This is a genomic window from Alphaproteobacteria bacterium, assembly GCA_016124955.1.
Taxonomy (GTDB): domain Bacteria; phylum Pseudomonadota; class Alphaproteobacteria; order UBA9219; family RFNS01; genus RI-461.
This window is the reverse complement of record WGMR01000008.1, coordinates 115344-213177: the sequence shown is the minus strand read 5'-3', so window position 1 is coordinate 213177 and position 97834 is coordinate 115344. Positions and strand designations below refer to the sequence as shown.

Annotated in this window: 85 protein-coding genes, 2 tRNA genes, 2 other RNA genes and 3 pseudogenes (1 of these 92 running past the window's edge); 61 read left to right on the top strand and 31 right to left on the bottom strand. The window is 59.8% G+C overall.

Annotation, left to right across the window (positions count from 1 at the left end; translation table 11 throughout):
• The first annotated feature begins 65 nt into the window (after nucleotides 1-65).
• The 3 genes from GC131_08635 (at nucleotide 66) to GC131_08625 (ending at nucleotide 1679) form a co-directional block, all read left to right on the top strand.
• Nucleotides 66-141 (top strand) — tRNA-Glu (locus GC131_08635).
• Between the two features lie 132 nt (nucleotides 142-273).
• The gene (locus GC131_08630; protein MBI1274129.1) at nucleotides 274-771 is read left to right on the top strand and encodes a hypothetical protein; all 498 of its coding nucleotides are present in this window, start codon (nucleotides 274-276) and stop codon (nucleotides 769-771) included.
• 551 nt (nucleotides 772-1322) lie between these two features.
• Nucleotides 1323-1679, top strand: a complete 357-nt coding sequence (locus GC131_08625; GenBank protein ID MBI1274128.1) for a hypothetical protein — start codon at nucleotides 1323-1325, stop codon at nucleotides 1677-1679.
• Here the strand turns inward: GC131_08625 and GC131_08620 are convergent.
• The 4 genes from GC131_08620 to msrA all read right to left on the bottom strand — a co-directional run bounded on the left by GC131_08620 (nucleotide 1663) and on the right by msrA (nucleotide 5373).
• Nucleotides 1663-2472 (bottom strand): hypothetical protein, encoded by an 810-nt coding sequence (locus GC131_08620; GenBank protein ID MBI1274127.1) that lies wholly within the window; start codon nucleotides 2470-2472, stop codon nucleotides 1663-1665. The two genes, GC131_08625 and GC131_08620, sit on opposite strands and share 17 nt — an antisense overlap.
• Complete coding sequence (locus GC131_08615) at nucleotides 2183-3316, bottom strand: hypothetical protein (protein MBI1274126.1); 1134 nt, start codon at nucleotides 3314-3316, stop codon at nucleotides 2183-2185. The genes GC131_08620 and GC131_08615 overlap by 290 nt, the downstream gene beginning before the upstream one ends.
• A 289-nt stretch (nucleotides 3317-3605) precedes the next feature.
• Complete coding sequence (locus GC131_08610; GenBank protein ID MBI1274125.1) at nucleotides 3606-4892, bottom strand: hypothetical protein; 1287 nt, start codon at nucleotides 4890-4892, stop codon at nucleotides 3606-3608.
• 7 nt (nucleotides 4893-4899) lie between these two features.
• Complete coding sequence (gene msrA / locus GC131_08605; GenBank protein ID MBI1274124.1) at nucleotides 4900-5373, bottom strand: peptide-methionine (S)-S-oxide reductase MsrA; 474 nt, start codon at nucleotides 5371-5373, stop codon at nucleotides 4900-4902.
• Nucleotides 5374-5498: 125 nt separating this feature from the next.
• On the opposite strand from msrA, the gene GC131_08600 reads away from it, so the two are divergent.
• Complete coding sequence (locus GC131_08600) at nucleotides 5499-5888, top strand: hypothetical protein (protein MBI1274123.1); 390 nt, start codon at nucleotides 5499-5501, stop codon at nucleotides 5886-5888.
• On the opposite strand, the gene GC131_08595 is transcribed toward GC131_08600, so the two are convergent.
• Nucleotides 5885-6403, bottom strand: coding sequence for a histidine phosphatase family protein (locus GC131_08595; GenBank protein MBI1274122.1), 519 nt, complete (start codon nucleotides 6401-6403; stop codon nucleotides 5885-5887). The genes GC131_08600 and GC131_08595 overlap by 4 nt on opposite strands.
• A 91-nt stretch (nucleotides 6404-6494) precedes the next feature.
• On the opposite strand from GC131_08595, the gene GC131_08590 reads away from it, so the two are divergent.
• Nucleotides 6495-8675, top strand: a complete 2181-nt coding sequence (locus tag GC131_08590) for an RNA degradosome polyphosphate kinase (protein MBI1274121.1) — start codon at nucleotides 6495-6497, stop codon at nucleotides 8673-8675.
• Between the two features lie 13 nt (nucleotides 8676-8688).
• Here the strand turns inward: GC131_08590 and GC131_08585 are convergent, their stop codons facing one another.
• Together GC131_08585 and GC131_08580 are read right to left on the bottom strand one after the other, a co-directional pair.
• Entirely contained in the window at nucleotides 8689-9576 is an 888-nt protein-coding gene (locus GC131_08585) for a DUF1698 domain-containing protein (GenBank protein ID MBI1274120.1), read from the bottom strand.
• Nucleotides 9577-9633: 57 nt separating this feature from the next.
• On the bottom strand, nucleotides 9634-11415 hold the full coding sequence (locus tag GC131_08580) for a hypothetical protein (GenBank protein MBI1274119.1): 1782 nt from the start codon (nucleotides 11413-11415) through the stop codon (nucleotides 9634-9636).
• 99 nt (nucleotides 11416-11514) lie between these two features.
• On the opposite strand from GC131_08580, the pseudogene GC131_08575 reads away from it, so the two are divergent.
• Both GC131_08575 and GC131_08570 read left to right on the top strand, forming a co-directional pair.
• Nucleotides 11515-11613 (top strand): annotated as a pseudogene (locus GC131_08575) (energy transducer TonB).
• 1233 nt (nucleotides 11614-12846) lie between these two features.
• Complete coding sequence (locus GC131_08570) at nucleotides 12847-13941, top strand: hypothetical protein (GenBank protein ID MBI1274118.1); 1095 nt, start codon at nucleotides 12847-12849, stop codon at nucleotides 13939-13941.
• Here GC131_08570 and rnd read toward each other — a convergent pair.
• Complete coding sequence (gene rnd / locus GC131_08565; GenBank protein MBI1274117.1) at nucleotides 13913-15079, bottom strand: ribonuclease D; 1167 nt, start codon at nucleotides 15077-15079, stop codon at nucleotides 13913-13915. The genes GC131_08570 and rnd overlap by 29 nt on opposite strands.
• A gap of 86 nt (nucleotides 15080-15165) precedes the next feature.
• Between rnd and aspS the strand changes: the two genes are divergently transcribed.
• The gene (aspS, locus tag GC131_08560) at nucleotides 15166-16974 is read left to right on the top strand and encodes an aspartate--tRNA ligase (protein ID MBI1274116.1); all 1809 of its coding nucleotides are present in this window, start codon (nucleotides 15166-15168) and stop codon (nucleotides 16972-16974) included.
• A 20-nt stretch (nucleotides 16975-16994) separates the two neighbouring features.
• Here aspS and GC131_08555 read toward each other — a convergent pair whose 3' ends face one another.
• Nucleotides 16995-17681, bottom strand: coding sequence for a diguanylate cyclase (locus GC131_08555; protein MBI1274115.1), 687 nt, complete (start codon nucleotides 17679-17681; stop codon nucleotides 16995-16997).
• 309 nt (nucleotides 17682-17990) lie between these two features.
• On the opposite strand from GC131_08555, the gene GC131_08550 reads away from it, so the two are divergent.
• The 10 genes from GC131_08550 (at nucleotide 17991) to crcB (ending at nucleotide 26530) form a co-directional block, all read left to right on the top strand.
• A complete protein-coding gene (locus GC131_08550) occupies nucleotides 17991-18800 on the top strand; it encodes a DUF1849 family protein (protein MBI1274114.1) in 810 nt (269 codons plus the stop codon).
• A gap of 103 nt (nucleotides 18801-18903) precedes the next feature.
• The gene (locus GC131_08545) at nucleotides 18904-19296 is read left to right on the top strand and encodes a response regulator (GenBank protein MBI1274113.1); all 393 of its coding nucleotides are present in this window, start codon (nucleotides 18904-18906) and stop codon (nucleotides 19294-19296) included.
• A gap of 18 nt (nucleotides 19297-19314) precedes the next feature.
• Nucleotides 19315-20685, top strand: a complete 1371-nt coding sequence (locus GC131_08540) for a PleD family two-component system response regulator (GenBank protein MBI1274112.1) — start codon at nucleotides 19315-19317, stop codon at nucleotides 20683-20685.
• A 50-nt stretch (nucleotides 20686-20735) separates the two neighbouring features.
• Complete coding sequence (locus tag GC131_08535; protein MBI1274111.1) at nucleotides 20736-21080, top strand: hypothetical protein; 345 nt, start codon at nucleotides 20736-20738, stop codon at nucleotides 21078-21080.
• 13 nt (nucleotides 21081-21093) lie between these two features.
• On the top strand, nucleotides 21094-22317 hold the full coding sequence (locus GC131_08530) for a KamA family radical SAM protein (protein ID MBI1274110.1): 1224 nt from the start codon (nucleotides 21094-21096) through the stop codon (nucleotides 22315-22317).
• Between the two features lie 170 nt (nucleotides 22318-22487).
• The gene (locus tag GC131_08525) at nucleotides 22488-23048 is read left to right on the top strand and encodes a GNAT family N-acetyltransferase (GenBank protein MBI1274109.1); all 561 of its coding nucleotides are present in this window, start codon (nucleotides 22488-22490) and stop codon (nucleotides 23046-23048) included.
• A gap of 68 nt (nucleotides 23049-23116) precedes the next feature.
• On the top strand, nucleotides 23117-24724 hold the full coding sequence (locus GC131_08520) for a peptide chain release factor 3 (protein MBI1274108.1): 1608 nt from the start codon (nucleotides 23117-23119) through the stop codon (nucleotides 24722-24724).
• Between the two features lie 41 nt (nucleotides 24725-24765).
• Nucleotides 24766-25644: a thymidylate synthase gene (locus GC131_08515; protein MBI1274107.1), complete on the top strand. Its 879-nt coding sequence runs from the start codon at nucleotides 24766-24768 to the stop codon at nucleotides 25642-25644.
• 5 nt (nucleotides 25645-25649) lie between these two features.
• On the top strand, nucleotides 25650-26150 hold the full coding sequence (locus GC131_08510; GenBank protein ID MBI1274106.1) for a hypothetical protein: 501 nt from the start codon (nucleotides 25650-25652) through the stop codon (nucleotides 26148-26150).
• On the top strand, nucleotides 26147-26530 hold the full coding sequence (gene crcB, locus GC131_08505; protein MBI1274105.1) for a fluoride efflux transporter CrcB: 384 nt from the start codon (nucleotides 26147-26149) through the stop codon (nucleotides 26528-26530). Before GC131_08510 ends, crcB begins: the two co-directional genes overlap by 4 nt.
• 45 nt (nucleotides 26531-26575) lie before the next feature.
• On the opposite strand, the gene GC131_08500 is transcribed toward crcB, so the two are convergent.
• On the bottom strand, nucleotides 26576-27400 hold the full coding sequence (locus tag GC131_08500; GenBank protein ID MBI1274104.1) for a hypothetical protein: 825 nt from the start codon (nucleotides 27398-27400) through the stop codon (nucleotides 26576-26578).
• A gap of 161 nt (nucleotides 27401-27561) precedes the next feature.
• Between GC131_08500 and ssrA the strand changes: the two genes are divergently transcribed.
• Nucleotides 27562-27961: a transfer-messenger RNA gene (gene ssrA, locus GC131_08495) on the top strand.
• A 95-nt stretch (nucleotides 27962-28056) separates the two neighbouring features.
• On the top strand, nucleotides 28057-28563 hold the full coding sequence (locus tag GC131_08490; protein ID MBI1274103.1) for a hypothetical protein: 507 nt from the start codon (nucleotides 28057-28059) through the stop codon (nucleotides 28561-28563).
• 5 nt (nucleotides 28564-28568) lie between these two features.
• On the opposite strand, the gene GC131_08485 is transcribed toward GC131_08490, so the two are convergent.
• From GC131_08485 to def, 5 genes are read right to left on the bottom strand one after another with little or no spacing between them, the layout of a single operon-like run.
• On the bottom strand, nucleotides 28569-29063 hold the full coding sequence (locus GC131_08485; protein MBI1274102.1) for a DUF1513 domain-containing protein: 495 nt from the start codon (nucleotides 29061-29063) through the stop codon (nucleotides 28569-28571).
• A complete protein-coding gene (locus GC131_08480; GenBank protein MBI1274101.1) occupies nucleotides 29057-29692 on the bottom strand; it encodes a DUF1513 domain-containing protein in 636 nt (211 codons plus the stop codon). Before GC131_08480 ends, GC131_08485 begins: the two co-directional genes overlap by 7 nt.
• 32 nt (nucleotides 29693-29724) lie before the next feature.
• The gene (locus tag GC131_08475) at nucleotides 29725-30816 is read right to left on the bottom strand and encodes a DUF1513 domain-containing protein (protein MBI1274100.1); all 1092 of its coding nucleotides are present in this window, start codon (nucleotides 30814-30816) and stop codon (nucleotides 29725-29727) included.
• Between the two features lie 52 nt (nucleotides 30817-30868).
• A complete protein-coding gene (locus GC131_08470; protein ID MBI1274099.1) occupies nucleotides 30869-31561 on the bottom strand; it encodes a COQ9 family protein in 693 nt (230 codons plus the stop codon).
• On the bottom strand, nucleotides 31561-32100 hold the full coding sequence (gene def / locus GC131_08465; GenBank protein ID MBI1274098.1) for a peptide deformylase: 540 nt from the start codon (nucleotides 32098-32100) through the stop codon (nucleotides 31561-31563). Before def ends, GC131_08470 begins: the two co-directional genes overlap by 1 nt.
• A 196-nt stretch (nucleotides 32101-32296) precedes the next feature.
• Between def and rpsU the strand changes: the two genes are divergently transcribed.
• From rpsU to GC131_08435, 6 genes are all read left to right on the top strand, one after another.
• Entirely contained in the window at nucleotides 32297-32500 is a 204-nt protein-coding gene (gene rpsU / locus GC131_08460) for a 30S ribosomal protein S21 (GenBank protein ID MBI1274097.1), read from the top strand.
• 147 nt (nucleotides 32501-32647) lie between these two features.
• The gene (locus GC131_08455; GenBank protein ID MBI1274096.1) at nucleotides 32648-34051 is read left to right on the top strand and encodes a response regulator; all 1404 of its coding nucleotides are present in this window, start codon (nucleotides 32648-32650) and stop codon (nucleotides 34049-34051) included.
• 94 nt (nucleotides 34052-34145) lie between these two features.
• Nucleotides 34146-34931: a 5'/3'-nucleotidase SurE gene (gene surE, locus GC131_08450; protein ID MBI1274095.1), complete on the top strand. Its 786-nt coding sequence runs from the start codon at nucleotides 34146-34148 to the stop codon at nucleotides 34929-34931.
• A gap of 12 nt (nucleotides 34932-34943) precedes the next feature.
• Complete coding sequence (locus tag GC131_08445) at nucleotides 34944-35285, top strand: DUF1491 family protein (GenBank protein ID MBI1274094.1); 342 nt, start codon at nucleotides 34944-34946, stop codon at nucleotides 35283-35285.
• A gap of 45 nt (nucleotides 35286-35330) precedes the next feature.
• The gene (locus tag GC131_08440; GenBank protein ID MBI1274093.1) at nucleotides 35331-36119 is read left to right on the top strand and encodes a SapC family protein; all 789 of its coding nucleotides are present in this window, start codon (nucleotides 35331-35333) and stop codon (nucleotides 36117-36119) included.
• Nucleotides 36120-36136: 17 nt separating this feature from the next.
• Nucleotides 36137-37981 carry an ABC transporter substrate-binding protein gene (locus tag GC131_08435; GenBank protein MBI1274092.1) on the top strand — a complete coding sequence of 615 codons (1845 nt, stop codon included), beginning with the start codon at nucleotides 36137-36139 and terminating at the stop codon, nucleotides 37979-37981.
• Nucleotides 37982-37986: 5 nt separating this feature from the next.
• On the opposite strand, the gene GC131_08430 is transcribed toward GC131_08435, so the two are convergent.
• Nucleotides 37987-39693: an STAS domain-containing protein gene (locus GC131_08430; GenBank protein ID MBI1274091.1), complete on the bottom strand. Its 1707-nt coding sequence runs from the start codon at nucleotides 39691-39693 to the stop codon at nucleotides 37987-37989.
• Between the two features lie 130 nt (nucleotides 39694-39823).
• Here GC131_08430 and yejB point away from each other — a divergent pair, with 130 nt between their 5' ends.
• Genes yejB through GC131_08415 form a run of 3 tightly spaced genes read left to right on the top strand, consistent with a single transcriptional unit; the run spans nucleotide 39824 to nucleotide 43574 of the window.
• On the top strand, nucleotides 39824-40936 hold the full coding sequence (gene yejB, locus GC131_08425; protein ID MBI1274090.1) for a microcin C ABC transporter permease YejB: 1113 nt from the start codon (nucleotides 39824-39826) through the stop codon (nucleotides 40934-40936).
• On the top strand, nucleotides 40933-41970 hold the full coding sequence (locus GC131_08420; protein MBI1274089.1) for an ABC transporter permease subunit: 1038 nt from the start codon (nucleotides 40933-40935) through the stop codon (nucleotides 41968-41970). Before yejB ends, GC131_08420 begins: the two co-directional genes overlap by 4 nt.
• Nucleotides 41949-43574 (top strand): dipeptide ABC transporter ATP-binding protein, encoded by a 1626-nt coding sequence (locus GC131_08415; GenBank protein MBI1274088.1) that lies wholly within the window; start codon nucleotides 41949-41951, stop codon nucleotides 43572-43574. Before GC131_08420 ends, GC131_08415 begins: the two co-directional genes overlap by 22 nt.
• A gap of 2 nt (nucleotides 43575-43576) precedes the next feature.
• Here the strand turns inward: GC131_08415 and GC131_08410 are convergent, their stop codons facing one another.
• Both GC131_08410 and GC131_08405 read right to left on the bottom strand, forming a co-directional pair.
• The gene (locus tag GC131_08410) at nucleotides 43577-44470 is read right to left on the bottom strand and encodes a peptidase P60 (protein MBI1274087.1); all 894 of its coding nucleotides are present in this window, start codon (nucleotides 44468-44470) and stop codon (nucleotides 43577-43579) included.
• 58 nt (nucleotides 44471-44528) lie between these two features.
• Nucleotides 44529-44987 carry a MarR family transcriptional regulator gene (locus tag GC131_08405; GenBank protein ID MBI1274086.1) on the bottom strand — a complete coding sequence of 153 codons (459 nt, stop codon included), beginning with the start codon at nucleotides 44985-44987 and terminating at the stop codon, nucleotides 44529-44531.
• A gap of 212 nt (nucleotides 44988-45199) precedes the next feature.
• On the opposite strand from GC131_08405, the gene GC131_08400 reads away from it, so the two are divergent.
• The gene (locus GC131_08400) at nucleotides 45200-45913 is read left to right on the top strand and encodes a hypothetical protein (protein MBI1274085.1); all 714 of its coding nucleotides are present in this window, start codon (nucleotides 45200-45202) and stop codon (nucleotides 45911-45913) included.
• On the opposite strand, the gene GC131_08395 is transcribed toward GC131_08400, so the two are convergent.
• Nucleotides 45910-47298 carry a leucyl aminopeptidase family protein gene (locus tag GC131_08395; GenBank protein MBI1274084.1) on the bottom strand — a complete coding sequence of 463 codons (1389 nt, stop codon included), beginning with the start codon at nucleotides 47296-47298 and terminating at the stop codon, nucleotides 45910-45912. The two genes, GC131_08400 and GC131_08395, sit on opposite strands and share 4 nt — an antisense overlap.
• 5 nt (nucleotides 47299-47303) lie before the next feature.
• Nucleotides 47304-47573 carry a hypothetical protein gene (locus GC131_08390; protein ID MBI1274083.1) on the bottom strand — a complete coding sequence of 90 codons (270 nt, stop codon included), beginning with the start codon at nucleotides 47571-47573 and terminating at the stop codon, nucleotides 47304-47306.
• 452 nt (nucleotides 47574-48025) lie between these two features.
• On the opposite strand from GC131_08390, the gene GC131_08385 reads away from it, so the two are divergent.
• The 3 genes from GC131_08385 to GC131_08375 all read left to right on the top strand — a co-directional run bounded on the left by GC131_08385 (nucleotide 48026) and on the right by GC131_08375 (nucleotide 53011).
• Nucleotides 48026-48970: a hypothetical protein gene (locus GC131_08385; GenBank protein MBI1274082.1), complete on the top strand. Its 945-nt coding sequence runs from the start codon at nucleotides 48026-48028 to the stop codon at nucleotides 48968-48970.
• Nucleotides 48971-50141: 1171 nt separating this feature from the next.
• Nucleotides 50142-51740, top strand: coding sequence for a UDP-N-acetylmuramoyl-L-alanine--D-glutamate ligase (locus tag GC131_08380; GenBank protein ID MBI1274081.1), 1599 nt, complete (start codon nucleotides 50142-50144; stop codon nucleotides 51738-51740).
• Complete coding sequence (locus tag GC131_08375) at nucleotides 51734-53011, top strand: FAD-dependent oxidoreductase (GenBank protein ID MBI1274080.1); 1278 nt, start codon at nucleotides 51734-51736, stop codon at nucleotides 53009-53011. The genes GC131_08380 and GC131_08375 overlap by 7 nt, the downstream gene beginning before the upstream one ends.
• Here the strand turns inward: GC131_08375 and GC131_08370 are convergent.
• Genes GC131_08370 through trxA form a run of 4 tightly spaced genes read right to left on the bottom strand, consistent with a single transcriptional unit; the run spans nucleotide 53008 to nucleotide 56355 of the window.
• Nucleotides 53008-54489: a succinate-semialdehyde dehydrogenase gene (locus GC131_08370; GenBank protein ID MBI1274079.1), complete on the bottom strand. Its 1482-nt coding sequence runs from the start codon at nucleotides 54487-54489 to the stop codon at nucleotides 53008-53010. The two genes, GC131_08375 and GC131_08370, sit on opposite strands and share 4 nt — an antisense overlap.
• Nucleotide 54490: 1 nt before the next feature.
• Nucleotides 54491-54694, bottom strand: coding sequence for a Trm112 family protein (locus GC131_08365; protein MBI1274078.1), 204 nt, complete (start codon nucleotides 54692-54694; stop codon nucleotides 54491-54493).
• A gap of 21 nt (nucleotides 54695-54715) precedes the next feature.
• Nucleotides 54716-55405 carry a peptidase S16 gene (locus GC131_08360; protein MBI1274077.1) on the bottom strand — a complete coding sequence of 230 codons (690 nt, stop codon included), beginning with the start codon at nucleotides 55403-55405 and terminating at the stop codon, nucleotides 54716-54718.
• A complete protein-coding gene (gene trxA / locus GC131_08355) occupies nucleotides 55402-56355 on the bottom strand; it encodes a thioredoxin (protein ID MBI1274076.1) in 954 nt (317 codons plus the stop codon). The genes GC131_08360 and trxA overlap by 4 nt, the downstream gene beginning before the upstream one ends.
• 186 nt (nucleotides 56356-56541) lie before the next feature.
• On the opposite strand from trxA, the gene GC131_08350 reads away from it, so the two are divergent.
• The 3 genes from GC131_08350 to pip all read left to right on the top strand — a co-directional run bounded on the left by GC131_08350 (nucleotide 56542) and on the right by pip (nucleotide 62718).
• Nucleotides 56542-56616, top strand: a tRNA-Gly gene (locus GC131_08350).
• A gap of 330 nt (nucleotides 56617-56946) precedes the next feature.
• Nucleotides 56947-61758 (top strand): NAD-glutamate dehydrogenase, encoded by a 4812-nt coding sequence (locus GC131_08345; GenBank protein MBI1274075.1) that lies wholly within the window; start codon nucleotides 56947-56949, stop codon nucleotides 61756-61758.
• A 6-nt stretch (nucleotides 61759-61764) separates the two neighbouring features.
• Nucleotides 61765-62718, top strand: a complete 954-nt coding sequence (gene pip, locus GC131_08340; GenBank protein ID MBI1274074.1) for a prolyl aminopeptidase — start codon at nucleotides 61765-61767, stop codon at nucleotides 62716-62718.
• Between the two features lie 5 nt (nucleotides 62719-62723).
• On the opposite strand, the gene GC131_08335 is transcribed toward pip, so the two are convergent.
• From GC131_08335 to GC131_08325, 3 genes and pseudogenes are all read right to left on the bottom strand, one after another.
• The gene (locus GC131_08335; GenBank protein MBI1274073.1) at nucleotides 62724-64103 is read right to left on the bottom strand and encodes a histidine kinase; all 1380 of its coding nucleotides are present in this window, start codon (nucleotides 64101-64103) and stop codon (nucleotides 62724-62726) included.
• 252 nt (nucleotides 64104-64355) lie between these two features.
• A complete protein-coding gene (locus GC131_08330; protein ID MBI1274072.1) occupies nucleotides 64356-64691 on the bottom strand; it encodes an OmpA family protein in 336 nt (111 codons plus the stop codon).
• Nucleotides 64692-64805: 114 nt separating this feature from the next.
• Nucleotides 64806-65453: pseudogene (locus GC131_08325) on the bottom strand (outer membrane beta-barrel protein).
• 191 nt (nucleotides 65454-65644) lie between these two features.
• Here GC131_08325 and rnpB point away from each other — a divergent pair.
• The 14 genes and pseudogenes from rnpB (at nucleotide 65645) to murB (ending at nucleotide 81174) form a co-directional block, all read left to right on the top strand.
• An RNA gene (rnpB, locus tag GC131_08320) (RNase P RNA component class A) lies at nucleotides 65645-66136 on the top strand.
• An 85-nt stretch (nucleotides 66137-66221) separates the two neighbouring features.
• The gene (locus tag GC131_08315) at nucleotides 66222-67562 is read left to right on the top strand and encodes a mechanosensitive ion channel (GenBank protein MBI1274071.1); all 1341 of its coding nucleotides are present in this window, start codon (nucleotides 66222-66224) and stop codon (nucleotides 67560-67562) included.
• Between the two features lie 276 nt (nucleotides 67563-67838).
• Nucleotides 67839-68318, top strand: a complete 480-nt coding sequence (locus GC131_08310; protein MBI1274070.1) for an MraZ family transcriptional regulator — start codon at nucleotides 67839-67841, stop codon at nucleotides 68316-68318.
• Entirely contained in the window at nucleotides 68315-69295 is a 981-nt protein-coding gene (rsmH, locus tag GC131_08305) for a 16S rRNA (cytosine(1402)-N(4))-methyltransferase RsmH (protein ID MBI1274069.1), read from the top strand. The genes GC131_08310 and rsmH overlap by 4 nt, the downstream gene beginning before the upstream one ends.
• Nucleotides 69292-69735, top strand: coding sequence for a hypothetical protein (locus GC131_08300; protein ID MBI1274068.1), 444 nt, complete (start codon nucleotides 69292-69294; stop codon nucleotides 69733-69735). The genes rsmH and GC131_08300 overlap by 4 nt, the downstream gene beginning before the upstream one ends.
• A 12-nt stretch (nucleotides 69736-69747) precedes the next feature.
• On the top strand, nucleotides 69748-71553 hold the full coding sequence (locus GC131_08295; protein MBI1274067.1) for a penicillin-binding protein 2: 1806 nt from the start codon (nucleotides 69748-69750) through the stop codon (nucleotides 71551-71553).
• Nucleotides 71513-73009: a UDP-N-acetylmuramoyl-L-alanyl-D-glutamate--2,6-diaminopimelate ligase gene (locus GC131_08290; protein MBI1274066.1), complete on the top strand. Its 1497-nt coding sequence runs from the start codon at nucleotides 71513-71515 to the stop codon at nucleotides 73007-73009. The genes GC131_08295 and GC131_08290 overlap by 41 nt, the downstream gene beginning before the upstream one ends.
• Nucleotides 73006-74433, top strand: a complete 1428-nt coding sequence (murF, locus tag GC131_08285; protein ID MBI1274065.1) for a UDP-N-acetylmuramoyl-tripeptide--D-alanyl-D-alanine ligase — start codon at nucleotides 73006-73008, stop codon at nucleotides 74431-74433. Before GC131_08290 ends, murF begins: the two co-directional genes overlap by 4 nt.
• 14 nt (nucleotides 74434-74447) lie before the next feature.
• Entirely contained in the window at nucleotides 74448-75533 is a 1086-nt protein-coding gene (locus tag GC131_08280) for a phospho-N-acetylmuramoyl-pentapeptide-transferase (protein ID MBI1274064.1), read from the top strand.
• Nucleotides 75534-75540: 7 nt separating this feature from the next.
• Nucleotides 75541-76662 (top strand): cell division protein FtsW, encoded by a 1122-nt coding sequence (locus GC131_08275; protein MBI1274063.1) that lies wholly within the window; start codon nucleotides 75541-75543, stop codon nucleotides 76660-76662.
• Between the two features lie 76 nt (nucleotides 76663-76738).
• Nucleotides 76739-77410, top strand: coding sequence for a hypothetical protein (locus GC131_08270; protein ID MBI1274062.1), 672 nt, complete (start codon nucleotides 76739-76741; stop codon nucleotides 77408-77410).
• A gap of 89 nt (nucleotides 77411-77499) precedes the next feature.
• Entirely contained in the window at nucleotides 77500-78678 is a 1179-nt protein-coding gene (gene murG, locus GC131_08265; protein MBI1274061.1) for an undecaprenyldiphospho-muramoylpentapeptide beta-N-acetylglucosaminyltransferase, read from the top strand.
• Between the two features lie 83 nt (nucleotides 78679-78761).
• A complete protein-coding gene (locus tag GC131_08260) occupies nucleotides 78762-80216 on the top strand; it encodes a UDP-N-acetylmuramate--L-alanine ligase (protein MBI1274060.1) in 1455 nt (484 codons plus the stop codon).
• A pseudogene (gene murB / locus GC131_08255) lies at nucleotides 80216-81174 on the top strand (UDP-N-acetylmuramate dehydrogenase). Before GC131_08260 ends, murB begins: the two are co-directional and overlap by 1 nt.
• Here murB and GC131_08250 read toward each other — a convergent pair.
• Nucleotides 81171-82376: a D-alanine--D-alanine ligase gene (locus GC131_08250; GenBank protein ID MBI1274059.1), complete on the bottom strand. Its 1206-nt coding sequence runs from the start codon at nucleotides 82374-82376 to the stop codon at nucleotides 81171-81173. The pseudogene murB and the gene GC131_08250 overlap by 4 nt on opposite strands.
• Between GC131_08250 and GC131_08245 the strand changes: the two genes are divergently transcribed.
• From GC131_08245 to ftsZ, 7 genes are all read left to right on the top strand, one after another.
• Entirely contained in the window at nucleotides 82285-83175 is an 891-nt protein-coding gene (locus GC131_08245; GenBank protein ID MBI1274058.1) for a hypothetical protein, read from the top strand. The two genes, GC131_08250 and GC131_08245, sit on opposite strands and share 92 nt — an antisense overlap.
• Nucleotides 83081-83947: an alpha/beta fold hydrolase gene (locus GC131_08240; protein MBI1274057.1), complete on the top strand. Its 867-nt coding sequence runs from the start codon at nucleotides 83081-83083 to the stop codon at nucleotides 83945-83947. The genes GC131_08245 and GC131_08240 overlap by 95 nt, the downstream gene beginning before the upstream one ends.
• Nucleotides 83944-85566, top strand: coding sequence for a UDP-N-acetylmuramoyl-tripeptide--D-alanyl-D-alanine ligase (locus tag GC131_08235; GenBank protein ID MBI1274056.1), 1623 nt, complete (start codon nucleotides 83944-83946; stop codon nucleotides 85564-85566). The genes GC131_08240 and GC131_08235 overlap by 4 nt, the downstream gene beginning before the upstream one ends.
• Before the next feature lie 30 nt (nucleotides 85567-85596).
• On the top strand, nucleotides 85597-86439 hold the full coding sequence (locus GC131_08230) for an FtsQ-type POTRA domain-containing protein (protein ID MBI1274055.1): 843 nt from the start codon (nucleotides 85597-85599) through the stop codon (nucleotides 86437-86439).
• Nucleotides 86440-86454: 15 nt separating this feature from the next.
• Nucleotides 86455-87777 carry a cell division protein FtsA gene (ftsA, locus tag GC131_08225; protein MBI1274054.1) on the top strand — a complete coding sequence of 441 codons (1323 nt, stop codon included), beginning with the start codon at nucleotides 86455-86457 and terminating at the stop codon, nucleotides 87775-87777.
• A gap of 165 nt (nucleotides 87778-87942) precedes the next feature.
• Entirely contained in the window at nucleotides 87943-88398 is a 456-nt protein-coding gene (locus tag GC131_08220) for a hypothetical protein (protein ID MBI1274053.1), read from the top strand.
• 258 nt (nucleotides 88399-88656) lie between these two features.
• Nucleotides 88657-90387, top strand: a complete 1731-nt coding sequence (gene ftsZ / locus GC131_08215) for a cell division protein FtsZ (protein ID MBI1274052.1) — start codon at nucleotides 88657-88659, stop codon at nucleotides 90385-90387.
• A 77-nt stretch (nucleotides 90388-90464) separates the two neighbouring features.
• Here ftsZ and GC131_08210 read toward each other — a convergent pair whose 3' ends face one another.
• Nucleotides 90465-90779, bottom strand: coding sequence for a hypothetical protein (locus GC131_08210; protein MBI1274051.1), 315 nt, complete (start codon nucleotides 90777-90779; stop codon nucleotides 90465-90467).
• Between the two features lie 105 nt (nucleotides 90780-90884).
• Nucleotides 90885-91124 carry a hypothetical protein gene (locus GC131_08205; GenBank protein ID MBI1274050.1) on the bottom strand — a complete coding sequence of 80 codons (240 nt, stop codon included), beginning with the start codon at nucleotides 91122-91124 and terminating at the stop codon, nucleotides 90885-90887.
• 463 nt (nucleotides 91125-91587) lie between these two features.
• On the opposite strand from GC131_08205, the gene GC131_08200 reads away from it, so the two are divergent.
• The 4 genes from GC131_08200 to ligA all read left to right on the top strand — a co-directional run bounded on the left by GC131_08200 (nucleotide 91588) and on the right by ligA (nucleotide 97303).
• The gene (locus GC131_08200; protein ID MBI1274049.1) at nucleotides 91588-92529 is read left to right on the top strand and encodes a UDP-3-O-acyl-N-acetylglucosamine deacetylase; all 942 of its coding nucleotides are present in this window, start codon (nucleotides 91588-91590) and stop codon (nucleotides 92527-92529) included.
• Between the two features lie 108 nt (nucleotides 92530-92637).
• Nucleotides 92638-93471, top strand: a complete 834-nt coding sequence (gene bamD / locus GC131_08195) for an outer membrane protein assembly factor BamD (GenBank protein ID MBI1274048.1) — start codon at nucleotides 92638-92640, stop codon at nucleotides 93469-93471.
• Nucleotides 93472-93497: 26 nt separating this feature from the next.
• Nucleotides 93498-95189, top strand: a complete 1692-nt coding sequence (gene recN, locus GC131_08190) for a DNA repair protein RecN (GenBank protein ID MBI1274047.1) — start codon at nucleotides 93498-93500, stop codon at nucleotides 95187-95189.
• The gene (ligA, locus tag GC131_08185) at nucleotides 95189-97303 is read left to right on the top strand and encodes an NAD-dependent DNA ligase LigA (GenBank protein ID MBI1274046.1); all 2115 of its coding nucleotides are present in this window, start codon (nucleotides 95189-95191) and stop codon (nucleotides 97301-97303) included. The genes recN and ligA overlap by 1 nt, the downstream gene beginning before the upstream one ends.
• Here ligA and GC131_08180 read toward each other — a convergent pair.
• Nucleotides 97296-97834: the end of a M24 family metallopeptidase gene (locus GC131_08180; GenBank protein MBI1274045.1), read on the bottom strand. Its footprint extends 1288 nt past the window's final position; only the last 539 of its 1827 coding nucleotides appear in the window; the start codon falls outside the window, past its right edge — the gene reads right to left on this strand; the stop codon is at nucleotides 97296-97298. The genes ligA and GC131_08180 overlap by 8 nt on opposite strands.

Below are 97834 nucleotides of genomic sequence, written 5' to 3'. Positions count from 1 at the left end.
CGGCGGGCAACCGTTTAACTCTCTTACCCTTCGCGCCGGGGCAAGCCCCCCGCCGCGCGTGCCTCGTCCCCTTCGTCTAGAGGCCTAGGACACCACCCTTTCACGGTGGTGACACGGGTTCGAATCCCGTAGGGGACGCCACCCAGGTATGAATCTGAGTACCGCGTTTTCGACCTCAATAGCGCCATTGGCCGCTACGAGGTTGGCCATGGTTTTATTCTCCCCGCGCAGTTTCAGGAAATCGCCCTGGATGCTGATTTCGCTGAGCGTGGCTTGAAGGTAGGCGCGGCTGAAGGGCGTCGATGCGGTAAAGCGTTTATTGATGGTACGCGCCACGGCCTTGATCTTCTGCGGCGTGAGCGTTTGCAGCGGGGTCTGGTGCTTGCGTTGCAGGGTCGCCAGTTCCGCTGTGATCGCCTCGCGGCGCATCCCGTGCTGCTGCACCCGAATTTTCAGGCGGTCGTCCAGTGCGAGGACTCCTTTTTCAACGGCCTCGAACAGCTTGCTTTCGGCCTGTTCGATTTCCTTCAACTCGGTTTCAAGTTTCTTGGCGCGCTGCCGATCCTCGCCGCCGTGGCGGTTCATGTGTTTGCGGTAGGTGTCGATCACGTCACGGATATATTCGGGCGTATAGACCTTGTGCCTGAACGCCTCCATGACGAGGCTTTCCAGCTTATCGACCGGGTACCCTCCCGTTCTTCGGCGGCTTTTTCTTCCGCGATAATCAACCGTTCTTCTTCCTCGATCTCTCTCAGAATCTCACCCATGTAAGCCAAAAGCAACTGTGTTTCGGCGGGGCGCAATCTGAGGCCAGGTTCCTTGGGCTTGAATACAAGATTGATGACAAACTGCTGTTCTGGCGATGGCGACTCACTCATGGGCTGTCCTCCTATGGTTGGTTGATAAGTGCTGGGCTGAAATAAAAAAACGCCTCTCTCCGCAGAAAGAGGCGTCAAACGCCGAGACTATCTCTCGACGGAATCACTCACGCCCGCTGGCAATCTTTTTGTGGCCGCACACGGCCACGGAAGCCCAAGCCGCCTTCAGGTGGCGCAGGGCGCAGCAAGCCGCCGCGCCGAGTTCTTACGCGGCATCACGGCGGTGGAAACCGCTTTCTGCGTCCTCGCGGGAAGGTATTATTTCCTACAATGTCTTTGGTCTTTTGCTCTGCGGGGGGGGGGATTTGCCAAACCTGGCTCTCCTAATACAAAGATAATTATCTCACCCGTCCCGCCTATACTGTGGTTCCGGCTAGACCGCAAAATCCTGTCTGATATAATCCATTGTATCCTCCTGTCAGAGCGCGGGCAGTTCCGGCTATCTTGAACAGCGCGGTGTCTTCGCTGCTGCTGGCCATAAAGCAGGAAGTTGAGGACAGAGGTTGGGGAAGTCAGCGCATGCCGGTAAGTGCCTCAAGTCCAAGTATTCCGCTTCTAGGTTCACGGCGAGAAGCTTATGCGGCTTTGTATGGGGTCTGTGGCGGCGAAGTCGTCACCAGCTCGGACAGTCGCCAGAGCGCATTTGGTTATGCCATGCCCGATGCGCATATGTATGTGCTGAATGATCAGCCGATGCTAGATGCCCTTGCCGTTGTAGGTGCCGCTCCGCGCCTGTTCGGCAATAAGCAAATGGTGCCGGGGGTGAATGTTTTGAGGAATGAAGTCAGGTTAGCGGCTTAATAGAAACAATTTGATTGACCACAGCCTCGACACAATCATCAACAAGCAACCCAAAATCCTGACTATTAAAAAAACACGGTAATTCAGTGCAGGCAAAGAAAACAGAAGTAACTGCATTATTCGCCTTATAGTTGGCGACAAGGCGTTTGATATAATCTTTGCTCTTCGGTGACAGCTTTCCGAGTACCATCTCCTTGATAATGATAGTGTTGATCTTCTCCTGCTCTTGGTCGTTGGGCTTGATGCAATGGTGGAGCCTTTCCTTATCTTTAAAATACAACCTGTCCGACATGGATAAAGTGGTGCCTAGCACCAGTGGCTTACCTTTGGTGTGCTGCAAGTGATTGACGGCGCTATCGACCATATTGATGAAGGTTGCCTTGCCGGTATCTACGCGGTCCATGACAAGGTGCGAGGTATTAGCGGGCATCCAGACAATTTGAGCGCCGCCCTGCACAAGTTTCTTAAATCCATCCGATAGCAAAGCAACCCAGGCATCGGTATTATTCAGATTCTGCACATGCTGGATTAAAGGCTGTGCATACATGAGAAGATGCGGGCTGACGTAATCGCCATATTTCTCGTAAAACCTCTCCGTCAGCCTTCTGTAAGCCAGAGCTGCCCCTTCTGGAGTCACCGCAAGTGAGCCAATCGGCGACGGCCCGCGCGCCCCACAAGCTTCCGGTATAGCGGTTGCCTTGCCGGTAACCCTGCCCGTTGCGGCCGAAGCGCAGATAATTAAGCGTCTGCGCGCCCCATGACCAATTCCCGGCTTCGCCCGTATAGGTCGCACCGAGAATAGGGTCGAACGTGCCGCTGCCAAGCTGCATGTTATAAGGCATGCGGTATGTCATGGCGTGATGGTTGGTGAAAGTTTCACCCGCCGAACCGGTTGGCAAGCTTACACCTCCGTTCAAATGAAAACGGTGGCTGGCGCCGCCGCCTTCGCTGCGCCAGACACTATAAAGCGCCGTCAGCTCGGTATCGCCGAAACCGCTGATTTCATGCTCGTGCATATGCGCATGCATGCCGTGCGATTTGTGCAGCATGCTCATTTGCATAAATTGCGGCATGACCATCAGCGTCAGATCGTCCGTCACGCCATACATCAGCTCGAACATATGCATGTCCATCACCATATCGAGCGGCGTTTCGCCGTAGGTAGCGAGCACACTGGCGTCGGAAACGCTTTCGGTGCCGTCGCGCAGCCCTTTCATGCTGGTGCGCCGGTAATGATAACCGGCCATCCATTCGCCCTTTTTATGCAAATGATCGCCCATCACGCCGATGGGGGCATGGGCATTCGGACGAGGGACGGCGGCGGTATCAGTGTGGGCCTGCGCGGCCATGGCCGGCAGGATTGCAAGCGCGCATGCGCCTGCGAACAACATGTTTCGCATGGGTCTTCCTTTGGAATGTATGGTTGGAGCGGGCGCGCCGCGCCCGCCGGTCTTCAGGCCGTGACCGCAGCGGGCGGGGAGCGTGTGCGCAACCGCTGCCAGGCAAGATCGCGCGCAACTGGTGTGCGGGCGGCGGGGTAAATCGTGGTCGCGGGGGCTTCGGGCGGCGCCAACGCAGCAAGCGCGGGCGCCGTGCCGACGCATTTGCCATGCACCGCCACATAGCAAAGCGGGCATTTATATTTTTTGTCGGGCTGCTGCTTGGCCTTGCCGTTCAGAAGATCCTGAAGGTTGACAAAACGCAGGCCATTGCCGGTGCAGATAAGGATCTTTTCGCCATAGAGCGACGTCAGAGACCCGGTGTTCGCCCGCGCGGGCACCTGATAGGTCGCGAAGAAAGGCAGCATGACCTGCAAAAGCAGGGCCATGGCCGTAAGGGTGGGGACGAATCTGTTGCGTCTGAGCAGCTTCATGATTTTGTAATTATATTACGCACCCTTGTTGCGGGCAATATGCCACGCGCCCTTCAGAAACAGGCAGGAGACTTTATCCCTTCGCGGCAAAGCCGAAGATGCTTTTCTTGCAATTGTATAAGCAATTTTTGGTCAAAAATCTTCATTCCCAGTTCTTCATAGTCTTCCGGCAACACCTGCCTGCCGCCAAGCTCACGCAACAAATGCGGACCATGATAGAGCTGGCGCTCAAGAGTATCGTTCTGGGAAAAGAAAAACGCGGTATAAAAAGCAAGGAACAACGCAGCCATCGCCGGCGACGCGCCGTCCACCCGCGCCCTGATTGGCAGCCTTATCCTGTCGAAACAGGGCGCAAGGTAATTGAGCACCGGCACAAATATGATTTTATCGAACAAGGTCGGCTTCCCCATCCACGAAAGCAGCGCATAGGCGAAGATGACCGAAAGCCCATAGCTTATCCCGAACAGCAGCTGGCCGATTTTGGTTTTCGGGGCCGTCGCTGGGTCGGTAATCAACAAGGTCAAAGCGAGGAATATGTTCGGGTGCACAAGGCTCGGCATCAGCGGCACATCCGTTAAGACAAGGCTCAGGGCATTTGTCGCAATCAATGTCGCGAACGCGCCAAATGCCACAAGCGCCACGCGCGCCGCGAAAAGCGAAACGGCGCCGACGATAAAGATATACGTGAAGAAATGCGGAATAATTTCAAACGAAGCGACGATCGTAATGGTGTGGAGCGCATACAAATATTCGAATGCGATGGCACCCCAGATCACGACCGCCATAGCGAGCGCCGAAGGGTTGAAGATATGCGCTTTCCGCCCGCCCATAACCCTTGTGATAAACGCCTTGCCGAGCACCGCGCCCGCCACCATCAGCAGCTGCGCCCAGAAAAAATCGTTCTTGAACCAGACAAAGAAGTTGATGCTGAAAACAATAGGCAGCACGGAAAGATCGAGCGTAAAGCGCCCGGACCGCGCCAGTGAAACCGCCATATGTATCAGGTAGCCGAAAAGAATCTGGCAGACGATCAAGGGCGCCTGATCGATCACGCCTGCGTAATAATAGCCCCAGTAAGCGTATATCGACAGATGCACTATCACTTGCACAAGGTGCACCATCTTGAAGCCTAGCCCGGCAAAACCTTGCCGCAACAACGCCCGGTTGCGTAGAAAAATAGCGCCAAGCGACAAAGCCAGCAGGATATTGCCGCCTGCCATGGCATAGAACACGCCGCTTGACGCCTGCACCGAAGGAAAAAACAGCGGCAAGCACGAGGCGCCCAGAAACGCCAAAGCAAGCAGCGGCATTTTGTAGGCCAGTGTGGTTTTTGAAATCATGACAGGGCTATATATGACAGCTTCCGCCGCCGCGTTTATCAAAATATTTCTGGTGGTATTCCTCGGCCCGCCAGAAAGCCGGCGCAGGTTCGATCACCGTAACGACCGGCTGCTTGAACCGGCCCGATTGCTCTGCGCGTTGCGTGATCGCGCGCGCGATACGCTCCTGTTCCGGTGAATAGAAAAAGATGGCGGAACGGTACTGATCGCCCACATCCGGGCCTTGCCTGTTCAGCTGCGTCGGGTTGTGCATGGTGAAGAAAAATTCCACCAAGGCTTCATAGGCTATCTGCTGCGGATCGAACCGCACATGCACTACTTCGGCATGGCCGGTGCCATGGTTGCACACATCTTCATAGGTCGGCCGTTCGGTCTGGCCCCCGCTATAGCCGACCGCGGTTTCCAGAACACCCGGCTGCTTTGCGAACGCAGACTCAACGCCCCAGAAACACCCCGCACCGAACATGGCTTGTTCTGTCATAGCTGCTTCTTTATCCTGATAAACGGGCACATATTACAATGTCAGCATTACAAGATTGGCAAAATATCGTACATGTCTATAAAATACGCAATTCATTTTTCGAGCATATAACAAGGAATAATGTTATGAACGGCGCGGCGCCAAACGGGCGTGAAAAAATATTTGCAGCCATTGGTTATGGTTCCGGCGCCGCTATTGTCGGCATGGGCGGCGAAATAACCGGGTTGTTCGGCGCTGCCGCGGCGGCAACTTTCAGCCCCTTTGCCATACCCAGCCTCATCGTGTTTGCGCTTGCCACGACCTTCTTCACTAAAACAGTTCTTGAATTCGGAAAACTGTCTGCGCTCGATAACGCGCGGCGCGGATTTTTTATTCTCGCGGGCATCGCCAATATGGTTGCATATTCCGGGCCCGCAGGCGCGGGAGCAGCACTGGTTTTCTGGGCAATCGCTTGCGGCGCTGAAATCGGCAAGGATGTCGGCACATACTGGGCCCGGCGCAACGAATTGCGTTAGCTGCCCTGTGCGATATCCTTGGGCCGCACGAAATGCACCAGCGTGCCGCAACCCTGCCTTACATCCTTCCATGTATCCACCGGCAGGTCGGCGATCATGATGCTGCCCGGCGGGTAGCCGCCGACAAGGCGCGCGCGCTGCTCCATATCGCCATGCCCGACAAGCCAGTGCGCCATGTCGGCCATCACCGGGTTATGCCCGACAATAACAACCGATTCCGCTTCCGCGGCATTGACCATCAGGGCGGCGAGAATATCGTTGATCGAGCAGTGATAGAGCGTCTGCAGTTCGATACGCTTGCCCGCGACGCCGGGCAAAACAATATCGGCCGTCATGGTTGTGCGTTTTGCGGGTGAACAGAGCGCGAGATCGAACCTGATCTTTCGCTGCCGCAGCCAATAACGGACCATCGGCGCTTCGCTTTCACCCCGTTCGTGCAGCGGGCGGGAAAAATCGTCGCCGCCCGGCTGTTCCGGGGCGGCCTTGGCATGGCGCAGCAACGCAAGACGAAGCATATGTTAACCACCTGATATCATTGCTATACATTTTTTAACGTTGCTTATGTTCTAATATATAGACAGGAACATTGATAGCCCATCCTTGCCCATGCCAGACAGCCCAGCAACCCCACCCTCAGCAGCGCCGGAACGGGCGATAAGCCATGACGCGCCGGAACGCTTTATCAACCGCGAGCAATCGTGGCTGGCTTTCAACCGGCGCGTGCTTGAAGAAGCGATGAACGAACGGCACCCCCTGCTTGAGCGGGTGCGCTTCCTCAGCATCGCCGCCAGCAACCTTGATGAATTCACCATCGTGCGCACGGCGGGAATTGAAGCGCAGATGGAAGCCAAGGTGCCGCTGCGCACCGACGACGGCAAAACGGCGGCGCAGCTTCTGGCTATGGCCAACGAACTGACGCGCGCGCTGATACAGGATATGCAGGTCACGTGGCACGGGTTGCAGCGCGCGCTGGCGCGTAACGATATCCTGATCGTGGAGCCGGAAGATCTTTCGCTCGCTGACCACGATTGGCTGTTGCAGCATTTCAAAAGCAATATTTTGCCGCTGCTGACGCCGGTCGCGGTCGATCCGGCGCACCCCTTCCCCTTCATTCCCAATTCCGGCGTGGCGCTGGCGCTGCATCTGTTCGACCCGGCGGCGCGCGAAAAGATGATGGCGCTGATACCGCTCCCGATGCAGCTCGAACGCTTCATCCGCCTGCCGCAGCATGACGGCGAGGCAACCATCCGTTTCGTGCTGCTCGAGCACGCCGCCATGTGCTTCCTCGATCAGCTATTCCCGCAGTTCGAAGTGCTGAGCCACGGCGCTTTCCGCGTGCTGCGCAACAGCGAGATCCAGTTCGACGAAGATACCGATGATCTTGTGCGCCATTACGAAACCGCGCTGAAGCGGCGCTATCGCGGGCGCGTGATCAGGCTTGCGGTCGCTTCCACCATGCCGGCCGAGCTGCGCGAATTTCTGTGCGACGAACTTGATGTGCCGCCCGAACGCATGGTGGTCAACAGCGGTACCATCCGCCTGGCCGATGTCAACAAGATCATCACACCCGACAGGCCCGATTTGCTGTTCCCGGTCTTCAAGGAACGCTTTCCCGAACGCATCCGCGAACACAGCGGCGATTGTTTCGCCGCGATCCGCGCCAAGGATATCATCGTCCACCACCCGTATGAAAGTTTCGATGTGGTGGTGCAATTTCTGCGGCAGGCGGCGCGCGACCCGAACGTAGTGGCCATCAAGCAAACGCTGTACCGCACCAGCAAGGATTCGCCCATCGTCAAAGCGCTGATCGAAGCGGCGGAAGCGGGCAAGAGCGTGATCGTGATGGTCGAGCTCAAGGCCCGCTTCGACGAAGAAGCCAACATACGCTGGGCGCGCGATCTGGAGCGCGCGGGCGCGCAGGTCATGTTCGGATTCGTCGATCTAAAAACCCATTCCAAGATATCGCTCGTGGTCCGGCGCGAAGGCGAAGGCCTGCGTTCCTACGTCCATCTCGGCACCGGCAATTACCACCCGACCAACGCCAAGATCTATACCGATCTTTCCTACTTCTCGTGCGACCCGGTAATCTGCGAAGACACCGTGCATATCTTCAACTACATGACCGGCTATGCCACGCCGCAGGGCCTCGGGAAGCTGATCATATCTCCCACCGGGCTGCGGCAAACGCTGGAACAATTGATCGCGGATGAAATCGCCCACGCCCGCGCGGGCCGTGCCGGGCAAATCTGGGCCAAAATGAACGCGCTGGTTGATCCGGCCATTATCGACAGGCTTTACGAAGCTTCATGCGCCGGCGTGCAGATAGACCTTGTGGTGCGCGGCGCATGCTGCCTGCGCCCCGGCGTTGCCGGCCTTTCCGAAAATATAAGGGTAAAAAGCATCGTCGGCCGCTTCCTTGAACACAGCCGCGTCGTCTGCTTCGGCAACGGGCAAGGCCTGCCTTCGGCGGAAGCCAAGGTTTTTATTTCGTCGGCTGACTGGATGCCGCGCAACCTCGATCGCCGCATCGAAACGCTGGTGCCGATCGAAAACGCAACCGTGAAACAGCAAGTTCTGGAACAGATTATGGTCGCCAACCTCAACGACAGACGGCAAAGCTGGCTTCTGGAACCGGATGGCAGTTATACAAGGGCGGCCGATGATGGCACCGGCTTCTGCGCCCATGATTATTTTATGAACAACCCCTCCCTTTCGGGCCGGGGCAGCGCGGACGAGGCAAAAAGCATGCCCCCGCAGCTTATTTTTAATCGGGATAGACTGGGCTAGAAGATAAGGCGATCTAATTCCACCTGTCTTTTCCCTTGCTGTGCATACTATGCAGGCCTTCAAAATAGCCTTCCAGCCCTTTTAGCTTCGCCGTTTCCACCTTTTTAAAAAGGGTTGTTTGACGGTACACATCTATCTTGGAGAGTTGATCATTGTGTTTAGCAAACTCAGGAAAGTATTTTCCTGCATCGACGGGTTTATCTTTCCATCTTGTTGATTGCCCATACTCCTCGAATCCAAATAAACCAACAGCGCGGCGCAACCCTGCAAGGTTATAGAAAGTTGGACTAGTTGCCTCATAGGGAGACGTTTCGTAGGTAAGGTATGCAACAATCGGAAAATCATGAAATACATCAAGAATCGAGGTTTCAAGTATTACAGTTCCCCCTTCACGCATGGATTGCGCAACCTGCCGCAGCCCCCAAAACGGGGATTGCAAATGGTACAAGACACCACAAAAGAAAATAATGTCGAACTGCCCGAGATCATGTCGGTCCAGTTCGTTAAGATTGCACTCAATCAACTTAATAGATGAGTTTTTGAAGGGAATAACAAAGTTCATCAAACCCATGGAGCAATCGTTATCGATGCCATAGACCTCGCTTGCCCCCATCGATTCCGCATAAAGAGCCATGGCACCATCACGGCACCCAATATCGAGTACACGTTTGCCCTTGAAATCAAGCTGCTTGCTGACTTCCATGATAGGGTTAACAAGAGTGTGTGCGTGCGGAAAACAATCCGTTCTAACGCCAGGGACAATTTCGATATCATGATAAAAGTGGTATTTTGATACTTCCTTTTTGATCTCGCCCTTAATCCCCTCGGGATCACTATCGTAGGCTGCGCGCAACGCCTTTGCACGCTCGGCAGCTTCTTGATCATATTGCCTTGGATGCACGTGAGAAACCTTTCTAAATAAAATACGAATCGGGATTTATCATATTGCAAAAAACTTTTAATTGTCCATTTCTATTGCAAGCATATATCTGAAAGGCGGCCTGAAAGTATCGTTAATGCCGCCGTATTCGATACACTGCACAAAATGCAGCCCCAGAACGGGCACATAATACGCCGTTGTCGCCCCCGAAAAGAGTACGGTTCCTGAAGAGGGCGTAAAGTTCGTTGCCGGCTGATAACCGGAGCCATTGGGCGATGTAGCATCAAGTGCAGATTGCATGGCAAATCCCGAAGTTCCTACCGTAAGATTTCCTTGCATAGGCGCGACAATAATGCTTTGCCCTAAACCATCAACAAACGTGATCCGGTTGCTGGTGGAATTGTTGCATGCCCTCCATGCGCCTGTCGTGTAGCTATAGTTGGCGGTACTATCTCTTTCCACCGAAACAAGCCTTACACGATTGTATGCATTGTAAAGGCCAACAATGTTGTTCGTCCCGCCAGCAGCTTGGCCGGGAAACATATTCATCTGCGTCTGCCCGTTCGCCGTCGCATACATAGTGCCCACATAGGTGCACTGGTTCGCCGAACAAGTGTAGGTCGATGATGTTGTATCGCACTTCGCCGTCCAGCTGCCCGAATTGGTCCATATGCCATTTTGCATGACGATTGCACTGGCGCGCGCGGTATCGCTGCTCCAGGCCGGGCCGGTGCAAAGCTGCGCGCTGCCGGAATTGTTGCGGATGACAAGATCAAACAGCTTACCCGATTGCTGATAGCCGGTGTGGCCGGAATCGCTATCGAGCGCCAGCGAGATTTGCCCGCCAAGCGCATATTCCGACCAGTTTGTGCCGTCATAAATCGGCACAAGGTCCCCCACAAAAGCGGCGTAATAAATCGTCGTCGCGGCGTTTACGTCCGCGATCATCACAGGCGTATTGCTGGAAAGCGTAAGCCTGCCGCCCGGCGCGTGTGGCGCAGGGTTTTGGTTCAGCTTCAGGGATGTAATATTCGCAACCCCGTTTACATCGAGCGCCGCGCCGGCAAGCGGCGCAGCAGTGCCAATCCCTATGGCCCCGTCAGTCGTAATCCGCATCGCTTCCACCTGGCTGCCGGTGTTGAAGATGATGGCGTCGGAAGTGCCGGTGCCGGAGGTGCTCTCAAGCGTCAGCGTGGAAGCTGCGCCCGTGCCGCCGATCACCAGCGGCACGGTGGCCGAGGTCGTAATCGTCGGTGTCGCAATCGTGGGTGAGCCCGAAAACACGACGCTCGTAGTGCCGGTCGTGCCGCTAACCGTTTCGCCCTGTATGGCGGCCACAGTGGTGGCGAGCACGCCGCCCGCCGTGGTGACATCGCCCGTCAGAGCGGGGAATTGCCCGGCCGGAAGGGTCGCGTTGGTCGCAAGCACGCCCGAAGCGTCCGTCGTCACCACGCCTGCGGCATTGAGGTCCGAAAGAGTCACCGCGCCGGTAATGCCGAGCGTATCGCCCAGCGTCGTCGCCCCGGTTACGGCCAACGTGTCGCTGAGCGTTGTGGCGCCTGTAACGCCAAGCGTACTGCTCAATGTTGCCGCCCCGGTAACATCCAAAGTGCTGCCGAGTGTCGTTGCGCCTGCGGCATTGAAGGTTCCGTTCAGCTCAAGCGTATGGGAAACAGTGCTTGTGCCGATCCCGACATCGCCTTCCACAATCAGCCCGTCCGTCGGCGCCGCAACCGCCCCCGCATAGCCGGTGCCAATTGCGACCGCACCGGAAAAATCGGCAGAGTTAGCGTGGGCAGCAGCAGGCATGAAGGCCAGCGCCAGCACAGCGAAAGTTAGACAGCTCCGGTCCTTCCTCATGGTGTACCTCCTGATATGACTCTCAACCCGGCTCATTGCGTGCAGTATTCCGTGACGATGACGATGCCGCTGCCGCCGGCAGCACCGGCATAAAAGCCACCATTTCCTGGACCTGAACCGCCGCCACCGCCGCCTTTACTACCTGTCCCTCCTGTGCCGCCGCCAAATCCGCCACCGTTGCCACTGCCACCAAAATAAGAAGGGCCGCCATTGCCGCCAGGTCCAAAGTTACCAGCCCCCCAACCGGCCATGCCAAATCCTGGCATCCCGGGGTTGCCGGTAGTTGCAAAATCGGCCGTTCCCGTATTGCCTCCTGCGCCGGGATTCGACGGAGCATTTTGCCCGCTGAAATAGCCTGTTGCGGCTCCACCAAAACCGCCGCCCGCCGTGACCAAAGACCCGAAACTGCTGGTGCCTCCATTACTACCAATGACTCCCGTACCCGCGCTACCTGTTGCTCCGCCGGAACCACCGCTTCCAATAGTGACCGCTTGAGATGCGCCTATCGTGGCCGCTGTAAGGATACTTCTGGAATATGCGCCGGATCCGCCGCCCGTACCGCCGATCGAGCCATGTCCAGATGACGAACCACCCCCGCCGCCGCCGACAACCTCCACAATCGCATATGCCATGCCGGTTGTGGGCGTATAGGTGCCGCTGCTGGTGAAGGTCTGGACATGGACGCTCTTGATCGCCCCGCCGCCGCCACTCACGGCATCATCGACATAGGCGGTGGTGGCAAGCTTGGTTGAATTATCGCTGGCACTTTGCGTTGTCGCCGTCGTTCCGTCCGGAAGGTCTGTATCGGACGATAATTCGCCGGATGAACTATTCAACACAATGCCGGCAGTCGTGAATGCCGGGATAACCACAGCGCCGCTGTCCGGCGCAAGGATGACATTGCCGCTACCGGCGGTTTGCAACGCAAGCACGCCGCTGCCCTGCGTTGTCAGCATAAGCCCGACATTCGTATCGGTACCAAGCGGCGCGATTAACGGCGTATTGCCGGTGGTCGCGCCCAGAACCTGCACCCCGTTCACGACCCCGCCGGCATTGTCACCGACATACAAAACGGGCTGCGAGGAAGCGCAGGCGGGCGCCGCCAGCAAAGATACGGCAAATAAAACAGGCAGAATATGTAAGGATTGGGCCGAGAAATCTTTTAACACCGGTTGCCGAGGCATTTTGCACCTTCCGGGCCAACACAACGATTCTCGAGTTCATTCTACATCATCCAGTGAAACCGTGGAAGCGATGCTTGCATGCGCACGTGCATTTTTTTCAAAAACAACTTGTTACCCGTTTTAACTGGCTGTGACAGGCGGCGAAAAACGGTGGAAAACTTGTTGGGATAATTGCCATCATGCATACGAAGGTCTAGTTTGTGCAAAGCACAATCGGCCCGAATCGGGCACCAACGAAAGGCCCGCTATGGCGAAAACCATCCTGCGTCCCCCCGAACCTCCGGCGTCGCTGCAAAACATCCATCAGGAAATCTATCTCACCCGCCCCATTGCGATCATCGATATCGGTTCCAACAGCGTGCGCATGGTTGTTTATCGCTGGTACAACGGCAAGCCGGTGCTTGAGTTAAACGAAAAGAAGTTCTGCGAGCTGGGCTCGTTGCTCGATATCGTCGCCCCCAAGGCCGGGCGCAGCTACAAGCTGCCGAAGCGCGGCAAATCCATGGCGCTCGCGACGCTGAAGGAATTCGCGCGGCAAGTGAAGGCCCGCGAAATCCCCGATTGCAACGTTATCGTAGTCGCGACCGCAGCCGTGCGGCTTGCGTCTGACGGCGGCGATTTTGTCAAGGGCATTGCCCGTCAATTCGGCTGGAACGCCCGTGTTTTAAACGCCACGACGGAAGGCGTGCTGGCGGCGCGCGGCGTGCATCTGGGGTTGCCGAAGGCGCGCGGCCTCGTGGTCGATGCCGGCGGCGGCAGCATGCAGATCACAAACCTCAATGCCGTGCTGCGCAAGGGCGGCGGCACGCAGGAGGTAGCGGCGCTGCCACTTGGCGCGCTGGCGCTGCACAACAGCATGAAAACCCGCGGCGCGAAGGAAACCGCCCGTATTATTGACCAGTATTACGCCCGCATCGCCTGGCTCGGGCGCAACCGCAAACATCTTGTGTGCGTCGGCGGTACTTTCCGCAAAATCGGCAAGCTTTACCTTGTTGCCCGGAAGAAAAAGGACAAGCTGCACGGCCACACGATCGCATGCGCGCCGTTCGCAAAATTCCTGAAAACGCTTGCGGCGACCGATCCGAAAAAAATGAACAAAAAGATCCCGCGCCGCGGCAAGGCCATACCGGGCGTCGCGCTCGCGCTTTTGCGGCTCATCAAGCTGACCGGCGCGAAAACCATAACCTTCTCGAAACTGGGCCTGCGCGAAGGCATCATCTGCAAGATGACGGAACAGCAAACGTCCTTCGTCAAAAGGCCCGTTTCATCGGGCAGGCACATGAAAACTGCCGCCATCATCCCGAGCAGGGATATTAATTCCGCTCTGCGGATCCAACTTTAGCAAGCGCGACGCCCCGCTTTTCGAGCTTGAGCGCCAGTTCGCCGTGCTTGAGCTGCAGCGCCAGTTTCCCGAACATTTCGTGGCGCCAGCCGTGCAGGGCGGGAACGTCCGCATTGTCGTTCGCCGCGATATCTTCAAGATCGTCCGTGGTCGCAATCAGTTTGGGCGCCACGCCGTGCTGTTCGCATACGTGCTTGAGCAAGACCTTGAGCAGATCAACGGTCGGCCCGATCCATGAAGGCAAAACCCGCTTGCCCGCGCCCGGCGGGCATTGATCGGATGGCACGGCCTGCGCGCGTTCGACCGCGGCCATCAGCTCCCTGCCCTGCCGCCCTTCGGCAAAATTCTGGCTAAGCCCGCGCGTGCGCGCAAGGTCGGCCGTGGTGGCCGGTGCATGGTGCGCGATTTCCAGCAATGTTTCGTCCCTGATCACGCGTTGGCGCGGCACATTGATTTTCTGCGCCTCAGCCTCGCGCCACGCCGCCAGCTCCTTCACCAGCGCGCGCACGCGCGGCTTTTCGTTGCGGAGCTTCAGCCTCTGCCACGCGGTTTCCGGGTCCATGCGGTATTTGGCGGGGTCGGAAAGCTGCGCCATTTCTTCGGTCACCCATTCGGTGCGGCCGTTTTCCGCAAGCTGTTCGCGCAGTTTTTCATAAACCACGCGCAGATGAGTCACGTCGCCGAGCGCGTAATCGATCTGCTTCTGGCTTAGCGGCCTGTAGGCCCAATCGGTGAAACGGCTGGATTTGTCGATCCGCGCGCCCGCAAGCTTGCCCGCAAGCGATTCATAGCTCGCGGCCTCGCCGAACCCGCAAACCATCGCCGCGATCTGGCTGTCGAACAGCGGCGCGGGCACCTTGCCGGTCAGGTTATAGAAAATTTCGATATCCTGCCGGGCGGCATGAAAAACCTTCAGGATGGAAGGGTCGTTCATCAGCCCCAGAAGCGGCGCAAGGTCGATACTCTCCGCCAGCGGGTCCACCGCCACGGCGGCGTCTGGCCCGCCAAGCTGGATCAGGCAGACCTTGGGCCAATAGGTCCGTTCCCGCATGAATTCGGTATCGACGGTGACAAAATCCGCCCCCTTAAGGCTTTGGCAGAAGGCGGCAAGCTGTTCAGTGGCGGTTACGAGGGTCATATTGGCGGGGTTTCAGGCTATATTCTTGACAAAACGGGGCATTTCGAGTGCTCTCTGGCGCTTAACCTAGCATGACGAGTTACCGGATGCACCCATATCGTACCCATAACTGCGGCCAGCTCCGCGCCAGCCATATCGGCGAGACCGTCCGCATTTCCGGCTGGGTGCACCGCAAGCGCGACCATGGCAGCCTCGTGTTCGTCGATCTGCGCGATCATTACGGCCTGACCCAGTGTGTGATCGACCGCGAAAGCACGATTTTCCCGAAGGTCGAGGCGGTGAAAAACGAAAGCGTGGTCACGGTCACCGGCAAGGTGGTCAAGCGCCCCGACGAAACCCAGAACGACAAGCTGCCCACCGGCGCGGTCGAGCTGGATATCGAAGCGTTCGACGTGCAGGGCGCGGCAGAACCGCTGCCCATGCAGGTGAATGCCGATGCCGATACGGGCGAAGAAGTGCGGCTGCGCTACCGCTTCCTTGATCTGCGCCGCCAGAAGATGCAGGAAAATCTTATCCTGCGCTCCAACGTCATCGCCTCGATCCGCCGCCGCATGATCGAACAGGGTTTCCACGAATTCCAGACGCCCATCCTGACCAGCTCGAGCCCCGAAGGCGCGCGCGACTTCCTGGTGCCAAGCCGCCTGCATCCCGGCAAGTTCTATGCGTTGCCGCAAGCCCCGCAGCAGTTCAAGCAGTTGCTGATGATCGCGGGCTATGACCGTTACTTCCAGATCGCGCCCTGCTTCCGCGACGAAGACAGCCGCGCCGACCGCAGCCCCGGCGAATTCTACCAGCTCGACCTGGAAATGAGCTTCGTGACGCAGGAAGACGTGTTCGCGGCCGTCGAGCCCGTGATGCACGGCGTGTTCGACGAATTCGGCGGCTTCCGCCGCGAAAAGAAGCCGGAGGTGACACAGGCGCCATTTCCGCGCATCCCGTACGATGAAGCGATGCTCAAATACGGCTCCGACAAGCCCGATTTACGCAACCCGCTGCTGATCACCGATGCGACCGAGGTCTTCAAACGCCCGGATGTCGAATTCCGTGCCTTCCGCGGCATCGTCGATGCCGGCGGCGTGGTGCGCACCATACGCGCGCCCGGCGTCGCGAGCCAGCCGCGCAGCTTCTTCGACAAACTGAACAGCTGGGCGCAAGGCCTGGGTGCGCCGGGGCTTGGCTACATCCTGTTCGAAGGCGGCGCGGGCAAGGGCCCCATCGCCAAGTTCGTGCCCGAAGCGGCGCAGCAGGATTTGCGCAAAATCACCGGCTGCGAGGACGGCGACGCCGTGTTCTTCGTGTGCGACAAAACCGATGCGGCCGTGAAAATGGCCGGCGCCGCGCGCACCCGAATTGCGCAGGATATGGATATCGTCGAAAAGAACGCGTTCCGCTTCTGCTGGATCGTCGATTACCCGATGTTCGAATATGACGAAGACCGCAAGAAGATCGATTTTTCGCACAACCCGTTTTCGATGCCGCAAGGCGGGCTCGAAGCGCTCGAAAAACAGGATCCGCTCACGGTCAAGGCGTATCAGTACGATATTGTTTGCAACGGCGTAGAGCTTTCCTCGGGCGCGATCAGGAACCACGTGCCCGAAATCATGTACAAGGCCTTCGGCATCGCCGGTTACAGCCGGGAGGATCTGGAGGAACGTTTCGGCGGCATGCTTTCCGCGCTCAAGCTCGGCGCGCCGCCGCACGGCGGTTCCGCGCCCGGTATCGACCGCATTGTGATGCTGCTGGCGGAAGAACCGAATATCCGCGAGATCATCGCCTTCCCGCTCAACCAGCAGGCGGAAGATTTGATGATGCAGGCGCCCAACAGCGTCCCGGTTGAACGGCTGCGCGAGCTGCACATCCAGCTCAAACCGCCGCCGGTGAAGAAAGCTTCATAATTTTTTGAAACAAGTTTTCTCTACCGCAGCGCCTTTGCGCGTGTCTTTTGCGCATAAAGCTTCAGATCGGCCGAGCTGAGCAGCGTTTCCGGCACGTCCGTCCCGGTATAGACAGAAAAACCGAAGCTGGCGCGAAGCGGCAGTGTGCGGCCCTGCCACTGCATCATGCGCGTGTTGAAGGCGCGTTCAAGCTTGGTGGCGCGCAAAAGGCCGGTGGCGGCCTCGACGCGGGTCAGCAGCACGGCAAATTCGTCGCCGCCGATACGGGCCACAACGTCGCTTGAGCGCACTTCATGCGAAAGCGTCGCCGCGACCGCCTGCAGATAGGCATCGCCGGCAAGATGGCCGTAGGTGTCGTTGATTTTCTTGAAGCCGTCGAGATCGCAAAGCACGAGCACGCCGTTACCGGCCTTGTCGCGCGAAGCAACCGCAAGCTCGCGCTTCAGTTCGCTCATCAGCCCGCGGCGGTTCACGAGGCTTGTCAGCTCGTCGGTCAGCGCGAGGTTTTCAAGCTGCTTGATGCGTTTTTGCTGTTCTTCGATCAGGCGTTCGGCCTGCACCAGAACTTCGCGCGCTTCGTCGATGTTGTTGAGCGCGGCCGGGTCGAATTTGGACAAAAGCCGGGTATCGAGCAACCCGCCTGCCAGTGCCGCCAGCTTGCTGCTGCGTGCCGTGGGTTTGTTCGTAAGCGATGCCAATCTGTTCATTTCAAAATCTCCCGCCGTGTAAAATACCTTCCTTGGCTGCTTGCATTGCAAGAGCCGGGCCAAAGTCCAATATATTGATTCATATAGAAAATATGCCTGTTTTGGCCGCACGCGGGGGGTCAAAAGATTCCGCCCCGCACACCATAGAACCGGCACAGCGGCATTTTTTGCCGCCGCCCGCCGATTCGCGGTTTTTCGCGCCTTTGGCTGCTGGCCGCCATAACAAAGTCGAAGTTACCGGGAAAGTATGTTAACCCGGTAACGGTATCCTGAAGGCCGTTATCAGCCCACCCAAGCCCGAGGCACCGCGTGTTCAAATTCATTTTGCCTGCCGTTCTTGCCCTTTCCTGCCTTGGCGCACCCGCGCATGCGGCAGTCGCCAGCTTCGCGCCGCACCGCGCGATTTACGATATGAAGATGGCTTCGGCCCGCAACGGCAGCTCGGTCGCCGGGGTCGAAGGCAAGATGTTTTTTGAATGGGCCGATGCGTGCGACGCATGGATCATCGACCAGAAACTCCAGCTCAAATTCTATTACGCCGAAGGCGATGTGGTTGACCGGGTTTCTTCTTTCTCCACATGGGAAGCCAAGAACGGCAAGCGATACCGCTTCGCCACCCGCAGCCTCAGCAACGGGCAGGAAACCACCAATTTGCGCGGCGAAGCGGAACTCGGTAAGGATGGCGGCGAGGCCACCTATCACCTGCCGAAGGAAACCAGCATAAAACTGCCGGCGGGCACGCTGTTTCCCTCCGCCCACACATTCGAGGTTCTGCGCGCGGCCGACGAAGGCAACCGCTTCTTCAAACGCACGATCTTCGACGGCAATGACGAAGAAGGCATGATCGAAACCAGCGTCTTCATTTCCCCCAAGATCGAAGACACTGCCGCGGCCATGGCCGATAAGGATTTAAAATCGAACGAACTGCTGAAGCAGCCGAGCTGGCCGGTCCGGATGGCCTTTTTCCGCCCCGATGGCGAAACCGGCGAACCCGATTACGAAATGGACATGCACCTGCTGGCCAACGGCGTCGCTTCCTCCATGGTCATCGATTACGGCGATTTTGTCCTGACCGGCACACTGTCCGAACTTGAACCCCTTGCCCGGCCCGGCTGTTAGGCCCATTTCTTAAGGCGCGGGCGCATACGTAATCATTTATTAACCGGAAATCGCGATCTTATAGGTACGCATCCCTTCTCTTTCGTCATGCCCAGAGCGTTCCATGGCAGAAACGGCCACGCCCACCCGTAAGCGTAAGCTCGTGTTGATCGTTGAGGACAACGAACTCAACATGAAGCTGTTCCGCGATTTGCTCGAAGCCCACGGCTACGCCACGCTGGAGACGCGTGACGGCATGGAAGCGCTCAAGGTCGCGCGCGCGCATACTCCCGATCTTATTTTAATGGATATCCAGCTGCCGGAAGTTTCGGGGCTTGAAGTCACCAAGTGGTTCAAGGAAGATCAAGGCCTGAAACATATTCCCATCATCGCCGTCACCGCCTTCGCCATGAAGGGGGACGAGGAAAAAATCCGCGCCGGCGGTTGCGAAGGTTATATCGCCAAGCCTATTTCCGTGAATAAATTTCTTAAAACCATACAACAGTTCCTGGAATAAGTGGTAACCTGATATCCCATGTCCGGCCGCATCCTCATCGTTGACGACAATCCGCTGAACATCAAGCTGCTCGCTGCGCGCTTGACGCGCGAATATTATACCGTGGTCACCGCCACGGGTGGGCGCGAAGCGCTCGATATCGCGGCGCAGGACCCGCCCGATATCATCTTGCTCGATGTCATGATGCCGGAAATGGACGGGTTCGAGGTTTGCGAAAGCCTGCAGAAAAACCCCGTCACGTCCCACATCCCCGTCGTGATGGTGACGGCGCTGACCGATAACGCGGACCGCGTACGCGGCCTTGAAGCGGGCGCGGCTGATTTTCTCAGCAAACCCATCAACGACATGGCATTGCTGGCGCGCGTACGCTCCTTGCTGCGCCTCAAGCTGATTATGGACGAATGGCGTTTGCGCGAAAGCACATCGAAGCAAATGGGCGTGACGCAGGAAACGCTGCGCGAACTCGATATCAGCGATGCCAACATCATTTTGCTCGAAGATGACCAGCTCGATAACACCCTGATCACCAACACGCTGGCCGATCTGCCCGCAACCACCCGCTGCGTACAGAACGTTGCCGCCGCGCAGCAAATGGCGGCCGACGGCGCCTGCGACCTTGTGATCGTCAGCCTGAACCTGAATACCGATGACGGATTGCGCCTGTGCCCCGTACTGCGCAGCCAGGAAACCACGCGCCACGTGCCCATTCTGCTTTTGGCGCATCAAAGCGATATCGGCAAAGTAGCCAAGGGGCTTGATCTCGGTGCCAACGATTACCTTCTGCGCCCGATCGAGGTCAACGAGCTTACGGCGCGCGTTCGCACCCAGCTACGCCATAAGCGAAGCTATGATAAGCTGAAAAGCAATTACCAGAACAGCCTGTCTATGGCGCTGACCGATCCGCTGACCGGCGCATTCAACCGCCGCTATCTCGACCACCATTTGCCGCAACTGATCGAACATTGCCAATCGACGCACAAGCCGCTTTCGCTTCTGCTTGTGGACGCCGACCATTTCAAAAGCGTCAACGACAAATACGGCCATCAGGCCGGCGATGAGGTGCTGAAGGAAGTCGTGCTGCGCGTCACCAACGGCGTGCGCGCCGTCGATTTCGTCGCCCGCTATGGCGGGGAGGAATTCGCCGTGGTCCTGCCCGAAACCGATCTGCAGACAGCACGCGCCATCGCCGACCGTTTGCGCGCCCGTATCGCCGACCAGCCGGTCACATTGCCGGAAACGGCGGGCAGCATAAACGTGACCGTCAGCATCGGGCTTGCCTATATAAAAGACGATCAAGATACCCAGGCCACGCTGGTGGCGCGCGCGGACGAGGCCGTCTATAAGGCCAAACAAACGGGGCGCAACCGGCTTATTGTGGCCGAAGCCTGAAATTGTTATCTATCTGTCATGTTATTTAGGCCTTTTGCAGGAAGCGATTGATGCTGCGCCACGGACTTGCCGCGCTCTTTGCCGCCGTGTTTTTGTTGCTGCCCTCGCATGCGGGGGCGCAGGCGGTTGATGTGACCTTTGCCGATACCTATGGCCGTTACCCGGCCAACCCGAACCCCATGGGGGATGTTTTCGTCGGCATGGATATGGGCACGAACTTCATGCAGCTTTCGGGCGACGTATTTGATAACACGGGGCTGGACAGCTACGCGCTTTCGCAAGATATGTTCAACGGCGCCGTGCAGCCGGTCTTTTCCGGCTATCGCCCGCTGTTCCATAATTTCAGAAATCCGCTGCCTGTCCCGGCGGAGCCGCTGTTTCACTATCATCAGTAGTTGCACATCGAACATGGTTCATGCACTAGCCGCCGCGCGGCCACCCGCAAACGACCAGATCGCCCCGCTGCCCGCCGCAGCCTTCCCGCTTGGCGTAGAAGCCATCGCGTTCAAGCAACGTTTTTACCCGGATGTTCCGCTGGCCGATTGGAACGATTGGCGCTGGCAGCTGCGCAACCGCATCAAATCCCTGCCCGCGCTGGAACGTGTGTTTGTTTTGTCCGGCGACGAACGTGAAGCCGTAGCCCGCGCCGGTTCGCTGCCGCTCGGTATCACGCCCTATTATGCCGGCCTTATGGGGCTGGACGACCCGCAGGAACCGCTGCGCCGCACCCATATCCCCGTCATGAACGAATATACGGTCGCACCGGGCGAATCGGACGACCCGCTGGGCGAAGACCCGGATATGGTCGCGCCCGGCCTCGTGCATCGCTACCCCGACCGCGCGCTGTTCCTCGTTACCAGCTTCTGTTCCACCTATTGCCGTTACTGCAATCGTTCACGCATCGTCGGCAGCAGCGACCGCACCTTCGCGGTCAAGGAATGGGAGCAAGCGCTTGCATACCTGCGCGCACATACCGAAGTGCGCGATGTCCTGCTTTCGGGCGGTGACCCGCTGACGATTGCCGATGACAAGCTCGAATGGCTTTTGGGCGAACTGCGTGCCATCAAGCATATAGAATTTTTGCGGATCGGCACCAAAGTGCCGGTCGTGCTGCCGCAACGCATCACGCCGCAGCTTGCCTCCATGCTACGGAAATTCCATCCGCTATGGATGAGCATACACATCAACCACCCGCGCGAACTGACGGCGGAAAGCACTGAAGCCCTTGTGCGCCTCGCTGACGCCGGCATCCCGCTCGGCAGCCAGACCGTGCTGATGAAAGGTATCAATGATGATATCGCGATCATAAAACCGCTGATGCACGGCCTGCTGAAGAACCGCGTAAAACCTTATTATCTGTTCCAGATGGACCCGATCACAGGCTCGTCGCACTTTCGTACGCCCGTCAGCAAGGGGCTGGAAATCATTGATGCGCTGCGCGGCCACACAAGCGGCTATGCCGTTCCGGTATTTGCCATCGATGCGCCGGGCGGCGGCGGCAAGGTCGCGCTCGTGCCCGAACGCATCGCGGGCCGCGACGGGGATTACCTGATTCTGCATAATTTCGAAGGCGCCGAATACCGTTATTACGACCCGGCCGGTACGGTCGGCACAGTCCAAAAACATGCCTGATTTTTTTATTTGCCCTGCTTCAAACCGGTAACTTGTTAGGGTAATTGATGAAAATGGATTGTTTGCGGTGCACCAGACAGGCATAACAAAAAAGCTGGTGAAATCACTTGCCACTACAGTAATACAAACTTATAGTCCGGCTATTAAGTGAACTAGGGCAACCGAATCACATGACAAGCGCCTTTTCTGCTCTTGATTTTCAATCCGACTATCTTCACTGGCGCGATAGCGTCACCAGCCGCGATATACCGGCGATCCGCGCCATGCTGCAGGCGACCGCCAATGTTAAACCGCAGGAAATCGAAAATGCCGCCATCCACGCAAGGGATGCGATGGAAAAAGGCACGCAAAGCGATTTCCACTTTACGCTCGCCAACTATAACGGGGAGCTGATCGGCTTTGCATGCTACGGACGCATCGCCGATACACAAAACCGCTATGAATTGCGCTGGATCGTCGTCCATCCGGATTGGCAGGGTTGCGGTGTTGGCCGCATGCTGATGCGCCAGGTGGAACACAAGGCGAAGGCGAAGGGAGCCCTGCGCTTCTATATCGAAAGCGCAAGCCGCCCCAAGGATATCACCCGCTGCTTCTACGAACGGTGCGGCTACAGCCGCCAGGCCGAGCTGGAAGGCTTTTACAGCGATGCCGTCGGCAAGGTTATCTATACCAAAGACCTGTTCGAAGCTGTGCAAACCAGCCTGAACGACGAAGTCGATAGCGCCGCCTGATAGGCTCTGCGCCGCCGCCGCCGTCCGGAACTGGCTTTTTTGCCCCGCGGCGGCTATATACCGCCCCCATGAACAATGCCCCGAACAGCATAGCCGATATCGTTGCACGCCGGCGCACCTTTGCCATTATCGCCCACCCCGATGCCGGCAAGACAACGCTGACGGAAAAGCTGCTGCTTTTCGGCGGCGCGATCCAGATGGCGGGCGCCGTCAAGGCGCGCGGCGAACAACGGCGCGCAAAATCAGACTGGATGAAGGTGGAACGGGAGCGCGGCATCTCCGTCACCGCCTCGGTCATGAGCTTCGATTACGCGGGCAGCGATTACAACCTTGTAGATACCCCCGGGCATGAAGATTTCTCCGAAGACACCTATCGTACGCTCACGGCCGTCGATAGCGCGGTGATGGTGATTGATGCCGCCAAAGGCATCGAAAGCCAGACCCGCAAGTTGTTCGAAGTTTGCCGCCTGCGCGACGTGCCGATCATGACCTTCATCAACAAAATGGACCGCGAGGCGCGCGATCCGTTCGATCTTTTAAGCGAGGTTGAACAAACGCTTGCGCTTGATGTCACGCCCGCAAGCTGGCCCGTGGGCATGGGCCGCGATTTCAAGGGCTGCTACGATCTGCTGCGCGATCGCCTGATCCTGATGAGCCGCAGCAAGGGCGATGAGATTGACGAAGGCATAGAATGCAAGGGGCTGGACGACCCGAAGCTCGACGAGCTGCTTGGTGCCGATTTCGCTGCCAAGCTGCGCGAAGATGTGGCAATGGTGCGCGGGCTTTGCAAGCCGTTCGATTTGCAATCCTACCGCGAAGGCCATCTTACGCCGGTTTATTTCGGCTCGGCTATTAATAATTTCGGTGTACGCGAATTGTTGCTCGGGCTCGGATCCTATGCGCCGCCGCCGCGCCCGCAAAAGGCCGATGGCCGGCTCGTGCAACCGACCGACCCCAAGGTCAGCGGCTTTGTGTTCAAGGTGCAGGCCAATATGGACCCGAACCACCGCGATCGCATCGCCTTCGTCCGGTTGTGTTCGGGCCATTTCAAACGCGGCATGAAGCTGCGCCACGTGCGCAGCGACAAATTGATCGCGGTCGGCAACGCCGTGTTATTCCTCGCGCGGGACCGCGAGCTGGCGGAAGATGCCTGGGCGGGCGATATCATCGGCATCCCCAACCACGGCACGCTGCGCATTGGCGATACGCTGACCGAGGGGGAAAATATCCGCTTCCTTGGCGTGCCCAGCTTCGCGCCCGAATTGCTGCAAAAAGTGCATATCGGCGACCCGCTTAAGGTTAAACATCTGCGCAAGGCGCTCGAACATTTTGCCGAAGAAGGCGCCAGCCAGGTGTTCAAGCCCATGATCGGGTCCGATTGGGTTGTTGGCGTGGTCGGGCCGCTGCAGTTCGAGGTGTTGGCGGCGCGCATAGGCGCCGAATACGGCCTGCCCGCCAAGTTCGAGAGCGCGGGGCTTGAGGCTGCCCGCTGGGTGGAGGCGGATGATCCGGTCCTTTTGAAAAGCTTCATTGAAACCAACCGCGGCAGCCTCGCCGAAGATCACGACGGGCGCGTTGTATTCCTTGCCCGTAACGCCTGGCAGCTCAACCGCGCGATCGAGGAAAACCCGAAAATCAGGTTCCTGAAGGCGCGGGAACAGTCCATGACGGCCTAGCTTTTCGGCCTCCGCTGTTGCAAAATACGATCATGACCGCCATGACAGCCCAGAAACCTGCCGAAAACAGCCCCATCCCAGCTATCGCCCGCCCCGCGCTGGCGGAGGGCGAGGCCGCCTATCTCGCGCTGCTGGCATACGTGCTTGAAAACGGCGTACGGCGCGATGACCGCACCGGCACCGGCACACTGGCCAGCTTCGGCCACCAGCTGCGTTTCGATATGCGGCGCGGCTTCCCGCTGTTTACAACCAAGAAAGTTCATCTGAAATCCATCATCCACGAATTGCTGTGGTTCCTGAAGGGCGATACCAATGTGCGCTATCTGCAGGACAAAAAGGTCACGATCTGGGACGAATGGGCCGATGAAAACGGCGATCTCGGCCCCATCTATGGGCGGCAGTGGCGTGATTTCGGCGGCGAAAGCCTTGGACGGGGCAAAGGCGTTGACCAAATCGCCGAACTTGTCGCACGGCTGAAGAAGGATCCGAACAGCCGCCGCCATATCGTGTGCGCGTGGAACCCGCTGGCGCTGGCGCAGATAAACAAATCGCCGCCGCCCTGCCACGCGCTGTTCCAGTTCTTCGTGGCCGAAGGCACCCTTTCGTGCCAGCTATACCAGCGCAGCGCCGATCTGTTCCTTGGCGTGCCATTCAACGTCGCCAGCTATGCGCTGCTGACCATGATGGTGGCGCAGGTCTGCGGCATGAAGCCGGGCACCTTCGTGCACACCTTCGGCGATGCGCACATTTATCTCAACCATGTCGATCAGGTGAAAACCCAGCTCGCCCGCGATATACGCCCGCCGCCCGCCATGGCACTCAACCCGGCGCGCACCACGCTTGAAGGGTTTGTGTACGAAGATTTCACGCTCACCGGCTACGACCCGCACCCGGCGATCAGCGCGCCGATCGCGGTTTAGACACCATGACCGTATCCCTCATCGCCGCATGCGCCGGGGAGAAACAGGTCATCGGCCGCAACGGCGCGATGCCGTGGCATTACAGCAGCGAGCTGCAATTTTTCAAAAAAACCACGATGGGTCACCCGGTGCTGATGGGCCGCGTTACCTATCAGGCGATCCTTAAGCAAATCGGCAAACCGTTGCCTGGGCGGGCACATCTTGTGATTACACGCGACCCGGGTTTCACGGATGCGCGCGTACAGGTTTTCCACGACATACAAAGTGCGCTGGATTCGCAGCCGAAGGATGCCGAAGTTATGGTGGCGGGCGGCCAGCAAATCTATGAACAAACCCTGCCGCTGGCGGACAAAATCTACCTGACCCGTATCGCGCGCGATATCGAAGGCGATGCCTTCTTTCCCCCTATCAATATGGATGCATGGCAGTTAGCAGCCGAAGATACGGCCGCCGAACACGATGCCACATTACGTTTTTGCCAATACACAAGAAAGGACAGGGCATGAGCATTCCCGTCTTTGCCGCCATATTCGTGGGCGGCGGTCTCGGCGCCATGAGCAGGCACGCGGTCGGCATCTTCATGACCCAGAAACTTGGCGCGGGCTTTCCCTTCGGTACGCTGGCGGTTAATTTGCTCGGCGCGTTCCTGATCGGCATGCTGGCGGAGCTGTTGGCTTTCCGCGATCAACCCCCGGAAGCGCTGCGCGCACTTCTTGTCACGGGCTTTCTCGGTGGCTTCACCACCTTCTCGGCCTTCTCGCTTGAAGCGGGGCTGATGCTGGAACGCGGCGCGTTCGGCACGCTGGCCATTTATCTCGCGGCTTCGGTCATCGGCACCATCGCCATGGTCATGCTCGCAGCCGCGATCATGCGGCAGATGGCATAAAAAAGGCCGCCGGTTACCCGGCGGCCCTTTCTATAATCCTGCCGTCTAATTTCCGGCGGGCGCCGCCGGCTCGCCGCCACCACCTTCATGGCGTTCGGCATGGTGCGCCTTGCGCTTATCCTTGTGTTCCTGCATGCGCGCCTTCACCTTCTCGCGCTCTTCGGGGCTCATGCTTTCCATCTTTTCCTGCATCTTTTCCCGGCGTTCGGCATGGCGCTCCTTCATCTTTTCCTTGAACGCCGCCTGTTCTTCCGGGCTCATGCTTTCCATCTTTTCCTTTATCTTCTCGTGGCGCTCGGCACGATGCTCCTGCATCTTTTCCTTGAATGCCTCCTTCTCCTCCGCGCTCATGCCTTCCATTTTTTCCTGCATTTTTTCGTGGCGCTCGGCGCGGCGGTCTTTCATATGCTCGTCGAACTTCGCCCGTTCCTCGGGGCTCATATTCGCAAGCTTTTCACGCATATGCTCGCGGCGCTCCTTCATGTGCTGGGCGGCTTTTTCGCGCTGCTCGGGCGAAAGGCTTTCCATATAGGCGCGCATTTTCTGTTTCTGCGCCTCCCGCTCCTCCGGCGTCATCGCTTCGCGGCGTGCGCGCATGCGCTCGACCACCGCCTTGCGTTCCTCCGCCGACATGCCTTCCATCTTGCCTTCAAATTCCGCGCGGCGCTTTTCGAACTCGTCGGGCGAAAGCAGGTTACCTTCCGTATCGAACGGTTTGGGCGGCACAATGTCATCACCCGGGATAGTCGTCACAGGCGGCGTTGCCTCGACCGGCGCTTCGGGCGTGTCTTCGGCCTGTGCCGGCCCGGTAAGCATAAAAGCCGCGACGGCGAATACCGCCAACCATGGACGCAGGGATGGAATGGTCATCGGAAAAACTCCTTTGTAACTGCTGCGCGGAATCGCGCCGTGAGGCCAATTTTAACAACAGTTTTGTGGCACGATAGGGGCAGGCTTTGGTTATCTTTGCCCCATGTTTGTCAAAATTATTTCCTTCAAAATCAAAGGAATATTCGCGGATTTTATAGCTTTGCCTTTAAAATATTAAGTATTCCGGCTATATTGTTCCCTGTCGCCTCGCGCGACTATGGCGATAAACGCCATGTGAAATAAGCGGAGCGGACCCGGGGGCAGTACCCGGCGCCTCCACCATAACGGCGCGGACGCACTTTTGGCGCGCAGCAGGGCCACGATCCACCAAGCTTGGTTTCGCGGCGCCGTTTTGTGGGGGCGAAATAGCGTCGACGCACGTGGTAAAGACATGGTTTTTGCTCGGCATGATACCGCCGTTATCGGGTCAATCCTACAAGTGCCAACGACAACGTTGACACTCGTCAAGTTGCTATGGCTGCCTAACCTCCGCTTTGCGGAATTAAGGTAGTTAGCACTTAACGCGGCACGGGGGGCGCCGGGCAACAGAAGCCCCCCACTTATTTATCAACCCGCAATACCCCGCATGCTTTGACACGCCGGAGCGAAAACCCTAGTTTGGGATTCGCGTTCCAGACAACCGGTTGCTGCTCAACATGCCCGAAGATTTATTGCGTTACGATAAAATGGTGGAACAAGCCCTGCGCAATGTCGTGCGCGAAGCCGTGACCGGCGCAGCCAAGGATGGCTTGCCGGGCGAACATCATTTCTACATCTCGTTCCTGACCGAATTCGACGGCGTCGAAATACCGGATTATTTGCGCGAACAGTATCCGGAAGAAATGACCATCGTGCTGCAATACCAGTTTTTCGGGCTTAAGGTCGAGGAAGACCATTTCTCGGTCACGCTCAGCTTCAATAACGTACGCGAAAAACTGCGCATCCCCTTTGCGGCCATCACAACCTTCGCCGACCCCGCCGTTAACTTTGCCTTGCAATTCCAGGGCGCGGGCGACGACGAGGATGAGGGCTACGAGGAGGATGGCGAAGATGGTGACGATCCCCCGCCCGAAGGCGGCAAGCCTCCGCGCAAGAAAAAGGATGAACCGCGCGGCGAGGTCATCAGCCTCGATAACTTCCGTAAAAAACCCACCAACGAATAGGCCCGCTAAATAACCAGGCTATGGGCGCTGGCTGCAAACATGGCGGGTGGCAACGGTATAATCGGCAAGACCTTTTTGTTTTTGGTATCGAGCCGTGCGATTTTTAGATGGCTGCTAATAAAACAGTCGGCGACATCATCGAACGCCACAGACAATGTATGACAAGGCATCCAGTCAAGCAGGCTACCTTTTGTCAGATCCACGAAAAGCACGTTCTCGCTTTCCGGGTTGGTGACAGCAGCCACATGGCGCTCCCCGTCCACCGCCACGCTCAACATTTCGCCGTGTAAAGCGGATTCGAGTTGCGGGCCGACGTCAATCCTGCGTAAGTGCGCTTTATCAACATGGCCGGACAACAGGTAGCCGTATTGGCTCTTGCTGTGAACCGTTGGCCTGGCCAGCGCCAGAATTCCGCCATCGCCAGTCAACGCAAAATGATTAATCGTCTGCTTGTCATCGTCGATCAGCCCTATCCGACCAAGAACCTTGCTGTTCAGCATATCGAGCGAATAAGTGCGGTCGGCTCAAGTCTAGCGCCCAGTTCGGGCAACGCCATATTCAGTCCGCTTGCGCCAGAACTGGCGATCAGAGCCGTGCCATCGGGGAGCGCGTGGCATTCATGCAGCGTGCCGCTTGCCACATCTACATCAGCAACAAGCTTGCGGGTGCGGACATCATACCCCAGAAGATGGCCGCGCCCGGTATCCAGCGAAACGCTTGAAATAAAAATCAGGTCGCTTCCCGGTGCTGCGACGCCGTGCCCGAAGAACCATGTTTTCTCGGGACCGTGAAAACTGTGGGTGACGCGGCATTCCCTGCAATCGATCTCGGCTATATTGGGGCCCCACCGTTCGATCGCCCATATTTTGTCTGGGTCATGCGGATGGGGCAGGAAACTATGGGTTTTAAAATTCACCTGGGTTATGCGCAAGGTCTGTGCGGCAATATCCGCCACGAACACATCTTTTTCACCGCCGACAACGAAATGGCGACCGGACAGAGAAACACTATCGGCCCCCAGACGCAGCTTCGGATCAACGCATGCCGAAACAATGAACGCCGACATTCCGGCCAGAAAAGCCCTTCGAGAACATAACATGTCAGACATTATGTCATAATAGCAGCCCATATCAAGGCCAACAACGAGGCGAACAGCAGCCCTCAAACAATCAGGCTGTGGGACCCGCTCACATTCAGTCTGTCCGCCATGGCAGGCGGGGAAAGCGGCGATAACGTCTTCAACCCGGTATCGACCTGCATGATTTCCTTGTTCGGTGTTGCGATAAAGCTGGCCATGGCGCCGTCATAAGCCACGGACTGCGTCCTGCATGCCATCCAGTCGCGCAGCACATTGCGCTCAAGGTCTATAAACAAAAGCGTGCCGCTGCCCGGGTTGGTCACAGCCGCAATGCGGTCGCGCTTGTCGATCGCGACGCTCAGCATCTCGCCGTTCAGTTTTCCGTCCAGCTCGGGCGGCAGCGGTATCTCGCTCAATCCCGGCCGGTCGATATGCCCGGCGCAAAGATACCCGTATTTGCGCTTGCTGCGGTTCATGGGCCGGGTTAGCGCCAGCAAACCGCCGTCACCCGTTTGCGCAAAATGGCCGATGGTCTGGTCCGGGTCCGCCAGTACCTTGCGGCCCAGCACGCGGCCGTCCGTCAGATCCACATGCACCAGCGCGGCGGGTTCGACCCGTTTGCCGTCTTCGAAAAACGATGTAACCCGGCCGGTGACACCCGAACTCGCCACCATCGCCGTGCCATCGGGCAAGATATGGCATTCATGGATATTCGTATTGGCGACATCGTGTTTGACGATCGGCTCGAGCGAACGGGCGTCATACCCCATCAGATAGCCATGGCCGTTTTCAAACGATACGCCTGATATATAAACGGTATCACCGCCAGCAGGCTTGATGCCGTGCCCGAAGAACCACATCTTTTCCGGGCTGGTAAGCCGGCGCGTAAGCGTAGCGTCCGCGAGGTTTATTTCGGCCGCGCGCCTGCCCCACCGTTCGATCGCCAGCACCATTTCCGGGTCGTCGGTGTGCGGCAGAAAGCTGTGGGTCAGAAAACCTGTCTGGATGACCGCGAGTTCGCGCGTGGCCAGATCGAACGCGAAAATACAATCCGGCCCGCTAACCAACAAGCGGCGTTCCGTGCTGAAACTGTCGGCAAAACGCATCGGCCCCGCGCAGGCTGTGACGGCGAAGGCTGACATATAGGCCAGAAAGGCGCGGCGCGAACAAAGCATGCGCCATCATGCCAAAGCGGCGCGAATTGTAAAGATTGGCGGGTTCGGGCCTTTAGGCCGCGCGCTTGATGATAGATGCAGCCAGCGCACCGATATTCAGCTCGCGCAGCGCTGCGGCCTTCTGCCCGACCTTCAAAACCTCGGCAATGCGGCGTTCAAGGAACTTCCAAGTCTCCGCCTGCCCTTTCGATGCATCATCAAGCCAGAAGAAGGTCGTGGTTTTCAAAACGAAAACCAGCAAACCGCGCTTGGTGTAGAAATTGAAATCGGTCGATGTATCGCCCGCCGCGCGCCACATTGCGTCGGTCGTGTCATAGGCCTGACGCAAAGCAAAGGGTGCGTGCAGCGGCACGGCCGCCCATGGCAACAGCCCGCGCACCGCATCGCGGTAGGGCGCAAGCGCCTCAAGCCGGGCTTGCACCCCGAACGCAATTTTGTCGCGTACGCGCCAACGCGTAAAGTTCGCGGCTTTTTTTATGGCCGCAAGCATCCGCCGGTCGGCCCAGGCGCTGAATGCCGCCACAACATCGCGCACGCCGCGCGGGAAATGCAAATATACCGCGCCGGGCGCGGCGCCAACCGCTTCGGCGCCAACCGCTTCGGCGCCAACCGCTTCGGCGCCCGCCCGCAAGGCCGCTTCAGACCAGCCATGGCGCGGAACCTGCCGCACAATTGCAAGCATCAGGTCTTCCGCCTGCACGGGCGCGGCTTTCTTGCGCGCATCCTTTTTCTTTTTCGCCGTCATCACATCTCCTCCTGCTTCATGAAGTGATGCATTTCGCTTTCGAAAGTCAGGTGGCGCATATCCTTCATGCGATCAAGATAGAGCACGCCATCAAGATGATCCAGCTCGTGCTGCACCACGCGGGCGTGGAAACCGGCGGCTTCGCGTTCGACCATCTTGCCCTTTTCATCAATGCCGCGATAACCGATGCGCTTGTAGCGCGGCACGACGCCGCGCAAACCGGGAATCGAGAGGCAGCCTTCCCATCCCATTTCCATCTCGTCGCTTAGCGGCGTGATCTCGGGGTTGATCAGGGTCTGGTGCTGCCACGGCGCATCGTCTTTATCGTCGCTGGTGCGCTCTTCGGGCACGCGGAACACGAACAAACGCTGGCTGATGCCGACCTGCGGCGCCGCCAGCCCCACCCCTTCTTCCGCCAGCATGGTTTCGTGCATGTCGGCGACCAGTTGCAAAAGGACGGCATCCTGCGGATGCTCGATCAGCGCCGCGACCTCGCGCAGCACCGGGTTGCCCATGAATGTAAGCTTATGCAGGGTCATATGGCCTTTCCGTGCTTATTTCCTGCCCCTGATATGGGGCAAAAAGCCTTTGGATTCAATTACAAAACCGTATTTTTACGAAAAGACCTGCTGCACACTTCCTTTTAACCTTTTGAATGTGTTATAGAAGCGCCTCTTCGGCGTGGCGGGGGTCGCCCGCCACAGGCATTCTCGAAACGGGATGGAGTGATAACGCGTGCAAGTTCTGGTCCGTGATAACAACGTCGATCAGGCCCTGAGGGTCCTGAAGAAAAAGATGCAGCGCGAAGGCGTATTCCGCGAAATGAAGCTGCGCCGCAATTACGAAAAGCCGTCGGAAAAGAAGGCGCGCGAACGCGCCGAAGCTATCCGCCGCCAGCGCAAGGTTGAGCGCAAGCGCAAGGAGCGCGAAGGCTTCTAGTCTTCGGCGCACGAAAGGTTTTCGAACGGGCGGGCATTCCCCGCCCGTTTGCTTTTGTGCATATGCGCATATGCTCCGGATTTTCCATTCATCAATCTTTGCGCGGCTAGGCTTGGTCGATCCACCGCAAGCCGACGGCGCCACCCCATGCTGCACGACAACACCATCCTGCTGGTCGAAGATACGTTGTCGCTGGCGCGCACCTACGAAGAATATCTGAAAGCCGCCGGCTACAGCCCGCACCATGTCGCGTGCGGCAACGATGCGCTCGATGCGCTCGCGCAAAGCCTGCCCTCCGCCGTGGTGCTCGATATCGTCCTGCCCGATATCAGCGGCATCAAGGTCCTGAAAAAGCTGCATGCCAGCAACCCGGAAATACCGGTCGTGATCATCACGGCGCACGGTTCGGTGAATGTTGCGGTCGAGGCTATGCGCGAAGGCGCGTTCGATTTTATCGTCAAACCCTTCCCCGCCGCGCGGCTGCAGGTGACATTGAAGAACGCGCTTTCGCAGCGCGCATTGCGGCACGAGGTGCGGGAACTGCGCCAGGCGCTTGATCAGGAAGGATTCTACGATTTCATCGGCAAATCCCCGGCCATGCAGGCGGTCTATCGCATCATCGATTCGGTCGCCGCCAGCAAGGCCAGCGTATTCATCACCGGTGAAAGCGGCACCGGCAAGGAACTGGCGGCGCAGGCGGTCCATAAAGCCAGCCCGCGCCGGGCGGCGCCCTTTATCGCCATGAACTGCGCTGCGATCCCCCACGAATTGCTTGAAAGCCATATCTTCGGTCACATCAAAGGTTCCTTCACCGGCGCGGTCGGCGACCAGATCGGTGCGGGCAAGGCCGCCGATGGCGGCACACTGTTCCTCGACGAGGTTGGCGAAATGCCGCTCGAGCTGCAGGTCAAGCTGCTCCGCTTCATCCAGACCGGCGAGGTGCAGCAAATCGGCAGCACGAAGGCAGAAAAGGTCGATGTCCGGATCGTGGCCGCCACCAACCGCGACCCGATGGCCGAGGTGAAGGCCGGGAATTTCCGTGAAGACCTGTATTACCGCCTGCATGTCGTGCCGGTCGATATGCCGCCGCTACGTGAACGGGATGACGACATTATCATCCTCGCGCTCTATTTCCTTGCAAAATTCGCGCGCGAGGAGGGCAAGGGTTTCACCGCCCTCACCCCGGCGGCCGAAGCGATGCTGCGCCGCCACGATTGGCCGGGCAATGTGCGCGAACTTGAAAATGTCATGCGCAACGTGGTCGTGCTGCATAACGGCCCCGCCGTCACGCCCGCCATGCTGCCCGAAGCCTTGCAACACGCGCCCGTGGGCGCGGACGGGGAAAGCGCGAACGGCGGCACGGTCGTACCGCAAGCGCTTGCGCCCGTGCCGGTCAAACCGCTGTGGCTTACGGAAAAGGAAGCGATCATGAACGCGCTTGTGACAACAGGGCAGGAAGTGCCGCGCGCCGCCGCGCTGCTTGAAGTCAGCCCCTCCACGCTTTATCGCAAGCTGCAGGCTTGGAAATCGCTGGAACAGAGCGGAAATTAACCATAATCGGCCTTCGGCTTGCCGCTGCCGCGCTTGCCTCGCGGGTAAAAGCGGCTATTGTTAGCCTGATTTTAAAACAACCGGCATTGATTCAGTGATGTCCATTCGCCTGCCACGCATATTGATTACAAACGATGACGGTATTGACGCGCCCGGTCTTACCCTTTTGCACGATATCGCCGCCGCGATGGCTGAAGAAGTCTGGGTGATCGCGCCCGATCATGACCGCAGCGGCACCGGCCAAACAATTACGCTTACCGAACCCATCCGCGTTCAGCAGCGCACCGAACGCGTGTTTGCGGTTTCCGGCACGCCATCCGATTGCGTCGCCATGGCGCTCGGCCATCTGATGCGCGAAAACAGGCCGAACCTTTTGCTCTCCGGCGTCAATGCCGGCCGCAATGTGGGCGACGAGATCAATCTTTCCGGCACCGTAGGCGCGGCGCTGTGCGGGCTGATGCTGGGCGTGCCTTCGATCGCGCTGAGCCAGGAATGCCAAAGCCGCGACAGCATCAATTGGGAACCGGCGCGGGCGCATATCCCCACCTTGCTGCAACATTTCCTTGCCAAGGGCTGGCGCAAGGATACTTGCCTATCGGTCAACATCCCCGATATTCCGCCCGACATGATCCGCGATTTTGCATACGCGCGCGCGGGCACCAAGAACATCACCAGGATCGAGGTCGAGGAGCGCACCGATAAGCGCGAAAACAATTACTACTGGTTCTCGCTCGGCCGCACGCCCGAAAATGTAGGCGACGAGGAAAGCGATATCGCCATCATGCGCAAAGGCCAGATCGCCGTTACAGCCGTAACCCTTGATCGCAGCCTGTCGCTCGGTCGCGCCGCGGTCAGTTTGCGCGACATCGCCGCCGCCTGATACCCTGCCCCCATGGCAGATGACCGCCTCCGCACCGATCTGATCGTCAACGCACAGATTCGCACCGCCGCCGCCGAAGGCGTGCCGATTGTCGTTATCCGCAAGGGCGACCTTGCGGGCGGTACAATTTTGTTAAAAATCAACCGGCTCGATGGTCATGCTCATTTACTGACGCAGGTACGGATAGGTGACGAACTTGTCTGGTCGCCGCTCACGAAAACCGATCCGCTGCCGGAAAAAGAAGCCGATTCCGCAATGCGGCAGCAAGCGTCCTACGACCCGGACCTCTGGCTCATTGAAATCGAGGATAAACAGGGTCGCCACTGGTTCCCGGGCAAAAGGGCCGGGCGCTGACATGGCCCATAGCCTTGCCGGCAAAAATCATATACATTTCACGGCATTGGAAACAGAGTCGGAGGCGTTGTGACGACGGCGACAGCAGAGCCACAAGCAGCTACCCAGGCCGGTCAGGCCGCCCTTCCGCTGTTCTATCAGAAGCCCCGCGTGCTCGACAGCACGCAAGACGCCGGCCGCAAGATCCGCCGCCTCGGCGATTACAGCTTCGCCGCCAAATCGAACGCCATTCCGCTGGTGATCGACGAATTCTTCGTCGCCGCCACGCAATACCCCATCGTATTCCTCGCCACGCAAGATCCGGTGCCCGCCATCGTGACCGGTGTGACACCAAGCACCAATCTTTTCATCAGCAAACAAGGCCAATGGGAAAAGGGCCATTATGTGCCCGCCTATATCCGCCGCTACCCCTTCATCCTGATCGATGACACTACCAACCGCCAGCTCGTGCTGTGCATCGACGAAGCCTCCAACCTGTTCGGCGAAGATGCCGATCTTGCGCTGTTCGAAAACGGCAAGCCTTCGGATGTGACCGACAAGGCGCTGCAGTTCTGCGCCGCGCTGCGCCAGCAAGGCGAAGCAACCGACGCTTTCATGAAAGCGATGCGCCAACACAACCTGCTGGTCGAACGCAATATCGAAATCGATACGCCCGCGGGCGACAAGCACAAGGTCAGCGGCTTTCTGACGATCGACGAAAACCGCTTCCAGTCATTGCCGGACGATGTATTCGTGGCATGGCGGCATCAGGGCTGGGTCGGGCTGGTTTATGCCCATCTGATCTCGCAGCAGCGCTGGGCCCAGCTGGGCGCATTGGCCAGCGCGCGGAAATAATATCCAAGGGGGCTTGTATGAAAAACCTTAGCGGCCTTGCGGCCGCCGCACTCGTCATCGCCGCGCTCTGTCTTCCGCACTCCGCCAGGGCCGCAGAAGGGGCGCACGGTATCGCGCTGCATGGCGCGCCGAAATACCCCGCCACATTCTCGCATTTCGATTACGCAAATCCGGCAGCGCCCAAGGGCGGGGATATACACCTCGCCGCTATCGGCACCTTCGACAACCTCAACCCCTTCATCCTCAAAGGCCTCGCGGCCGACGGCATGGCTTTAACGGTCGAGACGCTGATGGAAGCATCGCTCGACGAACCTTTCAGCCAATATGGGCTGGTGGCGGAAAGCGTCGCGGTGGCGAGCGATAAAAGCTGGGTTGAATACCATCTGCGGCCCGAGGCGCGCTTCCACGATGGCAAGCCGGTGCGCCCCGAAGACGTGATTTTTTCTTTCAACATTCTGAGCGAAAAGGGCCACCCTTTTTATCGCAGCTATTACCGCGATGTGGCGAAGGCGGAAAAGACCGGCCCGCACAGCGTAAAGTTTACCTTCAAGCAGGCAGGCAACACCGAATTGCCGCTGATCATGGGCCAATTGCCGGTGCTGGCGGAGCATGACTGGAAAACCCGCGATTTCGCCGCCACCACGCTGGAACCGCCGCTCGGTAGCGGGCCTTACAAGGTCGAAAAGGTCGATCAGGGCCGCGCGATCAGCTTCCGCCGCGTGGAAGACTGGTGGGGCAAGGATCTGCCGGTCAACCGCGGACGCTACAACTTCGATGTGATTTATTACGATTATTACCGCGACGCGACCATCGCGCTCGAAGCGCTGTTCGCGGGCCGCTATGATTTCCGTAACGAGAATATCGCCAAGGAATGGGCCACCGCCTACAACGCGCCACCGGTCAAGGAAGGCTGGATCGTGAAAAAGGAAATCGCGAACGAGCTGCCGGCGGGCATGCAGGCTTTTGTCGTGAACACCCGCCGCCCGCTGTTCAAGGACCCGCGCGTGCGCGAAGCGCTGAACTACGCGTTCGATTTCGAATGGGCCAACAAGAATATCGCTTTCGGTGCCTATAAACGCAGCGGCAGCTATTTTGCCAATTCCGAGCTGGCCGCGCGCGGCCTGCCGGGGGAAGCCGAACTCAAGCTGCTGGAGCCGCTGCGCGGCCGGATCCCGGACGAAGTCTTCACCAAGGAATACAAAAACCCCGTGACCGACGGCAGCGGCAACAACCGCGAAAACCTGCGCCGCGCCACCGCGCTTTTGCGCGAAGCGGGCTGGTCGCTGAAGGACGGCAAGCTCGTCAACGCGGCGGGGGAACCGTTCACCTTCACGATCATCAACGAAACCGCGGCCTTCGACCGCTGGGTGCAACCCTATCTGCGCAACCTTGAACGGCTCGGCATCAAGGCCGATTTCCGGCTGGTTGACAGCGCGCAGTATCAGAACATGATCGACGGTTTTGATTTCGACATGATCATCCACGTCTTCGCGCAATCGCTATCGCCCGGCAACGAACAGTTCGATTTCTGGGGGTCAGCCAAGGCGGATGTAAAAGGCAGCCGCAACCTGATCGGCGTGAAAGACCCGGCGGTGGATGCTTTGCTTGAAAAGCTGGTCAAGGCCGAAAGCCGGGAAGAGCTGGTGGCGGTCTGCCGCGCGCTCGACCGCGTATTGCTATGGCATCACTATGTGATCCCGCAATGGCATGTGGGCATCTACCGCCTAGCCTACTGGGACAAGTTCGGCAGGCCGGCTGAAACGCCGAAATACGGCCTCGGCATCCCCGATCTGTGGTGGACCGACCCGGCAAAGGCCGCAAAAATCAACGCGCTGCAGAAGCGGGCGGAAGGCAAGAGCTGATCGTTTCACGCTTTCAGCAATATGCCCGCCCGGTCACGGGCGTTCTCATATGTACCGACAAGGTCGATATTGTCCTGCCCTTCAGCGACCTGCATACGGTCGATCATGGAAAGCGGCTGCTGCTGCAGTCCGAATATAATGACATGCCCGCCCTGCCGGCGCACACGACCCACAAAATCGCTTAACGCATGCGCGCCCGTTGCGTCTATGAACGGTACGTACTGCAGATCAAGCAGGTATATCCTTGCGGGCGCCGCCATATCATCCAGCGCGTCAAGCAACCTGCCCGTGGCGCCGAAGAAGAAAGGCCCGCGAATTTGCAGCAACTCCACGCCGGGAGGTAAAGCGCCACGCCGCATATAGGGATCGGCCTGCCGCGTAAAATCGTCCATGTCGGCATCGCCATACTGCCCCTGCGATTGAATCTCCACGACACGGGTCATACGCACCATAAACAGGATGGCCGCCATCACCACGCCCGCCTCGATCGCCACGGTAAGATCAACCAGCACCGTAAGACCGAAGGTAACGAGCAGCGTCATTCGTTCGCCCCATGTCGCACGCAGCAGCGATCTTATGCGTTCAACCTCGCTCATGTTCCACGCGACGATCATCAGCACGGCGGCAAGACTGGCGAGCGGGATATAGGCCGCCAGCGGCGCGGCAACCACGATAAACACCAGAAGAAATACGGCATGCATGATGCCGGCAATCGGCGAACGTGCGCCGGAGCGAATATTGGTCATCGTGCGCGCGATCGCGCCGGTGGCCGGAAGGCCGCCAAACAGCGCCGATGCCATGTTGGCCACGCCCTGCGCCACAAGCTCGCAGTTGGAGCGATGCCGCCGCGCGGTGACCGCATCGGCCACCACGGCGGAAAGCAGCGATTCAACCCCCGCCAGAAAGGCAATGGTGAACGCGCTCGGCAGCAGTTCCTTAAGACGAAACAGCGTGAATTCCGGTATGGCCGGGACAGGCAGCGCCGCCGTTATGCCGCCGAAACGCGTGCCGATGGTTTCAGTTTGCAGGCCGAAGGCCCAGACCAGAACCGAACCGAGCAAAACGGTCAGCAGGAATGCCGGAAGCTTCGGTGACAGTTTGCGCAAGGCAACAATCAGCGCCAGCGAAAGCGCGGCAACGCCAAGCGTCACGCCACTGTAGGCTTCCCAGTTGGCGGCATAGACCTGCCATTTTTCAAGGAAGTCGGCCGGAACCTTTTCAAGCTGCAAGCCGAAAAATTCGCCCACCTGGCTTGAAAAGATAATGACGGCAATGCCTGCGGTGAAACCGGTGATCACGGGCTGCGGAATATACTTGATCACAGTGCCGAGCCGGGCAAATCCGGAGATCACGAGCATGGCGCCCGCCATCAACGTGGCGACGACAAGCCCGTCATAGCCGAATTTGTCGATCACGTTGAATACGACGACAACAAACGCGCCCGTCGGCCCGCCTATCTGGAAACGGCTGCCGCCGAGGGCCGAGATCAGGAATCCCGCGACGATAGCCGTTACCAGCCCTTTATCAGGCGAAGTTCCGGAAGCTATCGCCAACGCCATGGCAAGCGGCAGCGCGACAACGGCCACCGTTAGCCCGGCAAGCACGTCCTGCCGCAGATCGGCCCATCCGTAACCCTGCCGCATGACAGTGACAAGCTTCGGCACGTACAGGCGCCAGTACGGAGCGCTCGGGAACGGAAACTTCATGTGCATGACCCGTAGCAAGGAACAAGACGATGCCATGCAGTATAATCCCCCCGACGGTAACTTGCCCTTGCCGGCACCGGCCTTTATAAATTTTTTTCGTCTGTGTTTTTCATGTTTCCCCTGCTACCGTCCTTCCATGATCGCCTATATCCTCCGCCGCCTGATGCTGATCGTGCCTACACTTCTGGGCATCATGGTGCTGAACTTCATCATCGTGCAAGCGGCACCCGGCGGCCCGGTGGAGCAGGTGATCGCCAAATTGCAGGGCAGCGCGGTTGATGCCACCGCACGCTTTAGCGGCGCGGGCGGCGATCAGGCGGCGCGCGCCATGAACCAGCAACAGCAAATGAGCAGCGAAGGCGCAGGCCGCTACCCCGGCGCGCAAGGCGTGGACCCCGAGCTGATCCGGGAGCTTGAGATCCAGTTCGGATTCGACAAGCCGGTGCATGAACGCTTTTTGCTGATGATGGGGAATTATCTGCGTTTCGATTTCGGCAAATCATACTTCCGCGACGAACAGGTGGTCGATCTCGTGCTCGCGAAGATGCCGGTTTCGATCTCGCTCGGTCTCTGGACCACGCTGATCGTCTATCTCATTTCCATACCGCTCGGTATCCGCAAGGCGGTGAAGGATGGCTCGCCGTTCGATGTATGGACCAGCGCAGCCGTTATCGTCGGTTACGCGATACCGGGCTTCCTGTTCGCAGTGCTTCTGATCGTGCTGTTCGCCGGCGGGCGTTATCTTGATTGGTTCCCGCTGCGCGGGCTGTTTTCCGATAACTGGGATCAGCTTTCCACGCCGGGCAAGATTATCGATTATTTCTGGCATATCGCGCTGCCCGTCGCCGCCATGGTGATTGGCGGCTTCGCCAGCCTGACGATGCTGACCAAAAATTCGTTTCTCGATGAAATCAACAAGCAATATGTGGTGACCGCCCGCGCCAAGGGGCTGAGCGAGAAGCGCGTGCTGTACGGCCATGTGTTCCGCAACGCCATGCTGATCGTGATCGCGGGCTTTCCCGGCGCCTTCATCGCCATCCTGTTTACCGGCGCGTTGCTGATCGAGGTGATTTTCTCGCTTGACGGGCTTGGGCTGCTGAGCTTCGAAGCGGCGATCAACCGCGATTACCCCGTGATGTTCGGCACACTGTATTTCTTCACCTTTCTCGGGCTGATCATGAACCTGATCGGCGATATCGTTTATACCCTTGTCGATCCGCGCATCGATTTCGAGGCGCGGCAAACATGAAGCTTTCTCCCCTCAACCGGCGGCGGCTCGTGAACTTCCGCGCCAACAAGCGCGGTTTCTGGTCGCTTTGGCTTTTCCTCCTGCTGTTCTTCGTCACGCTGGGCGCCGAATTCATTGCCAACGACAAGCCGCTGCTGGTCCGCTACGAAGGGCAGCTCTATTTCCCTGTCTTCACCGCTTATCCGGAAACCGTTTTCGGCGGCGAGTTTGAAACCGAGGCGAATTACCGCGACCCCTATGTGGCAAACCTGATTGCCGCCAAGGGCTGGATGGTGATGCCACTCATTCCCTATTCCTACAACACCATCAACTACGGCTTGCAGGTGCCCGCCCCGGCCCCGCCTTCCGGCGAAAACTGGCTCGGGACCGATGATCAGGGCCGCGACGTGCTGGCGCGCGTGATCTATGGCTTTCGCATCTCCGTCCTGTTCGGGCTGACGCTGACCATCCTTTCATCGGTGATCGGCGTGATTGCGGGCGCGGTGCAGGGTTATTTCGGCGGCAAGACCGATCTGATCTTCCAGCGCGTGATCGAAATATGGTCCGGCATGCCGGTGCTGTACCTGCTGATCATCCTCGCTTCGCTGGTGCAACCGAATTTCTGGTGGCTGCTGCTGCTCATGCTGCTGTTTTCGTGGATGAGCCTCGTGGGCGTCGTGCGCGCCGAATTCCTGCGCGGCCGCAATTTCGATTATGTGCGCGCCGCGAAGGCGCTTGGCGCGGGCGATGCCACCATTATGTTCAAGCATGTTTTGCCCAACGCCATGGTGGCGACGCTGACCTTCATCCCTTTCATCCTCAACGGCTCGATCACCACGCTTACCGCGCTCGATTTTCTCGGGTTCGGGTTGCCTCCCGGCTCCGCCTCGCTGGGCGAGCTGCTCAATCAGGGCAAAAATAACCTGCAAGCGCCGTGGCTCGGTATCACCGCCTTCATGGTGCTGGCAACCATGCTGACGCTTCTGATCTTCGTGGGCGAAGCGGTGCGCGATGCGTTCGATCCGCGCAAGCTATGGAAAGGGGGCGGAAAATGACCCTGCTGGCGGTCGAAAACCTTTCCGTTACCTTCAACGCGGGCAAAAACGAAGTGCGCGCGGTCGAAAGCGCGTCTTTTACTATCGGCCGGGGCGAAACGCTGGCGCTTGTTGGTGAAAGCGGTTCGGGCAAATCGGTCACCGCGCTTTCGGTGATGCAGCTTCTGCCCTACCCCGCTGCCACGCACCCTTGCGGCAATATTTTGTTCAACGGGCAGGAATTGTGCGGCGCCGGGGAAGATGCGCTGCGCGCCATACGCGGCAACCGCATCGCCATGGTGTTTCAGGAACCCATGACCTCGCTCAACCCGCTGCACACGGTGGAAAAACAGATCGGCGAGATTTTGCTGATCCATAAGGGCTTGCAGGGCGAAGCGGCGCGGGCGCGCACGCTTGAATTGCTGCGTCTTGTCGGCATCCCCGCCGCCGAAAAGCGGCTCGGCGCCTTCCCGCACGAACTTTCAGGCGGGCAGCGCCAGCGCGTGATGATCGCCATGGCGCTGGCCAACGAACCCGACCTGCTGATCGCGGACGAACCCACGACCGCGCTTGATGTCACCATACAGGCGCAGATTCTGAAATTGCTGAAGGAGTTGCAGGCGAAATTCGGCATGGCGATGCTGCTGATCACGCACGATCTCGGTATCGTCCGCAAAATGGCCGACAAGGTCTGTGTCATGCAGCACGGAAAAATCGTGGAACAAGGCCCGGCACAGCAGGTTTTCGCAGCCCCCGGCCACGCCTATACGCAAGAATTGCTCGCGGCCGAACCCAAAGGGCATGTCAGCCCGGTGCGCGAAGACGCGCCCGAAATCATGCGTGCGCAGGATATAAAGGTATATTTCCCGATCAAAAAAGGCGTGCTGCGCCGCGTGGCCGATTATGTGCGCGCGGTTGACGGCATTTCGCTTACCGTGCGGGCGGGGGAAACCGTGGGCATTGTGGGCGAAAGCGGCAGCGGCAAAACCACGCTCGGCCTCGCCATGCTGCGGCTGCTGCCCAGCAAGGGCGACATCGTCTTCCTTGGCAACAGGCCGGTGCAAGCGCTAACCCGCAAGCAGCTGCGCCCGCTGCGCCGCGATATGCAGGTCGTGTTCCAGGACCCGTATGGCAGCCTTAGCCCCCGCATGGCGGTGGGCGATATCGTGGCCGAAGGGCTCGATATCCATGGCCTGTGCCCCGATGAAGCCGGGCGCACACAACGCATTACCGACGCCTTGCAGGAAGTGGGGCTCGAAGCCGAAGCGCGGCACCGCTACCCGCACGAATTTTCCGGCGGCCAGCGCCAGCGTATCGCCATCGCCCGCGCCCTTGTCCTCAAGCCCAAATTCATCGTGCTCGATGAACCCACAAGCGCGCTCGATATGTCGGTGCAGGCGCAGATCGTCGAACTGCTGCGCGATCTGCAAGCAAGGCATAACCTCGCCTATATGTTCATCAGCCACGATCTGCGGGTCGTGAAGGCGCTTTCGCACCACGTGATCGTAATGAAAGATGGCAAGGTTGTTGAACAAGGCACGGCGGAGCGGATTTTCGGCGCGCCCGAAGCCGATTATACGCGCGCGCTGATCGCAGCCGCCTTCAACCTCGAGACGCTGCACTAGGCTTAGGGCCGCCCGACGCTCGTGACCGCTACGCCGCGCGCCACAAGCTCGGCGAGCGGCTCCACCGCTACCTGCATATGATGGGCGTTGGCATGGATGATGTGGCTTGCGGTCGTCATGATGCCCACATGCCCCTTGAAGAACACGATATCACCGCGGCGGTAATCATGCGCCTGCCAATCGCCCTCCAGCGGCCGGCCGAAGGCGGCTTCCTGCATATCGCTGTCGCGCGGGCATTCCAGGTCTGCAAGGTTGAGCGCGAATTGAACGAGCCCCGAGCAATCGACACCAAGCGGGCTGCGCCCGCCCCAAAGATAGGGCGCGCCCAGAAGCCGCCCGGCGGTTGTCACATAATCGGCCTCGAGCGGACCGATGGCAGCCAGATGCTTCATGCACACCCAGCCGCCGGGGCCGAGCCGGGCCATGGCATCGCCACCTTGCCCCGCCTGTTCGACCACATCGACCATGGAGCCAAGCATCAACCCGTCCAGCGGGGGGGATTTGATATCAGCTTCGCTATAAAGAAAAGTCCGCAACACATTGATTTGATGGGAAGGGTTTGCAACCAGCTCTGAAAGCCCTTCAGCCGAAGCATAGCCGACATACTGGTCCGTCCGGTTCTGCAACCAGGTAACACCGTCCGTGGTTTCGTAAACGTCGGCGAATTCGCCGTAGCGCAATTCGCTGATCATCCGGCCCGAAAGGTCGCGCGCGGCATAAACCGGCAGCCTGCCCGCCGTGCAGCGGTAAATCTGCGGCTTCACATAGCGCCCGGCTTGGTAGCGGCTGCGCAGGCTCACGGCCGCCAGATCGGGCCGGTAGGCGTTGACGCGGAGATCGAGCTTTTCTGCCATGGCTGCCGTTCTAGCATCCCCCCGCGTTAAAAAAAACGTCATAAATAAACAGGGCCCCGGCTTGCGCGGGGGCCCTGTCGATTACTCTTTGCCTCAGGCGTTATTCGGCGGCGTCAACCCAACCGGGCTGCTGCGGCGTTCCGGCGGCAGGACGGCCGGTGGCTGCATCCTCTTCGCCCTCTTCCACGTCCGGCGCGATCATGACCGGCAGATCCGGCAGCGTGGCCAGATGCGCCTGCGCAGCGTTCACGAGGTTGGCGAATTCCACAAGGAACACCGAACCCGCGACGGTGCGTTGCACCAGCACATTGCGGCGGTCCAGCTCGTCGCGCTTGCGGCGCACATAGCCAAGCTCGCCCAAACGGTCGAGCGCGCGGCTGATCGCCGGCTTGGAAACCTTCAGGTCGGCCGCAAGGCCGCGCACGGTGTGCGGACCTTCGGTCAGATACACATTGAGCAGCAACGCCATCTGGCGCGCGGAAAGATCGGGGGAGTCGGCGCGGACGCTGGCCGTAAGGGCATGCCGCCACAGTTCGAGAGATTGAAGATTGATTGCCACGATAATCACCTGTCGGGTTTGAGCGGAGGAAAGAGGAATCGAAAACGTGTCCGTACTCTGGCCCTCCTTCGATTGATTCGCAAGGTGTTGATTGTTCAGAGAAAATAATTTGATTCGATGATGCTTTCACCGTCCGGAATCGCGTGCTATAAAACACTCATAATTTGAATCGCTTAGACTCGGACATTACGATTTTGATTCAAGGAACACAGATGCAAAAAAATGACACCCAAGCGGCAAATGAATCTCTCCTGCGCGGCCTGCGCGTGGCGGATATGACGATTATCGCGCCCGCCATCACTGACGGCGCTGACCAGACTCTCGCGAACGGTAGCGGCATGACGGCCGCGATGATCGCCTGCTGGCACGGGGCGCGCGCCATCAACCAATACGCCGCCGCCGGTGGCCGCTTCAACGAACAGACCGACGAACAGGGCCGCACCGCAGCGATGTACGCCGCCGAAAGCGGCGCCGAATCCATCCTCGCTTTTGCGCTGGCCGGTGGCCGCTTCACGGATGTGCCCGATTTTGATGGCCGCACGGCGGGCATGGTTGCCGCCAGCAAGGGTTCCGACGCGATCCGCGCTTTCGCCGAAGTCGGCGCGCGCTTCGATCATCAGGCGGATGCTTCCGGCATGTCGGCGGCGATGTACGCCGCCGCGAACGGCGCCCGCGCTATCCGCGCCTTCACGCAGGCGAACGGCAGACTCACCGTAGCGACCGATAACAACGGCACCGATATCGCCATGATTGCCACGGCACAGGGCGCCGATGCCGTCATCGCCTTCGTTGCCGCAGGGGGCAATTATATGGAAGGCGAAGACAGGCTCGGTCGTACGACCGGCGATTACGCCGCGCTCGCTGATCAGGGTGAAGCGATCACCCCCGCCCCGGCACAAAAACAGGCCGGCGGCAAAATCGCCTAAGCCGCTTTTTTCTTCCCGAACTTCTTTTCCAGCATGCGGTAAACCGCGCGCGCTGTCATGGGCTCGCCGCCTTCCGGGCGGCCGGGCTTGCCCGCACGGTTCCACGCCATCAGATCGATATGCGCCCAAGGCGTCTTCGCGCCGACAAAGCGTTCAAGGAACAGCGCAGCGGTAATCGCCCCGCCATAGCCGCCGCCGGGTGCGCTGTTGATATCGGCGATCTTGCTGTCCAGCTCCCGGCCATAGGGGTGCCAAAGCGGCAGCCGCCACAGCGGATCGGCCACCTCGCGGCCCGCGGCAAGCAAATCTTCCGCCAAACCGTCATCATTGCTGAACAGCGCGGGCAAATCCGCGCCAAGCGCCACGCGCGCCGCACCCGTCAGCGTGGCAAAATCGATCATCAGCGCAGGTTTTTCGCTATCAGCCTCGGTCATCGCGTCAGCCAGCACCAGCCGCCCTTCGGCGTCGGTGTTGCCAACCTCCACCTTCAGCCCCTTGCGCGAAGACAGCACGTCGGAAGGCCGAAAGGCGTTGCCCGCAATCGCGTTTTCCACCGCCGGGATCAAGAGCCTGAGCCGCACCGGCAGTCCGGCGTCCATCACCATCTCGGCCACCCCGAGCGCGCAGGCGGCGCCGCCCATATCCTTCTTCATCATGATCATGCCGGACGATGGCTTGATATCCAGCCCGCCGGTATCGAACACGACCCCCTTGCCGACAAGCGCGACCAACGGGTCACCGGGCTTGCCCCAGCGCAAATCGATCAGGCGCGGCGCGCGGCTGCTCGCGCGGCCCACGGCATGGACCATCGGGTAATTTTTTTGCAAAAGCTGTTCGCCGGCGATGACGGCGCATTTTGCACCATAGTGTGCGGCGACAGCCCGCACCTCGGCCGCCAGTTCGGCCGGGCCCAAATCTTCCGCGGGCGTCGTGATCAGGTCGCGGCCGCGATAAATCGCACCGGCGATACGTTGCACCGCGTCGCGCGAAGCCGTTTTGGGCCACACCAGCTGCGCCATTTTGCTTCCGGCCTTCTTGTAGCGGCCATAGCGATAACTCCCGAGCGCCCAGCCGGTGGCAAGCAGCGTGGCGGCGGGCGCATCGAGCGCGCCTTCGATACGGTAAGCGCCTTCCGGAAGCTTGCTCGGCAAGTCCGCGATATCCCAGCCGCCGGGCTGCGGCCCCGTAAGCACGATCACGCGTTCGATCCGGCCTCCCGCGCCGGGCAACGCAATATGCCTGCCCGCTTCGGGTTTGAAGCCTTGCGCCTTAAGCCAGTTTTTCACGCGCGCAGGTTGCTTCCTGTGCCACGGCGTGAATTGTTTTTCCGTAAGCAAGGTAAGTGGCGTGGCGCGCGCGGCGCGATCGAGAAAACCGAAAACCATGGCGCTTACCGTGAAGCTTGCGTGCAAACGAGCTTCGATTGCGCGTTCAAAGCTTCACCGGTCACATAACAATAGCTCACCTCGCCGCTCACGGTATCAAGCCGGAAAACGCCGGCGTTCGCGGTCGTGTTGCTGTGATGCATGATCTGATAGGGGCCGGTGCGCTGCGCTTCGGCCGGCGCGGCGCCAAGCGTTGCGATGAAGGCAAAGGCGGCAAGCGCAGCCGCGACTGCCCCGAACAGGGCCGCTTTGGGCATTGTGATTTCAAGTTTCATGGGAATCTCCGTTGGCCGAATCGGCGGGGTTTGTTTGTGCCAACAAGTTAACAGGCTAGCGATTCGGCACAAAATTTTACGTCGCCTGCATACTTGCTTGTGGATAAAAATTTCACGCTTGCCGATGGCACATGCAGTACATCTTATGCCGTTCGATACAATTGCAAGCAGTTTCATACTGTTTCATGGTTAACAGAACGCGCACGAATATTGCGCCTCCATGGTTAAGCAAAAAAATGACAAAATCGTGATGAAACTGATGAATCGCGTTGTATATCAAGGCCAAGATCACTATAACGAGGGCCGCGTCAAACGTGGCGCAAAAGGGCTAAAGTGCATTTGGCTGCTTGGCCGGTACGGCAAAAATAAGCCGCAAAATTAAGCCAAAGTAATTTCCGCGCCGCTTGCATAGCGCACGCCGGCGCCACAGAAAGTTTTTAGGCCGTTTTGACATGCAGCAACTGAACCAATTCAGGTTTTACGATCTCGGTGCCAAGCTGCACGGCCTGTTCAACGGTCGCGCCCAGGGTAACGTTGCCGATCTTTTCGTTCCGCTGACCGATGCACAGAAGCTGCTTGACGCCCTGATCAAGGGCGAGCCGGTCGAGCTGACCGTCGCGCGCGTCGAAGCCGTGCGCCTGCTGACCGCGATCAGCTCGCTGTTCGAAAAATACTTCATCGATCAAAGCAGCAAGCAGCTGCGCTTTCCTTCGAGCGAAACCGCAGCCGACCCGCAGGAAATGATGCTGCTGCAAACCCATATCGAACGGTTCGAACAAGCGCTCGCGGCCGAATTCGCACGCCAGACATCCTATCAGGCCGAACGCCGCGGCATCTACGCCACCGGCGATCTGGTCGAAAATGCAAGCGCCGCAATTCCCAAAACGCTGCTGGCCCAGGTGCCGCCGGCGGCGCAGCACGAACTGAACGAATCCGGCAAGGCGCTGAGCTTCGGGATGGGCACCGCCGCCACCATGCATATGCTGCGCGCGACCGAGCTGATGGTTCAAAAATACTTCGATATGTTCTCCGCCGCACTGCCGAGCAAGGCGGAACGCAACCTCGCCACCTATCTGCGCAAACTCGCTTCGCTGGCCGAAGAAACCCCCGAAGGCAAAAACGCGCCGGATGCGCGCGTGGTGCAATTGCTGGTCCAGATCAAGGATCGCTACCGCAACCCGCTCGTGCACATCGATGCGGCGGTGGATATCGACGATGCCACCATGCTGTTCGGGATCGTGACCGGCGCCATCTCGCAAATGGCCGAAGCGCTGCGCGCCGCCGGCAAGGGCGAAAAGAAGGCCGCCGGCAAGCAAGCCGCTACGACCGAAGCCGTCAAGGACCTGCTTGACGAAGAAGAAGAAATCTACGATTTCCGCACCGCGCAGGCGGGCTAATTCCCGCAACCGCGCTATAAGCCGGATAGTTTGTGCAGCCGCATAAATCGGCTACACTCGCGCCCCATGCAGCAAAGCACAGCCGCGCACGCCGTTCCGGCGCCCGACAAAACCTTTATCTTCGACCGCTACGCGTTCGACCGCGCCAGCAACACCTTGCGGCTCCATTACGCGTTCGAAGACGGCCCGGCATTCGAAGAAACCATCGTTTTCCCGCCCCCCGGCCGCGATCTTTTGGCCGAAAGCCATGCGGCGTTTGACAGCACCGCGCGGGTTTTGTTCCTGCTCGCAGGCGTCAGCTATTACAAGGCCTATGCGCCCACGCATCTTAAATGCAACGCTTTCCCGCTTGATCGCGCGACAGCGGATTTTATCGAAACCGTGTATCGCAACGGGCTTGGGGAATTTTCATACGTCAACAAACTCGATCTGCGCGGCAGGCTGAAGTTCGCGGTCGATGACGCCGCCGCGCCACCCGCGCCGGTGCGGCTTGCGCCCGGCGGGGGTCTGCTCGTGCCCGTCGGCGGGGGCAAGGATTCTATCGTCGCGCTCGAATGCCTGCGCGGTGCGGGGGAAGCCGTCACGCTGTTCGCGCTTTCGGCGCCCGGCGGCATCGCCGCGCCCATCAAAGCCACAATCGAAACCGCGGCGCTTCCGGCCCTCACGGCCACGCGCGCGATATCCCCGGCACTGATAACGTTGAACAAGGAAGGCGCGTTGAACGGCCATGTCCCGATTACCGCGATCCTGAGCGTCATCGCCTTCGCGACCGCGATCCGCAGCGGGTTAAGCGCCGTCGTGATGGCCAACGAACATTCCGCCAGCACGCCGAACGTGGTCTATAACGGGCAGGAGATAAACCACCAGTACAGCAAGTCGCTGGCGTTCGAAGAAGGCTTCGCCGCCTACGCCGCCACCCATATTACGCCGGACGTCGGCTATTTTTCGCTGCTGCGACCGCTTGGCGAAATTGCGATCGCGCGGCGTTTCGCGGCGCTGACGAAGTATCACGATGTTTTCCGCAGCTGCAACACCGCTTTCAGGCAGGATGCGCAAAAGCGCGGGCAAAACTGGTGTTGCGATTGCCCCAAATGCCGTTTCGTTTTCCTCGCGCTCGCGCCCTTCATGGAAAAACAGAAACTGACCGGCATTTTCGGCAAGGATATGCTGGATGATCCGGCCCAGACACAAGGCTTCGCCGAGCTGTGCGGCCTTGTCGCGCACAAGCCGTTCGAATGCGTGGGCGAGATCGAGGAAAGCGCGCTGGCGATGGAAAAGCTATTCGCCATGGCGCCGTGGCAGACCGATCATATTGTGCGAGAGCTGGGCGCACAATTGCAGGCCCGGCCCAAGGATTTCGGCGTACTGTACGATTCCCTGTTCGCCCTGCGGCCCGGCCACCGGGTGCCCGACCGTTTCTTGCGGATGCTGCATGAAAGTGATTGATCTGAAAAACCGGAAAACCGTGATCTGGGGCACCGGGCGCGAAGGCGCGGCGGCGGCGCAGTTTATCCGCAAGGCTCTGCCCGGCCATCCGCTGACCTTCATCGATGAAGCCGAAGGCAAGGATAAAATCGAAGGCGGCTACGAAGTCGCGCGCAAACCGTCGCAGATCAAGGCTGCACTTGAAGGGGTGGAGGTTATCGTCAAATCCCCGGGCGTCAGCCTCTACCACCCGGCGATCGAGAATTTAAAGCAAAAGGGCGTTGTCATAACATCGCTGCTCAATCTCTGGTTCGCCGAGCCGCACGGCACCAAAACCGTGTGCATCACCGGCACCAAGGGCAAAAGCACAACCGCCGCGCTGCTGGCGCATACGCTGAACCGGCTTGGCGTGAAAACGGCGCTGGCGGGCAATATCGGCACGCCCGTCACGCAAGTGGGCGGCGACGATGCCACCTGTACCGTGATCGAGATGTCGAGCTATCAAGCGGCCGATTTCGATGGCCAGTGTGATATCGCCGTTCTGACATCGCTTTACCCCGAGCATCTCGATTGGCACAAAACGCTGGAAACCTATTACCGCGACAAGCTCAACCTGTTCGCGCATGCGGCTGCCGCCGTCATCAACAACGAAACCGCCAAGGCCATCGCGCAGGCCGGGCTTGCGCTCGATGCCACCGGCGTCACGCTTACGGGAACGCAGGATGGCATCCATGCAAACGGCACAACGGTGCAGGATGGCGAAACCGTTCTCGGCACCGTGCAAAACGCCCATCTGGCGCGGGCGCATAACATGGTGAATATATGTGTCGTGCTTACGGTGATCCGCCGGCTCGGTCACGATCCGCGCGTGGCGCTTGCAGCAATGGATGATTTCACCGGCCTTCCCCACCGTCAGCACGAGCTGGGTGAGCGCGGCGGTATCCTGTTCGTGGATGACAGCATCTCCACCACGCCGCAATCAGCCATCGCGGCAATGGAAGTTTACCGGGGCAAGCCCGTTACCCTGATTGCGGGCGGCCACGACCGGGGGATCGATTACGCGCCGCTGGCCGATTATATCGTCGAACATAAAATCCATGCCGTCATCTGCCTTGGCGCCAGCGGCAAACGCATCATGCAGGAACTGCAAACGCGCGGTCACGGCAATGTCAGCGCCGCCGCCGGCATGCAGGATGTTATCGTGGCGGCAAAGGCGGGTACGCCCGCGGGCGGCGTGGTTCTGCTTTCCCCCGCCGCGCCGAGCTATGGCCTTTTCAAGGATTTTACCGAGCGCGGCAAAGCCTTCGCCGCCGCCGCCGGGTTTAATGACGCGGACAGATCTTGACGGAAAACCAAGACACATATGATGCAGCCGTCATCGGCGCCGGCATCGTCGGCGTTTCGACCGCGCTGCATCTTCTGATACGCGGCAAACGGGTTATTCTGATCGACCGGAGCGCGCCGGGCCGCGAAACATCATACGGAAATTCCGGCGTCATCAGCTATTCCTACGCCCTGCCTTACGCTTTCCCGAACCTGCGGCAGATAGCCGATACCCTGCTTGATCGCAGCACGGCTATTCGCGTGCATTTGCCAAGCCTGCCCGCCAATCTTGGATGGCTGTTCGATTTTTACATACAATCCTCGCCCAAAAGACGGAAGCTCCACGGTGTCCTGCTACGCAGCCTGATCGCGCGGGCATTCGAGGAACATCACGCCCTTATGCAAAAATCCGGCGCCGTTCAATATTTGTCTGACGGCAACTATGTAAGGCTTTACCGGACTGCGGAAGGCTTCGAGCGCAATATGGATGAACGCGAAGGCGCGGAAAGCCTGGGCGTGCCGTATGACATCTTCGATCCCGCCTCCTTCCGGGAGATTGAACCGCACATCAAGCCCGTGTTCCACAAAGCCGTGCGCTGGCCGGGCAACCGTTGCGTCACCAACCCGGGAAAACTGACCGAAGGCTACGGAAACTATTTCACACGCGAAGGCGGCACTTTCGTCCGCGCGGAAGTCACGGCGCTCGCATCGCCGCCGCTCCATGCCGCGCCGGGCGACGATACATGGTCGGTCAAGACCGAGAGCGGCAACATCCGCGCCCGTGCGGTTGCTGTTTGTGCCGGCCCCTGGGCGGGTGAAATGCTCGCGCCGCTTGGCCATCGCTTCCCGCTCGGCTTCAAGCGCGGGTATCACATGCATTATGCCGCGCAAAACGGCGCGACATTGACAAATACCATCGTCGATTCCTCGGTCGGCTACCTCATATGCCCGATGGAGCAAGGCCTGCGCATTACCACCGGCGCCGAGTTCACGAACATCGACGCGCCGTCAACGCCGCGGCAACTGGGCCATGTTTTGCCGCGCGCACGCGAACTGTTCCCCTTGGGCGAACCACTCGAACAGACGCCGTGGCACGGCAACCGCCCGTGCCTGCCCGATTCCCTGCCCGTCATCGGGCCTTCGCACCGCCACAAGGGGCTATGGTTCAATTTCGGGCATGGCCATTTTGGCCTTACGCTTGGCCCGGTTTCCGGGCGGCTGCTGGCGGAGATGATGTGCCGCGAAAAACCATTCTGCGATCCGGCGCCCTTCCGCGCCGATCGTTTCAGCTAAGCGGGCTCGCCGTCTATTCCGCCCATCAGCACGTATTTCACATTCACGAATTCGTCGGTGCCGTAATGCGAACCTTCGCGCCCGAAACCCGATTGCTTGACGCCGCCGAACGGCGCGGTTTCGGTCGAAAAAACACCTTCGTTCACTGCCACGATGCCGGCTTCTAGCGCCTCGGCCACGCGGAAGGCGCGGCCGAGATCGCGCGTGTAGAAATAGGCCGCGAGGCCGTATTCCGTATCGTTCGCCAGCGCGATCACCTCCGCTTCGTCCCCAAAGCGGAACAGCGCGGCCACGGGGCCGAAAATTTCCTCGTGCGCGAGCCGCATGGCGCCGTGTGCGCCTTCGATCAGGGTCGGTTCATAGAACAAGCCGCCCAGCGCATGCCGCGCGCCGCCCGCCGTTACCTTGCCGCCCTGCTTCTTCGCATCCTCGACCAGCGTTTCGACCTTGCGGATGGCCGCATCGTCGATCAGCGGGCCGATATGCACATCCGGCACGTCGCCCGGGCCGGTCTTGAGCGCCTGCATGGCCTTGCCAAGCGCGGCTGCAAACGCATCATATATGCCTGCCTGCACATAAATGCGGTTGGCACATACGCAAGTCTGGCCCGCATTGCGGAATTTCGATGCCAGAACGCCTTCGACCGCGCGCGGCAAATCGGCGTCGTCGAAAACGATAAAGGGCGCATTGCCGCCAAGCTCCAGCGACATTTTCTTCACGCCGTCCGCCGCCTGCCGCATCAGAAGTTTTCCAACTTCGGTCGAACCCGTGAACGAAACCTTGCGCACGCGCGGATTGCCGGTCAGCTCCGCGCCCACCGGAGCGGGGTCATGCGCGGTCACGATATTCAGCGCGCCCGGCGGCAATCCCGCCCGTTCGGCCAGCACGGCAAGCGCAAGCGCCGAAAGCGGCGTTTGCTCCGCCGGCTTGATAACAAGCGTGCACCCGGTCGCCAGCGCAGGTGCGCATTTGCGCGTAATCATGGCGGAAGGAAAATTCCACGGCGTTATGGCGGCCACGACGCCAAGCGGTTGCTTCAACACAAGCGTGCGCGCACCCTTGCGGAAGGGCGGGACAACATCGCCATAAACCCGCTTCGCTTCCTCGGCCGCCCATTCGACGAACCCGGCGCCATAGGCGATCTCGCCCCGCGCTTCGGCCAGCGGCTTGCCTTGCTCGGCCGTCATGATGCGCGCAAGATCTTCCTGATGCTGCGTGATCAAATCGAACCAACGGCGCAAGACTTGCCCGCGCTCCTTGCCGGTCAGTGCTGCCCATGCGGGCCCGGCGCCGTCGGCTGCTTCGATCGCGCGCCTGGTTTCCGCCACGCCGCAATCGGCCACTCCGACCAGTTCGCTGCCGTTCGCGGGGCTCAAAACTGCAAAGCTTTTGCCCTTGTCGGCTGCAACCCACGCGCCGCCGATAAACGCTTCGGTGCGCAGCAGATCCTTATCCTGCAAATCCAGGGCGGCGGACATCTTATTCCTTCCGGTCTTCGATCCGGCGCGCTTCGTCGATCAGCATGATCGGAACGCCGTCGCGGATCGGGAAGGCAAGACCGGCCTTTTCGCTGATAAGTTCCTGCCGCGCGGCATCGTAGCGCAGCGTCGCTTTGGTCAGCGGGCACACAAGAACTTCAAGCAGCTTGGGATCGACCGTACGGGGGGATGTGTTCTCGGTCATCAATGCCTCCTGCGCCTGTCGTCAGTGGCGGGCGCTTTCGATATCGCGTTTGTTGAGCGAAGCCATTTCCAGCAACGTCAAAAGCAGCTTGGCGCGCTCGCCCAGCGTGCGAACCTCAAGCAAGGCCTGCTTCTCGCTCGGCTCGAACGGGCAAATCATGGTGAGGGAGATGATAAGGTTCTCGTCGCTGGTTTGCTGGATCGCCTCCCAGTTCGGCACCACGCCCTGTATCTTGAAATATTCGCGCAGCGCCGTGAACAGACGCGCGCGGTCGATCCCGTCCTGCTCTTCGCCCAGAAGGTCGTCTTGATAGGGGGTCCAGTCGGGCCTGATGCGGCGGTAGCCGCGATGCAGCGCCATTTCTTCGTTCACAGCAAAACGGCAAACGCCGAGCAGCGAAATAAGGAACCGCCCGTCTTCCGTTTCCGAAAAGGATATAATCCGCCCGGCGCAGCCGATTTGATAGACAGAAGGCACCGCCTGCGTTGCTTCGCTGCCCGTGGGCTGGATCATGCCGATCATACGCCCCTGCCCCATCGCATCTTCGATCATCGCCAGATAGCGCGGCTCGAATATGTTCAACGGCAAGCGTCCGCGCGGCAAAAGCACGGCGCCGGGTAGCGGGAAGATCGGCACAATATCGGGCAGCGCCGTGGCGGGCGCCGCAGCCTGTTCTTCGTTCTCGGTTTCGATTTCAGCTGTTCCGGTCATGAGAAAAGTATCGATGAAAGGCGGCGGCGCGCTGAAACCGTCAGCGGGTCGGTGGGGCCGAAAGCATCGAACAGCTTCACAAGCTGTTTGCGCGCGGCTTCGTCGTTCCATTTGCGATCAAGCCTGATAAGCTCGAGCAGGCTATCGACCGCCGCTTCGCGCTGGCCTGCTGCCAGCAAAGCGGCCGCGAGATCGAAGCGGTCCTGATGGTTTTTCGGATCAGCCTTCACTTTTTCCTGCAATTCGCCGAGCGGCCCGGCCCCGGCCGCCAGCTCCGCAACTTCCAGCGCGGCGCGAACGGAATCGAAAGCCTTGTCCTTCGCCATTGCTTCGGGCGCGGCGGCAAGCATCTGTTTCGCCTTGGCGGCATCGCCCGCGGCCAGATAACAACGCACCACGCCCGCATAGGCGGCGGCGTGCGCCGGGTCGCGCTCCAGGACATCGGCATAAATCGCCTGCGCCGTAGCCGGGTCGCCTTCCGTCAGGAATTCGGCAGCCTGTTTCATGGCTTCTTCAATCGCGGCCAGCGGGTTGCCGTCGCCGGCCGCCGCGCCCGTCGCTTGCAACAGCCTTTCGAACCACTGCTTGATCTGGCTTTCCGGCAGCGCGCCCATGAAACCGTCCACCGGGCGGCCCTGATAGAATGCGAACACTGCGGGCACGGACTGGATTTGCATCTGCTGGGCGATTTCCGGGTTCTGGTCGATATCGACCTTGACCATCCGCACCGCGCCCTTCAGCGCGCGCACGGTCTTTTCCAGCAAGGGGCCGAGCTGTTTGCACGGGCCGCACCACGGCGCCCAGAAATCGACGATCACGGGCACCTTCATAGATGTTTCAAGAACGTCAGCCGCAAAGGTCGCGAGGCCGCTATCCTTGATAAGCGCCTCGCCGTCAGTCGCGGGGCCGGGCGCGGGCGCGCCCTGCGGGTTCAGGTTCAACAAAGCCATGCATTTCCTTCGGGCACGCCCTTCCGGCAGCGCCGCCTCTGTACCATCCCTAGACTACTACGGCCCCGGTGGGGCCTGCATCTCATTGAGTTATATAGGCTTTACCCGGCCCAATACAAGGGATTCCGTCACGGAAAATACTTGACGAACAGGCCGCATATGGGCAGTTTACCGGCCTTATCGGATGCGGGCGTAGCTCAGGGGTAGAGCACAACCTTGCCAAGGTTGGGGCCGAGGGTTCGAATCCCTTCGCCCGCTCCAATATAGACCCCCCACAAGTCGCGAAGTGAATCGGTGCCCGTAAAATACGGCTGCCCCGTCTTGTGTTGCGATCAGAAACTCCGTGCACATTGGGATAGTCGCAGAAGCCGTCTTCACAAAACCGCCTATACAGCAATATTATTATAATAAAATTAGTTTATTATAATAATATTACAAAAACAGTCGTTTTTCTCTTTTCCTTTCGCGGCTGCGAAGCTAGGTTCTAGACAGTTGTATCGGCGAACCTATAGTGCGTTCACTGTTTGCAGAAATCCCTCCCGCCACGAGAGGCTGCAAAAACAACAGAAACGGCATACCGGAGCTATATAAATGGCACGCGCCACCAAGCAGCCTGCACGAGCCAAAGCGGCAAAAAACAAACAACCCAATCAGCCGGCAAAGCAGGATGCGAATTTTGCGAAGCTTTTGTTTGCCAAAGCCGCGCCCGAAGATATCGCCAGCCTTTCACCGGAAACGCGCGCCACGATCGCGGGCAGCCTCCATCAGTTTATTCAGACCCGCAAGCCAAACAAACCCAAACTGCGGATATACGCGCCGAATGAAAAGCAACATGGCTGGACCAGCCGCCACATGGTGCTTGAAGTCAGTAATGACGACATGCCCTTCCTCGTGGATTCGATTACAGGCGAGCTGAATCGCCATGGCCTTACCGTGCATATGGTTGTCCACCCGTTGTTGCAGATTATCAGAGACGGCGAAGGCAAGCTTGACCGTATATTGAATACGGAGGAACTCGACCCCTCTGCGCGGATCGAATCCTGCATGCATATCCGCTTTGACAAATGTGACAAGAAGCTGGCCGCGCAGTTGGCCAAGGATATTGAAAACGTGCTGTCAGATGTGCGCGCCGTGGTGCAGGGCTGGCAAAAGATGCTTGGCAAAATATCGGATGCAATTGTTGAACTGTCTGCCGTTCCCGAAAGCGACTACCCGTCCGACGACATACATGAAACCCGCGCCTTCCTGCATTGGCTGACGGAAAACAATTACACCTTCCTTGGTTACCGTGAAATCAAGGTTCGCCGCGGCGAACACCCGCGCTACGATATTATATCCGGCAGCGGCCTTGGCGTTTTGCGCAATGACAAAGTGCTTGCATTTGACAGGCTTGCCGCGGGCGCGAAACTTTCACCCGGCGTGCACCAGTTCATGCGCAAACAGCGCCTGCTTCTGGTCCTGAAGACCAACCGGCGTTCCACCGTACACCGCACAGTCCCCATGGACGCTATTTTCGTGCCCCGCTACAACAAGGACGGAAAAATCGTTGGTGAACGGCTGTTTGTCGGCCTCTTTACCTCAACCTCGCTCACGCGTACGCCGCGCGAAATACCGGTGCTCCGCAGGAAAATCGCGAACGTCATGCAAAACAGCGGCTTCGCCATGAACAGCCACGATGGCAAGGCGCTGATCCACACGCTAAACACCTACCCCCGCGACGAACTGTTCCAGATCAGCGAAAAGGAACTGGAACGGAACGCACTGGGCATCCTTCATCTGCAGGAACGGCAGCGCGCAGCCCTGTTCGCGCGCCACGATCCGTTTGAACGTTTTGTGACATGCCTTGTCTATGTGCCGCGCGACCGTTACGACACCACGCTCAGGGAGAAAATCACGGCCACGCTGGAAAAAGCCTACAACGGCAAGGTCTATACCTATAATACCCGGCTCGATGACAGCAAACTGGCGCGCGTCTTTGTCATCATTTCCACCATGCCGGGCTCTGTCGGGCAAACCACCGGCGAGGAAATTGAAGCCGAACTGCAAAGAATTTGCCACGCATGGACGGACCGTCTGCGCGATGCGCTTATCAACATTTTTGGCGAATCGCGCGGCATCGCGCTGCATCAACGCTACGGCAAGGCCTTCCCGCGCGATTATTGCGACGCTACGCCGCCGGAAATTGCGCTGCACGATATTGCCGAGCTTGAACATCTGGATCAGGAGCGCACCTTCAGCGCCAGCCTGTCTCGCCGCGCGGGCGCGCCGGAAAATGTGCTGTTCCTGAAGCTTTTCAGCTCCAAGGGCCCTATCGCGCTTTCGGATGCCGTGCCGATCATTGAAAATATGGGTCTGCTGGTGAAGAACGAAGGCGGGCCTTATGTGATCACGCCTGCGCATCACGACAACCCTGTATGGGTACATGATTTCGCGGCCACGGCCGAGAACGACCGCCCGATAGATCTGCAGGTTACCAAAAACCTGTTCGAAGAGGCGTTCACCAAGGTATGGAAGAACCAGGCGGATGACGATGGGTTTAACCGCCTTGTCCTGCTGGCCGGTTTCAACTGGCTGCAGGTAACGCTGATACGCACGCTCGCCCACTACCTGCAGCAGATCAGAACCCCGCACAGCCTTCCGGCCATCAGCAGAACGCTGCGCAAGCACACTCTGTGCGCAAGGTTGATCGTCGATATGTTCGAAGCCCGCCACAACCCCGGACAGCAAAAGAATGCGGCCAAGATCATGGAAAGGATCGAGACGGAGGCGAACGCACTGCTCGGCGGCATTCCCATTCTTGACGAAGACCGCATCATCCGGCGCATGTTCAATCTCGTGCGCGCCTCGTTGCGCACAAACTATTTCCAGACAGACGATGCGGGCAACCCCAAGCCATGCCTCGCGATCAAGTTCGATAGTATGATGATCGACAACATGCCGCTTCCGCGTCCGCTGATCGAAATTTTCGTTCACGGGCGCGAAGTCGAAGCCATCCATCTGCGGCGCGGCAAGGTTGCGCGCGGCGGCCTGCGCTGGTCGGAACGCGAAGATTTCCGCAACGAAACACTGGGCCTGATGAAGGCGCAAGTGGTGAAGAACAGCGTCATCGTCCCGCTTGGCGCCAAGGGCAGCTTCGTCGTACGTCATCCGCGGGCCGAGAAAGCCCGTGAACACGGAATCGAATGCTATAAAATGTTCATTCGCAGCATGCTGGACATCACCGATAACCAGGTGAAGGGTAAAATCGTTCCTCCCAGGAACGTTGTCTGCCATGACGGAGATGATCCCTACCTCGTGGTCGCGGCCGACAAGGGCACGGCAACTTTCTCCGATATCGCCAACGGCGTGGCGGCAGAATACGGTTTCTGGCTTGACGATGCCTTCGCCTCGGGCGGGTCGGTCGGTTACGATCACAAGAAAATGGGCATCACCGCGCGAGGCGCATGGGAAGCCGTCAAGCGGCACTTCCGCGAAATCGGCACCGATATCCAAAAACAGCCCTTTACCTGCGCGGGCGTGGGCGATATGTCGGGCGACGTTTTCGGCAACGGCATGCTGCTTTCCAAATTTACGCGCCTTGTCGGTGCCTTCGACCATCGCCATATATTCTGCGACCCGAACCCGGACCATGAAACCAGCTTCGAAGAGCGCAAGCGTCTGTTCAACAAGCCGGGTAGCAGCTGGGCGGATTACAACGCCAAGCTGATCTCGAAAGGCGGCGGGGTGTTCGCCCGCAGCGAAAAGAACATCAAGGTCACACCTGAAATCAAAGCCGCTTTCGACATCCAGCAGGATGTCGTCACACCGGGTGAGCTGATGCAGGCGATTTTGAAGATGCGGGTCGATCTACTGTATTTCGGCGGAATCGGCACATATATCAAAGCCAGCCATGAATCCAACGACCATGTGGGCGACCGCGTGAACGAAGCGATCCGTATCGATGGACGCGATGTGCGCGCAAAGGTTATCGCCGAAGGCGCCAACCTCGCGATCACGCAATATGGCCGCATCGAATTCGGCTTGAATGAAGGGCGGATCAACACCGATGCAATCGATAATTCGGCCGGCGTTGATACATCGGATCACGAAGTTAATATCAAGATCGCGCTCAGCAAGCCCGTAAGTATGGGCAAGCTTTCTTTCAAGCAACGCAACAACTTCCTCAAATCCATGACGGACGAAGTGGCCCGGCTCGTGCTGCGCGATAACTATCTGCAAACGCAGGCGATCACGCTGGCACAAAGCCGCGGCGTGGAAATGACGGGGCAGCTTGCGCACATGATGCGCTACATGGAAAAAACCGGCATGCTTGACCGCACGGTCGAACAATTGCCGGATGACGAAGAAATATCCGCCAGAATGCAGGCGCACAAGGGCTTCACGCGGCCCGAACTTGCCGTGCTGCTGTCATACGCCAAGATATGGCTTTATCGCCAGCTTCTGCCTTCGGCCCTTCCCGAAGATCCTTTCCTTGAAAGCGATCTCGTAACCTATTTCCCGGTACCGATGCAAAAACGTTACCGCGACGCCATCATGCACCATCAGTTGCGACGTGAAATTATCGCTACCGTGGCCACCAACAGTTTTATTAACCGCGCCGGCATGCACACGGTCTTTAAGGTCATGAACAAGACGGGCCGCGAGCCGGCGGATATATCCATGGCCTATTTGCTGACTCGCGATACATTCGAATTACGCGAAATATGGGAAAAGATCGAAGCTCTCGACAACAAGGTGCCGGCAGAAGCGCAGGCCAACATGATGATCCACGTTCATAAGGTCATTAGCTATTGCATGCCATGGTTCCTGCGCCGTTACCCCGGAAAGATGGCTCTGCACAAACTGATCCCGCATTACCGCAAGGGCGCGCGCGAACTGAAGAAATGGATTACAACCATGATGCCGCGCGAACTTGTGTATGAAGTTCACAACGTATTTATGGCACGGCTGGTTGAACAGAATGTGCCAAAGGAACTTGCGAGGCATATTGCCTATATGCCCCTTCTTACGGTCGCGCCCGATATCGTCGAGCTTTCGGACCGCCTGAAGCTGCCGATTGCGATTGTCGCCGAAGTTTATTATCGCATTGACCAGAAGTTTGGCTTTACATGGCTGCGCGACCGCGCATCGATGCTGTCGCAGGATACGCACCTGCATCGCGAAGCGGTCAACACCCTTGTCATCGAACTTTATACAACCCAGCACGCCATCACCACCGCATGCCTGGCCAGCGAAAAGCCGGGCCGGAATGCCGCACTTCACCTTAACCGTTGGCTCGGCGGACTAGGGAGCCGGCTGGAAGCAGTCGATCAGCTTCTGGCCGAGCTGAACGCCCTGCCGGCTATGGATTTTCAGGGCATCAGCCTCGCCGTCACGCAACTGGCGGCCTTGCCCGAAAAATAAGCAGCCATGACAGCGCACGATCTTTTTCCCCCCATCGAGCCCTACGCCAGCGGCACGGTGAAGGTAGATGATCTGCATACGATATACTGGGAAGAGTCCGGCAACCCAAAGGGCATGCCCGTGGTTTTCCTGCATGGCGGGCCGGGCACCGGCTCCACGCCGGCACACCGGCGTTTCTTTGATCCGCACGATTGGCGCATCTTTATCTTCGATCAGCGCGGCGCCGGTCGTTCGCGGCCGCTTGGCGAGACGCGCGCCAACACCACCGCTTTGCTCGTGCAGGATATAGAAAAGCTGCGCGCTATGCGCGGGATCGACCGCTGGCATGTCTTCGGCGGTTCATGGGGCAGCACGCTGGCGCTGGCCTATGCGCAAACGCACCCTGAACGCGTGCTTGGCCTCATGCTGCGCGGCATATGCCTGATGCGGCAACAGGAGGTCGATTGGTTCATCTATGGCATGCGCACCATATTCCCGGAAGCCTGGCGTAAGTTCGCCGCCGCCGTGCCTGAAGAAGAACGCGACGATCTGCTGGCCGCCTATGACAAAATATTCCGGGGTGGCGACGAGGCATCCCGCCTGCATGCGATCAAGGCATGGAGCGATTACGAGATTGAATGTTCTTCCCTGCTGCCCTCCGCCGACAATCTCATCATCCACAACGACAACGATTACCGCATTGGCATGGCACTGATCGAATTGCATTACTTCCGCAACAATCTATTCGTGCCCGAAGCCCGATTGCTCGACGATATCGACAAAATCCGCAAGATCCCCGGCGTGATCGTGCAAGGCCGCTATGACGTGATTTGCCCCATCGTCACTGCCGATGCATTGCATGAACGCTGGCCTGAAGCGGATTACAGGGTGATCCCCGATGCCGGCCATTCCTCGCTCGAACCCGGCATCCGTGCCGCGCTGATCGAGGCGACCGAACGCTTCAAAACCATAGGCCGCTAGCACGCCTACATTGCGCGCACGTTCTCGAGGAAGGTTCTGACCTGATCCGAAAGCACGACGCTTTGCTTTTCCAGTTCGCCCGAAGCATCGTTCACCTGCTGGGCCATGCGCCCGGTTTCCTTGGCGGCTTCGGTCAGGCTGGCCGAATTCTTGGCACCCGCATGGCCGTTGCTTTCCGAAGCCTGCACATTGATGGCGATTTCCCGTGTCGCGGCCGATTGTTCTTCAACCGCCGCCGCGATGGTCGATGCGATTTCGTTAATCTTCTCGACCACGTTCGTAACGTCCGTCAACGTATTGGCGGTCAGCGCGGAATTCGATTGAATGCCCTTCACCTGCCCGGTTATCTCCTCGGTCGCCTTGGCGGTCTGGTTCGCAAGGCTTTTGACCTCCGATGCTACCACCGCGAAGCCCTTGCCCGCCTCGCCCGCGCGCGCCGCCTCGATCGTGGCGTTCAGCGCCAAAAGATTGGTCTTGTCCGCGATCTCGTTAATCAGGCTGACGATCTCGTCGATCTTGCCCGAAGATTCGATCAGGCATTTGACCACATTATTGGCTTCCTGCGTTTGCTGCACCGCCTGCGCCGTGACGGCGCTTGCGTCCGCAACGCGCGCGGAAATCTCGGTGATGGAGCGCGAAAGCTCCTCCACCGCTGAAGCGACCGTGAGCGACTGGTTGCATGTCTGTTCCGCCATAGTCGAAAGACTAAGCGAGCTTGCGTTCAGTTCGGACGAAGCCGAAGCCACCGTCTTGACCACGCCGCCAACCGAGCTTTCAAAATCGTCCGCCAGCTTGACCTGCCCCGTCACAACGCTCCATGTCAGCATCGGCCCGGTATAATTGCCGGCAAGATCGCGCATGGGATTGACCCGCAGATCCAGTGTTTCGGGCCCCACCTTGATGCGCCCGCGATGCGGCAGGTTCCTGACATCGGAAACAAGGTCGCGAATGCGCTTGGGGTTCTTGTGGAAGATATCGAAGCACTGCCCCATGATGTTATCGACCTTGATCGGCAACAAATGCTCGATCGTCTTCAGCGTATCGCGGCTGGTTTTGTTGCAGTAATTGATCGTGAAATCCTTGAGATCCAGCGTCATGACATTGACCGGCATTTCATCGTTCATCTGGCGCAAACGAAAAAGTTCGCCGGTCATGCCGTCCCACTTCTTCGCGAACCGCATGAGCACGACCGCAGCAGCCACATTGATCAGCGTCGCAACAACGGCTGCCAACTCGACATGCCAGCCAAGTTCATTCGTATATTGCTTGGCATCTGTGTACATGAAGACAAATGCAACCGTGTTCACAGCGATGATAAAACCGCATATGACGGCAACGGTCGTAAAGGCGCGTGCGCTTTTCATGCTTTCCATAATTCGCTCCATGGGAAAAAATCGGAGCCATAGGTTCAGCACGCGCAGGTTAACTGTCAATTACCGGCTTACATACATGTCATGCCATGGTATCGCCGGGCGCAATAATTTTTTACCGTCACCAACATGGCACGAAAAGATGAAGCACCTGTTTTCTCTTGTATGAAAAAATGCATACTCGTCACGTGCCGCACACAAAGATGCCTGCAAAAGAAAAGCGCCGCACCGGTTGCCCGGTGCGGCGCTTGCTCTGGAACGCTATGCCTAGCGCTGCATCGCGATATCGCCAAGGAAGATCTCGGCGCGACGGTTCTGCGCTTCGCGCACGCCGTCGGCGGTCGGGATCATGGGCTCTTCTTCGCCCGCGCCCTTGGTGAAGATCATTTCGGTGGGGACGCCAAGCCGGTCAAGCTCGGCCTTCACCACGCCAGCGCGCTTCAGTGAAAGGTTCATGTTGTACTTGTTGGTGCCCGAACGGTCGGCATGGCCGGTCACATGGACACGGACAGGCTTGCCGCCCTTGAAGTCGTTGGCGACCGAAGCAAGGATGCGTTGCGCTTCGGGCGTCAGGTCGGTGCGATCGAAATCGAAGAACACCATGTAGGTCTGCGGCACGGGCGGCACCGCGGGCTTGGCCACGGGCTTGACCGGAGCCGGCGGCGGCGGCGGCGCGGGCTGGGCCACGGGAACCGGCTTGGTTTCCTCGCCCCAGGTGTAGCGGACGCCGAACATCACGTTGTGCGAAGCGTATTCCGTTTTGGAACCCACGGTCGGGGTCTGCGTCTCGAAGGTGGTGTCAAACCCGGTCAGATAGCGATAATCGGCCGTCAATGTCCAGTTGTCATCGAGATCGAAACCAACACCGGCGATGCCCTGATAAGCGAACACGCCTTCGTCGCCATCGATACGCGAACCGTTGATCGCGTTCTGGATGTTATGAGCCTTCAGCTCGGCGTAACCGATACCGGCACCGATATAGGGGGTGACCCATGTGCCGAGGTCGATGTCATAGTATTCGTTGAACATGCCGGTAAACACTTCCATGTCGCCGGTGCTCAGCGGGCCCGAACCGGGGCCGGTGATCGCGTCGATGCTCGCGCCGCGCCAGCCGAATTCGAGTTCGGAGCGCAGACCGTTGCCCCAGGCATAACCGACACTGAAGGTGACGGCGGGGCCGATATCATATTCCAGCGAGTTTTCGCTGCCCGCAAAGCGCGCATCCGAATTCGTCGGCATGGTGATGCCGCCGGCGCCACCAAGGTAAAGGCCCTGATGCTGCTTGGCGGCGGCGGGCGTTGCCATCATGGGAATGGCGAATGCGGCTACGGTGAGCGCGAGGCCGGCTTGGCGCAACATGGTCATTTCTTACTCCTTGGCTTTGCTAATAAGGTGGTGAATAGACAGAATCTTTGATGCGATGTGTATATCACCATCGCCTCGTCGTCTGAAGCTGTTTAGAAAAAAACACAGCCAAAAAACCGGCGAATCCGGGGTTTGTGACCAATTTGCAACGTCTTTTGCGCAGAAGACGCAGACATGCTATGGTTAAGCCACCAGACGGTCGGATAGCTGCCCCGCCTGCAAGCCACACAATGGTTAATTACCTGCCGATTCACCGGCATCCATTTTGATTGTGCGTGGCTTGCCGGCGGGGAGGAAAGTCCGGGCTCCAGGGAAAAATGGCGCTGGATAACGTCCAGCAGGGGTAACCCTAGGGAAAGTGCCACAGAGAACAGACCGCCTGCCGCTTACCTGCCGTCACAAAGCTGAAATGCCGAGTGACGTAAATTGTGTAAGCGGCCGGTAAGGGTGAAAAGGTGCGGTAAGAGCGCACCGCGTTGCCAGCGATGGTAACGGCACGGTAAACCCCGCCAGGAGCAAGACCGCATAGGAACGGTAGTACCCGAAAGGGTACGGGCGCTTTTCTCCGCCACCGTTCGGGTTGGTCGCTAGAGGTGCCGGGTAACCGGCATCCCAGATGAATAGCTATCACGGGCGCGTCCGCGCGCCTTTGACAGAACCCGGCTTACAGACCGTCTGGTACTTCGCTTCAAAAAACGCCCGCCGTCATTTGCAAACCGCGCCCGCGCGGCATAATGTTACCGGTGCTTTCCAACCGCGGGGCGCAAAGTGGAAGAACTTCTCAACATCACGGCGCTGCAAGAACAAGCCGGCCAGCTTTATATCTGGCTTCAGGGCATGATGAACTGGCACGCGCTCGCCCAGCTCGTCACCGTAATCGCGCTGTCTGCGTTCGGCTGGTCGGTTGCCAAGCGCGCTGCACACGCGCTCTCTGCAAGCCATCTGCCGTGGGTCGAACGCACGCGTAAAATCGTCGCCGCGCACTACTACATCTCGCCGCGCCAGATCATGTTCCTGATCTGTGCGCCCGTACTTTTGTGGCTGGCGTTGTTGGTCACGACCGCGGCGGCGTGGCCCGATGCCGGCATCAGGGTCGCGGCCGTGCTGGCAACCGCCTGGGCCGCTATCCGCCTTAGTTCGGGCCTGATCCGCAGCACCTTCTGGGCCACCAGTTTCGCGCTCGTGGTGTGGGTGTTGGCCGCGCTGCACGTCCTTGGCTGGCTCGCGCCCGCCGCCAACGTGCTCGATAGCGCCGCCATCAGTTTCGGCGAACGCCGTCTTTCCTTCCTGCTGCTGATCAAGGGCAGCATCGTATTCGCCATCCTGCTCTGGTTCGCGGGGCTGCTTGGCCGGTCGCTCGAACGCGTGCTCGAAAACACACAGGATTTCACGCCTTCGCAAAAGGTTCTGTTCGCCAAGATCGGGCGCATCGTCCTTGTCGCGCTGGCGGTCATGGTCGGCCTCAACACGTTCGGCATAGATTTCACCGCGCTTGCGGTTTTCAGCGGCGCGCTCGGTATCGGTATCGGTTTTGGCTTGCAAAAAGTGTTCTCAAACCTCGTCAGCGGCTTCATTCTCCTGCTCGATAAGTCAATAAAACCCGGCGATGTTATCGGTGTCGGCGATACGTTCGGCTGGGTCAACCGCATCGGCGCGCGGCAGGTTTCCATCCTCACGCGCGACGGCAAGGAACATCTGATTCCGAACGAAATGCTGATCACGGAACAGGTGGAAAACTGGTCCTATAGCGATAACAACGTGCGCGTGCGGATTCCGATCGGCGTTTCCTACAAATCCGACATCCACAAGGTCCGTGAAATTTTGCTCGAGATTATCAACAACAATCCGCGCATTCTTCCACGGCCGCAGCCGACCTGCCTCGTTACCGGCTTCGGCGACAGCAGCGTCGATTTCGAATTGCGCGTCTGGATCCAGGACCCGGTCAACGGTATTGGCAACGTAAAAAGCAGCATCTATCTCGCGGCGTGGGATGCTTTCAAGCAAAACGGTATCGAGATACCGTTCCCGCAGCGCGACATTCATCTCGATACCGATACTTTGCGTGACCTGATCGCGCAAACCGGCAAGGGCGCGCAAACCAAGGCCTGACAAAATCCTTCCGGGCCAAAAACAAGCCTTTCCGGTCGCCGCATACAAATGTGCATCCAAGTGCCCGATCTACCCCTAGCGTAATTTTATGTCGCGCCCACCATCCCTAGCAGGGTGCCCGTTAAGCCATGATTATTACACGGTTTTTCGGTGTTATTTACTTGAAATCCCATCCTTTCCCATGGTATCCCATAATATCCCAAGTTTGGTTCAGGCCTCTCTCCTTGGGCACCAGGTCTTTATTTCGCTGCAAGCTGTTCTTTCCGGGGTCCTTCAATGGCCGTTTTTCTATCCCATTACGTCAATCGCATCGATAAGAAAGGCCGCGTTTCCGTTCCCGCATCTTTTCGCGCCGTGCTTGGCGGCGATGCGCAGGGGATCGTCGCGTTCCGTTCGTTGCATCACGAAGCGCTCGATGCTTGTTCGGTCGAACATCTTGAACTTCTCAGCAACAGCCTCGAGCAACTCGATCTCGCGCCCGACATCTACGAACTGATCGAAACCACGATCTTCGGCGGCAGCGTTCATCTGCCGTTCGACGGCGAAGGCCGCATCAGCCTGCCGGAAACGCTGGCGAGCGCCGTCGGCATCGAAGCGCAGGTCGTGTTCGTTGGCCGCCGCAAAACTTTCCAGCTGTGGGAACCCGCCCGCTTTACGGCGCACGAATCCGCCGCCCGCTCCGCAGCGCGCGCCAAGGATATCTCGCTCAGCAAGATCATCGCACAAGCCACCGCCAAGCTCGGGGAAAAGCCATGAACGCCGCACACATCCATGCGCCGGTAATGCTGCGCGAAGTGGTCGATGCGCTGCGCCCCCGCGATGGCGGCGTGTATGTGGACGGCACGTTCGGCCGCGGCGGCTACACTCGCGCGATCCTGCAGGCCGCCGATACGCAGGTCTGGGCGATCGACCGCGATCCCGAAGCGATCAGCGCCGCCGCGCCGATGGAAAAGGAATTTGCGCCGCGTCTGCGCGTTCTGTGCGGTCGTTTCGGCGCCATGGATGCGCTGCTGCATGCGGAAGGCGTCATGGCGGTTGACGGCGTCACGCTCGATCTCGGGGTTTCCTCGCCGCAGCTCGATAACCCGGCGCGCGGCTTTTCGTTCCGTGAAGACGGCCCGCTCGATATGCGCATGAGCAACGTCGGCCCTTCGGCTGCCGATTTCGTGCGCGAAAAAAGCGAAGCCGAGCTTGCCGACATCATCTTCCACTATGGCGAAGAGCGCCATGCCCGCCGCGTTGCACGCGCCATCGTTGCCGCGCGCGCCGAAAGGCCGATCGCCAGCACGGGCCAACTTGCTTCCATCGTGCGCAGTGTTGTGGCCAAGGCGCGCGACGGCATTGATCCCGCCACCCGCACCTTCCAGGGTCTGCGTATCGCCGTGAATGATGAGCTGGGCGAACTTGCGCGCGGCCTCGCGGCCGCCGAAACGCTGCTGCGCCCCGCCGGACGGCTCGCGGTGGTTTCCTTCCATTCGCTCGAAGACCGTTGCGTAAAGGATTTCCTGCGCGCCCGCAGCGAAGCGCGCGGCAATGCATCGCGCCACCTGCCGCATAACGATAACCGCCCGTCGCCATCCTTCGCGCTTGTGTCGCGCAAGGCCGCAGGCCCGGGCGATGCTGAAATCGCCGCCAACCCGCGCGCGCGTTCCGCGCGTCTGCGCGCGGCCGAACGTACGTCCAACCCCGCCTACCCCACATCGGTTCCCGCCCAACAGGAGGTGTTTTCATGATCCGCATCAACACGATGTTCTGGTGCCTGCTCGCCATCCTCGCAAGCGGCCTGCTCTATCACACCAGCTACCGGGTGCAAGCGCTGCAGTCCACGCTCGATGACTACAACGACAATATCGCGTCCGAACAGGAAGCGATCCATGTGCTGAAGGCCGAATGGTCGTATCTCACCTCCCCCGCGCGGCTCGAACCGCTGGCGGCCAAGCATCTTGGCGTGCGGCGCGCGCGCAACGAACAAACCATCACCATGAAGCAGATTGATGCGCGCCTGCCGCTTGGCGGGCAAAAGCCGGTCGTGCTGGCTGCACGCAGCCCCTCCCCCGCCATGCAAAGGCAAGCGGCCGCGCCGCGCCGCATAGCGGTGGCGGAAGCCGATCTGGGCGATGCGGCGTTGCCCGCAACCGTCCGCAGCCTGCTTCGCAGCTTCAACGCACGCTAGGAAAAACGGCCGATGAAGGTCTGGCGCAAAATCCGCTCCGGCTACGACGCCTTGCAGCCCATGCTGCCGGGTCTGCCTGTCGGTGACGGTGTGCGCCGCACGGTCGCGAGCCCGGGCCGGCAGGCGCTTGAACAGGCGCGCGGCCGGCTTGTGTTCACCGGCCTGATGTTCCTTGTGGTGTTCGCGGTCATTGCGCTGCGGCTGGTTGACGTGATGGCGATCACCTCGGCGAACGACCGCGACGGCCGCCTGATCATCACCCAGAACAGCGGCGGCCGCGCCGATATCGTCGATCGCAACGGCGCGGTGCTTGCAACCTCGCTGCCCACGGTTTCGGTTTGCGCCGATGCCAAGCATATCCTCGATCCCGAACAGGCGACCAAGCAGCTTCTGGGCGTGCTGCCCGACCTTGACGAAAAAGAACTGCTGTCCAACCTGAAAAGCAAGAAGCGCTGCGTCATGGTGCGCCGTCACCTGACCCCGAAACAGCATAACGCCGTCAACCGTCTCGGCATCGCCGGGCTTGAATTCCTGCACGACGAACGCCGCGTCTATCCTGAAAGCAATCTGACGGCGCAGCTTGTCGGCTTCACCGATATCGACAATATCGGTATTGCCGGGCTTGAAAAATCCATGGATTTGCACCTGCGGCAGGATCAGGAACCGGTCGAGCTTTCGGTCGATATCCGCGCCCAGCATATTTTGCACCGCGAGCTGGATGCCGCGCGCCGCAAGTTCCGCGCCATCGGCGCCGCCGGCATGATCATGGATGTGCGCACGGGCGAGCTGCTGGCGCTGGTTTCGCTGCCCGATTTCGATCCGCATCGTTCGGGCACCGCATCCGACAGCGCGAAGTTCAACCGCGACACGTCGGGCGTGTACGAACTTGGTTCGGTGTTCAAGATCTTCACGCTGGCGATGGCGCTGGATAATGGCGAGATCAAGGTCAGCGACCGGTTCGATGCCACCCACCCCCTCACCATCGGTCGCCAGACGATCAGCGATTACCACCCCGAAAACCGCTGGCTTTCGGTGCCTGAAATCATGATCCATTCTTCCAACATCGGCATGGCGCGCATCGCCGACAAGGTCGGCGGCCTGCGCCAGCGCGCCTTCTTCGATACGCTCGGCATGTTCGAACCGGCACGGATTGAAGTGCCGGAAATCGGCCGCCCGCTGGTGCCTGACCGCTGGGGCGATGTCACGACCATGACGGTCGCGTTCGGCCACGGGCTGGCGGTTTCTCCGCTGCGCATGGTCACCGCCGCTGCCGCCATTGTGAATGACGGCAAGCAGGTGACGCCAACGCTGCTCAGGCAAAAGATTGCGCGCCGCGCTTCGGAAGATACGGTGATTTCGCCGGCCACATCGGCCATGATCCGCGGCATGATGCGGCTTGTGGTCACCGAAGGCACGGCGCGGCAAGCCGACGTGCCGGGCTATCTTGTCGGCGGCAAAACCGGCACGGCCGAAAAGGTCACCGCCAACGGCTATAACCGCGACGCAAAATTGTCATCTTTCCTTGGTGTATTCCCGCTCAATGCGCCGCGCTACGCCGTATTCGTGATGCTCGATGAACCCAAGGGCACGGCAGAGACTTTCGGCTTCGCAACCGCGGGCTGGGTTGCCGCGCCCACCGTGGGCAAGGTAATCGGCGATGTGGCGCCGTTGCTCGGTATCGCGCCGCTTGATGATGCCGCGATGGCGCGGGGCGAAGCAGCCTTGTTGAAACCCCTGGGGCGCAGGCTCAGCCTGCTCCTGCAACGCGATGGCTCGTATGACCAGTACGCATCTGCCGGAACTTCTGGCGCAAACTGAAGCGGCCGGCAAAGCGCCGGACAACCGCACCATAACCGGCATCACGGCGGATTCGCGTGAAGTGCTGCCCGGCTATCTGTTCGCCGCCATTCCCGGCACCAAGCATGATGGCAGATTGTACATCGCCGATGCCCTGGCCAAGGGGGCTGCGGCGTTGCTGGTGCCGCCCGCAACCGATATGCCGAAAGGCGCGGACAACTCCGCAGCCGTGATCGTGGTGCAAGAACCGCGCCGCGCGCTTTCCCGCATCGCCGCCAATTTCTACCCGCAAATGCCTTCCATCATCGCCGCCGTCACCGGCACCAACGGCAAAACATCGACCGCGCAATTCGCGCGGCAGGTATGGGCCGCACTGGGGCGCGAAGCGGCTTCCATCGGCACGCTCGGGATCATATCGAAGCACTGGACCCATGTCGGCTCGCTCACCACGCCGGATGCGATCACGCTGCATAAAACCCTGAGCCAGCTTGCAGCCAACGGCGTCACCCATCTTGCCATGGAAGCTTCGAGCCACGGCTTGCATCATTCCCGGCTCGATACCGTGCCGGTCGGTATCGCGGGTTTCACCAACCTTACCCACGACCATCTCGATTTCCACGGCACGATGGAAGCCTACTTCGCCGCTAAATCGCGCCTGTTTGATCAAATCCTTGTGCCCGGCGGCGTCGCGGTGCTGAACGCCGACACGCCGGAAGGCCGCGTGCTGGCTGAACGGGTACGCAAAAGCGGCCGCAAGGCAATGATGTACGGCAAAACGGGCAAGGAACTGAAGCTCAACGCCCTCATCCCGCTCGGCCACGGGCAACGGCTCGTATGCGATGTTATGGGCAAGCCGTGCGAAGTTACGCTCCCGGTCGCGGGCCAGTTTCAGGCATGGAACGCGCTTTGCGCGCTCGGCATGGTGATCGCAAGCGGCGAAAGCGATGTGCTTGCGGCCACGCACGCACTGGAAACGATAACAAGCGTACGGGGGCGGCTCGAACTTGTTGGCACGCATGCTTCGGGCGCCAATATCTTCGTCGATTACGCCCACACGCCCGATGCGCTGGAAACCGTTTTAAACGCGCTGCGCCCGCATGTCGGTGAAAAACAGGGCGGCAAGCTGGCACTGGTATTCGGCTGCGGCGGTGACCGCGACCGAACCAAGCGCCCGGCCATGGGTTGTATTGCATCCAAGCTGGCCGACCGTGCGATCGTAACCGACGATAACCCGCGCAGCGAAGATCCGGCCGCGATCCGCAAGGAAATCATCGCCGGTTGCACGCAAGGCGCGAATCTGGCGGAAATAGGCGATCGCAGCCGTGCCATTCATCAGGCGGTCGGCGCGCTGAACAAGGGCGATATCCTGATCATAGCCGGCAAGGGCCATGAAAGCGGCCAGATTGTCGGTGACAAAATTCTCCCATTCGACGATGCGGCGGTGGTGCAAGCTGCTTTGCGGAAAGGCGCGGCATGAAGGGCAATCCACTCTGGTCCGGACAAGACATATTAAACGCCGTGCGCGGCGCGGGGCCTGCGAACTGGCACGCCGGCGGCGTTTCCATCGATACGCGCACCCTGAAACGCGGCGATTTGTTTGTCGCGCTGCGCGGCCCGGTACATGACGGGCATGATTTCGTGGCACAGGCGTTTGAAGCGGGCGCGTCCGCCGCGCTGGTGCACCGCCCGCCGGAAAACGTTCCCCAAGGCGCGCCGCTTGTGACGGTGGGCGATAGCTTCGGCGCGCTGCAGGATCTCGCCAGCACATCGCGCCTGCGCTGCGCGGCCACCGTTGTCGGCATCACGGGTTCGGTCGGCAAGACCGGTTGCAAGGATCAATTACAGCTCATGCTCGGCGCATGCGGGCCTGCGTTTGCAAACGAAAGCAACTTCACCAACCATTGGGGCCTGCCGCTTTCGCTGGCGCGGCTGCCGCAAGCCGCGCGCTGGGGCGTGTTCGAACTTGGCGCGAACCGTGAGGGCAAGACAGCGCCGCTGGCCATTCAACTGCAACCGCATATCGGCCTCGTGACGAATATCGAGCCGGTGCAGATGGAATTTTACGGCAATATCGAAAAAATCGCCGATACCAAATCGGAAGTCTTCCTCGGTATGGATGCGCGCGGCATCGCCATCCTCAACCGCGATAATCCGCACTATGCCCGTTTGCTGGCGCATGCCCGCACGCAAGGCCTGCAACAAATTCTGTCTTTCGGGCGCACCAAGGGGGCCGAAGCGCGCCTCATCAGCTTTGATCCGCAGCAGGGCGGCAGCGTAATGAAAGCATCCGTCATGGGCAAAACGGTCACATGCCGTGTCGGTACGCCGGGCATGCATGCGGTCATGAACGCGCTCGCGGCCCTGCTGACGGCTCATGCCGCGGGCGGCGATCTTGAAACCTGCGCGCAGGCGTTGGCGTTTTACCGGCCTTCGGCCGGGCGCGGCGGGCGGCAGGAAATTACCCTGCCCGGCGGCGGCAGCTTCACCCTGATCGATGAAAGTTTCAACGCCAGCCCCGTCGCAACCCGCGCCGCCATCGGTGTGCTTGGGCAAACCGCGCCGGGCCCCGGCGGGCGGCGTATCGCGGTGCTGGGCGACATGCGCGAACTGGGCCCCACCGCGCCAAGGCTGCATGCCGAACTGGCCGAGCCGCTCGGCGGCGCGGGGGCCGATCTTGTTTTCTGCTGCGGCCATCTGATGCAAGGCCTGTTCGAAGCCCTGCCCCGGCGGCTGCGCGGCGCCTACACGCCCGACAGCAGGCACCTTGCCGCCAGCATGTCCGGCCTGATCCATGGCGGCGATGTGGTTATGGTCAAGGGCGCGAAAAGCATGCATATGGAATATGTGGTGGCGGCGCTGCGGGCGCTGGAAACACAAGGTAACGCCGGCAACGCCGTTTAGGAGAAATAAGGCCCATGCTCTACCACCTGCTCTTTCCGCTGGCTGACGATTTCACGCTCTTCAACCTGTTCCGCTACATCACCTTCCGCACCGGCGGCGCGATGATGACATCGCTGATCATCTGCTTCGCGATCGGCCCGGCCGTAATCCGCTGGCTGCGCGCGCGGCAAAAGAACGGCCAGCCGATCCGCAGCGACGGGCCGGAAAGCCACCACAAGAAAAAGGGCACGCCGACCATGGGTGGGCTGATGATGCTGATCAGCATCATCAGCAGCACGCTGCTGTGGATGGATCTGACCAACAGCTACACCTGGATCGTGCTTTCGGTCACAATCTGCTTCGGCCTGATCGGTTTCGGCGATGATTACCTGAAGCTCACGCGCGGCAACAGCAAGGGCGTTTCCGGGCGGGTGCGGTTCGTGCTGCAAATCGTGATCGCGCTGGCGGCCATTTCGCTGATCATGAAGCTCGCGCCGTTCGATAAGGCGACGGCGCTGACCTTCCCGGTGGCGAAAGATTATCTGCTCCAGCTCGGCTGGTTCTATGTCGTGTTCGCAGTGCTGGTGATCGTGGGCGCGAGCAACGCCGTGAACCTGACGGACGGGCTCGATGGCCTTGCGGCCGTCCCGGTCATGATCGTAGCGCTGTGCTTCGGCCTCATCGCCTACCTCGCCGGCAACATCATTTTCGCCAACTATCTGCAAATCCACCATGTGCCCGGTGCGGGCGAACTTGCGGTGCTGTGCGGCGCGCTGGCGGGCGCCTGCCTTGGCTTCCTTTGGTTCAACGCGCCCCCGGCGCAGGTTTTTATGGGCGATACCGGCTCGCTTTCGCTCGGCAGCGCAATCGGCACGATCGCCGTGATCACCAAGCATGAAATCGTGCTCGCCATCATCGGCGGGCTGTTCGTGGCGGAAACGATGTCGGTGATCCTGCAGGTCCTGTGCTTCAAAATGACCGGCAAACGCATCTTCAAAATGGCGCCGCTGCACCACCATTTCGAAAAACAGGGCTGGAGCGAATCCACCGTCGTTATCCGTTTCTGGATCATCGCCTGTATCCTCGCGCTGATCGGCCTCTCCACGCTGAAACTGCGGTAAGCGGCAGATGATCACGCTCGCGCGCTCCGACCAATCCGTCCTTGGCCGCTGGTGGTGGACGGTTGACCGCTGGACGCTTGCGCTGCTTGCCGCCGTCATGGGCTTCGGCATCCTCCTCATTCAGGCCGCCACGCCTGCGGTGGCCGAAGCGCGCGGCTTCGGCAATTTCTATTTCGTCGAACGGCACATCATCATGCTGGTGCCCGCGCTCGCCATCATCTTCGGCGTGTCGCTGTTCAGCCCGCGCGGGCTGCGCCTGCTCGCATTCGGCATCTTCGCGGTCAGCCTCGTGCTCGTGCTGCTCACGCTGCTCACGGGGTCGGAAATCAAGGGCGCGACCCGCTGGCTGCATCTGCCCGGCCTTTCGCTGCAGCCGTCGGAATTCCTGAAGCCCGCCTTCATCCTTGTCGCCGCCTGGCTGTTCACCCGGCATTGCGAACGGCGCGGCTTTCCCGCCATCGGCAGCAACGTCGCGCTTTACGGGCTGGTGGCGATGATGCTGATCCTGCAGCCCGATCTGGGCATGACCTTTCTGGTCTCCGCCGTATGGTTTGCGCAATTCTTCCTCGCCGGGCTGCCGCTGATGCTTGTTGGTATGTTCGGCGTGGCAGGCGTGGCCGGGCTTGTGCTTGCCTATCATGTTTTCCCGCATGTCGCGCACCGCATCGACCGTTTCATCGATCCGCAAAGCGGCGATACTTTCCAAATTGATCGATCGATGGAAGCCTTTGCCACCGGCGGCATGTTCGGCACCGGGCCGGGCGAAGGCACGGTGAAAATGTCGCTGCCCGATGCGCATTCCGATTTCGTCTTCGCCGTGGCGGGGGAAGAGCTGGGCTTGTTCTGGTGCCTCGTGATCGTGGCGCTCTATGCCGGGATCGTGCTGCGCGGTTTTTGGCGGCTGCGCGGGGAAAACAACCTTTTTATCGTCCTTGCCGTCAGCGGGCTTTTGATCGAATTCGGCCTGCAGGCCATCATCAACATGGCTTCCACCCTGCATCTTATGCCGACCAAGGGCATGACGCTGCCTTTCATATCCTATGGCGGTTCTTCGCTGTGGGGGCTGGCAGTGGCGATGGGGATGCTTCTGGGGCTCACGCGCCGCCGTTACGGGCAAGATACGGCCTAGGGCCGTCCCCTCTAGCCCCCTCTATGTAAGTGTCATATCAATTGAACCAGCAGGGCATTTCACCTAACATCTGGGCATGACAAAAATCGCAATCATCGGCGCGCGCGGAAAAATGGGCCAACTGGCGACCGAAGCCGTTGGCGGCATGGCAGGCTGCAGCGTGGTCGCCTCGGTCGGGCGCGGCGACGATCTGCAAAAGGTGCTGGCTGCCACAAAGCCCGATATTGCGATCGAGGTTAGCTCCCATCTTTCGGTCAAGGAAAACAGCCTCGCCATCATTAAGGCAGGCGTGCGCCCGATCATCGGCGCCAGCGGCCTCGTGCAATCCGATATCGAAGAACTGGCGGCTTTGTGCAGCGAGAAAAAGCTCGGCGGCGTCGTGGCGCCCAACTTCTCGGTCGGTATGGCCTGCTTCAACAAGCTGGCGCGCGATCTTGGCCGCTATTTCAAGGATATTTCCATTGTCGAATACCACCATGCAGGCAAAAAGGATAAACCTTCCGGCACCGCGCGCTATACTGCGGGCATTGCCGGGCTTGATCCGGCCGCCATCGCTTCGGTGCGCGGCGACGGCTTCCTCGCCAAGCAGCAGCTTTACGCCTCGACGCCGGACGAACGCATCGTGATTGATCATGAAAGCTTCAGCCGCCGCAGCTTCATCGCCGGTATCGTGCTGTGCGCGGAAAAGGCCATGAAGCTGGATCGGCTTGTGGTCGGCATGGAACATTTGCTGGGCGATACGCCCTAGCTGCAGCCCGGCGCCTTCCCTATGGCCATTTGGCGGCGGAGGCCCCTATATATTAGTGTGGTGCGAATCATTCGGGGACGGATACGGTCATGGCTGAACAACCCTGTATTATGCTGGCGGCGGGCGGTACCGGCGGGCATATTTTCCCGGCCGAAGCCCTGGCGCGGACGTTGCGCGCGCGCGGCGCGCGCGTCGTGCTGGTGACCGATAGGCGCGGCGGCAAATTCAGCGATGATCTGAACGTGCAAACCTACCGCATCAGCGCCGATACGCTCCGCAAAGGCTTGCTCAGCAAATTCCGCAGCGTGTTTTCCATGGGCATCGGCCTGCTGCAGGCACAGCACATCATCCGCCGCGTGCGGCCCGCCGCCGTCGTCGGTTTCGGCGGCTATCCTTCGGTACCCACCATCTATGCCGCCAGCCAGCTCGGCGTGCCGATCGTGCTGCACGAACAGAATGCGGTTCTCGGCCGCGCCAATCGCACGCTGATGGGCAAGGCGCGCCTTGTCGCCACATCCTTCCCGCAAGTGGCGGGGCTGAAGCACAGCGGCGGCGCGCGCATGGTGCAAACCGGCAACCCCGTGCGCCCGGCTTTCGCCGCGCTGCGCGAAGCGCCCTACCCCGCCGTTTCCGAAGACGGCACGCTCAACATCTTCGTCATGGGCGGAAGCCAGGGCGCAAAAATCTTCAGCCATGTCGTGCCGCAGGCGCTTGCGTTGCTGCCCGAACCGCTGCGCCGCCGCATTATCGTCGCGCAGCAATGCCGGGCGGAAGATCTGGAAACGGCCAAAACCGCTTTCGCCGCCGTCGGCGTCGATGCCCAGCTTTCCACCTTTTTCCGCGACGTACCGGAACGGCTTGCCGCCTGCCACCTCGCGATCTGCCGCGCGGGCGCCTCGACCATTGCGGAACTGACCGCCACGGGCCGCCCCGCCATCCTCGTGCCCTACCCCTTCGGCCATGCCGACGAGCAAACGGCGAACGCCGAAGCGGTGGCAGAAGCGGGCGCCGCGTGGCTGATCCCGCAATCCGCTTTCACGCCGGAAGCGCTTGCGGTGCGGCTCGAAGCCTTGCTCACGCTGCCCGCCTCGCTTACCAAAACGGCGGCGGCGGCGCGCGCATGGGGCACCGTGGATGCGGCCGAACATCTGGCCAACTGCGTGCTGGAAACCGCCGGAATGAACGCCGCAGGCGATATTCATAAACCGGTTCAGTCGGTTAACGATGGCCATGCTGTTGCCGCAAATATGCGCGAAAAGGCTGCATAAGCCGTTCGCACCATTTATAATGCCCGGCGAAGCCCCTGATTCATAAAGGCAACCGGCAGGAATTTTTCATGAATGTAAGCTCGATGACCATCAACCGCTCCTTCAGCCCGCTTTCGATCGGCATGATCCATTTCGTGGGCATCGGCGGCATTGGCATGAGCGGTATAGCCGAAATCCTGCACAGCCTCGGATACCAGGTGCAGGGCAGCGATCTGGCCGACAATTATAACGTCAAGCGTCTGCGCGAACGCGGCATCAATGTCGCCATCGGCCATGCGCCGGAAAATCTGGGCGATGCCAGCGTTGTTGTCATATCCTCCGCCGTGAAGCGCGATAACCCGGAAGTAACCGCCGCCTATGAACGGCAGCTGCCCGTGGTGCGCCGCGCCGAAATGCTGGGCGAACTGATGCGGCTGAAATGGTCGGTCGCCATCGGCGGCACGCACGGCAAAACCACAACCACGTCCATCGTCGCCTCGCTGTTCGACAGCGCCGGGCTCAACCCCACCGTGATCAACGGCGGCATCATCAACGATTATGGTACCAACGCCCGCCTCGGCACCGGCGACTGGATGGTTGTGGAAACCGACGAAAGCGACGGCAGCTTCACGCGGCTGCCCGCCACCATCGCGGTCGTCACCAATATCGACCCCGAACATATGGACCACTACAAGGATTTCGACGCGGTCAAGCGCGCCTACGATACCTTCGTGCAGAACATCCCTTTCTATGGCTTCGGCGTACTGTGCATCGATCACCCGGAAGTGCAAGCCATGATTGCCCGCATCGCCGATCGCCGCATCGTCACCTATGGCCTCGGTCCGCAGGCCGATGTGCGCGCCGTGAACATTTCCATGAGCCCGCAAGGCTCCACCTTCGATGTCGTGATCACGGACCGCAAGACCGGCAAAACGCAAACGCTCGAAAGCATGAAGCTGGCCGTGATCGGCCAGCACAATGTGCAAAATTCTCTGGCCGCCATCGCGGTCGGCCACCAGCTCGGTTTCACCGAACAGGCGATGCGTGTCGCGCTCGGCAAGCTTGGCGGCGTGAAGCGCCGCTTCACCCATACCGGCACGGCCGGCGGCATCACGGTAATCGACGATTACGGCCATCACCCGGTTGAAATCGCGACCACGCTCAAGGCTGCACGACAGGCCAATGCCGGGCTCGGCCGCACCATCGCCGTGGTGCAACCGCACCGTTATTCGCGCCTCTCCAGCCTGTTCGATCAGTTCTGCACCTGTTTCAACGATGCCGATATCGTGATCGTGGCCGATGTGTACCCGGCGGGGGAAAAGCCTATTGCGGGCGCGACCCGCGATGCGCTGGTCGAAGGGCTGCGTGCACGAGGTCATCGCCATGTGCATGCCCTTGAAAAACCGGAATCTTTGGCTCCGCTGGTCGCAAAACTGGCAAAAAGCGGGGATTTTGTGGTATGTCTGGGCGCCGGGAATATTACCGGATGGGCACATACGTTGCCCAGCGAGCTTGAAGTGATTTTTGAAAAAGATATTGATAAACAGGCAAAGGCATAATGACTGCACGGCTTAGGGCAGCCCCCGTTGTCCACACGTTCGATGAAAGTGACCTGATCGACCGCATGCCGCCCACGCGCGGGCGGTTGGAAGCCAACGCGCCTTTGATGGATCAAACATGGTTCCGCGTCGGCGGCCCGGCCGAAGTGCTGTACCGCCCCTACGATGCGCAGGATCTTTCCATCTTCCTCGCCAATCTCGATGACGATATCCCGGTCACGATCCTCGGCCTCGCCTCCAACACGCTGGTGCGCGATGGCGGCGTGCCCGGCGTCGTGATCAAGCTCGGCCCACAATTCGCGTTTATCAATACCGATGGCGGCATGGTCCGGGCCGGGGCCGGCGCGGTCGATTTGAATGTCGCGCGCGCCGCGCAGGTAGCCGGCATCGCCGGTCTGGAATTTCTGTGCGGCATCCCCGGCACCATCGGCGGCGGGCTGCGCATGAATGCGGGCGCTTACGGGCGCGAATTCCGCGATATCGTGGTCGAAGCCGAAGTGCTCGACCGCGATGGCAACATACGCTGCCTGAAGCGCGACCAGCTCGGTTTCGGCTACCGCCATTGCGGCGTGCCGGAAGGCCACATCTTCATCTCGGCCCTGTTGCAGGGCGAAAGCGGCGATCCCGCCATCATTGACACGCGCATGAAGGGTATTCAGGCGCAACGCAACCGATCAAGGAAAAGACCGGAGGTTCGACCTTCGCCAACCCGGAAAACGATCCCAAGCAACGCAAGTCATGGCAATTGATCGATGCGGCGGGTTGCCGCGGGCTGAAGATGAACAGCGCGCAGGTGTCCGACAAGCATTGCAACTTCCTGATCAACACCGGCAAGGCGCGCGCCGCCGATATCGAAGCGCTGGGCGAAGAGGTCCGCAAGCGCGTGCGCGACAAGTTCGGCATCGAGCTGCGCTGGGAAATCCGCCGTATCGGCGTACCCGAAGGCGAAGAAATCTAGCGCTTCAGCAACCGCGCATCTTGCGGCACCGGGTCGGGCGGCAAAACCACGCTATCACGGCAAGCAAGCGCTTCCTCGATCAGATGCGTCAGCAAATCCACGAAATTGACCGGGTTGGCCCGCGAAGCTTCCCATAAAAAGAACCCGAGCGAACCAGGGCACGGGTTGATCTCGTTCAAGAACATCTTCTCCGCCGCCTCGTCATAGATAAAATCGATGCGTGGCGCGCCTGACGGACACACATTGCCGATCATCTTTTCCGCATATTCGCGCACCGTCTGCTCAAGACCGCCGGGCACGGCGGGGTTGAGCTCGCGCGTGAGCGAAAGCATGCCCTCGCTGCTGCTGCCCGGCACCTTGGCGCCGGCTTTCTGGCCGGTCTTGCCGCCGCTGCCCGACATATACTTTTGCTTGAAAGTCAGAAGCTCGTCGGTCTTTTTCGGCTTTTCGATAGCCGATGTAACGGGCTTGCCGCCGCGATGCATCACAGCGATGTTGTATTCGCTGAAATTCTGCAAGCACGGCTCGATGATCGCGGCATCGTCATAGCGAAAAATAGTCGCGAGCACGTCCGTCACTTCCTCAATTGTCCGCGTCGCCGCCACGCCGATGCTGCTGCCCAGATGATTGGGCTTGACGATCAGCGGGAACGAAAGCCCGCCCAGCAGACCTTGCAGCGTATCCTTGTCGAGCGCGCGGCGCCCCTTGTGCACCAGCGCGAACGGCAACACCGGAATCCCGAGATCGCGCGCGACCCGCTTGGTCGCCGCCTTGTCCATAAACAAAGCCGAAGCCATGGTGCGCGGCCCGGCATAGGGAATGCCCGCAGTTTCAAACAAGCCCTGTAAATTACCGTCTTCGCCGATCAACCCATGAAATACCGGCAGCGCGACATCGAACACAATCGGCTTGCTTCCACCGAACATCCCGGATGCAACAGGGTTCAAAACGCCGCGCCCGGTCGGCGTGATCGCGGGTTGCACGGCCCTCAAGCCCTTGCGCGTGGTTTCGTCCGGCAAATAGTTTTCACGCTTGTGAAGCGCGTCACCCACCAGCCATTCGCCGTTGATCGAAATATAAACCGGAAAAGCTTCATAACGGTCCGTATCGATGGCCTGCAAGGCTTGCAAACCGCTGATAACGCTGACATCATGTTCGGGCGACCTGCCGCCGAAGATCACCGCAATTTTTTTCTTTGCCATGCCAGCTCCGGATTTCCTGACCGCGCCCGTCCCAAACGTCGAACGCCATGAAGATACTACTGGGTATCACGCGGTACCCGTGGCGGGCAAGCATCCCCTGCGCGATGACCCGCTGGTGAAGATTGATGCCTATGGCATCGCGGGCGAAAGTTATTATGCCCGCAATGATGGCAAAAATGCGCCCTATAATACCGCCCTGGAAGGCGCGCTTCCCGCCATCTGGTGCCGGCGTGAAGTCGCCTTGCGCCTGCAGCAGGCCAATGCGGCGCCTGCGCCGCTGGGGCTTGAACTGTTTTTGTACGATGCCTATCGCCCCATCGCCTGCCAGCAAGGCCTGTGGGATTTTTTTATATCCAAAGCCCGCACCGAACTTGGCGGCGCGGACGAAGAGGCGATCGAAACCCATGTCCGCAAATTTATTTCCGATCCGCGCGCCTTTAAGGTGGACGATCCATCCACATGGCCCACCCATTCTACCGGCGGTGCGGTCGATCTGACGCTGCGAAACGTTAAAACCGGCGCTTTGCTCGATATGGGCGCCGGTTTTGATGAAGACAGCGAACGCAGCTATACATTCTATTATGAAGGGCTCCTGCGTGACGGCAAAATCGCGCAAGACCACCTGCCGCTGCTGAACCGCCGCATGCTGTATGGGGCGATGATACGGGCAGGTTTCGTTAACTACCCTTACGAATGCTGGCATTATGACTGGGGCACGCAAATGTACATCCGCAACGCAAGGCTTTACGGCACAGAGGCCGGAACCGAAGCCTGGTATGGCTATGCCGGCATCCGCTAACATGCAAACCGCGCAGGTTGCGGGCATGACGCTGGCGATGCGCGTCATACGCATCGGCGAAGGCGGTCCGGCTTTCATTTGGGCGCATGGCTGGGGCCGGTCGCACGCCGATTTGGTGCCGCTTGCGGAAAATTCCGGGCTTGCCGGCACGCATATCGTGCTCGATCTGCCGGGCTTCGGCCAATCATCATTGCAACCCGCGCCGTGGGATTCCGCTGATTACGCCGATTTCATCGCCCGCTGGATGCAACAGGAAGCCATCGCCGCGCCGGTGATCTGGATCGGCCATTCGCTCGGGTGCCGCATCGGGATCAACCTCGCGGCCAGCCACCCCGCCTGCGTGCGCGGCCTGTTCATGATCGCAGCGCCCGGCTTTCGCCGCAAACGCACGCTGCGTCAGCAGATCGTGTTCACGGTTAAACGCACGATCGCGCGCGCGCTTAAGGCGCTGCCGCTGCCTGAAGCGTGGAAGAACGCGGTGCGCAACAAAATCGGCAGCGCCGATTACCGCAATGCCGGCCCGCTGCGTCCCAGCTTCGTCAAGATCGTGAATGAAAATGCGGCCACGACAGCCCCCAAGGTCGGGTGCCCCGCTTTCTTCGCCTATGGGGAAAACGATGCCGAAACGCCGCCGGAATTCGGCGAGCGCTACCGCCACTTAATCGCAAAGGCGCAACTTAAGATCCTGCCGCGCTACGACCATTATGATATCCTGACGGACGGGCGCTTCCAGATAACCCGCTACCTGCAGCAATTCACGGAAACCCTATGATCCCTTTTGCCTTCATCGTTCTTGCGGGTGGCTTTGGCTACTTCGCTTACAGGCGGCTCGTGGTGTTTCTGCACATCTTCCAGCAGGAAGGCTACGAAAATGCCCGTTTCTGCCGCTGGTGGTGGCACAAAAAGGCCTTCGACCGCCGCGCGAGCCTTGCGATTGCGGTCGCATCGGTTCTTGTGCTTGCGCTCGTCGCGCTTGCACCGTCGGATGCCGATTGGCTGCCGTCTGTCATCGCATCCTTGCTCGCGGTCGTGCTGTACTGGGTTGGCCGGCGGGAAGCGGATCCGACCAAGGCCGCGCAATCGGCCAAAAAACCGCTGGTGATCACCGCGCGGGCCAAGCGCGTTCTTATTCTGGCGTGGGCGCTTGTGTTTTCGGCTGGGTTGCTGCTTATCGCCGCGCCGCTTGTGCCGCTGGTGATCGCGGCGCAAATCATTCCGCTCGCGCTTGTCGTTGCCAACATCCTGCTCGCCCCGCTCGAATATTTTATCCAGCAGGGCTATCTGAAAAAAGCGCTCCTGAAGCTGAATGACCTGAACCCCGTGATCATCGGCATCACCGGCTCCTATGGCAAAACCTCGGTCAAGCATATCCTCGCCCACTTGCTGAACGGGCAAGTTCCGGCCGCCTATACCAGCGGCGGCGTCAACACCATCATGGGCATCACGCGCTTCATCCTGAACGATCTGCGTCCCGCGCACCGCTATTTTATTATCGAAATGGGCGCCTACGGCATCGGCTCGATCGACCGCCTGTGCAAGGCGTTCCCGCCGCGATGGGGCATGGTTTCCGCCATCGGGCCGATGCATCTCGAACGTTTCGGCAGCATCGAAAACGTGGCGCAGGCGAAATCCGAACTTCCCGCCCATGCGCTCGCTAATGGCGGCGAAGCGGTGCTGGCCGAACAGGTTGCGGGTTTTGAACCTTTTCGCAAACTGATCGAAGCGAACCCCGAACGCTGCGCACTGGCGGGCGGGTCGGAAAAGGCGCTTGTCAGGCTGCTGGGCGCGCAATCCAGCAGGGAAGGGTTGATGATCGCCATCACCGTGAATGGCATGCCCTACAATTTCACCGCTCCGCTTTACGGGCTGCATCAGGCCGATAATGTCGTGCTCGCGCTCGCCGCATGCCTGCGGCTCGGCTTCCCCATGGATGCGCTGCTGCCCCACCTGAAGACCATCCCGCAAATCAGGCACCGGCAGGAAGTAAAGAAGGAAGATAGCGGCGTCACTATTATTGATGACGCCTATAATTCCAACCCCGAAGGCTTCCGCAAGGCGCTTGAATTGCTCGATGTCATGGTGACGCCCCCGGGGCGCCGCATCCTCGTCACCCCCGGCCTCGTCGAACTGGGCCCGATCCATGATGAAACTCACCGCACGCTGGGCGCCGAAGCCGCACGCCACGCCGATATATGTATCGCCGTATCGCCGGGGCGTATCCCTACCTTTATCGAAGGCTTCAGGTCGGCGGCAGGGCCGGACCAAAGCCTGAAGGAAATGCCGGATTTCGGAACGACACAGAAATGGTTGAACGGCAACATGCGGTCAGGTGACGCGATTTTGCTGGCCAACGACCTGCCCGACCTCTACGAAGCCAAATTAATCTTATAAATGCCGCGCGCCTGATATATTATTGTCTGCATGGCTATCCTGAGATCCTCCGTCCGCAGCGCGCGTAAACCCGCCCCGACCTCGTCGTGGAACAAGGCGTTCATGCGCTTTCTTATGTTCACGCTTTCCATCGTCACGCTGATCGGGTTGACGGCGTGGCTGTGGTCTGTCGGCTGGCCGCAGCAGCAGGTGCGGCGCAGCGTCGATGCCTATTACCGCGCCACCGCCGCAGCCGGCTTCGCGGTGCGCGAAATTCTGGTCACGGGCAGACAGGCAACGGCCGACGATGCGTTGCTGGAAATCCTGAACATCAAACGCGGCGCGCCGATCTTCGCCTTCGATCCCGTCGCCGCGCTGGAAGCGGTGCGCAAGCTGCCATGGGTGGCTGATGCGACCATCGAACGCCGCCTGCCGGATACGATTTATGTCAGCATCCTCGAACGCAAGCCCATGGCCCGCTGGCAATTCGGCGGCAACGTTAAGGTAATCGACAACACGGGCGCCGTGCTGCCGCAGGCGGACCCGGCCGCCTTCGCCGCATTGCCGCTCGTGGTCGGCAAGGGCGCGGACAGCGAAGCGCGCGGGCTTTTCGCCCTGCTGGCCCAGCATGCGGAAATCGCGCCGCTGGTGCGTTCGGCCACGCGGGTCAGCGAGCGGCGCTGGAACCTGCAGCTTGGCGAAGGCGTGACTGTCAGGCTGCCCGAATACGGCACCGAGCAGGCGCTTGCGCGGCTCACCAAACTCGTGAAAGATCGTAAAATCATGGCGCGGGACATTGTCGCGATTGATCTGCGCCAAAAGGACCGCATCGCGGTCGAAACCCCTGGCCCCGTCGCCCCGTCCGGTAAGGGCGGCACGGAACCCAACATTTAGGATACGCCCCCGCCCATGCCCTGGCCCTTCCGCACCAACAAGGTCAAACGCGATGGCATCATCGCGGCGCTTGACGTCGGGTCCAGCAAGGTCGTGTGCTTTATCGCCCGGCTTGAAAGCGATGGCCAGCTGCGCGTGATCGGCATCGGTCACCAGCTTTCCAGCGGCGTGAAGGGCGGCGTCATCACCGATATGGAAGCGGCGCAGCGTTCCATCGCCACCGCCGTCAGCACAGCCGAACAAATGGCGGGCGAACAGATAGCGTCCGTCAGCGTCAACATTTCGGGCGGACATGTCGCGTCCCACAAATGCAACCTCGATCTGCCGCTCGGCGGGCGCGAAGTGACGGACGGCGACGTGGAGCGCATCCTCAGCCAGGCGACGGGTCTCAGCATCGATCAGCAGACCGATGCGCAAAGCGAAGTCATCCACACCATCCCCGTCGGTTATAGCCTCGACAGCAACCGCAGCATCCGCGATCCGCGCGGCATGATCGGCCAGAATCTGGGCGTTCAGCTGCATCTGATCACCGCCGGTTTCGGCGCGGTGCGCACGCTGGTGGCCGCGATCGCCCGCTGCCATCTCGAAGTCGATCAAATTGTGGTCTCGCCCTACGCTTCCGGCCTCGCCTGCCTTGTGGAAGATGAAATGGATCTCGGATGCACCGTAATCGATATGGGTGCGGGCACCACAACCTTCGCCGTGTTCTTCGACGGGCAATGCGTTTTTACCGACGGCATTGCCATGGGCGGCGCGCATGTCACCAGCGATATCGCCCGCGGCCTTACAACCACGCTCAGCCACGCAGAGCGGTTAAAAACGCTGTATGGTAACGCGCTTTCAAGTTCGGTCGATGATCGCGAGATTATCGATGTCCCGCAGGTGGGCGAAGATTTGCCCGAACACGCCAACCATGTGCCGAAATCGCACCTGATCAACATCATCCAGCCGCGGCTGGAAGAAATTTTCGAACTCACGCGCAACAAGCTGGGCGCCAGCGCGTTCGGTGAAATTGCGGGCCGCCGTGTGGTGCTGACCGGCGGCGCCAGCCAGCTGCCGGGCCTGCGCGAAATGGCGCAACGGGTGCTTGATAAACAGGTACGGCTCGGCCGGCCCGTGCGCCTTGGCGGCGCAGCAAGCGGCAGTTACAGCAACGGCCATGCTTCCCCGCTCAATCAGGGCCTCGCGGAAGCCACGGCGGGCCCGGCTTTTGCCACCGTAGCGGGGCTGCTTTCGGTCGCGATGCAACCTTCGCCGATTATCGTGCGCAACTTCGGCGATATCGTGCCCGGCGGGTTTTTCGGCCGTTTGACACAGTGGGTGAAACAGAACGTCTGATCGCCGCATCGTGGTTAAGCGAAGATTACGATTCCGCCCCTTCATCAAATCATAACCATAACGCCTGCCATTATCCGGCAAGCATCTGCCGTAAAACAATAAAAGTAATAGCCGATTTTGGAAAAGCGTTTTCGCTTGGTACATTTGTATGCGTGCAGCCAAGCGATGATGCCGCGCACACAGCAACAGAAAACGGGGATCAAGGCGATGCATGGTGCAGCAACCGCGCATATCGTACAGACAGAACCGGAGCGTGCGGACATGAACGTACAGGTCCAGACCGCCTGCATCGATCTCACGCTGCTCGGCTTTGTCTATGAAGATAGCGATTTCCTGAAACGGCCGGTCGGCCATCTTTTTGCGGTGTGCGACGAATCCGGGCGGGAGCGTGAACTGTTCGTGCCGCTGCATGTCGTGGCTGCGGCCACGCGCAAGGTCTATATCTGCGATGCCGGCGGCGCGTGCTACATCGAGCCCGGTCGCCGTGGCTTCACGCGCTCGCAAATGATGCTGACCATTACCCCTCCGTCCGAAGCCGTCCGGCGTCAGGTGCGTAGTTTTTTCAACAGCCAGAACACGCCGGAAAATAACCGCAAGTTCCTAATCATAATCACAGGTTAAGCCCCATGCTTAATCCGCGCGTTAAACACGGGCGTGGTTAACGGTAACCTTTGACATGAAGGCTTGCTGCTTCCTTCTGATGCCGTAACAAATTTTCCGGCCCGGTTTTCCCACAACAGAACGCACCGAAATTTTCAAAAAACCCATCACGACTCTTGCAAGAATCAAACAAAAGGATTCTATTTATTGAATCGTGCCAGATGCTTCATGTTCATGCCTGTGGCGCTCCAGGGTGCCGCAATAACGGAGGATTCTTTAATGATCAATTTGTCCATCGCAGAAACCGAGAACAACCTGCGCCCCCGCATCGCCGTCATGGGCGTTGGCGGCGCTGGCGGCAATGCCGTTAACAACATGATCCGCTCGACTCTCGAAGGCTGCGATTTCATTGTCGCCAACACCGATGCGCAGGCGCTGCAATCCTCACTGGCGCCGCGCAAGATCCAGCTTGGCATCAACCACACCCGCGGCCTTGGCGCCGGCTCGAAGGCCGAAGTCGGCCGCGCCGCCGCCGAAGAGCAGATGGACGATATCATGGCCTGCCTGCACGATGCCGATATGGTGTTCGTCACCGCAGGCATGGGCGGCGGCACCGGTACCGGCGCGGCCCCCGTGATTGCGCGCGCCGCGCGCGAAGCGGGTATCCTGACCGTTGGCGTCGTGACCAAGCCTTTCCATTTCGAAGGCACGCGCCGCATGAACGCGGCCGAAGGCGGCCTCGCGGAGCTGCAGCAATATGTCGATACGCTGATCGTGATCCCGAACCAGAACCTTTTCCGTCTCGCCAACGAACGCACCACCTTCGCCGAAGCCTTCCAGATGGCCGATGAAGTGCTGCACGCCGGCGTCCGCGGCATCACCGATCTGATGGTCATGCCCGGCTTCATGAACCTCGATTTTGCCGATGTAAAAACCGTGATGGCGGAAATGGGCAAGGCCATGATGGGCACAGGCGAATCCGAAGGCGATAACCGCGCCATCCGCGCCGCCGAAGCCTCGATCTCCAACCCGCTGCTTGATGACGTCTCGCTCGAAGGCGCGCGCGGCGTGCTGATCAACATCACCGGCGGCATGGATATGACCCTGTTCGAAGTTGATCAGGCCGCCAACCGTATCCGCGAAGAAGTGGATTCGGACGCGCAGATCAAGGTCGGCTCCACCCTGTCGGAAGCGCTGGATGGCAAGATCCGCGTTTCGGTCATCGCCACCGGCATCGAACCCGCTTTGGTCGAAGCCCAGATCGCCGCCGCCGGCCAGGGCAACCTGCATATTCCGTCCAAGAACCAGGGTTCGCGCGGTTCGCGCTCGGCCACCGGTACGGGCACCGTCGGCATCAGCATCACCACTGCCCCGCGCGGGGTCGATGTGACGCGGGCGCAGGTCGTGGCCCCGGCGGCGGCCGTCGTTACCCGCCCCGCCGCTCCGGCCAGCCCGCCTGCAGCAGCCTCGCAACAAGCGCAAGCCGCCACGCAGGAAGAAGAACGCCCAGCCACCCCGGCCCAGATGGATATGCTCTCGGAAACGGCGGGCGACGAACCCATGGCGGCTGAAGCCGCGCCCGCACCCGAACCGGCCCCCGCGCCTGTGGCAGCAGAAGCCCCACGGCAACAGGCCCAGTTCGTTCCGCCGCGCCCGGCCACCGCGCCGCGCAGCCAGCCAGCCGCCACAGGCGCGGGGGCGGATACGCGCATCACGCAAATCTCGCCCGGCGCCGCCATGCCGGCACAAGCGGCTGGCCGCAACAACGCCAGCGGCCCGCGGGCTGAATCGTTGTTCCGCCGCATCACCGGCTTCGGGCTTGTGCGCCCGACCGAACAGGCCGAAGCCCCGCGCCAAAACCCGCCGCAAACCGTCGTCCAAAAGGCGACGCAGGCCATGGCGCAGGCACGGCTCGGCATCGATCCGTCCGATCGCCCGGTTTCATCCGCCGGCGCCGAAGATGACGTGCTCGATATCCCCGCCTTCCTGCGGCGGCAGACCAATCACTGATTTGGGGGCAAGCTTACGCAACCACCAAACTGGCGGGGCCCTTGTGGCCCCGTCTTTTTTTGTGGCGCGGTACGAACTTAGTTTACGCGGCTATCAAAATTGATCAGAAAGGCGACGGCGGCATCATAGCGTGCGGCCTCGATCTCCTCCGCACGGGCGACATCGAACATGGCCTCAAGCCGGTCCGCGACCACCTGCTCGCCAATGCCGTTGCTGACGGCCGCAAGGCATATAAGGGCCTGCAGGCTGTTCAGCTCGTCGTCATTCAGCGCCCGCACGGCCTTCGCGGCACGGCTGGTTGCGGCGGCCATGAAATAGGGGTCCCGATCAAGCCCGGCCAGCGCGGCCCGCATGGCGCGCGACTGGCGCTTGGGGTTAAATTTCCTGCCCATAATAAATCCCTGAAAAAATATTCGTTATTAAAATACGCTCACACAAAAAAGCTGGCCGCCGGGCAAAAAAGCCAGGCGGCCAGTCTTGTCGAAAAGACCTTCGCTTCAGGCCAGCTTCTTGTTCCTGCGCGCAGAAAGCGTTTGCTCCTGCTCCGCACGTTCATGCGCTTCCTTGCGTTCGGCATCGAGCGCATCAAGCGCGGCATAAGCCCGCTTGAGACGTTCAGCCTCACCCAGCGCTTGCACCTCAGGCGTCACCTGAACGCATGCCATTTTCTCGACGGTGTAAAGTATATCGACCGCCATTGCTTGACCGAACTTGCTGACTAAGTCATCGAAAACCATAGTGCCTCCGACGTAAAGGAAAACCATTCCTTGCAGCTGTTTGCGCAGACTGGGCTATGAAAATACAAACCGGTATCAAAACCGTTCCGGAACATACTAAAGATCATCCTAATATGCAATAAGTTGTCTATTGTGGATAACTATTATGTTATGCGCGGTTATTAACCTTAACATGCTGAATTTCCAGTATTCTTCCGCTCATCTGGTTTGCTTGGGTACCCTGCAAGGGTTGAAAATACGCCATAGCCATCTGTGCCAATCACGCCACAAATTTTCCTATTTATTTCATATGTTTGGTCACACGTAACAGTGCGTAACAAAGCTTGATTTTGGGCTTTCATAACCCGCTGGTATTAACCGCGTAAGTCTTTGAACGGGTAAGTTGATTCGGCTGCCCGTAATCTGAACAGCTCTTGGGTTTTTAATGTCGCCGCTTGATCATATGCTTTCCCACGCCAAAAGCATGGCACAGAATAGCGCCTTCGCCGTTTCTGCACCGCACAAACAGCACACGCTTGCCGGCACGATCAAATGCCAGGGCGTTGCCGTGCACAGCGGTGAAAGCGTCAACCTGCGTCTGCTGCCCGGCGAACCCGGCAGCGGCATCACTTTCATCCGCACCGATCTGCTGAACGGTGCGCGCACCATCCCTGCGCGCTACGACAATGTAATTGATACGCGCCTGTGCACCGTTCTGGGCAACGATCACGGCGCGCGCGTCGCGACGGTGGAACATTTGCTTTCTGCGCTGCGCGCCCTGAATGTCGATAACGCGGTGATCGAAATTGACGGGCCCGAACTGCCGATCATGGACGGCAGCGCCTATCCCTTCGTCTTCATGATCGAAGCGGCAGGCGTCGTCGAACAGAACGCCAAGCGCCGCTGGATCGAAGTGATGAAGCCGGTCGTGGTCGAAGAAGACGGCAAGCGCGCCGCGCTTGTGCCCGCAAAGGACGCTGAATTCGATGTTTCCATCGCCTTCAAAAGCACCGCAATCGGCGAACAATCCTATGATTTCACGCTTTCCGCACCCTCGTTCAAGAACGAGATCAGCCGCGCGCGCACCTTCGGCTTCCGCGAAGAGGTTGATCAATTGCGCGCCGCCGGGCTTGCCCGCGGCGGTTCGCTTAACAACGCCATCGTCGTCAGCGGCGATACGGTCATGAACGAAGAAGGCCTGCGTTACCCGCAGGAATTCGCCCGCCATAAGCTGCTCGATGCCGTGGGCGATCTTTCGCTCGCCGGCGCGCCCATTCTCGGCCGCTTCGAAGGCCATTGCTGCGGCCATGCGCTGAACAACAGGCTGCTCCGCACCCTGTTCGCGGACGAAAGTGCCTGGCGCTTCGTCACCGATGATAGCGCCGCGGCTTTGGCCTCCCTGCCCTTGATGCAGGCCGGGGCCTGACAGGCCGCAAGGCCCCGCAGACCCGCCTGAAAGACTGCTTTCATACCCGCCAAGCGCCTGTGCTATAACCGAATCAACCCGCCGACAGGCCTGTTGACCGAGTGTGCCATGCGTTTTTACCCTTCCCGCAAAGCCCTTCCCCTGCTGCTTCCCGCGCTGCTGTTGCCGGCATTTTTGCTGCTTGCCGGCTGTTCGGGCGACAAGGAAAAAACCTTCGTCGAAAAACCGGCGGAAGAGCTGTACGAAGAAGCCGTCGCCGCATTGCAGGAAAAGGAATACAAAAACGCCGTTACGGCCTTCGAGGAAGTGGAGCGTCAGCATCCCTATTCCGTCTGGGCTACGCGCGCACAAATCATGGCAGCCTTTTCCCAATATCAGCAGCTTGATTACGATGGCGCCGTCGCCACGCTCGATCGCTTCATTCAACTGCATCCCGGCAACGCGCAAATATCCTACGCCTATTACCTGCGGGCGCTGTGCTTCTATGAACGCATCCCCGATGTGCACCGCGACCAAACCTTCACCCGCAACACCGAACGCGCCCTGCGCGACGTGATCAGCCGCTACCCCGATACCGCCTATGCCCGGGACGCGGTGATCAAGCTTTCGCTGGTCTATGACCAGATTGCGGGCGCGGAAATGGAAGTGGGCCGCTATTACCTTGGCCGCCACCTGTATCAATCCGCGCTCGGCCGTTTCCAGCTTGTGGTGCGCGATTACCAGACAACCAGCCACGCGGCCGAAGCGCTGCACCGGCTGGTTGAATGCTACCTCGCACTCGGCATCAACAAGGAAGCGCAGGCGATCGCCGCCGTGCTCGGATACAATTTCCCCGGCAGCGAATGGTACGAAAACAGCTATGACCTGCTTGAAGGGCGCAATCTCGCGCCGAAGGAAAACGAGGATTCCTGGATCGGCAAGGTCTGGAAAAAGGTATTTTAGACGCTTGATATGAAGGAGCGCGTTTGATGCTCACCCGGCTCGCCATCAACGATGTCGTGCTGATCGATAAGCTGGCGCTTGATCTGCGCCCGGGGCTGTGCGCCTTCACGGGCGAAACCGGCGCGGGTAAATCCATCCTGCTTGATGCGCTCGGGCTCGCGCTCGGGCGGCGCAGCGATGCCGCTTTCGTACGGCAAGGCTGCGCGCAGGCCGCCGTCACCGCCGCTTTCGATCTGCCGCGCGCACATGCGGCCAACGGGCTGCTTGAAGAGCAGGGCCTGCCGGTCGAAGATGAACTGCTGCTGCGCCGCGTGGTCGGGCAGGACGGCAAAAGCCGCGCCTTCGTCAACGACCAGCCCGCCAGCATCGCCTTCCTGCGCCTGCTCGGCGAATATCTGGTCGAAATTCACGGGCAGTTCGAAACCCACGGCTTGCTTGATCCCGCCACGCATCGCGTGTTGCTTGATGCTTTCGGTAAATGCGCCGCGCAGGCGGCAAAGGTTGCGCAAACCTTCGGCGTCTGGCGCGATGCGCTTGATGCGCACGAACAGGCCGCCGCCGATATCCAGCGCGCGCGGGAAGAAGAGGCGTTTTTGCGCGCCGCGGTAACCGAGCTGGACCGGCTCGCGCCGCAGCAGGGCGAGGCCGAAATCCTCACCGCACGCCGCACACGTTTGCAGAACGCCGAGAAAATCACCGAAGCACTGCAACACGCCGCGCAAGCGCTTGAAAGCGAGCAAGGCGCGGAAGCGCGGCTGAACGAGGCTTCGCGCAGCATCGCCCGCATAACGGACAAGGCGGGCGAACCCGCCGCCGCGCTGCTCGCAACGCTCGATCGCGCGGGCAATGAGCTGGCCGAGGCGCTGCAGCAGCTCGAGCGGCTGATGCGCGATGCCGATCTCGATCCCGATACCCTGAACGAGGTGGAAGAGCGCCTGTTTGCGCTGCGCGCCTGCGCCCGCAAGCATAACGCGCCGGTCGATGACCTTGGGCGGGTGCGGGATGATCTCGCGGCGCGGCTCGAACGGCTTGAGCATGACGGCGATATCCTCGCCGCGCTCGCAAAAAAAGCCGCAGCCGCCCGCCACGCGTTCGAACAGGAAGCGCGCACGCTATCCCGCCAGCGCAGCAAGGCCGCGCGCGAACTGCAGGAACTTGTGGCGGCCGAACTTTCCCCGCTCAAGCTCGAACGTGCCAAATTATATGTGGAATTGCAGGAACTGCCTGAAGCGCAGTGGAATGCGGGCGGCACCGATAAAATATTGTTCCTCGCTTCCACCAATCCGGGCACTGCGCCCGGCCCGCTGCACAAAATCGCTTCGGGCGGTGAACTGGCGCGCTTCATGCTCGCGCTCAAGGTCGTGCTGGCGGAGGCCGACCCCATCCCCACGCTGGTGTTCGATGAAGTCGATACCGGCATCGGTGGCGCCACCGCTACGGCGGTGGGCGAAAGGCTTGCGCGGCTGGCCCGGCAAGTACAGGTTTTGGTCGTAACCCACAGCCCGCAGGTTGCCGCCAAGGCCGGGGCTCATTACCGCGTCAGCAAGGCTGTGCGCGGCGGCGCGGCCTTTACCGCCGTCACTTTGCTTGATGACGACAAAAGGCGTGAAGAAATTGCGCGCATGCTGGCCGGCGCCGCCGTCACCGATGCCGCCCGCGCGGCAGCCGACAGCCTGATCGGCGGCGATGCGTCGCCGCGCAAACGGGCGCGAAACTGATGGCGAAGAAATCCGCCAAGGCTAAGCCGGACGCACTTTCTCCCGCCGAAGCCGGGGCCGAAATGGCGCGGCTGGCCAATGAAATCGAGCGGCACGATAAGCTCTATCACGGCAAGGACGCGCCGGAAATTTCCGATGCCGCCTACGATAAGCTGCGCGCTTCCTATAAGGCCTTGCATGAAGAATACCCGCATCTTGCGCCGCCGAACGATCCGGAAGCCCGCGTCGGCGCCGCCCCCGCCGCCGCTTTCGGCAAGGTCGCGCACAGCGTACCCATGCTTTCGCTATCCAACGCCTTCACGGCCGAGGATATTACGGATTTTGTGGAGCGGGTCCGCCGCTTTCTGAATTTGCCCGAAGACGCCGCGCTCGCTTTCATGGCCGAACCCAAGATCGACGGGCTTTCGGTTTCGCTGCGCTACGAAGACGGCGCGCTGGTGCAGGGCACGACGCGCGGCGATGGCGCTGTGGGCGAAAACATTACCGCCAACCTGAAAACCGTTTCCGCCATCCCGCACAGGCTGAAAAAGCCTTTCCCGAAGGTGGCGGAGGTGCGTGGCGAAGCCTTTATGACGCGCGCGGATTTTCTTGAAATGAACCGGCAGCGCGCCGCATGGAACGCGGCCAACCCCGATCGCAAGCCGCTCGAACCCTTCGCAAACCCGCGCAATGCGGCGGCAGGCGGCCTGCGCCAGCTCGACCCCGGCGTTACGGCTTCGCGCCCGCTTGGTTTCTTTGCCTATGCTTTCGGCGAACTTTCCGAACCCGTAGGCAAAACGCAGCAGGAATTGCGCGCGCGCCTTTTGCAATGGGGTTTTACGCTCAACGAACCCGCGCGGTTATGCGAAGGCGCAGCGGCGCTGATGAAATATTACAGCGAGCTGGAAGGCAAGCGCGCCGCCCTGCCCTTCGATATCGATGGCGTGGTCTATAAGGTCGATGATCTGGCGTTGCAGCAGCGGCTCGGTTTCGTCAGCCGCGCGCCGCGCTGGGCCGTGGCCCATAAATTCGCGGCCGAACAGGCCGAAACGCTGCTCAAGGCCATCACCATACAGGTCGGGCGCACCGGCGCGCTTACGCCGGTGGCGGAACTGGAGCCCGTGAATGTCGGCGGCGTGACCGTCAGCCGCGCCACCTTGCATAACGAAGATGAAATTACCCGCAAGGATATCCGCGTGGGCGATACCGTGCGCGTGCAGCGCGCGGGCGACGTAATCCCGCAGGTGCTGGGCGCCAACGAAGCCAGGCCGCGCGGGCCGGAAAAGTTCAAATTCCCGACCCATTGCCCCGAATGCGGCAGCAGCGCGGTGCGGGAGGAAGGCGAGGTCGTGCGCCGCTGCACCGGCGGGCTTGTTTGCCCGGCGCAGGCGATCGAACGGCTGCGCCATTTCGTCAGCCGCGATGCCTTTAATATCGAAGGGCTGGGGGCCGAGATCATCGAAACATTCGTGGCCGAAGGGCTGGTCAAGGCCCCGGCCGATATTTTCCGCCTGCGCGGCAAGCGTGAAAAGATCGCGGGGCGCAAGATCGGCAAGAAATCGTGGCAGGAAAAATCGGTCGATAACCTGATGGCGGCGATCGAGGCGCGACGCGCCATCCCGCTTGAAAAATTTATCTTCGCGCTCGGTATCCGGCAGGTGGGCGAGGCCACGGCCAAGCTGCTCGCACGTCGCTACGGCTCGCTGGCCGCATGGCGCGCAGCCATGACCGCAGCGGGCGATGAAAATTCGGAAGCCTGGAGCGCGCCGACCAACATCGATCAGATCGGCCCTTCTGTCGCGCACGATATCGCCGAATTTTTTGCCGAAAAACACAATCGCAACGTGCTGGATGACCTGGCACGCGAAATCACGGTGGCGGACGCCGCCGCCCCGGCCGCCGGCAACGGGCCATTTGCGGGCAAAACCGTGGTTTTCACCGGCACGCTCGCGCATATGGGCCGCAGCGAAGCAAAAGCGAAGGCCGAAAGCCTCGGCGCGCATGTCGCGGGTTCGGTTTCCGCGAAAACCGATTTCGTCGTGGCCGGGGAAGATGCGGGCAGCAAGGCCAAAAAGGCCGCCGCGCTCGGCATCAAGGTTCTGAGCGAGGATGAATGGCTCGCGCTGATTAAATAGCCGCCGTCGCTGCTGCCAGCCACTTTGCCGCATCGCCCTCAAGCTGCGGGCCGATGGCTTCAAAGACTTGGCGATGATAGGCGTTCAGCCATTCTTTCTCAGCCCGCGTCAGCATCCCGAGGGCGATCAAGCGGCGGTCGATGGGCGCGAGCGTCAACGGTTCAAACCCAAGCACGGGCAGCTCCCCGCCCGCCAGCGTTTCCGGCCCCGTCACAAGCTGCAGGTTTTCGATGCGTATGCCGTAATGCCCGGCCTTGTAATAGCCGGGCTCGTTTGAAAGCACCATGCCGGGGCGCAACGGCGTCACTTCGCGGCCGATGCGGCGGGCGATGTTCTGCGGCCCTTCATGCACGCCAAGATAGCACCCGACGCCATGCCCCGTGCCATGGTTGTAATCCACGCCCGTGGCCCAAAGATATTGCCGCGCCAGCGCATCAAGTTCCTGCCCCACGGTGCCGACCGGGAAACGAATAGCCGCGAGCGCAATATGCCCCTTCAAAACGCGCGTGAAACGGTCGCGCATTTCTTCGC

Excerpts from the sequence above, each read along its gene's own strand:
- GC131_08615 (MBI1274126.1), bottom strand. The coding sequence starts at position 3,316 with ATGCCCGCTTTGCTATGTGGCGGTGCATGGCAAATGCGTCGGCACGGC.
- GC131_08610 (MBI1274125.1), bottom strand. The coding sequence starts at position 4,892 with ATGATTTCAAAAACCACACTGGCCTACAAAATGCCGCTGCTTGCTTTG.
- msrA (MBI1274124.1), bottom strand. The coding sequence starts at position 5,373 with ATGACAGAACAAGCCATGTTCGGTGCGGGGTGTTTCTGGGGCGTTGAG.
- GC131_08600 (MBI1274123.1), top strand. The coding sequence starts at position 5,499 with ATGAACGGCGCGGCGCCAAACGGGCGTGAAAAAATATTTGCAGCCATT.
- GC131_08595 (MBI1274122.1), bottom strand. The coding sequence starts at position 6,403 with ATGCTTCGTCTTGCGTTGCTGCGCCATGCCAAGGCCGCCCCGGAACAG.
- GC131_08590 (MBI1274121.1), top strand. The coding sequence starts at position 6,495 with ATGCCAGACAGCCCAGCAACCCCACCCTCAGCAGCGCCGGAACGGGCG.
- GC131_08580 (MBI1274119.1), bottom strand. The coding sequence starts at position 11,415 with ATGAGGAAGGACCGGAGCTGTCTAACTTTCGCTGTGCTGGCGCTGGCC.
- GC131_08570 (MBI1274118.1), top strand. The coding sequence starts at position 12,847 with ATGGCGAAAACCATCCTGCGTCCCCCCGAACCTCCGGCGTCGCTGCAA.
- rnd (MBI1274117.1), bottom strand. The coding sequence starts at position 15,079 with ATGACCCTCGTAACCGCCACTGAACAGCTTGCCGCCTTCTGCCAAAGC.
- aspS (MBI1274116.1), top strand. The coding sequence starts at position 15,166 with ATGCACCCATATCGTACCCATAACTGCGGCCAGCTCCGCGCCAGCCAT.
- GC131_08555 (MBI1274115.1), bottom strand. The coding sequence starts at position 17,681 with ATGAACAGATTGGCATCGCTTACGAACAAACCCACGGCACGCAGCAGC.
- GC131_08545 (MBI1274113.1), top strand. The coding sequence starts at position 18,904 with ATGGCAGAAACGGCCACGCCCACCCGTAAGCGTAAGCTCGTGTTGATC.
- GC131_08540 (MBI1274112.1), top strand. The coding sequence starts at position 19,315 with ATGTCCGGCCGCATCCTCATCGTTGACGACAATCCGCTGAACATCAAG.
- GC131_08535 (MBI1274111.1), top strand. The coding sequence starts at position 20,736 with ATGCTGCGCCACGGACTTGCCGCGCTCTTTGCCGCCGTGTTTTTGTTG.
- GC131_08530 (MBI1274110.1), top strand. The coding sequence starts at position 21,094 with ATGGTTCATGCACTAGCCGCCGCGCGGCCACCCGCAAACGACCAGATC.
- GC131_08525 (MBI1274109.1), top strand. The coding sequence starts at position 22,488 with ATGACAAGCGCCTTTTCTGCTCTTGATTTTCAATCCGACTATCTTCAC.
- GC131_08520 (MBI1274108.1), top strand. The coding sequence starts at position 23,117 with ATGAACAATGCCCCGAACAGCATAGCCGATATCGTTGCACGCCGGCGC.
- GC131_08515 (MBI1274107.1), top strand. The coding sequence starts at position 24,766 with ATGACAGCCCAGAAACCTGCCGAAAACAGCCCCATCCCAGCTATCGCC.
- GC131_08510 (MBI1274106.1), top strand. The coding sequence starts at position 25,650 with ATGACCGTATCCCTCATCGCCGCATGCGCCGGGGAGAAACAGGTCATC.
- crcB (MBI1274105.1), top strand. The coding sequence starts at position 26,147 with ATGAGCATTCCCGTCTTTGCCGCCATATTCGTGGGCGGCGGTCTCGGC.
- GC131_08500 (MBI1274104.1), bottom strand. The coding sequence starts at position 27,400 with ATGACCATTCCATCCCTGCGTCCATGGTTGGCGGTATTCGCCGTCGCG.
- GC131_08490 (MBI1274103.1), top strand. The coding sequence starts at position 28,057 with ATGCCCGAAGATTTATTGCGTTACGATAAAATGGTGGAACAAGCCCTG.
- GC131_08485 (MBI1274102.1), bottom strand. The coding sequence starts at position 29,063 with ATGCTGAACAGCAAGGTTCTTGGTCGGATAGGGCTGATCGACGATGAC.
- GC131_08480 (MBI1274101.1), bottom strand. The coding sequence starts at position 29,692 with ATGGGCTGCTATTATGACATAATGTCTGACATGTTATGTTCTCGAAGG.
- GC131_08475 (MBI1274100.1), bottom strand. The coding sequence starts at position 30,816 with ATGCTTTGTTCGCGCCGCGCCTTTCTGGCCTATATGTCAGCCTTCGCC.
- GC131_08470 (MBI1274099.1), bottom strand. The coding sequence starts at position 31,561 with ATGACGGCGAAAAAGAAAAAGGATGCGCGCAAGAAAGCCGCGCCCGTG.
- def (MBI1274098.1), bottom strand. The coding sequence starts at position 32,100 with ATGACCCTGCATAAGCTTACATTCATGGGCAACCCGGTGCTGCGCGAG.
- GC131_08455 (MBI1274096.1), top strand. The coding sequence starts at position 32,648 with ATGCTGCACGACAACACCATCCTGCTGGTCGAAGATACGTTGTCGCTG.
- GC131_08445 (MBI1274094.1), top strand. The coding sequence starts at position 34,944 with ATGGCAGATGACCGCCTCCGCACCGATCTGATCGTCAACGCACAGATT.
- GC131_08435 (MBI1274092.1), top strand. The coding sequence starts at position 36,137 with ATGAAAAACCTTAGCGGCCTTGCGGCCGCCGCACTCGTCATCGCCGCG.
- GC131_08430 (MBI1274091.1), bottom strand. The coding sequence starts at position 39,693 with ATGCACATGAAGTTTCCGTTCCCGAGCGCTCCGTACTGGCGCCTGTAC.
- yejB (MBI1274090.1), top strand. The coding sequence starts at position 39,824 with ATGATCGCCTATATCCTCCGCCGCCTGATGCTGATCGTGCCTACACTT.
- GC131_08420 (MBI1274089.1), top strand. The coding sequence starts at position 40,933 with ATGAAGCTTTCTCCCCTCAACCGGCGGCGGCTCGTGAACTTCCGCGCC.
- GC131_08415 (MBI1274088.1), top strand. The coding sequence starts at position 41,949 with ATGGAAAGGGGGCGGAAAATGACCCTGCTGGCGGTCGAAAACCTTTCC.
- GC131_08410 (MBI1274087.1), bottom strand. The coding sequence starts at position 44,470 with ATGACGTTTTTTTTAACGCGGGGGGATGCTAGAACGGCAGCCATGGCA.
- GC131_08400 (MBI1274085.1), top strand. The coding sequence starts at position 45,200 with ATGCAAAAAAATGACACCCAAGCGGCAAATGAATCTCTCCTGCGCGGC.
- GC131_08395 (MBI1274084.1), bottom strand. The coding sequence starts at position 47,298 with ATGGTTTTCGGTTTTCTCGATCGCGCCGCGCGCGCCACGCCACTTACC.
- GC131_08390 (MBI1274083.1), bottom strand. The coding sequence starts at position 47,573 with ATGAAACTTGAAATCACAATGCCCAAAGCGGCCCTGTTCGGGGCAGTC.
- GC131_08385 (MBI1274082.1), top strand. The coding sequence starts at position 48,026 with ATGCAGCAACTGAACCAATTCAGGTTTTACGATCTCGGTGCCAAGCTG.
- GC131_08380 (MBI1274081.1), top strand. The coding sequence starts at position 50,142 with ATGATCCGGCCCAGACACAAGGCTTCGCCGAGCTGTGCGGCCTTGTCG.
- GC131_08370 (MBI1274079.1), bottom strand. The coding sequence starts at position 54,489 with ATGTCCGCCGCCCTGGATTTGCAGGATAAGGATCTGCTGCGCACCGAA.
- GC131_08365 (MBI1274078.1), bottom strand. The coding sequence starts at position 54,694 with ATGACCGAGAACACATCCCCCCGTACGGTCGATCCCAAGCTGCTTGAA.
- GC131_08360 (MBI1274077.1), bottom strand. The coding sequence starts at position 55,405 with ATGACCGGAACAGCTGAAATCGAAACCGAGAACGAAGAACAGGCTGCG.
- trxA (MBI1274076.1), bottom strand. The coding sequence starts at position 56,355 with ATGGCTTTGTTGAACCTGAACCCGCAGGGCGCGCCCGCGCCCGGCCCC.
- GC131_08345 (MBI1274075.1), top strand. The coding sequence starts at position 56,947 with ATGGCACGCGCCACCAAGCAGCCTGCACGAGCCAAAGCGGCAAAAAAC.
- pip (MBI1274074.1), top strand. The coding sequence starts at position 61,765 with ATGACAGCGCACGATCTTTTTCCCCCCATCGAGCCCTACGCCAGCGGC.
- GC131_08335 (MBI1274073.1), bottom strand. The coding sequence starts at position 64,103 with ATGGAGCGAATTATGGAAAGCATGAAAAGCGCACGCGCCTTTACGACC.
- GC131_08330 (MBI1274072.1), bottom strand. The coding sequence starts at position 64,691 with ATGGTGTTCTTCGATTTCGATCGCACCGACCTGACGCCCGAAGCGCAA.
- GC131_08310 (MBI1274070.1), top strand. The coding sequence starts at position 67,839 with ATGGCCGTTTTTCTATCCCATTACGTCAATCGCATCGATAAGAAAGGC.
- rsmH (MBI1274069.1), top strand. The coding sequence starts at position 68,315 with ATGAACGCCGCACACATCCATGCGCCGGTAATGCTGCGCGAAGTGGTC.
- GC131_08300 (MBI1274068.1), top strand. The coding sequence starts at position 69,292 with ATGATCCGCATCAACACGATGTTCTGGTGCCTGCTCGCCATCCTCGCA.
- GC131_08295 (MBI1274067.1), top strand. The coding sequence starts at position 69,748 with ATGAAGGTCTGGCGCAAAATCCGCTCCGGCTACGACGCCTTGCAGCCC.
- GC131_08290 (MBI1274066.1), top strand. The coding sequence starts at position 71,513 with ATGACCAGTACGCATCTGCCGGAACTTCTGGCGCAAACTGAAGCGGCC.
- murF (MBI1274065.1), top strand. The coding sequence starts at position 73,006 with ATGAAGGGCAATCCACTCTGGTCCGGACAAGACATATTAAACGCCGTG.
- GC131_08280 (MBI1274064.1), top strand. The coding sequence starts at position 74,448 with ATGCTCTACCACCTGCTCTTTCCGCTGGCTGACGATTTCACGCTCTTC.
- GC131_08275 (MBI1274063.1), top strand. The coding sequence starts at position 75,541 with ATGATCACGCTCGCGCGCTCCGACCAATCCGTCCTTGGCCGCTGGTGG.
- GC131_08270 (MBI1274062.1), top strand. The coding sequence starts at position 76,739 with ATGACAAAAATCGCAATCATCGGCGCGCGCGGAAAAATGGGCCAACTG.
- murG (MBI1274061.1), top strand. The coding sequence starts at position 77,500 with ATGGCTGAACAACCCTGTATTATGCTGGCGGCGGGCGGTACCGGCGGG.
- GC131_08260 (MBI1274060.1), top strand. The coding sequence starts at position 78,762 with ATGACCATCAACCGCTCCTTCAGCCCGCTTTCGATCGGCATGATCCAT.
- GC131_08245 (MBI1274058.1), top strand. The coding sequence starts at position 82,285 with ATGGCCTGCAAGGCTTGCAAACCGCTGATAACGCTGACATCATGTTCG.
- GC131_08250 (MBI1274059.1), bottom strand. The coding sequence starts at position 82,376 with ATGGCAAAGAAAAAAATTGCGGTGATCTTCGGCGGCAGGTCGCCCGAA.
- GC131_08240 (MBI1274057.1), top strand. The coding sequence starts at position 83,081 with ATGACTGGGGCACGCAAATGTACATCCGCAACGCAAGGCTTTACGGCA.
- GC131_08235 (MBI1274056.1), top strand. The coding sequence starts at position 83,944 with ATGATCCCTTTTGCCTTCATCGTTCTTGCGGGTGGCTTTGGCTACTTC.
- GC131_08230 (MBI1274055.1), top strand. The coding sequence starts at position 85,597 with ATGGCTATCCTGAGATCCTCCGTCCGCAGCGCGCGTAAACCCGCCCCG.
- ftsA (MBI1274054.1), top strand. The coding sequence starts at position 86,455 with ATGCCCTGGCCCTTCCGCACCAACAAGGTCAAACGCGATGGCATCATC.
- GC131_08220 (MBI1274053.1), top strand. The coding sequence starts at position 87,943 with ATGATGCCGCGCACACAGCAACAGAAAACGGGGATCAAGGCGATGCAT.
- ftsZ (MBI1274052.1), top strand. The coding sequence starts at position 88,657 with ATGATCAATTTGTCCATCGCAGAAACCGAGAACAACCTGCGCCCCCGC.
- GC131_08210 (MBI1274051.1), bottom strand. The coding sequence starts at position 90,779 with ATGGGCAGGAAATTTAACCCCAAGCGCCAGTCGCGCGCCATGCGGGCC.
- GC131_08205 (MBI1274050.1), bottom strand. The coding sequence starts at position 91,124 with ATGGTTTTCGATGACTTAGTCAGCAAGTTCGGTCAAGCAATGGCGGTC.
- GC131_08200 (MBI1274049.1), top strand. The coding sequence starts at position 91,588 with ATGGCACAGAATAGCGCCTTCGCCGTTTCTGCACCGCACAAACAGCAC.
- bamD (MBI1274048.1), top strand. The coding sequence starts at position 92,638 with ATGCGTTTTTACCCTTCCCGCAAAGCCCTTCCCCTGCTGCTTCCCGCG.
- recN (MBI1274047.1), top strand. The coding sequence starts at position 93,498 with ATGCTCACCCGGCTCGCCATCAACGATGTCGTGCTGATCGATAAGCTG.
- ligA (MBI1274046.1), top strand. The coding sequence starts at position 95,189 with ATGGCGAAGAAATCCGCCAAGGCTAAGCCGGACGCACTTTCTCCCGCC.